The sequence below is a fragment of the Streptomyces sp. R41 genome (genome assembly GCF_041053055.1).
Lineage (GTDB): Bacteria > Actinomycetota > Actinomycetes > Streptomycetales > Streptomycetaceae > Streptomyces.
Map to the genome: position 1 here is coordinate 9465003 of NZ_CP163443.1, position 115343 is coordinate 9580345.

Annotated in this window: 88 protein-coding genes and 8 pseudogenes (2 of these 96 cut by a window edge); 42 read left to right on the forward strand and 54 right to left on the reverse strand. The window is 68.4% G+C overall.

Annotated elements, in window-relative coordinates; genetic code table 11:
* The 4 genes in view from egtD to egtA are tightly spaced (each overlapping or abutting the next) and all read right to left on the reverse strand, a layout consistent with a single transcriptional unit that may run on beyond the window.
* Positions 1-14, reverse strand: the beginning of a protein-coding gene (gene egtD, locus AB5J53_RS43000) for an L-histidine N(alpha)-methyltransferase (protein ID WP_369251004.1). The gene continues 949 nt to the left of window position 1, outside the view; only the first 14 of its 963 coding nucleotides appear in the window; its start codon is at positions 12-14; its stop codon lies beyond the left edge, outside the window.
* Positions 11-802, reverse strand: coding sequence for an ergothioneine biosynthesis protein EgtC (gene egtC / locus AB5J53_RS43005; RefSeq protein ID WP_369251005.1), 792 nt, complete (start codon positions 800-802; stop codon positions 11-13). The genes egtD and egtC overlap by 4 nt, the downstream gene beginning before the upstream one ends.
* Complete coding sequence (gene egtB / locus AB5J53_RS43010) at positions 802-2142, reverse strand: ergothioneine biosynthesis protein EgtB (protein WP_369251006.1); 1341 nt, start codon at positions 2140-2142, stop codon at positions 802-804. Before egtB ends, egtC begins: the two co-directional genes overlap by 1 nt.
* Positions 2139-3476, reverse strand: a complete 1338-nt coding sequence (egtA, locus tag AB5J53_RS43015; RefSeq protein WP_369251007.1) for an ergothioneine biosynthesis glutamate--cysteine ligase EgtA — start codon at positions 3474-3476, stop codon at positions 2139-2141. The genes egtB and egtA overlap by 4 nt, the downstream gene beginning before the upstream one ends.
* A 257-nt stretch (positions 3477-3733) precedes the next feature.
* Here egtA and AB5J53_RS43020 point away from each other — a divergent pair, with 257 nt between their 5' ends.
* Positions 3734-4564, forward strand: a complete 831-nt coding sequence (locus tag AB5J53_RS43020; protein WP_369251008.1) for a TIGR02452 family protein — start codon at positions 3734-3736, stop codon at positions 4562-4564.
* Between the two features lie 49 nt (positions 4565-4613).
* On the opposite strand, the pseudogene AB5J53_RS43025 reads toward AB5J53_RS43020, so the two are convergent.
* A pseudogene (locus tag AB5J53_RS43025) lies at positions 4614-5185 on the reverse strand (dihydrofolate reductase family protein).
* 165 nt (positions 5186-5350) lie between these two features.
* Here AB5J53_RS43025 and AB5J53_RS43030 point away from each other — a divergent pair.
* Positions 5351-5989 (forward strand): LysE family translocator, encoded by a 639-nt coding sequence (locus AB5J53_RS43030; RefSeq protein WP_369251009.1) that lies wholly within the window; start codon positions 5351-5353, stop codon positions 5987-5989.
* On the opposite strand, the gene AB5J53_RS43035 is transcribed toward AB5J53_RS43030, so the two are convergent.
* Complete coding sequence (locus AB5J53_RS43035) at positions 5986-6183, reverse strand: hypothetical protein (RefSeq protein ID WP_369251010.1); 198 nt, start codon at positions 6181-6183, stop codon at positions 5986-5988. The two genes, AB5J53_RS43030 and AB5J53_RS43035, sit on opposite strands and share 4 nt — an antisense overlap.
* An 87-nt stretch (positions 6184-6270) precedes the next feature.
* Here AB5J53_RS43035 and AB5J53_RS43040 point away from each other — a divergent pair, with 87 nt between their 5' ends.
* Together AB5J53_RS43040 and AB5J53_RS43045 are read left to right on the forward strand one after the other, a co-directional pair.
* Positions 6271-6927 carry a maleylpyruvate isomerase N-terminal domain-containing protein gene (locus tag AB5J53_RS43040; protein ID WP_369251011.1) on the forward strand — a complete coding sequence of 219 codons (657 nt, stop codon included), beginning with the start codon at positions 6271-6273 and terminating at the stop codon, positions 6925-6927.
* 255 nt (positions 6928-7182) lie between these two features.
* On the forward strand, positions 7183-7734 hold the full coding sequence (locus tag AB5J53_RS43045) for a YciI family protein (protein ID WP_369251012.1): 552 nt from the start codon (positions 7183-7185) through the stop codon (positions 7732-7734).
* 165 nt (positions 7735-7899) lie between these two features.
* Here the strand turns inward: AB5J53_RS43045 and AB5J53_RS43050 are convergent, their stop codons facing one another.
* The 4 genes and pseudogenes from AB5J53_RS43050 to AB5J53_RS43065 all read right to left on the reverse strand — a co-directional run.
* Entirely contained in the window at positions 7900-8346 is a 447-nt protein-coding gene (locus AB5J53_RS43050; protein ID WP_189185576.1) for a type II toxin-antitoxin system PemK/MazF family toxin, read from the reverse strand.
* Positions 8347-8459: 113 nt separating this feature from the next.
* Complete coding sequence (locus AB5J53_RS43055) at positions 8460-9950, reverse strand: SPFH domain-containing protein (protein ID WP_369251013.1); 1491 nt, start codon at positions 9948-9950, stop codon at positions 8460-8462.
* Between the two features lie 228 nt (positions 9951-10178).
* Positions 10179-10403, reverse strand: a complete 225-nt coding sequence (locus AB5J53_RS43060) for a hypothetical protein (RefSeq protein ID WP_369251014.1) — start codon at positions 10401-10403, stop codon at positions 10179-10181.
* An 85-nt stretch (positions 10404-10488) separates the two neighbouring features.
* Positions 10489-11193: pseudogene (locus tag AB5J53_RS43065) on the reverse strand (AraC family transcriptional regulator N-terminal domain-containing protein); the annotation flags it as partial.
* Here AB5J53_RS43065 and AB5J53_RS43070 point away from each other — a divergent pair.
* A complete protein-coding gene (locus AB5J53_RS43070; RefSeq protein WP_369251015.1) occupies positions 11152-12225 on the forward strand; it encodes an aldo/keto reductase in 1074 nt (357 codons plus the stop codon). The pseudogene AB5J53_RS43065 and the gene AB5J53_RS43070 overlap by 42 nt on opposite strands.
* Before the next feature lie 42 nt (positions 12226-12267).
* Here the strand turns inward: AB5J53_RS43070 and AB5J53_RS43075 are convergent, their stop codons facing one another.
* Positions 12268-13692, reverse strand: a complete 1425-nt coding sequence (locus AB5J53_RS43075) for an amidase (RefSeq protein ID WP_369251016.1) — start codon at positions 13690-13692, stop codon at positions 12268-12270.
* Between the two features lie 167 nt (positions 13693-13859).
* Between AB5J53_RS43075 and AB5J53_RS43080 the strand changes: the two genes are divergently transcribed.
* The 3 genes from AB5J53_RS43080 to AB5J53_RS43090 all read left to right on the forward strand — a co-directional run bounded on the left by AB5J53_RS43080 (position 13860) and on the right by AB5J53_RS43090 (position 17640).
* The gene (locus AB5J53_RS43080; RefSeq protein ID WP_369251017.1) at positions 13860-14894 is read left to right on the forward strand and encodes a LacI family DNA-binding transcriptional regulator; all 1035 of its coding nucleotides are present in this window, start codon (positions 13860-13862) and stop codon (positions 14892-14894) included.
* Between the two features lie 48 nt (positions 14895-14942).
* A complete protein-coding gene (locus AB5J53_RS43085; RefSeq protein ID WP_369251018.1) occupies positions 14943-16121 on the forward strand; it encodes a 4-hydroxybenzoate 3-monooxygenase in 1179 nt (392 codons plus the stop codon).
* 82 nt (positions 16122-16203) lie between these two features.
* Positions 16204-17640: a benzaldehyde dehydrogenase gene (locus AB5J53_RS43090; RefSeq protein WP_369251019.1), complete on the forward strand. Its 1437-nt coding sequence runs from the start codon at positions 16204-16206 to the stop codon at positions 17638-17640.
* A 15-nt stretch (positions 17641-17655) separates the two neighbouring features.
* On the opposite strand, the gene trxA is transcribed toward AB5J53_RS43090, so the two are convergent.
* Positions 17656-18039, reverse strand: coding sequence for a thioredoxin (gene trxA / locus AB5J53_RS43095; RefSeq protein WP_369251020.1), 384 nt, complete (start codon positions 18037-18039; stop codon positions 17656-17658).
* Between the two features lie 119 nt (positions 18040-18158).
* Here trxA and AB5J53_RS43100 point away from each other — a divergent pair, with 119 nt between their 5' ends.
* The gene (locus tag AB5J53_RS43100; RefSeq protein WP_369251021.1) at positions 18159-19592 is read left to right on the forward strand and encodes an NAD(P)/FAD-dependent oxidoreductase; all 1434 of its coding nucleotides are present in this window, start codon (positions 18159-18161) and stop codon (positions 19590-19592) included.
* A gap of 45 nt (positions 19593-19637) precedes the next feature.
* Here the strand turns inward: AB5J53_RS43100 and AB5J53_RS43105 are convergent, their stop codons facing one another.
* Positions 19638-21224: an ABC-F family ATP-binding cassette domain-containing protein gene (locus AB5J53_RS43105; protein ID WP_369251022.1), complete on the reverse strand. Its 1587-nt coding sequence runs from the start codon at positions 21222-21224 to the stop codon at positions 19638-19640.
* Between the two features lie 398 nt (positions 21225-21622).
* Between AB5J53_RS43105 and AB5J53_RS43110 the strand changes: the two genes are divergently transcribed.
* Positions 21623-22843: an RNA-guided endonuclease InsQ/TnpB family protein gene (locus AB5J53_RS43110; RefSeq protein ID WP_369252837.1), complete on the forward strand. Its 1221-nt coding sequence runs from the start codon at positions 21623-21625 to the stop codon at positions 22841-22843.
* Positions 22844-22855: 12 nt separating this feature from the next.
* On the opposite strand, the gene AB5J53_RS43115 is transcribed toward AB5J53_RS43110, so the two are convergent.
* Positions 22856-23512 (reverse strand): peptide deformylase, encoded by a 657-nt coding sequence (locus tag AB5J53_RS43115; protein ID WP_369251023.1) that lies wholly within the window; start codon positions 23510-23512, stop codon positions 22856-22858.
* Positions 23513-23717: 205 nt separating this feature from the next.
* Between AB5J53_RS43115 and AB5J53_RS43120 the strand changes: the two genes are divergently transcribed.
* The 3 genes from AB5J53_RS43120 to AB5J53_RS43130 are packed head-to-tail and all read left to right on the forward strand — an operon-like array spanning position 23718 to position 26628.
* Positions 23718-25124, forward strand: coding sequence for a PepSY-associated TM helix domain-containing protein (locus AB5J53_RS43120; RefSeq protein WP_369251024.1), 1407 nt, complete (start codon positions 23718-23720; stop codon positions 25122-25124).
* A 31-nt stretch (positions 25125-25155) separates the two neighbouring features.
* Positions 25156-25632 carry a BlaI/MecI/CopY family transcriptional regulator gene (locus tag AB5J53_RS43125; protein WP_369251025.1) on the forward strand — a complete coding sequence of 159 codons (477 nt, stop codon included), beginning with the start codon at positions 25156-25158 and terminating at the stop codon, positions 25630-25632.
* Positions 25633-25638: 6 nt separating this feature from the next.
* Positions 25639-26628 carry a M56 family metallopeptidase gene (locus AB5J53_RS43130; RefSeq protein ID WP_369251026.1) on the forward strand — a complete coding sequence of 330 codons (990 nt, stop codon included), beginning with the start codon at positions 25639-25641 and terminating at the stop codon, positions 26626-26628.
* Between the two features lie 143 nt (positions 26629-26771).
* Here AB5J53_RS43130 and AB5J53_RS43135 read toward each other — a convergent pair whose 3' ends face one another.
* The 3 genes from AB5J53_RS43135 to AB5J53_RS43145 form a co-directional block, all read right to left on the reverse strand.
* A complete protein-coding gene (locus tag AB5J53_RS43135; RefSeq protein WP_369251027.1) occupies positions 26772-27119 on the reverse strand; it encodes a tetratricopeptide repeat protein in 348 nt (115 codons plus the stop codon).
* Positions 27120-27187: 68 nt separating this feature from the next.
* Entirely contained in the window at positions 27188-27628 is a 441-nt protein-coding gene (locus tag AB5J53_RS43140; protein ID WP_369251028.1) for a MarR family winged helix-turn-helix transcriptional regulator, read from the reverse strand.
* A complete protein-coding gene (locus AB5J53_RS43145; RefSeq protein ID WP_369251029.1) occupies positions 27625-28140 on the reverse strand; it encodes a MarR family winged helix-turn-helix transcriptional regulator in 516 nt (171 codons plus the stop codon). The genes AB5J53_RS43140 and AB5J53_RS43145 overlap by 4 nt, the downstream gene beginning before the upstream one ends.
* Positions 28141-28317: 177 nt before the next feature.
* On the opposite strand from AB5J53_RS43145, the gene AB5J53_RS43150 reads away from it, so the two are divergent.
* Positions 28318-29283 (forward strand): pirin family protein, encoded by a 966-nt coding sequence (locus tag AB5J53_RS43150; protein WP_369251030.1) that lies wholly within the window; start codon positions 28318-28320, stop codon positions 29281-29283.
* 987 nt (positions 29284-30270) lie between these two features.
* Here the strand turns inward: AB5J53_RS43150 and AB5J53_RS43155 are convergent.
* Positions 30271-30566, reverse strand: a pseudogene (locus AB5J53_RS43155) (transposase); the annotation flags it as partial.
* A gap of 637 nt (positions 30567-31203) precedes the next feature.
* Between AB5J53_RS43155 and AB5J53_RS43160 the strand changes: the two are divergent.
* From AB5J53_RS43160 to AB5J53_RS43170, 3 genes are all read left to right on the forward strand, one after another.
* Positions 31204-35469 carry a hypothetical protein gene (locus tag AB5J53_RS43160; protein WP_369251031.1) on the forward strand — a complete coding sequence of 1422 codons (4266 nt, stop codon included), beginning with the start codon at positions 31204-31206 and terminating at the stop codon, positions 35467-35469.
* 63 nt (positions 35470-35532) lie between these two features.
* Positions 35533-35934, forward strand: a complete 402-nt coding sequence (locus AB5J53_RS43165; RefSeq protein WP_369251032.1) for a hypothetical protein — start codon at positions 35533-35535, stop codon at positions 35932-35934.
* A 126-nt stretch (positions 35935-36060) separates the two neighbouring features.
* Positions 36061-36216, forward strand: coding sequence for an ATP-binding protein (locus tag AB5J53_RS43170; RefSeq protein WP_369251033.1), 156 nt, complete (start codon positions 36061-36063; stop codon positions 36214-36216).
* 40 nt (positions 36217-36256) lie between these two features.
* Here the strand turns inward: AB5J53_RS43170 and AB5J53_RS43175 are convergent, their stop codons facing one another.
* Positions 36257-36958 (reverse strand): hypothetical protein, encoded by a 702-nt coding sequence (locus tag AB5J53_RS43175; protein WP_369251034.1) that lies wholly within the window; start codon positions 36956-36958, stop codon positions 36257-36259.
* Between the two features lie 1124 nt (positions 36959-38082).
* Positions 38083-38529, reverse strand: coding sequence for a hypothetical protein (locus AB5J53_RS43180; RefSeq protein ID WP_369251035.1), 447 nt, complete (start codon positions 38527-38529; stop codon positions 38083-38085).
* A gap of 194 nt (positions 38530-38723) precedes the next feature.
* Between AB5J53_RS43180 and AB5J53_RS43185 the strand changes: the two genes are divergently transcribed.
* The gene (locus AB5J53_RS43185; RefSeq protein WP_369251036.1) at positions 38724-39923 is read left to right on the forward strand and encodes a hypothetical protein; all 1200 of its coding nucleotides are present in this window, start codon (positions 38724-38726) and stop codon (positions 39921-39923) included.
* Between the two features lie 7 nt (positions 39924-39930).
* Here the strand turns inward: AB5J53_RS43185 and AB5J53_RS43190 are convergent, their stop codons facing one another.
* The 16 genes from AB5J53_RS43190 to AB5J53_RS43265 all read right to left on the reverse strand — a co-directional run bounded on the left by AB5J53_RS43190 (position 39931) and on the right by AB5J53_RS43265 (position 65136).
* Positions 39931-42288, reverse strand: coding sequence for a sensor histidine kinase (locus tag AB5J53_RS43190; RefSeq protein WP_369251037.1), 2358 nt, complete (start codon positions 42286-42288; stop codon positions 39931-39933).
* Positions 42285-45623 (reverse strand): hypothetical protein, encoded by a 3339-nt coding sequence (locus AB5J53_RS43195; protein WP_369251038.1) that lies wholly within the window; start codon positions 45621-45623, stop codon positions 42285-42287. The genes AB5J53_RS43190 and AB5J53_RS43195 overlap by 4 nt, the downstream gene beginning before the upstream one ends.
* Entirely contained in the window at positions 45624-49151 is a 3528-nt protein-coding gene (locus tag AB5J53_RS43200) for an AAA domain-containing protein (RefSeq protein ID WP_369251039.1), read from the reverse strand. It lies immediately after the preceding gene.
* A gap of 1987 nt (positions 49152-51138) precedes the next feature.
* On the reverse strand, positions 51139-51903 hold the full coding sequence (locus tag AB5J53_RS43205; RefSeq protein ID WP_369251040.1) for a hypothetical protein: 765 nt from the start codon (positions 51901-51903) through the stop codon (positions 51139-51141).
* A 190-nt stretch (positions 51904-52093) separates the two neighbouring features.
* Positions 52094-53539, reverse strand: coding sequence for a DUF6177 family protein (locus AB5J53_RS43210; RefSeq protein ID WP_369251041.1), 1446 nt, complete (start codon positions 53537-53539; stop codon positions 52094-52096).
* A complete protein-coding gene (gene eccCb, locus AB5J53_RS43215; protein WP_369251042.1) occupies positions 53536-57537 on the reverse strand; it encodes a type VII secretion protein EccCb in 4002 nt (1333 codons plus the stop codon). The genes AB5J53_RS43210 and eccCb overlap by 4 nt, the downstream gene beginning before the upstream one ends.
* Positions 57534-58712, reverse strand: coding sequence for a hypothetical protein (locus AB5J53_RS43220; protein WP_369251043.1), 1179 nt, complete (start codon positions 58710-58712; stop codon positions 57534-57536). Before AB5J53_RS43220 ends, eccCb begins: the two co-directional genes overlap by 4 nt.
* A gap of 10 nt (positions 58713-58722) precedes the next feature.
* A complete protein-coding gene (eccD, locus tag AB5J53_RS43225; RefSeq protein ID WP_369251044.1) occupies positions 58723-60054 on the reverse strand; it encodes a type VII secretion integral membrane protein EccD in 1332 nt (443 codons plus the stop codon).
* Positions 60055-60114: 60 nt separating this feature from the next.
* Positions 60115-60414 (reverse strand): hypothetical protein, encoded by a 300-nt coding sequence (locus AB5J53_RS43230; protein WP_369251045.1) that lies wholly within the window; start codon positions 60412-60414, stop codon positions 60115-60117.
* Positions 60415-60423: 9 nt separating this feature from the next.
* Positions 60424-60675 carry a hypothetical protein gene (locus AB5J53_RS43235; protein WP_369251046.1) on the reverse strand — a complete coding sequence of 84 codons (252 nt, stop codon included), beginning with the start codon at positions 60673-60675 and terminating at the stop codon, positions 60424-60426.
* Positions 60676-60723: 48 nt separating this feature from the next.
* Positions 60724-61230 carry an Imm49 family immunity protein gene (locus AB5J53_RS43240; protein ID WP_369251047.1) on the reverse strand — a complete coding sequence of 169 codons (507 nt, stop codon included), beginning with the start codon at positions 61228-61230 and terminating at the stop codon, positions 60724-60726.
* A complete protein-coding gene (locus AB5J53_RS43245; RefSeq protein ID WP_369251048.1) occupies positions 61205-61693 on the reverse strand; it encodes a hypothetical protein in 489 nt (162 codons plus the stop codon). The genes AB5J53_RS43240 and AB5J53_RS43245 overlap by 26 nt, the downstream gene beginning before the upstream one ends.
* Positions 61694-61727: 34 nt before the next feature.
* Positions 61728-64022, reverse strand: a complete 2295-nt coding sequence (locus AB5J53_RS43250; protein WP_369251049.1) for a hypothetical protein — start codon at positions 64020-64022, stop codon at positions 61728-61730.
* Positions 64019-64411: a DUF6507 family protein gene (locus AB5J53_RS43255; RefSeq protein ID WP_369251050.1), complete on the reverse strand. Its 393-nt coding sequence runs from the start codon at positions 64409-64411 to the stop codon at positions 64019-64021. The genes AB5J53_RS43250 and AB5J53_RS43255 overlap by 4 nt, the downstream gene beginning before the upstream one ends.
* Positions 64412-64467: 56 nt before the next feature.
* Positions 64468-64779, reverse strand: coding sequence for a pore-forming ESAT-6 family protein (locus AB5J53_RS43260; protein WP_369251051.1), 312 nt, complete (start codon positions 64777-64779; stop codon positions 64468-64470).
* A 24-nt stretch (positions 64780-64803) separates the two neighbouring features.
* The gene (locus tag AB5J53_RS43265) at positions 64804-65136 is read right to left on the reverse strand and encodes a hypothetical protein (protein WP_369251052.1); all 333 of its coding nucleotides are present in this window, start codon (positions 65134-65136) and stop codon (positions 64804-64806) included.
* Positions 65137-65401: 265 nt separating this feature from the next.
* On the opposite strand from AB5J53_RS43265, the pseudogene AB5J53_RS43270 reads away from it, so the two are divergent.
* Both AB5J53_RS43270 and AB5J53_RS43275 read left to right on the forward strand, forming a co-directional pair.
* A pseudogene (locus tag AB5J53_RS43270) lies at positions 65402-65536 on the forward strand (IS5/IS1182 family transposase); the annotation flags it as partial.
* Positions 65537-65596: 60 nt separating this feature from the next.
* Positions 65597-65695, forward strand: a pseudogene (locus tag AB5J53_RS43275) (dihydrofolate reductase); the annotation flags it as partial.
* Between the two features lie 283 nt (positions 65696-65978).
* On the opposite strand, the gene AB5J53_RS43280 reads toward AB5J53_RS43275, so the two are convergent.
* From AB5J53_RS43280 to AB5J53_RS43295, 4 genes and pseudogenes are all read right to left on the reverse strand, one after another.
* Complete coding sequence (locus tag AB5J53_RS43280) at positions 65979-66581, reverse strand: ATP-binding protein (protein ID WP_369251053.1); 603 nt, start codon at positions 66579-66581, stop codon at positions 65979-65981.
* Positions 66582-66956: 375 nt separating this feature from the next.
* The gene (locus tag AB5J53_RS43285) at positions 66957-67304 is read right to left on the reverse strand and encodes a non-canonical purine NTP pyrophosphatase (RefSeq protein WP_369251054.1); all 348 of its coding nucleotides are present in this window, start codon (positions 67302-67304) and stop codon (positions 66957-66959) included.
* Positions 67305-67370: 66 nt separating this feature from the next.
* Positions 67371-67499 (reverse strand): annotated as a pseudogene (locus AB5J53_RS43290) (IS5/IS1182 family transposase); the annotation flags it as partial.
* A gap of 14 nt (positions 67500-67513) precedes the next feature.
* A complete protein-coding gene (locus tag AB5J53_RS43295) occupies positions 67514-69475 on the reverse strand; it encodes a serine/threonine-protein kinase (RefSeq protein ID WP_369251055.1) in 1962 nt (653 codons plus the stop codon).
* 583 nt (positions 69476-70058) lie between these two features.
* Between AB5J53_RS43295 and AB5J53_RS43300 the strand changes: the two genes are divergently transcribed.
* Positions 70059-70823, forward strand: a complete 765-nt coding sequence (locus tag AB5J53_RS43300) for an IS5 family transposase (RefSeq protein ID WP_369251056.1) — start codon at positions 70059-70061, stop codon at positions 70821-70823.
* 193 nt (positions 70824-71016) lie between these two features.
* On the opposite strand, the gene AB5J53_RS43305 is transcribed toward AB5J53_RS43300, so the two are convergent.
* On the reverse strand, positions 71017-71835 hold the full coding sequence (locus AB5J53_RS43305) for a phosphotransferase (protein WP_369251057.1): 819 nt from the start codon (positions 71833-71835) through the stop codon (positions 71017-71019).
* A gap of 617 nt (positions 71836-72452) precedes the next feature.
* Between AB5J53_RS43305 and serS the strand changes: the two genes are divergently transcribed.
* Entirely contained in the window at positions 72453-73757 is a 1305-nt protein-coding gene (gene serS / locus AB5J53_RS43310; protein ID WP_369251058.1) for a serine--tRNA ligase, read from the forward strand.
* A 133-nt stretch (positions 73758-73890) separates the two neighbouring features.
* Here serS and AB5J53_RS43315 read toward each other — a convergent pair whose 3' ends face one another.
* A complete protein-coding gene (locus AB5J53_RS43315) occupies positions 73891-74799 on the reverse strand; it encodes a hypothetical protein (RefSeq protein ID WP_369251059.1) in 909 nt (302 codons plus the stop codon).
* A 644-nt stretch (positions 74800-75443) separates the two neighbouring features.
* On the opposite strand from AB5J53_RS43315, the gene aspS reads away from it, so the two are divergent.
* A complete protein-coding gene (aspS, locus tag AB5J53_RS43320; protein ID WP_369251060.1) occupies positions 75444-76766 on the forward strand; it encodes an aspartate--tRNA(Asn) ligase in 1323 nt (440 codons plus the stop codon).
* A gap of 57 nt (positions 76767-76823) precedes the next feature.
* On the opposite strand, the gene AB5J53_RS43325 is transcribed toward aspS, so the two are convergent.
* The 5 genes from AB5J53_RS43325 to AB5J53_RS43345 form a co-directional block, all read right to left on the reverse strand.
* On the reverse strand, positions 76824-77609 hold the full coding sequence (locus tag AB5J53_RS43325; protein WP_369251061.1) for a hypothetical protein: 786 nt from the start codon (positions 77607-77609) through the stop codon (positions 76824-76826).
* A 7-nt stretch (positions 77610-77616) separates the two neighbouring features.
* Entirely contained in the window at positions 77617-78543 is a 927-nt protein-coding gene (locus AB5J53_RS43330) for a radical SAM protein (protein WP_369251062.1), read from the reverse strand.
* The gene (locus AB5J53_RS43335) at positions 78519-79820 is read right to left on the reverse strand and encodes a radical SAM protein (RefSeq protein WP_369251063.1); all 1302 of its coding nucleotides are present in this window, start codon (positions 79818-79820) and stop codon (positions 78519-78521) included. The genes AB5J53_RS43330 and AB5J53_RS43335 overlap by 25 nt, the downstream gene beginning before the upstream one ends.
* 5 nt (positions 79821-79825) lie before the next feature.
* Positions 79826-80182: a hypothetical protein gene (locus tag AB5J53_RS43340; RefSeq protein WP_369251064.1), complete on the reverse strand. Its 357-nt coding sequence runs from the start codon at positions 80180-80182 to the stop codon at positions 79826-79828.
* 349 nt (positions 80183-80531) lie between these two features.
* Complete coding sequence (locus AB5J53_RS43345; RefSeq protein WP_369251065.1) at positions 80532-80996, reverse strand: helix-turn-helix domain-containing protein; 465 nt, start codon at positions 80994-80996, stop codon at positions 80532-80534.
* Positions 80997-81243: 247 nt separating this feature from the next.
* Here AB5J53_RS43345 and AB5J53_RS43350 point away from each other — a divergent pair, with 247 nt between their 5' ends.
* Together AB5J53_RS43350 and AB5J53_RS43355 are read left to right on the forward strand one after the other, a co-directional pair.
* Positions 81244-82704, forward strand: a complete 1461-nt coding sequence (locus AB5J53_RS43350) for a carph-isopro domain-containing protein (RefSeq protein ID WP_369251066.1) — start codon at positions 81244-81246, stop codon at positions 82702-82704.
* Positions 82701-83663 carry an FAD-dependent oxidoreductase gene (locus AB5J53_RS43355; protein ID WP_369251067.1) on the forward strand — a complete coding sequence of 321 codons (963 nt, stop codon included), beginning with the start codon at positions 82701-82703 and terminating at the stop codon, positions 83661-83663. Before AB5J53_RS43350 ends, AB5J53_RS43355 begins: the two co-directional genes overlap by 4 nt.
* A 30-nt stretch (positions 83664-83693) precedes the next feature.
* On the opposite strand, the gene AB5J53_RS43360 is transcribed toward AB5J53_RS43355, so the two are convergent.
* From AB5J53_RS43360 to AB5J53_RS43375, 4 genes are all read right to left on the reverse strand, one after another.
* A complete protein-coding gene (locus tag AB5J53_RS43360) occupies positions 83694-84569 on the reverse strand; it encodes a phosphotransferase (protein ID WP_369251068.1) in 876 nt (291 codons plus the stop codon).
* Positions 84566-86041 (reverse strand): helix-turn-helix domain-containing protein, encoded by a 1476-nt coding sequence (locus tag AB5J53_RS43365; RefSeq protein ID WP_369251069.1) that lies wholly within the window; start codon positions 86039-86041, stop codon positions 84566-84568. The genes AB5J53_RS43360 and AB5J53_RS43365 overlap by 4 nt, the downstream gene beginning before the upstream one ends.
* 104 nt (positions 86042-86145) lie before the next feature.
* Entirely contained in the window at positions 86146-86874 is a 729-nt protein-coding gene (locus AB5J53_RS43370; RefSeq protein ID WP_369251070.1) for an HAD family hydrolase, read from the reverse strand.
* Entirely contained in the window at positions 86871-88391 is a 1521-nt protein-coding gene (locus AB5J53_RS43375; protein WP_369251071.1) for a helix-turn-helix domain-containing protein, read from the reverse strand. The genes AB5J53_RS43370 and AB5J53_RS43375 overlap by 4 nt, the downstream gene beginning before the upstream one ends.
* A gap of 346 nt (positions 88392-88737) precedes the next feature.
* Between AB5J53_RS43375 and AB5J53_RS43380 the strand changes: the two genes are divergently transcribed.
* The 10 genes from AB5J53_RS43380 to AB5J53_RS43425 all read left to right on the forward strand — a co-directional run bounded on the left by AB5J53_RS43380 (position 88738) and on the right by AB5J53_RS43425 (position 99630).
* Positions 88738-88932 (forward strand): hypothetical protein, encoded by a 195-nt coding sequence (locus AB5J53_RS43380; RefSeq protein WP_369251072.1) that lies wholly within the window; start codon positions 88738-88740, stop codon positions 88930-88932.
* Between the two features lie 211 nt (positions 88933-89143).
* Positions 89144-90145 (forward strand): hypothetical protein, encoded by a 1002-nt coding sequence (locus AB5J53_RS43385; protein WP_369251073.1) that lies wholly within the window; start codon positions 89144-89146, stop codon positions 90143-90145.
* A gap of 84 nt (positions 90146-90229) precedes the next feature.
* On the forward strand, positions 90230-91765 hold the full coding sequence (locus tag AB5J53_RS43390; protein WP_369251074.1) for an amino acid permease: 1536 nt from the start codon (positions 90230-90232) through the stop codon (positions 91763-91765).
* A complete protein-coding gene (locus AB5J53_RS43395; protein ID WP_369251075.1) occupies positions 91765-93189 on the forward strand; it encodes a glutamine synthetase family protein in 1425 nt (474 codons plus the stop codon). Before AB5J53_RS43390 ends, AB5J53_RS43395 begins: the two co-directional genes overlap by 1 nt.
* Before the next feature lie 29 nt (positions 93190-93218).
* Complete coding sequence (locus tag AB5J53_RS43400; protein WP_369251076.1) at positions 93219-93716, forward strand: helix-turn-helix transcriptional regulator; 498 nt, start codon at positions 93219-93221, stop codon at positions 93714-93716.
* 131 nt (positions 93717-93847) lie between these two features.
* Positions 93848-94732, forward strand: a complete 885-nt coding sequence (locus AB5J53_RS43405) for an aminoglycoside phosphotransferase family protein (protein ID WP_369251077.1) — start codon at positions 93848-93850, stop codon at positions 94730-94732.
* Positions 94729-96387 (forward strand): methyltransferase, encoded by a 1659-nt coding sequence (locus tag AB5J53_RS43410; RefSeq protein WP_369251078.1) that lies wholly within the window; start codon positions 94729-94731, stop codon positions 96385-96387. Before AB5J53_RS43405 ends, AB5J53_RS43410 begins: the two co-directional genes overlap by 4 nt.
* Positions 96388-96469: 82 nt before the next feature.
* Positions 96470-96907, forward strand: a complete 438-nt coding sequence (locus AB5J53_RS43415; protein ID WP_369251079.1) for an NUDIX domain-containing protein — start codon at positions 96470-96472, stop codon at positions 96905-96907.
* Positions 96907-98877: an ABC transporter ATP-binding protein gene (locus tag AB5J53_RS43420; protein ID WP_369251080.1), complete on the forward strand. Its 1971-nt coding sequence runs from the start codon at positions 96907-96909 to the stop codon at positions 98875-98877. The genes AB5J53_RS43415 and AB5J53_RS43420 overlap by 1 nt, the downstream gene beginning before the upstream one ends.
* A 102-nt stretch (positions 98878-98979) precedes the next feature.
* Positions 98980-99630 (forward strand): Scr1 family TA system antitoxin-like transcriptional regulator, encoded by a 651-nt coding sequence (locus AB5J53_RS43425; RefSeq protein WP_369252839.1) that lies wholly within the window; start codon positions 98980-98982, stop codon positions 99628-99630.
* Positions 99631-99692: 62 nt separating this feature from the next.
* Here the strand turns inward: AB5J53_RS43425 and AB5J53_RS43430 are convergent.
* Positions 99693-99921 (reverse strand): annotated as a pseudogene (locus tag AB5J53_RS43430) (transposase family protein); the annotation flags it as partial.
* 476 nt (positions 99922-100397) lie between these two features.
* On the opposite strand from AB5J53_RS43430, the gene AB5J53_RS43435 reads away from it, so the two are divergent.
* The 3 genes from AB5J53_RS43435 (at position 100398) to AB5J53_RS43445 (ending at position 111007) form a co-directional block, all read left to right on the forward strand.
* Positions 100398-103940 carry a LamG-like jellyroll fold domain-containing protein gene (locus AB5J53_RS43435; protein WP_369252841.1) on the forward strand — a complete coding sequence of 1181 codons (3543 nt, stop codon included), beginning with the start codon at positions 100398-100400 and terminating at the stop codon, positions 103938-103940.
* 204 nt (positions 103941-104144) lie between these two features.
* Positions 104145-110639: an RHS repeat domain-containing protein gene (locus tag AB5J53_RS43440; protein WP_369252843.1), complete on the forward strand. Its 6495-nt coding sequence runs from the start codon at positions 104145-104147 to the stop codon at positions 110637-110639.
* Positions 110636-111007 carry a hypothetical protein gene (locus tag AB5J53_RS43445; protein WP_369251081.1) on the forward strand — a complete coding sequence of 124 codons (372 nt, stop codon included), beginning with the start codon at positions 110636-110638 and terminating at the stop codon, positions 111005-111007. Before AB5J53_RS43440 ends, AB5J53_RS43445 begins: the two co-directional genes overlap by 4 nt.
* A 319-nt stretch (positions 111008-111326) precedes the next feature.
* Here AB5J53_RS43445 and AB5J53_RS43450 read toward each other — a convergent pair whose 3' ends face one another.
* The gene (locus AB5J53_RS43450; RefSeq protein WP_369251082.1) at positions 111327-111971 is read right to left on the reverse strand and encodes a class I SAM-dependent methyltransferase; all 645 of its coding nucleotides are present in this window, start codon (positions 111969-111971) and stop codon (positions 111327-111329) included.
* Positions 111972-112423: 452 nt separating this feature from the next.
* Between AB5J53_RS43450 and AB5J53_RS43455 the strand changes: the two genes are divergently transcribed.
* The 4 genes and pseudogenes from AB5J53_RS43455 (at position 112424) to AB5J53_RS43470 (ending at position 114512) form a co-directional block, all read left to right on the forward strand.
* The gene (locus AB5J53_RS43455) at positions 112424-113080 is read left to right on the forward strand and encodes a DUF1707 domain-containing protein (protein WP_369251083.1); all 657 of its coding nucleotides are present in this window, start codon (positions 112424-112426) and stop codon (positions 113078-113080) included.
* Between the two features lie 194 nt (positions 113081-113274).
* A pseudogene (locus AB5J53_RS43460) lies at positions 113275-113469 on the forward strand (hypothetical protein); the annotation flags it as partial.
* Between the two features lie 322 nt (positions 113470-113791).
* Positions 113792-114286, forward strand: coding sequence for a hypothetical protein (locus AB5J53_RS43465; RefSeq protein ID WP_369251084.1), 495 nt, complete (start codon positions 113792-113794; stop codon positions 114284-114286).
* Positions 114192-114512: an RHS repeat-associated core domain-containing protein gene (locus AB5J53_RS43470; RefSeq protein ID WP_369251085.1), complete on the forward strand. Its 321-nt coding sequence runs from the start codon at positions 114192-114194 to the stop codon at positions 114510-114512. The genes AB5J53_RS43465 and AB5J53_RS43470 overlap by 95 nt, the downstream gene beginning before the upstream one ends.
* A 311-nt stretch (positions 114513-114823) precedes the next feature.
* Here AB5J53_RS43470 and AB5J53_RS43475 read toward each other — a convergent pair whose 3' ends face one another.
* Positions 114824-115343: the 3' portion of a helix-turn-helix domain-containing protein gene (locus AB5J53_RS43475; protein ID WP_369251086.1), read on the reverse strand. The gene runs 296 nt beyond the window's last position; only the last 520 of its 816 coding nucleotides appear in the window; its start codon lies beyond the right edge, outside the window; its stop codon occupies positions 114824-114826.

The window sequence follows — 115343 nt, forward strand, 5'->3', positions numbered from 1 at the left end:
AGGAACGGACTCACGTACGGGGCTCCTTCGGTGGTGCGGATGCCATGTCGTCGGTCATGTCCTTGAGCGGGGTGAGCAGCACCTCGGTGCGGCTCGCCGTGAGGAGTGTGCGGTCGGGGACCTCCTGCCAGTGCGGATCGTCGTCGTAGGGCTCGGAGGCCACGACGGTGCGGCGGCCGGGTTCGGTGAGATACCAGAGGGTGTCGCCCCAGGCGGTCGCGGTGATCGTGTCGCCGTTGGTGAGCAGCAGGTTGAGCCGGGACCCGGGGGCCGCCTCGGCGACCTCCAGGACCGTGTCGGCCAGCGCCTGGCTCTCGTCGTCGCCGGCGCGCAGCCGGTGCAGGACCAGCGCCCACACGAGCGCCGAGTCGCAGCGGGCCTCCAGCGACAGCAGCTCCACCGCGGGCAGGGTCGCGGCGAGCGGGGCGAGGGAGCCGGGCCACCCGAGCACGGCGCCGTTGTGGCTGAACAGCCAGGGGCCCGCGGTGAACGGCGCCGCCGCGGCCTCCCCGTCCGCGCCCGCCACGGTCGCGTCCCGCACCGCCGCGAGCAGAGCGGAGGCCTTGACGGCACGCGCCAGGTCGGCGAAGGACTGGTCGCCCCAGATGGGCCCGGTGCGTCGGTACCGGGCGGGCACGGGGTCCCCCTCGGCGTACCAGCCCACCCCGAAACCATCGGCGTTGACCGTCCCGTAGCGCTGCCGCCGGGGTGCCCACGACTGCCGGTACAGGCTGTGCGGCGGTTCCAAAAGGACGGCTCCGAGCGGTTCCTCTGGTCCCAGGAACGCAAGATGACGGCACATCAGGCGCTCCCGGGCCCGGCGTCCCGGGCCGTCCGGAAGCCGGAGAAGATCTGCCGCCTGATCGGATAGTCCCAGTTGCGGAACGTGCCCCGGCAGGCCACCGGGTCCACCGCGAACGAGCCACCGCGCAGCACCTTGTACTCCGGCCCGAAGAACACCTCCGAGTACTCCCGATAGGGGAAGGCCACGAAGCCCGGGTAGGGCGCCAGATCGCTCGACGTCCACTCCCACACGTCGCCGATCAACTGCCGTACGCCCAGCGGCGATGCGCCCGCCGGATAGCTGCCGGCCGGGGCCGGGCGCAGATGGCGCTGGCCGAGGTTGGCGTGCTCGGGGGTGGGGTCGGCGTCGCCCCACGGATAGCGCGTGGAACGGTCGGTTGCCGGGTCGTGGCGGGCCGCCTTCTCCCACTCGGCCTCGGTGGGCAGCCGCCGCCCCGCCCAGCGCGCGTACGCGTCCGCCTCGTACCAGCACACGTGCAGCACCGGCTCGTCGGGCGGTACGACCTCGGTCGCACCGAAGCGGCGCCGCAGCCACTGTCCGCCGTCGCGGCGCCAGAACAGCGGTGCCTCGATGTCGTGGGCGCGGATGTGGTCCCAGCCTTCCGGAGTCCACCAGCGCCGGTCGCCGTAGCCACCGTCCTCGATGAAGGCCTGGTACGCGGCGTTCGTGACCGGCGTGGTATCGATGAAGAAGGACGGGACCGTACGCCGGTGCGCGGGCCGTTCGTTGTCCAGCGCCCACGGCTCGGTGGACGTGCCCATCACGAACGGGCCGCCGGGCACCAGCACTTCGGCGGGTCCGGTGAACAGAGCGGGCGCGGGGTCCGGTGCCGTCAGGGCGGCCGGTCCCTTGCGGAGTTGGTGAGTGATCAGCATGGTCTCGTCGTGCTGCTGCTCGTGCTGCGCGATCATCCCGAAGGCGAAGCCCGCCTCGGTCAGCCGCGTGCCCTGGAACGCGGTGCTCTCCAGGACGTCCAGCGCCCGGCCGCGCACCTCGGCCGCGTACTGGCGGGCCTCGGCGGGTGGCAGCAGCGGCAGCGAGGGCCGTTCGGCGCGCGGATGCTCGAACGCGTCGTACAGCCCGTCGATCTCGGGACGCATCGCCTCACGCCCCGCGACCGCGCGCAGCAGCCACAGCTCCTCCTGGTTGCCGATGTGCGCGAGGTCCCAGACCAGCGGGGACATCAACGGCGAGTGCTGTGCGGTCAGTTCGGGCTCCTCCACACAGGACGTGAGGAGCGCGGTGCGGTCGCGGGCCGTGGTGAGCGCGGCCAGCGCGCGTTCCCTGAGTGACTCCGGGTCCGTGAGTGATGCGGGGAGGGTTTCGGGGGCGGTCATGTGCGGATGTCCTTCCCGTGGAACTGACCGTGCGACCGGCCGTGAGATTGACCGTGGGATTGGCCGGGGGATTGACGGTGCAGTTGACTGAGCAGATCATCGGCCGGGCAACGGCCCCGGGCCACGTAGCGGTCGGTGAACTCCGCCACGGCGTCCAGGACTGCGGTGGTGGCCCCCAGCCGGGGCAGGGCCTCGGCCGCCGCCGCGAAACAGGTGACGGCGGCCTCGCGCAGCTCCGGATCGGCCAGGCCGTTCCGCGCTGCCTCCTGCCACAGCGGATTGCACGGGGCCGGCAGCGAGTCCGCCCGCTCGGCGAGGGGCTTGACGGTCCGGTAGGCGATCTCGGCGGCCTCCGCGTCGTCGAAGAGAGCCGCGGTGACGGCGAGCGGCACGATCCACCCGTCGTCGCCCGGCTGCGCGTCGATCATGCGGAGTTCCAGATGGCCGCGCGGACGCACCGGCGGGAACAGGGTCGTCAGGTGATAGTCGAGATCCGCCCGGTCCGGTGGCGTGCCGGACCGGGTCCACTCCCGGAACGTCATACCCTCCGGTACGCCCCAGGGGCTGCCGTCCGGCGCCCGTACGCACATCACCGGCGCGTCCAGCACACGCCGGGCCCAGGCGGCGCGCGGCTCGGCGCCCAAGGGGGGCGCGCTGGACCGCCCTGGGTCCATCGCCGCCCACAGCGACTGCCGCGTGGAGCGCCAGCCGGTGTGCCGTCCCTGGGCAAGGGGGGAGTGGGCGAACGCGGCCACCAGGACCGCGCCCAGCTGGTGCGCCAGCCACCAGCGCCGCCCGTGCCCGAGCGGGCCCGGCTCCTCGTACCCGGCGTCCAGGCACACCTGGACGGAGGCCGAGCTGCACATCATGGCGCGGCCCTCCGGTCCCGCGCGGTCGAGATACCGCTCCATGGCGTCGTAGCGCGGCTCATGGAGGAATCGGCTCGGGGGGTTCCAGGGATCGTGGCCGTAACCACTGAGGCCGAGGCCCGACTCACGCAGCGTCGCGCGTACGGCGTCGAGGTCGGCCGAGACGGACCGGATGCACTCCATCAGGGAGGCGGCGGGAGCCGAACTGAGCTCCAGCTGGCCGCCGGGTTCGACGGTGAGCGCCGAACGCAGAGGCAGGGCCCGTAGTGCGGCATATGCCGCTTCGAGTCGTGCGGGTGGTACCGGGAGCTGCGGCAGCCGCAGCTCGTGGACGAGCCATTCCACTTCGACACCGAGGTAGCGGGGCGGACCGGTCTTGAAGCAGATGCCACGGACCAGCGCCTCCACCTCGGCCTCGGTGACTGCGGAGCGGCGCTCCGTACAGTCACTCACCGAATCGGACATGTCGGGATCCTCCTGAGATTCCACCATGTCGCCGGCCCGGCGTCTTGTGGGCCGAACCGGCAATCGTTCGTCCCACCCAAGACCCTCGCGGCGGTTCGCACAAGGGTGCAGATCGTCGCTTTCAGGACCGGGAAACACTGTTTGCAGGGCCGCGAAACTCTGTTGCGCCGCATGACCAGCATCGCTCACGATGCGTTCATGGGCACCACGGGGGACATCGCACGGGGCGCGCTCATGGCGTGTACGGGGGTCGCGCCATGAGCACGCGCCTGCGCGCGATCGCGCAGCAGACGGAGGAAATCGTCGCGGCGGGGGCGTACCGCGCGTCCGACGGGCGCGAGGTTCCGATCGCCGCGCCGGTCGAGGCCGCCCGGGCCGGGACGCGGATGTACGGGCCGGAGCCGGTGGAGACACCGCCGGTCACTCCCGTCGACACCGTGTTCGAGGTGACGGGCGAGAGCAGCCTGGAGGCCGCTCGAAGGCTCGCCCGGGAGAGTGAACCCGTCGCCGTCCTGAACTTCGCCTCCGCCCGCAATCCTGGCGGCGGCTACCTGAACGGCGCGCAGGCCCAGGAAGAGGCCCTGTGCCGGGCCTCCGCGCTGTACACGTGCCTCCTGCGGGTCCGGGAGTTCTACGACCACCACCGCGCCCACCGCGACCCGTTCTACACGGACCGTGTCATCCACTCACCCGCCGTGCCCGTCTTCCGCGACGACCGCGGCCGACTCCTCGACGAGCCGTACACGACCGGATTCCTGACCGCCGCGGCACCCAACGCGGGCGTCGTCCTGCGCACCGCTCCGGAGCGCGCGGCCGAGCTGCCGCACGCCCTCGCCGTACGCGGCGAGCGCGTCCTGGAGACCGCCGCGGCGCAGGGCTACCGACGGCTGGTGCTCGGTGCGTGGGGTTGTGGGGTGTTCCGGAACGACCCGGCGCAGGTGGCCGAGGCGTTCAAGGACCTGCTGGTCAAGGGCCGCTTCGAGGGGCACTTCGAGCACGTGGTGTTCGGGATTCTGGACCGCACGTCGGGTGGGGCGACGCGCAGGGCGTTCGACCAAGCGTTCGCATCTGCGGCGGGGGCCCGCTGAAGTGCCCCTTTAGGGGCTGTGACTGAGCGACCAAGTTACGTGCTTCTACTCAGCGACGGACGCGGTAGCGGATGTGGGTGGCCACCGGCGTGTCGATCACCCGGATGATCTCCAACTCGATCTCCGACGGCAAGACGTCGAACAGCCGACGGCCACGACCGAGCAGCACCGGGATCTGATGGATCTGCACCTCATCCAGCACTCCGGCCTCGAGCGCCCGTTGCGCCGTGTACGCACCCCGCACCTGCACGTTCTTGTCCCCGGCGGCGGCCTTGGCCTGTGCCATCGCGCTTTCGATCCCGTCGTTCACGTACGTCACCAACGGATAGCCCCAACGGGCGGCCGGGCCGGGCGGGCGGTGACTGGGCACGAAGATCGGGAGACCGCCGTGATCACCGCCCCAGTGGTCCATGAGCTCGGCAGTCCGCCGTCCCACGAGCACCGCACCGGCCGCGTTCCACTCGTCCTGGAATTGCGCGGCCGGCCCGGACGACCGGCCGGACTCGCCGTCGGCGTCGGCCCACTTGTGCAGTCGCTCGCCATCGTCGCCGCCGAGGAAATCGTCGGTTCGGCGATGTACCCGTCGAGCGACATCGACATGTCGAGCACTGATGCGGACATTTCGACCTCCTGCGGTCTCGAACCAGGCTGGTTTCAATGTGCTGCAGACCTGGCATGGCGGCATTACTCATCGGCCACCGCAGTGGCCGACAGCCCACGGGGCATGGGGTCCGCGCGTGGAAAAGGGGCTGCAGGCATGCAGGGCCTGCGTGTTACATGGGTTTCATGGTGTCTACCGACCGACTGCTGGCCTTCACGGCCATGTCGTTCTTGCTGATCGTGATACCCGGTCCCAGCGTGCTGTTCGTGATCGGGCGGGCGTTGGCGCAGGGGCGGCGTGCCGCGCTGACCACGGTCGCGGGGAACACGCTGGGAGCCTACGTACTCGTCGTGGCCGTGGCGCTCGGGGTGGGGGCCGTTGTGGAGCGTTCGGTCCTCGTCTTCACAGCCCTGAAGCTCGTGGGCGCCGCGTATCTGGTGTATCTCGGTGTCAAAGCGGTGCGGCAGCGCGGGTCGTTGCATGCCGCGTTCACCGGTGACGTTCCCACGCGTGGCAGCCTGCGCACATTGTGGGAGGGCTTCGCGGTCGGCGTGGCCAATCCCAAGACCATCGTGTTCTTCGCCGCCGTGCTGCCTCAGTTCGTCGACCGTGGCCAGGGGCACGTCACGGTTCAAATGCTGTTGCTCGGTCTGGTCTTCAACGTCATCGCGGTGGCTTCTGACAGCGTGTGGGGATTGGTCGCGGCCACCGCGCGGAGCTGGTTTGCCCGTTCACCGCAGCGGCTCGCGATGGTCGGCGGGGTTGGTGGGCTCACGATGATCGGTCTCGGTGTCACCGTCGCCGCGACAGGCCGCAAGGATTAGGTTCCGCCCCGCAGATTCATATGCCGGTTTTGGATCAGAGCAGAGCCGTAGCCGGCAGAGCGATCGCGGGCGGAGGTCCCTGGCCCAGGGCGCCGCGCCACGATGGGGCGCTCGTAGAAGAACCGCTCCAGCGCTCCGGCGACGATGTGGGTGAGCGCCGCGATGAGGGCGAAGACCTGGGTCACGAGGTTCACGGTTCGGAGCGTCCGTCTCTGCCCGGAGATCGGCAAGAGCCTGCGGTCTCGGTCGCAGCGAGGGCCGGGCGCTGCTAGCTTGCGGCCGTGGATCTCTTCTCCCGCTCGTGGACAGCGTTGCGCACAGCGGTCGCCGAACTCCCGGACGAGGACTTCGCGCGGCCGTCCGGCTGCGCCGGCTGGCTCGTACGGGACTTGGTGTGCCACCTGATCATCGACGCTCAGGACGTCCTGATCACCCTCGTCACCCCCGCCGAAACGGAACCGACCCGGGACGCGGTGACCTACTGGGATGTCGCCGAGACGCCGCCGACCGGCGACGACCCGCTCGACGCGCTGACTGTCCGTCTGGCCGCCGCGTACGAAGAGCCGTGGCTGCTCAAGTTCCATCTCGACGACATCGGTTCGGCCGCCGGTCGCGCCGCCGGACTCGCGGATCCCGCGCTCCGGGTCGGCACCCGCGACGAGGTGCTCACCGCGGGCGACTACCTCTGCGCGTACGTCCTGGAATGGACGCTGCACCACCTCGACCTGATCGCACACCTCGCGGACGCGGCGGAGCCACCCGCCGAGGGGCTCGCCCGGTCGCGCGAGCTGCTGGAGAAGATCGCCGGTGCGGCGTTTCCCCCGTCGTTCTCCGACAAGGACGCGCTGCTGATCGGCACCGGACGGCGTGCCCCGGCCGAAGCGGAGAAGGCCGAACTGGGTGAGCTGGCCGCGAAACTCCCGCTCGTCCTCGGCTGATCGGTCCGAGGGTGATCGTCTGGCTCAACAGGACCTTCGGCGCGCGCAAGACCTGCCGTACGTGACCGCGGTTGTCAGTTCCCGGGGCGCACTCGCCTCGGCCGACTTCGACGCTTGGCGCGGCCGACTGAGCGGTTGTCACCGCGCTTCCGTGATGGCTACGCGGTCTGACGGAACGCCGCCGCGCTTGGAGCGTGCGGTCGTCGTTGCCAAATCCCGTTGAGATGCCGCCGTACGTGGGGAGAGTCTGTGGGCATGGAGTTCTTCTGTTACCACCGCGACCGGCCCGGCTCCGTCACGCTGCGCAACGAGCTGCTGGAAGAGCACTGGTCCTACATGGACCGGTACGAGAGGGAGATGATCGCCCGCGGCCCGACCCTCTCCAGCGACGGAGACACGCCCACCGGCAGTGTGCACATCGTCGACCTGCCAGATTCCGCCGCCGCCCGCGCGTTCGCCTTCAACGAGCCCAACTATCAGGCCGGCGCGTACCGGGACGTGCTGCTGCGCAGATGGCGCAACATGCTGGGACGCACCATGTGGGATTTCCCTGGTGGCCGGACCGGTGGCAGCCGGTATCTGGTGCTCGGCCTCGGCGCGGGGCAGGCCGCCGACCTCATCGTGCCGCCCGACCGTGACGAGCTGATCGCGTACGGGCCGCTGCTGTCCGACGACGGCGCCACCTGGCTGGGTACGGCGGTGCTGCTCCGGGCCCCGGACCCGGACACGGCACGCGCCGTCCTGACCCCGGACCGGCATGCCCACATCGAAGTCCACGACTGGCAGTTCGGCGGGCGGCCGTCATGAACCAAGTCATCACGCAAGCACGACCACAACCAACTGAGCCGCTCGGTCACAGGGGCGCAGGGCTGTGACATACGCGGCTCAGCCGCGCGGGCGCGACCAGCCACAACCGACACGCGGTGTCTTCACTGCCCTGGAAGCGCCTTCACGGCCCTGGAAACGCGGCGCTCAACGCCACCCGTACCGCTCCCGCAACCGATGCACCACCGAATTGAACCGCATCCGATCCAGCGCACACGCCTCCCGCCGCATCCCCTCCTCATGCAGCCGCAGCACGCGATCCACGTCCACCCACGAGTCGCGCCCGGACCGGTCCCATGGACCGGAGCCGATCGGCACCCACTCCCGGTCGCCGTCGTGCCGCTTGCTGGAGAGCTGCACGGCGAGGAAGGTGCCGGCGGCCTCGCGTGCGACGACGAGCACCGGACGGTCCTTGCCCCGCCCGTCGTTCTCCTCGAAGGGCACCCACGTCCAGACGATCTCACCGGGATCGGGGTCGCCGTCATGCGCGGGGGAGTACTCGGTCCGCACTCGCCCCACCTCGCGGGGCTCGGCCTCGGTGGTCGCGGTGGGCCCGTAGCGGCCGGGAACATCTTCGTCGGTAAAGGCAGTCACGGGGGCCACGTTAGAGCCTGTGCCCCGCGGGTCGCCGAGCAGGGCCGTACACACGTGACTTCGGGCGTACGGAGATCAACTCCCGTACGCCCGAAGCCTCACGCCTCAGCTATTCACCCCTCGTCCTTCTCCACCGGTACCTTCTCGGTGCGCGGCGGTACGAACCCGTTGAGCCCGGGCGCCGTGCCGTTGCCCGCCGTCCCGTTCTGGTTCATCGACGCGAGCAACTGGCGTGCCAGGCCCAGGCCCGTGCCGCCCATGGTGAGCGCCTTGGCGAACATGTCCGACATGCCGTCGGCGCCGTTGAGCAGCACCATGTGCTCGACGTTGCCGAACGCGCTCGCGCCCGCCTGGACGATCTCCGGCCAGTTCTCGGCGAGTTGCTGGGCGACGACGGCCTCCTGGTTCTCGGCGAGGGCGGCGGCCCGCGCCTTGATGGCCTCGGCCTCCGCCAGACCCTGCGCACGGGTCGCCTCGGCCGTCGCCAGACCCTTGGCCTGAGCGGCGGCGGCCTCGGCCTCACCGGTGGCGCGGGTCGCCGACGCGGCGGCCGCGCCCCGGGCCTTGGTCGCCTCGGCGTCCGCGTTGGCGGCCGTCTTGACCCGGGTCGCCTCGGCCGCGGCCGCCAGCTCGGTCTCCTTCGCCTTGGCCTGCGCGGCCGAAATGCGCGCGTCACGCTCGGCCTCGGCCCGCGCGCGGATCTCGTACGCCTTGGCGTCCGCCGGCTTGCGGACGTCCGCCTGGAGCTGCTGCTCGCGGCGGTGCGCCTCGAGTTCGGCGACGCGTGTCTCCTGTACGACGACGTCCTGCTGGGCGGCCGCGAAGGCGAGCGGTCCGGCCTGCTGGGCCTTGGCGGCCGCCTTGTCGCGCTCGGCCTGGTAGCCGGCCTGCAGGATCTCGCTGTCCCGGGTGGCTTCCGACATCCGGGCCGCGGCCTGCTGCTCGGCCTCGGTGGCGAGACGATTCGCCTCCGCCTGCGCGATCCGCGCGTCCCGCTGGACGGCGGCGGCGTGCGGCATCGCGAGGTTCTTGATGTACCCGGTCGGGTCCTCGATCTCGTGGATCTGCAGTGAGTCGACGATCAGACCCAGCTTCTCCATCTCCGTACCGCAGGCGGCCCGGGTCTGGCCGGTCAGCTTCTCGCGGTCGCGGATCATGTCCTCGACGGTCAACCCGCCGACGATGGACCGCAGATGACCGGCGAACACGTTGTGCACCCGCTCCGCCATCAGCTTCTGCTGGTCGAGGAAGCGGCGGCCCGCGTTGGCGATCGACACGAAGTCGTCGCCCACCTTGAAGATGACCACGCCCCGCACCTTGAGCGGGATGCCCTGGTGCGTCACGCAGTCCACGTGCAGCTCGGTCTCGTTGAGGTCGAGCGAGATCTTGCGCACCGCCTGCACGCCCGGCAGCACCAGCGTGCCGCGCCCCGTCACGATGCGGAATCCCATGCCTTCTTCAAGGCCTTCGGTCCGATGCTTCGAACCGGAGATGATCAGTGCTTCGTTGGGCTCCGCGACGCGCCACATGAGCTTGAAGACCACAACGATGAAGATCAGTGCGAGGACAACCGCCCCCGCCACGACGCCGACAACCATCGGCATACGCCCCCTTTGCATGGTGCCCTATCGGCACCGAACGAACGGGAGTGTGCTCCTGTGCAAGGCCGGGATCCAGACGCTGACGGATCCTTGTTGCAATCTTGACGCGGACGGCTCTCACCTGGGGCGGGACCCGCACAGACGAGCTGTCAACTGTCGTACGCCCGCCGGACCGTGCACAGACGAGCCGTCAACTGTCCTACGCCGGCCGGACCGTGCACAGCCGGGCTGTCAACTGTCGTACGCCGCCGACACGTAGACGGTCCGAGGCGGCAGATACTCCACCACCATCACCACCGTGCCCCGCTCGATGCGCTCCTTCGCGGACGCGGGATACGCGAGGAAGTGCTCGGCGCCGCCGCGCACCCGGACGATCACCTCGCCGACGAGCCCGGGTCCGACCGTACCGGTCACGCGCCCCATCAACCCGACCATCGACACATCGTCCATGGTCACAGACTAACGACCGGCAACGGAGTGAGTCTGTGCCCGCCTCGGGAATGACGGTGCATCAGCACTCGTCGACGGTCGACGCCGGTCCTCAGGGCAGGTGCCGGATGTCGTGCGGGTGGCTGTCCGCGCGCAGCCGCGCGGCGTCGTGGCCGGGTGGGGCGCCGAACAGGCGGCGGTACTCGCGGCTGAATTGGGAGGGGCTGTCGTAGCCGACGAGATGTCCGACGCCGGCGACATCGTCCGGGCGGGCGACCAACAATGAGCGGGCTTCCTGCAGGCGGATGCGTTTTTGGAACTGCAAGGGGCTCATGGTCGTGACGGCGCGGAAGTGCCGGTGGAACGCGGACGGGCTCATCCCCGCCAGCCGCGCGAGGTCCTCGATGCGCATCGGTTCGGCGTAGTTGCCGCGAATCCACCGGATAGCCCGGCTGACGTGGGAGAGGCCGCTGTCGGCCAGGCCGATCTGGCGGATCATGCCGCCGTGCGGGCCGGTGAGCAGCCGCCAGAGGATCTCCCGCTCGATCAGCGGGGCGAGCACGTGTGCGTCCGCGGGGTGGTCGAGCAGTCGGAGCATGCGGGCCAGCGCGTCGAGCAGCTCGGGGCCGGCCTCGCCCGTCGCGATCGCGGGCGGGGCGGCCGTGCCGCGCGACCGCTGTCCGGCCGGGGCCTCCAGCAGCAGCGGGGCGATGGCGGCGGGGCGCAGCACCAACCCCAGGGCCAGCGACGGGGCTTGTGGGGTGGCGTCGAGGAAATGACCGGTGACGGGCAGGTCGGCGGTCACCACGAGGCACTGCGGGTCAGCCCGTTCGCGCTCGGCGCGATGACCTTCGGCGAGGATCCCGGCGGCGCCGGATGCAGCGTCGAGGAGTCGGAGAAGATCCTCGCGACCTACCTGGACCTCGGCGTCGACACCGCGAACTTCTACACCAACGGTCACTCGGAGAAGATCCTCGGCGACTGGTTCGCCGCCCGTCCCGGCCGGCGCGATCACGTGGTGCTGGCGTCGAAGTTCTTCGGCAACCTCTACCCCGGTGACCCCAACGGCGGCGGTGCGGGCCGCTCGTCGATCATCGCCCAGCTCGACGAGACCCTGCGCCGCCTGCGTACCGACTACCTGGACCTGTACTGGCTGCACAACTGGGACCGGCGCACTCCGATCGAGGAGACGCTGCGCACCCTCGACGACCTGGTCCGGGCCGGAAAGATCCGCTACATCGGGTTCTCCAACACGCCGGGCTGGGTCACCGCCCAGGCCCAGACCACCGCGCTGCTGAAGGGATGGACCCCGCTGATCGCGCTGCAGGTCGAGTACTCGCTGCTGGCGCGCACGGTCGAGGGCGAACTCGCGCCGCTCGCGCTCGATCAGGGCATGGCGCTGGTTCCCTGGAGCCCGCTGAAGAACGGCTTCCTGTCCGGCAAGTACCGGCGCGACACCCAGGTCACCGACTCCGCCCGCACGGCCTTCGTCGGCGGCCCCAGCGAGGACGAGTTCACGGTCATCGACACCGTCGCCGCCATCGCCGACGAGCTCGGCACCACCTCCGCGGCGGTGTCGCTGGCCTGGCTGCGCGCCCGCGAGGGCACCGTAGTGCCCATCATCGGCGCCCGTCGCGTGGACCATCTGGCCGACAACATCGCCGGCCTGGAGGTGACGCTCACCCCCGAGCACCTGCACACGCTCGACGAGGTCTCGGCCCCGACCCTGAGCTACCCGGCACCGATGCATGGTGCGCTGCGGGCGATGCTGCAGTTCGCGGGGACCACCGTCGACGGTGAAGCGTCCACCGTGTATCCACCGCTGCTGCAGAGTGCCGTCCGCTACTGAGGATGCGTGCTGGACTCACGCGGTCGTGGCGCCGGAACTCGCCTACACCGCAGGAGAGTCCGCGGGAGCCTCGTGCGGCGGCCATTCTTCGTGCCAGCGCCGGTCCGCCTCCAACTGGGCGGCCAGCGACACCAGAAGCGGCTCGCTGTTCGCCGGCCCGAGCAACTGGGCGCCGACAGGCAGCCCGTCGCCCACGAAACCCGCGGGGACGTTCACGCCGGGCCAGCCAAGGATGTTCCACGGCCAGGCGTACGGGCACGCGGCGATCATGGCCCGGTCGGTGCCGAGGCCGCCGAGGTTCACCATCGAGCCGATCCGCGGCGGGGGAGCGGCGGTCGTCGGCGCCAGCAGCACGTCGTACGTGTCGAAGAGCGCGCCGATCCGGCGGTGCAGCGTGGCCTCCGCCCTGCGGGCCGCCCGCAGGGGAGCGCCGCCGAGCAGCCGGCCGAGGCGGGCGGCGTCACGGGTGCGCCGGTCGAGGAGATGCGGGAACGGCACATCGCGCACCCGCTCGGCGAGGCCGACGGTCGCGCGTGGGATGAAGGTGAGCCCGATCTGCCCGTACCGCGGCTCCGCCTCCTCCACCTCGTGCCCGAGCGCAGCGAGCCGCTCCGCGAGCGCGACGACCTTCGCCTTTACGGCGGGGTCGAGCCGGGCGGGCAGCGCGGTGAACGGCGGTTTCAGCGACAGCGCGATCCGCAGCCGGCCCGGGTCGCGGCCCACCGCGTCGGACACGCGCAGCGCGGCCGGGCGGTGCAGATCGCCGTCGTGGTTGCCGCTCGCCGCGTCCAGCAGCAGGGCCGCGTCGGCGACCGTGCGGGCGAGCGTTCCGTTGACCGTGATGCCCTGGAACGACTCCGGGCGGGGCCAGGTCGAGATCCGGCCGCGCTGGGGCTTGATCCCGATCAGGTGCGTCCAGGAGGCCGGAATGCGCACCGAGCCCGCGCCGTCCGAGCCCAGCGCCGCCGGGACCAGACCCGCCGCGACCGCCGCCGCGGAGCCCCCGGACGAGCCGCCCGGGGTGTGGGCGTGGTGCCAGGGATTGCGAGTGGCACCGAAGGCGGGGCCCTCGGTGAAGGGCCACTGGCCGAGCTCGCAGGTGTTGGTCTTGCCGATGACGACGGCTCCGGCAGCCCTCAGTCGGCGTACGGCCTCTCCGTCCTCGGCCTGGGGCGGGAAGTCGCCCCGGCAGCCGAACGCGGTCGGCTCGCCAGCCACATCCATGTCGTCCTTGACCGCCACCGGCACCCCGAGCAGCGGCCGCCGCACCCCCGCCGCCAGCTCCTTGTCCGCGGCGTCGGCCTCGGCGAGCGCCGCCTCGGCGCGCACCAGCCGGAAGGCGTTCAGGGTGGGCTGGGTCGCCTCGATCCGGGCCAGCGCCCGCTCGACCACCTCGCGCGCGGTCACCTCACCGTCGGCGAGGGCGCGCGCACACTCGGCCAGACCTGCGGCACGGTCGGGAGCCATCCGGACACCTCCGAAGCACGTCGTCTACCGAACGGTAACCTCCGGACGGGCCATCCGGTACGGGAAGCGGAAGTTCCTTTGCGGAAGCGGGAGTTCCGCCGTTCCGGGCCCCGAAGGTCCCCCGGCACAAAGCGGCGCGCCGTGCTTCTGCAAGGATGCGCTACGTCATGGTGCAGATACCGAAGCAGTCCGTCCCGCCGTCGCCCGCACAACGACCCGTGCCGACGAGTGCCGATGTGGCGCGCCTCGCGGGCGTCTCGCGTGCGACCGTCTCGTACGTCCTGAACAACACCAGTGCCGTCCGGATCAGCGAACCCACCCGCCGCCGCGTCCACGAGGCCGCCAAGGAGCTCGGGTACGTCCCGCACGCCGCCGCCCGCAGTCTGCGCGCCGGGCACAGCCGCATGGTCCTGATGCCGGCGCCGCCGGTGCCCGTGGGCCCCCTCTACAGCCAGTTCTTCAACGAGCTCCAGTGGGCCCTCAGCCGCCTCGACTACACCGTCGTGCAGTACGGCAGCGTCGGCCTGCACGGCGACGAGGCGGCCCGCGTCTGGGCGGAGCTGCGCCCGGTCGCCGTCCTGGTGCCCGGCAGCGGGCTCGGCCCGCAGGGCGTGGCCGTCCTCAAGCGCTCCGGTGCCCGGGCCGTCGTCACACTGGGCCCCGAGCGCGTGGAGGGCGCGCACGCGCTGCTCATGGACCACGAACGGGTCGGCCACTGCGCGGGTACCCACCTCGCGGCCCGCGGCCGCCGCCGCATCGGTGTCGTGGTGCCCGAGGAAGCGGGATTGGAGATCTTCTCCAATCCCCGCCTCGAGGGCGTACGCCGCGCCCTGCACGGCACGGACGCGTCGATGACCGAGCTGCCACTCGCCTACGAGGAGGAGGCCGCCGCCCGTCTCGCGGCCCGCTGGCGCTCCCTCGACCTCGACGCGGTGTTCGCGTACAACGACGAGTACGCGATGCTGCTGATGCGCGCCCTGCAGGACGAGGGCATCGGCATCCCGGACGACACGGCCGTCATCGGCGCCGACGACCTGATGCTCGGCCGGCTGCTGCGGCCCCGCCTGAGCACCGTCCACATCGAGCTGCCGTCCGGACGCGACCTCGCCGAGCTGGTCGACCGCGCGGTGCGGGAACCGGGCGCGGCGCCCGAGACACACGAGGTGCTGGGCGCGCGGGTCGTGCATCGCGACTCGAGCTGAGAGAGGCTGTAGCTGGTCCCCGGCCGGACCAGAAGCGGGAGGCGCGTCATGCGGACGACGGTCGGCATCATCGGCGGCGGCCCGGCGGGGCTGCTGCTGGCCCGGCTGCTGCACCGGACGGGAATCGACTGCGTCGTCCTGGAGAGCAGGACCCGGGCCTACGTCGAGCAGCGCCAGCGCGCCGGAATGCTGGAGCAGGGCACGGTGAACGCGCTGCGCGAGTGCGGCGCGGCGGATCGTCTGGACGCCGAGGGCCTCATCCACAACGGCATCGAGCTGCGCTTCGACCGCGAGCGTCACCACATCGACTTCCCGGTGCTCACCGGCGGCCGCACCGTCACGATCTACGCCCAGACGGAGATCGTGAAGGACCTGATCGCCCTCCAACTCGCCGAGGGGCCGCCGCTGTTGTTCGAGGCCGAGGCGCTCGCCGTCGAGAAGCCGGAGAGCGAGGCACCCGTCGTGCGATTCGTGCACGAGGGCCGCGAGCAGACCCTGAGCTGCGACTACGTGGTGGGCTGCGACGGCTCCCACGGCATCGCGCAGGGCGCCTTCCCGGCCGAGGTGAGCCGCACGTACGCGCACGACTACCCGTACTCATGGCTCGGCATCCTCGCCGATGTGCCGCCCTCCTGCGAGGAGTTGATCTACGCCCGTGGCCCGGGCGGCTTCGCGCTGCACAGCATGCGCTCGCCGACGGTGTCCCGGCTCTACCTGCAGGTCCCGAACGGCACCGACGTCGACGACTGGCCCGACGAGCGCATCTGGGACGAACTCTCCGCACGCTTCGACATCGACGGCGACTGGCGGCTGGAACGCGGCCCCATCACCTCCAAGTCCGTGACACCGATGCGCAGTTGCGTCCACGAGCCGATGTGCCACGGCCGGCTTTTCCTGGCCGGGGACGCCGCGCACATAGTGCCGCCGACCGGCGCCAAGGGCCTCAATCTGGCCGTGTCCGACGTACGGGTCCTGGCCCGATGCTTCGCCGAGTTCCATCACACGGGATCGACACAACTCCTCGACCACTACTCGGAGTTGTGCCTCGACCGGGTGTGGCAGGCCACGCGTTTCTCGTACGACATGACTAGGATGTTGCACGCTCAACCAGATGGGGATGCCTTCGACCACCGGATGCAGCTCGCGCGGCTGCGCCGGATCACGGCATCCCGTCACGCGGCGGCCGAACTGGCCGCGAACTACGCGGGACTTCCGCTCGCGTTATGAGTTCGACGAGCCGTGTCGGCTTGCCGAGGCTCATGACTTAGCCGAGTCCCGTTGGTGATCAGTGATCGATCGGAGAGCCGTCATGCCGCTGCTCGACCCCAAGACCTGGCAGTCCCGCACCCTCTCGGGCGGTGAGTACACCGTCACCGAGCCCGCCACCGGCGAGTCGCTCGGCGCCGTCACGCTCGGCGCCGCCGAGGACATCGCGACGGCCGCACGGGACGCCCGCGCCGCCCAGGCCGAGTGGGCCAGGGCCCCGCACTTCGTCCGCGCCGCCGTCCTGCGCAAGGCGGGGGACCTCTTCGCCGCGCACGCCGACGAACTGCGCGACTGGATCGTGCGCGAGTCCGGCTCCATCCCGGGCAAGGCCGACTTCGAACTGCACGTCGCCGCCCAGGAGTGCTACGAGGCCGCCGCGCTCGCCTCGCGCCCGGCGGGCCAGATCCTGCCGTCGGAGGCGCCGCGGCTGTCGTACACGCGGCGCGTCCCGGTCGGCGTGGTGGGCGTGATCGCCCCCTTCAACGCCCCGCTGATCCTCTCGATCCGCTCGGTGGCCCCGGCGCTGGCGCTCGGCAACGGCGTCGTACTGAAGCCGGACCCGCGCACCGCGGTGTGCGGCGGCCTCGCGCTCGCCGCCGTCTTCGCCGAGGCAGGTCTTCCGGAGGGGCTGCTGCACGTCCTGCCCGGCGGCCCCGAGGCCGGCCAGGCGCTGGTCGCCGACCCGCTGGTGCCGGTGATCTCCTTCACCGGATCGACCGCCGCCGGACGTGCCGTCGGTGAGGCGGCGGGCCGTCATCTCAAGCGCGCGCACCTGGAGCTGGGCGGAAACTCCGCCCTGATCGTCCTGGAGGACGCCGACCTCGACGCGGTGATCTCCACCGCTGCCTGGGGCTCTTTCTTCCACCAGGGGCAGATCTGCATGACGACGGGGCGCCACCTCGTACACGCCTCCCTCTACGAGGAGTACGTCGAACGGCTCGCCGCCAAGGCCGACTCCCTCGCCGTCGGAGACCCCTACCGCGAGCAGGTGCACCTCGGGCCGATCATCGACAGCGCCCAACTCGCCAAGATCCAAGGGCTGGTGGAGTCCAGCACGGCACATGGGGCCAAGCTGGCGGCGGGCGGCACGCACGAGAAGCTGTTCTACCGGCCGACGGTCATCGCGGGAGCCGACGACACGACCCCGGCGTACGCGGAGGAGGTCTTCGGGCCGGTCGCGCCGGTCCGCTCGTTCAGCGCCCTCGACGAGGCCGCGGCCCTCGCCTCGGCGGGACCGTACGGCCTCTCGCTGGGCATCGTGACCCGGGACACTGCGCGCGGTCTCGACCTCGCCGAACGCATCCCCACCGGCATCGCGCACATCAACGACCAGACCGTCAACGACGAGGCCGTCGCCCCCTTCGGCGGGATCGCCGCCTCCGGCACCGGCGCCCGCTTCGGCGGTGAGGCCAACCTGGAGGCCTTCACCGACGTGCGCTGGACGACGGTGCGCGGGGATGTGGCGGCGTACCCGTTCTGATCCGGGAACCGGCTGCTACTCGCCGGCCTGCTGAGCCTGCTGCTGCTCCGCGATGGACTTGCGGACCTCGTCCATGTCCAGCTTCCGGGCCTGCCCGATGACGTCGTCCAGGGCGGCCTGGGGCAGCGCTCCGGGCTGGGCGAAGATGGCGACCTGGTCGCGGACGATCATCAGCGTCGGGATCGACTGGATGTCGAAGGCCGCGGCCAGCTCCGGCTGCGCCTCCGTGTCGACCTTGGCGAACACCAGGTCGGGGTTGGCCTCGGCGGCCTTCTCGTAGACGGGGGCGAACTGACGGCACGGCCCGCACCAGGACGCCCAGAAGTCGATCAGGACGAACTCGTTGTCCGTGACCGTCTGGTCGAAGTTCTCCTTGGTGAGCTCCACGGTGCTGCTCATACGTGTTTCCTTCTTCCTCGCGTCCGGGTCATGCCGGTGGGCACAACGCCGCCTACCGGGGGCGTATTCCGCGCCCTACCCGTGTGGCCACGGCGCACACCAGCAACCAGACTGGCCCCATGACGGAAACGGAATCCATCGCGTACGACGTCGTGGTGCTCGGTGCCGGGCCCGTGGGGGAGAACGTGGCCGACCGCGCCCGCGCGGCCGGCCTCTCCACCGCGGTCGTGGAGAGCGAGCTGGTCGGCGGCGAGTGCTCGTACTGGGCCTGCATGCCCAGCAAGGCCCTGCTGCGCCCGGTCATCGCCCGCGCCGACGCCCGCCGCGTGCCCGGTCTCAGCCAGGCCGTGCAGGGCCCCCTCGACGCTCCCGCGGTCCTCGCCCACCGCGACTACTACACCTCCCACTGGAAGGACGACGGCCAGGTCGGCTGGCTGGACGGCATCGGAGCGGTCCTGTACCGCGGACACGGACGGCTCGACGGGCCCCGCACGGTGACCGTCGAAGGACCGGACGGCGAGCGGCACCGGCTGACCGCCCGGCACGCGGTCGCCGTGTGCACCGGCACCCGCGCCCAGCTCCCCGACCTGCCGGGACTCGCCCAGGTCAAGCCCTGGACCAGCCGCGAGGCCACCAGCGCGCACGCCGTGCCCGGGCGGCTGATCGTGGTGGGCGGCGGCGTGGTCGCCACCGAGATGGCCACGGCCTGGCAGGCACTCGGCTCCCAGGTCACCGTCCTCGTCCGCGGCAAGGGCCTGCTGCCCCGCATGGAACCCTTCGCCGGGGAGCTGGTCGCCGAAGCGCTGAAGGAAGCGGGCGCGGACGTGCGCACCGGCACCTCGGTGACCGCGGTGACCCGCGAGGGCTCGACCGTGGTGGCCCTGACGAACAACGGCGACCGCATCGAGGCCGACGAGATCCTCTTCGCCACCGGCCGCACGCCCCACACCGACGACATCGGCCTCGACACGATCGGCCTGGAGCCGGGTTCGTGGCTCGACGTCGACGACAGCCTCCGGGTCGTCGGCAGCGAGTGGCTGTACGGGGTCGGCGACGTCAACCACCGCGCCCTCCTGACCCACCAGGGCAAGTACCAGGCCCGGATCGCGGGCGCCGCCATCGCCGCCCGCGCCGCGGGAGTACCCCTCCTGGAGACCGACCCCTGGGGCGCGCACGCCGCGACCGCCGACCACGCGGCCGTCCCGCAGGTCGTCTTCACCGACCCGGAGGCCGCGGCAGTGGGCCTCTCCCTCGCCGAGGCGGAACAGGCCGGCCACCGCGTGCGGGCCGTGGACGTCGACATGTCCTCGGTGGCGGGCGCGGGCCTGTACGCGGACGGCTACAGCGGCAAGGCCCGCATGGTCGTCGACATCAACCGCGAGATCATCCTCGGCCTCACCCTCGTCGGCCCCGGCGTGGGCGAACTGATCCACTCGGCGTCCATCGCGGTCGCCGGCGAGGTGCCGATCAGCCGCCTGTGGCACGCCGTCCCGTCCTATCCGACGGTGAGCGAGGTGTGGCTGCGGCTGCTGGAGGCGTACCGGGACGCGTAGCCGACCCGCGACCGGGTGCCGCCGCGACCGGCGGCACCCACGGCATCAGGCCGGCGAGACGAGCTCCAGATACTCCTCGCTCCACAGATCCTCGTCCGCGTCCGGAAGCAGCAGTACCCGGTCCGGACGCAGGGCCTCGATGGCGCCCCCGTCATGAGTGACCATGACGATCGCACCCGGATAGGTGCCCACCGCGGCCAGCACCTCGGCCCGGGAGACCGGGTCGAGGTTGTTGGTGGGCTCGTCCAGGAGCAGCACATTCGCGCCCGAGTGCACCAGACCCGCCAGAGCGAGGCGGGTCTTCTCACCCCCGGACAGGACGCCCACGCGCTTGTCGGCGTCGTCGCCCGTGAACAGGAACGAGCCGAGCACCCGCCGCACCTCGCCGTCCGTGAGGTGCGGCGCCGTGGCGGCCAGATGGCCGCGGACCGTGACGGCGGGGTCCAGCGTGTCGTGCTCCTGAGCGAAGTAGCCGAGGCGCAGCCCATGACCGTGCACCACACGCCCGCCGTCCGGGGTGTCGTGACCGGCCAGGAGCCGCAGCAGCGTGGTCTTGCCCGAGCCGTTGAGACCGAGGATCACCAGCCGGCTGCCCCGGTCGACGGCCAGGTCGACCCCGCTCAGGACGCGGAGATCCCCGTACGACTTGGTCAGAGCGACCGTGCCGAGCGGCATCCGTCCGCAGGGGGCGGGTTCGGGCAGCCGGATCCTGGCCACCTTCTCCGTCTGCCGGACCGGTTCGAGCTCGGCGAGCATGCGGTCGGCGCGGCGCGCCATGTTCTTGGCCGCGACGGCCGTCGACACATACGTGCGCATCTTGTCCGCCTGGGCATGCAGCGCCGCCGCCTTGCGCTCGGCGTTGGCCCGCTCCCGGGAGCGGCGGCGCTCGTCGGCGTCCCGCTGGGCGAGGTAGGCGTGCCAGCCCGTGTTGTGGACGTCGAGCGTGGCGCGCCGCGGGTCCAGGTGGAAGACGCGGTTGACGACGTCGGCCAGCAGCGAGGTGTCGTGGCTGATGAGCACCAGCCCCGCCTGATGGTTCGTCAAGAAGCCGCGCAGCCAGGCGATCGAGTCGGCGTCCAGATGGTTCGTCGGCTCGTCCAGCAGCAGGGTGCCGTGGTCCGCGAACAGGATGCGGGCCAGCTCGACCCGGCGGCGCTGACCGCCGGACAGGGCGCCGACCGACTGGTCCATGACCCGCGCCGGCAGCCCGAGACCCGCGGCGACCCGGGCCGCCTCCGCCTCGGCCGCGTACCCGCCACGCGCCTGGAACTCGGCCTCTGCGCGCACATAGGCGTTCATCGCCCGCTCGGATCCATCGGCCATCGCGGTCTCGGCGGCGCGCAGCGTGCGTACGGCCTCGTCCAGGCGCCGCGCCGACAGGATCCGGTCCGTGACCGTGACGGTGGGGTCGGCCGCGCGGGGGTCCTGAGGCAGGTAACCGAGCGCTCCCGTACGGGAGATGGACCCGGCGGCGGGCCGCGCCTGCCCCGCCAGAGTGTTCAGGAGGGTGGTCTTGCCCGCGCCGTTGCGGCCGACCAGGCCGATGCGGTCGCCGGGGGAGACGTGGAAGGAGATGTCGGACAGCAGCAGACGGGCGCCCACGCGCACGTCGACACCGCGAACGGTGATCATGGGAATACGCTCCGGGGAATCAATCAGCAAAAGGACACACGGGTGGCGTGGAAGCGGGTCCTTGAGCTAAGAGATGCGGGGCGTAGACATGCGGCCAGGCTAGCGAGGGGCTCGCTCGGGCACGACGGATTTTTCCGCCGGTACAAGCCTCGGCCTCTTTTTCGCCGGTACGAGCTTTCGGCCTTCGTCGGGCTTCACCTCGTGCCGGGCTTCGGCGACCGCAGGTTCACCAGAGTTCTCCGAGGATGCCCCGGTCTTCAGGTCGGGGAGGAATCGGACTCCTGCGGAGCAGGGCAGGGGGAGGCGAATCGCCGTCAGGGCGATTCGCCGTCCGCCGACGGATCGGCGAGGACGACCTCCAAGAGGTGCACGATCCCCGTAGTTTTGACCTCGTGACGATGCCAAAAGGACAGGCGGGGGATACCGGGCATGCCCGGTACACCTACCGGCTTCGCGTGTCGTCCACCGCCCGGACCGGCCTGCTCGCGGAGTGGGGACGGTGCCGGTGGATCTGGAACGAGTGCTGCGCCCGCTCGAAGAAGGCGTACGCCGACGAGGAGAAGTGCGGCCCGGCCCGGCTCGACAGGATGCTAACCGAGGCCCGCACCGCGAACAGGTGGCTGCGCGAGGGCAGTTCGGTGCCGCAGCAGCAGACCATCCGCGACTTCGCCAAGTCCCGCGCGAAAGCCCTGAAGGACATCAAAGCCCGGCTTCCGCAGCGGCAGCGGGCGGGGATGCCGAAGTACAAGAAGAAGCACGCCGCCGACCCATCGCTGAACTACACGCAGCGCGGATTCCGCCTCAAGGACGGCCGCCTGCACCTGGCGGGCGGTATCGCGGTGACGGTGGTGTGGTCCCGGGAGCTGCCCAAGCCGCCGTCGTCCGTCCGCGTCTACCGCGACAACCTCGGCCACTGGTACGCCTCGTTCGTCATCGCCACCAGCACCGATGCCCTGCCCGCCACGGGCCGGGACATCGGCATCGACTGGGGTGTCAAGGAGACCGCGACCACCACCAGTGACGCCCACGACCTCCCGCACGCGCAGCACGGCAAGAACGCCGCGCAGAAACTGGCCCGGTATCAGCGGATGACGGCCCGCCGCAGGCCCGCCAAGGGACAGCGTGCCTCGAAGGGCTACCGCGAGGCGCAGAAGCGGACCGCCAAGCTCCACAAGAAGGTCGCCAGGCAGCGTGAGGACACCGGCCGCAAGTGGGCCAAGAAGGTCGTGACCGACCACGACCGCCTCGCGGTCGAGGACTTCCGGCCGAAGTTCCTCGCCAAGTCCACCATGGCCCGTAAGGCGGCCGACGCCGCGATCGGCGCGACCAAGCAAGCATTGATCCACATGGCCCGCAAGCACGGCCGTGAACTGCACCTCGTACACCCCGCGCACACCACCATGGACTGCGCACAGTGCGGAGCGAGAACCAAGCACGCACTTCCCCTCTCGGAACGTACCTACGCCTGCACCGCGTGCGGAGCCGTGTCCCCCCGGGACAAGAACTCCGCCCGCGTGATGCTCGTCCGGGCTGGTCTCAACCCGGCTGGTGCCGATCGTGTAAGAGCTGCCGGACCGCCGGTCCGCAGCCAACGTGAGCCAGAAATCCCCTGCCTTTAGGGAGGGGAGGATTCAACCGGGCAGCTTGAACCCCAGGGCCTCGGCCGCCCGCTCCGGCGTCGGCTGGTTCCAGAGCTCGGCCATCGCCTGGTTCGAGGACAGTGAGCGCGGCTCCGCGCGGTCGAGGTAGAGCATGCCGTCCAGGTGGTCCGTCTCGTGCTGGACGATGCGCGCGGGCCAGCCGGTGAACACCTCGTCGACCGCGCGGCCGTGCTCGTCCAGCGCCGTCAGCCGCACCTCGGCGTGCCGGGCCACCACCGCCTGCCAGCCCGGAACGCTCAGGCAGCCCTCGAAGAACGCGGCCCGACCGGCGCCGACGCCCTCGTACGACGGATTGACCAGCACCCGGAACGGCTGCGGCACCCGCCCCCGTACCAGCCGTACCTCCTCGGAGACCGGAGCCGGGTCCTCGATGACGGCGAGCCGCAGCGGTACGCCGACCTGCGGTGCCGCGAGTCCGACGCCCGGTGCCGCGTGCATCGTCGCGCGCAGGGCGGCCACGAAGCGGGACAGCAGCCCCGGGTCCAGCTGGCCGTCGAAGGGCTCGGCCGGTCGGCGCAGCACCGGGTCACCGGCGGCGACGATCGGCAACGGGCCTTCGTGGGCGAGGAGTTCCTCGACCTGGTCGCTCAGGGGGCGTGAGGTGCTGGGGTCACGTTCGGATGCCATCGCGCCAGGATGCCAACACGGATCGCGCTGAGCGAGGCGGAGCCAGGCGAGTCCCGCATCTTCCCGCGTGTGACGCACGCCACGTACCTGCCCGGGAACTGGGCGCAGCGGCGCCCCGACTACTGGACCGCCACCGGCGAAGGGAGCCCAACTCCTTGGCCCACGGCCCGTTTCCGTCCCCTGCCCGACCGGAGAACCCCGCCGCATGTCCACCGCTCCCCCGACCACGACGGACGAGTCCCCGCAGTCCGTCGCCCCCGCGCCGTCCCGAAGAGCCTGGTCGCCGCTGCGCCCCCTGGTCCTGCGCCTGCACTTCTACGCCGGACTGCTCGTCGCCCCGTTCCTGCTGGTGGCCGCCGTGACCGGCTTCCTGTACGCCGCCTCGTTCCAGGCCGAGAAGATCGTGTACTCCCACGAGCTGACCGTCCCCGTCGGCGACCACAAACTGGCGTTGTCCCAGCAGGTGGCCGCCGCCCGCAAGGCCGACCCCGAGGGCGCGGTCTCGGCCGTACGCCCCTCACCGGAGGCGGACGCGACCACGCGCGTGTTGCTCTCCGGCGTCCCCGGCGTCGATGCCGACCACACTCTCGCGGTCTTCGTGGACCCGTACACCGGGAAGGTGCGCGGAGCCCTCGAACAGTACGGCTCCACCGGCGCGCTGCCGCTGCGCACCTGGATCGACGGGCTCCACGCCAATCTGCAGTTGGGCGAGAATGGCCGCCTGTACAGCGAACTCGCCGCGAGCTGGCTGTGGGTGATCGCGGGCGGCGGTCTCGTGCTGTGGTTCGGCCGTCGCCGCTCCCAGCGCAAGGTGCGCGGCACCAGTGGGCGCCGCCGCACCCTGGGGCTGCATGGCACGGTCGGCGTCTGGGCGGCCGCGGGGTTCGTCTTCCTCTCGGCGACCGGTCTGACGTGGTCGACGTATGCCGGCGCGAACATCGACACCCTCAGGACCTCGCTCGGCCAGGCGACCCCCTCGGTGTCGGCGGCGACCGGCGGCGAGCACGCGGGGCACACCGGCGCGGGGACCGGTGAGGCCACGACACCTGACATCGCCCTCGACATCGACAAGATCCTCGCGGCCGCCCGGGCCAAGGGCCTCGGCGACCCCGTCGAGATCGTCGCGCCCGCCGACGCCGACTCCGCGTACGTCGTCAAGCAGATCCAGCGCAGCTGGCCCGAGAAGCAGGACTCGGTGGCCGTGGACCCGGCGACCGGCAAGGTCACCGACGAACTCCGCTTCGCCGACTACCCGCTGCTTGCCAAGCTGACCCGCTGGGGCATCGACGCCCACACGGGCACCCTCTTCGGCCTGGTCAACCAGATCGCCCTGATGGCCCTCGCGCTCTCGCTGATCCTGCTCATCGTGTGGGGCTACCGCATGTGGTGGCAGCGCGGCCGCGCCTCGGCGTTCGGTCGGCCCATCCCGCGCGGCGCCTGGCAGCAGGTCCCGCCGCAGATCCTCGTCCCGGCCATGGCGGCCGTCGCGGTCCTCGGCTACTTCGTCCCGCTGCTCGGCATCCCGCTGGCGGTGTTCATCGCCGTGGACGTGCTGCTCGGCGAGATCGCGTACCGGAAGGGGAGGCGCTCCTACGGCGGCCAGGTAGCGTGATCGGGCACGCGAACGCCGGAGGGAGACGGACATGGCGCACCGCAACCGCGAGGAGCCGCACCGGCGCTCCCGGCGGCGCGGGCAGGGCGAGTTGGAGGTCCAGGTGCTCGGGGCGCTGCGCGAGGCGGCCGCCCCGGTGACCGCCGCCTGGGTGCAGGAGCGCCTGGGTGGCGACCTCGCCTACACCACCGTCGTCACCATCCTGACCCGGCTGCTCGCGAAGGATGCGGTGGCCCGCGAACGGCAGGGACGTTCCTTCGTCTGGACGCCCACCGCCGATGTCGCGGGCTTGGCCGCACTCAAGATGCGGCGCCTCCTCGACGGCGAACGCGACCGCGAGGCCGTCCTCGCGAGCTTCGTCACCGCGCTGCCACCGGGCGACGAACAGGTGTTGCGGGCGCTGCTCGAAGCGGCGCAGACGACGGATGCGAGGGGCGCGGGCGAAGTGGCGGGTGAGGGTGGTGTGCGGGGTAGGGCCGACGGGACGGCCGGCGGTACGGAAGACTGACGTTTCATGGGGGTTTTCGTCTTCCTGCCACTGGTCCTGCCGCTCAGCGCCTGGCCGGTCGCGCGCCTCGCCGAACTGCGTCTGGACCCCCGGACGGCCACCCGGCTGCTGACCGCCGTCGCCTCCGTCATGGCCCTGTGCAGCACGCTCTGCCTGGCGTTGCTGATGGTCGTCGGGACCGCGCAGCTGCCCGGCAACCCACTGCCGGACGGCTGGTCGGACCCGGAGGTCCGCGCGGCCGTCCCCCAGGACGAGATCGCGGGCAAGGCGGCGATCCCCGCCCTGATCCTGGTGGCGGCGGTCTGCGTGCGGACCCTGTGGTGGCATCACCGGGTCACCCGCCGAGCCCGGCGGGCGCTCGCCGGACTGCCCGCCGCGTCCGTGGTCGTACTTCCCGAAGCCACGCCCTACGCCTACGCGCTGCCCGGCGGCGGCCGTGACCGGGTGGTCGTCACCACGTCCCTGCTGCGCGGCCTCAGCTCGCCCGAGCGCCGCGCCCTGTTCGCCCATGAGCGCGCCCATCTGAGGGCCGGACACCACCGCCATCTGCTGGCCGTACGGCTGGCGGCGCGCGCCAACCCGTTCCTGGTGCCGCTGCGGACGGCCGTCGTCTACACCACGGAGCGGTGGGCGGACGAGGACGCGGCCCGGGCGGTCGGCAGCCGGCGCGTGGTGGCGCGGGCGATCGGTAAGGCGGCCCTGCTGTCCGGCGGCAGCTCGGTGCCGACGTTCGCCGGGGCAGCGGGGCTGTCCGGTTCCGGGGGGTTCGCCGGCTTCTCCGGAGGGTTCGCCGGCTTCGCGTCCGGGGGTCCCGTGCCGCGCCGGGTCGCCGCCCTGCTGGCGCCCGCGCCGACGGCACGCAGCTGGCCGTCCGTGTTCACGGCGGTGGGGCTGGCCGCCTGGGGCGCCGCCGTCGGCACGCTCCTGTCCGCGATGTCCTCGGCGAACTCGGCCGTGACGATGATCCTGATCCTGCACGCGGCGACGCCGCTGTAGTGAACTCACGGGCGACGCGGGTGAACTCAGGGGTGGCGTACGAACTCATCGGCGGCGTCAGTGAATGCATCGGCGGCGCACGCGAGAAGGGCCGGTCACCCGAGGTGACCGGCCCACCCCCGAAGGGGCCCTGAACGGTGGGATCACGCCTGCGCGAAGTCGCCCGCGAGCGCCGAGGCGATGCGCATGTGCGATTCCGCCTCGTCGTTCCGCCCCTGGCGCTGCAGCGTGCGCCCCAGCATCAGCCGGGCGTAGTGCTCGACCGGGTCGAGCTCCACGAGCACGCGCAACTCCGCCTCGGCGCGGCGCAGTTGAGCCGAGTGGTAGTAGGAGCGCGCCAGCAGCAGCCGGGGTCCGACCTGCTCCGGCACCTCCTCGACCAGCCCGCCCAGAATCCGCGCCGCGGCGGCGTAGTCCTTGGCGTCGAAGAACATCCGCGCCCGCTCCCAGCGCTCCGCGGCCGTCCCGTGGTCGTAGTACGTCGTTTCCACTGCTGACCTCCTTCGACGGGCCACAACCGGAAGTGTTGGTTGAATATTCCACGACCTCGTGAGGCCGGCTATGCCCCGGCCAGCTCCGCGTTGGCACGCTCCGTGACGAGGGTCAGCACGCGACCCGCCGTCGCCAGGTCCTCGGCGGGAATGCCCGCGTACAGCCGGGCCGCGATCTCGTTGCCGCCGGCGCGGATCGCCTCGAACAGCTCGCGGCCGCTGTCCGTGAGCGACACCTGCCCGGCCGTCGGCTCCTCCAGTTGCTTCAGGGCCGTCATCTCGTCGACGGTCTCCCGTGCCGCCGCCTCCTCGATCTTCAGCGCACCGGTCAGCCGGCCCACGAGCCAGTCGCGCTCGACGGTCCCGCCGTTGCCCGAGACGGCCCTGAGGGCCACCGACTGGTTGAAGGTGGTTCCGGTGCGGGCCAGCACGGTCTCCAGGGCGGCACGGCTCGCGTAGTGGGCCAGTCCTATGACCTGGCCGTTGACGGGGGGAGTGGTGGTGGTCATGACTGCTCCTTCTCGGAGTGCTCGCGCGTGGAATGTGTCTTCTCTGACGGTGGATCGAGTGGTACGTCGAGCAGCGTGGCCAGCTCGTGGCTGAACGCCTTCGTGCGCTCACCGTCGAGCCCGCCGAGGGGTTCGAGAAGCTGGTCCAGGAGGCCCTGGACCACCCGGATCGCACGGCGGGCGGTCTCGCGCCCCTCTGCTGTGAGGGACAGCTGGACCGCGCGGGGGTCCGCGGGATCCCGGGTGCGGTCGACGACGCCGGCCGCCTCCAGGGCGCGGGCCAGCTTCGAGACGTAGAGCGCTTCGAGTCCGGTGTGGTCGGCGAGCTGGCGCTGACTGGGCCGCCGCCCGTCCCTGTGCATGCCGTACAGCGACGCCACCAGCGAGTACTGCGCGTGGGTCAGGCCCAGCGGGGCGACCGCCCGGTCGACGGCCACGCGCCATTTCATCGACAGACGCCACACGAGGAAACCCGGCGTCGCGTTCTCGGATACCGATCTCACCGAACTCATGCGAGAAACCGTACATGGCTACTATATCCATGGCTACTATCTCGGAGGCCGGTCCGCCCAACGGAGTACGCACCTGGGACCGAGGTCGTAGGACCGCGCCGGTTCTGAGTGGAGTGCCCCTCAATGGGCGGGTCGATGGCCTGACGTAGCGTCCCCGACGGGGTTAGGTTGGGCGCCATGAGCAATCTTGATCGCGAGGCGGTTCCCGCCCTGTGCGGTGGCCGCGGCTTCGTGGTGGCCGAGCCGGTGCGCGAACTCCTCAGCCCCCGCCGGGTCAAGCTCGGCGAGTCCACCGAAGTCCGCCGTCTGCTGCCCAACCTGGGCCGTCGCATGGTCGGCGCGTGGTGCTTCGTCGATCACTATGGGCCCGACGACATCGCCGACGAGCCCGGCATGCAGGTCCCGCCACACCCGCACATGGGCCTGCAGACCGTCAGCTGGCTGCACGAGGGCGAGGTGCTGCACCGCGACTCCACGGGCAGCCTCCAGACGATCCGCCCGCGTGAGCTGGGCCTCATGACCTCGGGCCGGGCCATCAGCCACTCCGAGGAGAGCCCCAAGTCGCACGCCCGCTTCCTGCACGGCGCGCAGCTCTGGGTCGCCCTCCCGGACGGCCACCGCCACACCGACCCGCACTTCGAGCACCACGCCGAACTGCCCGTCGTCACGGCTCCCGGCCTCCAGGCCACGCTCATCCTGGGCACCGTCGACGGCACCACCTCGCCCGGCACGACGTACACCCCGATCGTCGGCGCCGACCTGGCCCTGGCGAGCGGCACCGACGTACGACTGCCGCTGGAGCCCGACTTCGAGTACGCCGTCCTGTCCATGTCCGGCGAGGCCCACGTCGACGGCGTACCGGTACTCCCCGGCTCGATGCTCTACCTCGGCTGCGGCCGCACCGAACTCCCCCTGCGCGCCGAGTCGGACGCGGCCCTCATGCTCCTGGGCGGCGAACCCTTCGAGGAGGAGCTGATCATGTGGTGGAACTTCATCGGGCGGTCCAACGAGGATATCGCACAGGCCCGTTCGGACTGGATGGCAGGCTCCCGGTTCGGCGAGGTGGTGGGGTACGACGGCGCTCCACTGCCCGCTCCTGAACTCCCGCCTGTACCGCTGAAACCGCGCGGAAGGGTGCGCTGACCTGGGGTTCCGGCTCTAGTGCAGGCCTCCCGCGGGACGCGGCTGTCCCCGCTCGACACCCCGTTTTCCCGCGGGGCCTATCGTTCCTGAGAAGCCCATCCGCGGACAGCCTTACGTTCTCATGTCTGGCCAACTCTAGGCGGGTTTAGTCAGCCTAATGCTGACCCAATGCTGACTCTCCTGACGGGGTATCAGCACCATTGCGTTGGTGTCGCAGCTGTTGGAGCGCCCGCCCGGAGCTGCCGCTCGCCTGTCGGCAAGGCCGATGCTGACTTCCGTGACTTGTGCTGGGGCAAGGCGCCACCAAGCGCCTGGGCGACGAAGGGGAGGAGTACTCCGTGACGAGGGGGCTTCTGTGGGAATCCCCCAATGCCCCGGCGTGCCGCTGCTGCCGTACTCACTCCTTGGGCGGACCGCCATGGGGAGGGTGTGGCTGCAGCGACGGGTCTCGGGCGCCGCTTGTCGGCAAGCCAGGCTCTGCTTCAGAACAGGTGAACGGCAGCCAGAAGGTTCTTGGTCTGCTGGTGGTACAGCCCTTGCACGCCCCTGACCAGTGCGAATGCCAGCTTTCAAGCAGGGAGGGCTGGCTCTGGCCCGTATATGGTCCGGATCTTGATCGTGAACTGGGCGAGGTCGGAGGCGGAAAAGGGCTCGCTCTGGATCAGGCGGGATGCGCGAAGCCAGTGGGCCAACTAGATCTTCTTGGCGTCGCCGCCCAAGTGGTGCTGACCTGACCCTATGAGGGCTGGGGCTTCCCCTTGTGGTGCGTTCGGAGCACCCTTTCCGTGGGGAGCCGAGTCCGGGTCAGGAGGCCCGCGATGCAGGCTTACGTCGGAATCGATGTGCATCGTCGCCGATCGCAGATCGCCGTGATGGACGAGAGTGGCCGGACGGCGGTGAACCGGAACGTGCCCAACGGGCGCGAGACGGCACGCTCGTGGCCGGCTATGCAGTCGAATGGTCCCGAGCGGGGCGGTGCCTTTCTTGGCCGGCGATGTGCTGATGGGCACGCACCGGCGCGGAGTCCATGGACACATCCCGGTCGATCCGGCCGGCGGCGCCCTCAGCTCCATCCGCCGACCAGCGACGATGGCGCCTGTAGACCGTCTCCCACGGCCCGAACCGCTCGGAAGATTCCTCCACTGCAGCCCCGTACGGACCCGGTACACCACCCCGTTGATCACCCGTCGGTGATCGCTCCACCGGCCCCCACGCGCACCACCACGAGGTAAGAACGACTTCAGCCGATCCCACTCCGCGTTCGTCAGGTCTCCGTGTCCCATGTAGCCAGCCTGCCCTCAACACCCCCGTTCACGGAGGTAGACCCGGGAAACAGCGCCTAGGACCAGCTGGATTGGGCGGCAGGTCATGACTGTCGTCGTCGTGCTGGTGGCGAGCGAGGAGGACGTGGAGTCAGTGCGCCGGTGGGTGCGGCTGTCGTGTACGGAGCAGGGCATCCATTTGCCCGCGCTGGCCAAGATCGCGCGGCTGAGCGGGCCTACCGGATCAACCGTGCCTCGGTCCACCCCAGCCTGCCCGGCGAGCGGTTTGTGAACCGCGACAGGATCGCCCACACGTTCCAGGTCGACACCAATGAAGCCGCAGCCGCAGTGCGCCGGCTGGTGGTCGAAGGGCTATTCGCCGGGGCCGCGCGGGCAGTACGTGAACGAGTACAGCGCCGAGCAGCATTACCGGCGCATCCATTGAGCCCCGTGCTCTGAAGTCCTCGACCGTATCCGGGAAACCGTGTGATTTCGCGGGACTAGACTCGTCGAGATGATGTATCAGGATCTTCTGTGCCGGATCCAGTGACGCGTGGGCACGAAGCGCCGAAGGATGTAGGGAGGCCCGGCACCATTGTTGGGTAGGTGGTGGGGCCGTCCACGGCGACAGCAGTCGCTGCCCCTGGAGGGCATGCCTATGGCGACCGGTGCTCGCTCCGTGGTGGCAGCAGGGGACATCGGTCTGGTCGTCACGGGCGACGGCAATCAGTTCCAGTTTGTCGCCTCCCCACAGCGCGTCGCGACGTCCAACTACCGCTACCAAGTGGAGTCCCTGGCAGCCGCCGAGTTTCGCGGACGGTCTCAAGAGCTGGCGCTGATGGCGGAGTTCTGCACCGCGCGGGAAGACGCCGACAGTGCCGAGGGCGCTTACTGGAGGTGGCTCGCCCCCGCATGGGCCGGAAAGACGGCTCTCATGGCCCAGTTCGTGATGGAGCCCCCTGCCGGGGTCGACGTCGTGTCCTTCTTCATCACATCGCGCTTGAACCGGCAAAACGACCGTGAGGCGTACTGCGAGGTGGTGCACCGGCAGTTCTACGCGCTGCTGGGTGAGGAGGAACCAGCGGTCACCGAGCACACGCGCGAGGAGAGCCTGCTCGCCGCGATGGACCGGACCGCAGCCGTGTGTGAGAGTCGGGGCCGACGACTGGTGCTCGTCGTCGACGGTCTGGACGAGGACTGTGGGGTGCTCGCGGGCCCCGGAAGCCACAGCATCGCCGCGCTACTGCCGCGCTCGCCCAGGCACGGAATGCGGGTAGTGGTGGCCGGGCGGCCGCATCCTCCCGTACCGGACGACGTGGCCCACGCGCACCCGCTGAGACGCGGCGCCATCGACCGGTGGCTGGCACCATCGCCGTACGCGGAAGTCGTGCGCCGGGAGGCGGAGGACAGCCTCATGCGGATGCTGCAGGCCGGTGGCCTCGCACGGCAACTGCTCGGACTGGTGACCGCGGCCGGTGGTGGCCTGACGGCGGCGGACCTCGCCCGCCTTGCAGATACCCGTCCCCGGCTGGTCGAAAAGGAGCTAAGTACCGTTACCGGGCGGGCCTTCCGCGTCCGCACGCCGCACTGGTCCCCCCAGGACGCCGACGCGTCCGCATCAGGCGTCTACGTCCTGGCCCATGAGGAGATCCGGCGCAGCGCGGTCGAACTGCTCACAGACGAGGAGCTGGCGGCGAACCGGGAGCGGCTGCATGAGTGGGCGGACGACTACCAAGCGCGGCGCTGGCCGCCCCGCACACCGGAGTATCTGCTCCGCGGCTACGGTCAACTGCTGCGGGCACAGGGCGATACACGGCGCCTTGTCCGTCTGGCCGGTGACGCTCACCGTCACGCGCGACTGTGGCAGCGGTCCGGTTCCGATCTGGACGGGCTGGACGAGCTGTCCACGGCGTTCGAGGGCCTGGTGGCCGGGGGCGGCGGAGATCCTGCCGAGGTTGCTGACGCATTCGTGCTCGCTGTGCGGCGCGACGCCCTGCTTTCGCGCAGCGATAGTCTCCCGGACGCCTTGATCGCGGTGTGGGCGGGTCTGGGGCAGGTGCGGCGCGCTGTCAGCCTGGCTCGAGCCCGGCAGAGTGAAGTGGCCTGTCTGAGAGCCCTTGTGGAAGTTGTGCGGGTGCTGGTCGCGAAGGGTGAGCTACAGCGGGCGACGGAAGTGGCCGACGAGGCAGCCCAACTGGCTGATGCCGTAGCCGGACAGGGGCGTAGGGAGGCCGTGACGTACGCGGTGGTCATGCTGGCCGTAGTCGGATCGACGAACCGGGCGTACAACATGGCGTGTGCGCAGGTGCCCCAGCAAGGGCACGACGAGATGCTTGCGTCGGCGGCCACGGCCGCCCTGTACGCGGGGCAGCGCGGGACTGCGGAGATCCTCGCCCGTGCGGCCGCCGCCTCGCTCCCCGACACTGTGCCGGTTATAGAAGCGCAGGCCATGATCCTGGACAGTGACTGTCCGCGGGCTGTGGCGGTCATCCGGACGGTCGGTGACCGCGGCCTGCGGGCACAGCTGCTGGCGGACGCTGCTTCGGCCATGGCTGAGGACGGGCACACCGATGCGGTCCTCGTTGCCGAGGAAGCCCTCGCCGAAGCCCTCGTGGAGGGAGGACAACGTGCGCTCATCTCAGCTGCTCTCGCCATCGCCTACGCCGGTGAACCCAGGCGGGCAGGCGAGATCTGCCGATCGCTGTCCGACCCGTTCGACCGAATGACTTCCCTGGCTCGCGTCGCAGCGGTGCTGGCCACTTCCGGCGAGGTCGGCGAAGCCGTGGACCTGGCTCACGAGTCCGCTGCCCTCGCGGACAAGGTGACCGCGGACAACCAGCGCGCCGATGGTCTCACCATGGCCGCAGTGGCTCTGGCTCTGGCCCGCCAGCACCAGTCGGCTGTTGAGTTGCTGGCTCCCCTCAGGTCGGCTGTGGCTCGGGAAGAGGCTGCGGCGAACATGGTGAGAGGCCTGGCGGAAACGTCGGATGATCTCCAGCGGCCCACCGAACTGGCCCACAGCCTGTGCTCTCCCCGCAGCCGGAGCCGGGCGTTGGCGTACCTGGCGGCAGCCCACCTCGCGGCCGGAGACCGTGCGCGGGCTCAGGCCTTGGCGCAGGAGGCGTCGGACGTGACCCGGGAGAACACCGGGTGGGGCAACTTCCATCACGTCGCTCAACTGGCCACAGTCCTGGCGCAGGCGGAGGCGCCGGGCCTTGCCGTCGAGGCCGCCCGGAAGATCGACGAACCGGACAGACAGTCCATGGCCCTAAAGCAGGCAGCCGGCGCTGCAGCTTCCGACAAGCCGGACCATGGCGCGGACATCGCCCGCGCGATCGAGGACCCCTGGCGCCGAGCGCAAGCGCTCGGCTGGGTGGCAACTGCAGCGGCCCGAGGCGGTTGTACGGGCCTGGCGGCCAGCCTGATCCAGGAGATGCGAGAGATCGAGAGCGGTCTACCTCCAGCGGGCCTCGTTTCGAGCGATCACCGGACAGCGGCCCTTGCCGCACTTGCCAAGGCCTTCACCGAGGACGGCCAGGACGACGCGGCGGATGCCGTAGCCGACACCGTAAAACAGAACGGGAGCCGGGCGGCGGTCCTCGCGGCCATCGCCGGGAGTCTCGCCGAGCGCGGAGAGGACGACAAAGCACTCTCGCTCGTGGGCCACTTGGTGACATCTCCGCGTGCTGCGCGCCTTACCGCGCCGATCGCCACTGCATGGGCGAAAGCCGGAGCCACTCCACGCGCACTGGCTGCCCTTGATCTCCTGCCACGTGCGGCGGACCAGGCGGAGGCACTGGCGCTGACCGCGAAGTCCCTGGCCGGGGCGGACGGCATCGTACGGGACTCGGTCCTGGCCCGTCACGCCCACGCCCTGGCCGACGTTCTGAGCAGCCCGGGTTGGACCGACCGTGCGCTGTCAGAACAGGTGGGACTGCTGCTCCGCCACGACCGCACCGACCTCGCCGCGGCCCTGAGCCAGCACATCGCAGACCCTGGACGACGTTCGGAGTGTGATGCTTTGTGTGGCATTGCCGCTGGGTTGACGGCAGTTTCCGGCGCCGACCCGGACGACGAGGACATGACCGCTGAGGCGGCCTTCCTCGCAGAACAGATCACGAATGTGCACGATCACCAACAGGGCCTCGGCTCCGTCGTGGCCGCTCTGGCCTGGACTGAACAGCACGACCGCGCCTGGTCCCTGCTCAACGCACTGCCGGACGACAGCCCCAGCAGGGATGACGCCGCTGCCGCGTCGGCCGAGGCCCTTGCGGCGTCTGGGCATTACGCGGTGGCTCGCGAACTGGTATGGAGCCTGCCGAAAGGGGTCGAGCGAGAGCGGGTGCTTGATGACGTCGCCTGCTGGGCCGCTCGGCGCGGAGACTTCCTCATCGCCATCGACCTGTCCGCCGCAGAACACCCCGTTGAGCAGAGGAGGTTCCCTCTGTTCAACGTCGTGAACCTTGCGGCGGCGAAGCGGCAGTACGCTGAAGCCGCTGCCGCGGCCCGCGCCCTCCGGGACACCGCGGACCAGGTGCGCGCACTGTGCGCCATCGCGGCGGCCGCCCGTCGGCACGGCGCCCGCCACTGCGTCGATGAGTTCACCTACGAGGTCGGTACCCTCCTGACAGCCGCCTCGGAGTCGACGGAAGACTGGGCGGAACGCCGGCGAGGCCGCCTTCAGGCTGCCGCGGCCGAAGGATGGGGGGACAGCCCCGCAGGCCGTGCAGCCGCAGTCGAAGCACTGAGCCTTGCCTCGTGGCCCAGCTGTTTGGAGGCGGTTCGCCGGACAGCTTCCCAGGCTCTGCCAACCGCACTGGGGCCGCTGCTACGAGAGAGAGGACCTGGCATCGCAGGGCGAGTCACCCCCAGCGCGCTCGGCGCTTCGAAAGACCAACCCACACCGATGAGATGGACGGGCTGAGACCCCACCACGATGGCAGGCGTGACCTGCCGGCTTATGACCAACACAGGAGTTGATCGAAACATGAAGCCGCTCGTGTACACCGGAGTCGGACTCTGCGGTGCCGGCATGGTCGCATTGATTGTCGGCGCGGTTGTCGACGTCGACGCGGCGGACCCGTGGGCCAGCGTCGGTGGTGGCATCGCAAGTCTGGCGGGCATCGCCCTGGCGCTGTACGCCCAATTCGCTCAGTCGGCCGCTCCTGCCACCAGCGGAACCCAGGTCAGCGCCGGCGGAGAACGGTCCATCGCGGCCGGAGGCAGCATTGGCGCCGCCATGACAGGCAATGGCGCCGCGCCCGCATCCGCGCCGACACCGTCCGCGGCCCCCACTCCGCCTCCGGCGTCCGGGACGGTAACCGCAGCCGGCGACAGATCCATCGCAGCGGGCGGTCATATCGGCAGCGCCTCGACGGGCGACGCCTGAGCCAGCTGAAGCTGGGGCACTGGGCAGGTCGCCAAGGGCAGCTCGGGTCAGTCGGTCCAGCGCCACCGCTAGGGGCTGTCCAATGGGTCGCATGAGCTAGGTCAGGTCGTCGTCGGGAAGGAGTACGTGATCTTCCTGAGGCCGCTCGGCACCGGCAAGACCCTCCTCGCCACCAGCCTCGGCATCCGGGCCTGCCAGGCCGGTCACCGGGTCGCCTTCGTAGTCGCCGCCCAGCGGGTCACCCGCCTCGCCGAAGCCCACGGTGGATTCGCGCGTCGCTGACATTGCCGCACCGTCAATGGCATGCGAGGCATTCTGCTGGTTACGCCTCGTGCGGCGGCTGGGTCTGCGCCGGGTTCGGAGTGATGAACACCGCGAGGCAGCGGAACTCGTTACGTGAGCCTTCCAACTGGGTGTATGGACGCCAGGCGAGCATGTAGGCGCCCCGCAGTACTCGGGTGTTGTCTGGGAAGGAGCCGTCGGCCCACAGCAAGGTGCCGCTCAGTTCGCGGCCGTGATGGATGCGGAACTCCTCGTCCCTGGTGGGCGTCCTACGTTGCCTGGGGCGCCACAGAGCCGCCTCGTTTGTGATGAGCAGGGCCAGCCCGTTCTGGTCCTCGCGGTCGCAGAAGCGTTCCAGCCTTGCTACGTCCCGCAGGAAGTCCCTACGTGCGATGTCCGGCGCGTTGTGTCCGCGCAAGGTGTACTCCTCGGGAGGCGTCCCTGCTGTGCCTGACCACTGCCGGGTCACGTACTTGAATTCAATTGCGGTGCGGCCCGCCGGCCCCAGGCACAGTAGGTCCAGGTACTCCGAGGCATCGCTCCCGCGCACCGGGACCTCGAGACGGCACCTGACCTCCGGTGCGACCTCGCCTACTGCGAGGGCGAAACTGTGCTGGAGATCGGCCTCGGAGTGGAACACCGGCCGCCGCGCGCGTAGACACGCCAGGACTTCGTCCAGCGTGGCGCTGCCCGCGATCGTCTCCAGGGTGGCGGGCGGGGGTATTGGTATAGGTGTGGCCACGACGCCATTGAAGACTGTGCGGCCTGTCCTTGTCAGCTGACAGTCGATTACAGTCGATAGGAAGTCGGCCACATTGCTGGACGCCGAAGCGCTCGTGATCCGCCGAACGCATCCTCAAAGGGGGCCGATACCTAGGATGCCGTCGGGCGGCAGCGATCTCCTGAAGAAGGTTCGTACGACGGAACCCGGGCTTGCTCGACTACTGGGTGCAGCGGCGGCGTGCATCGTGACCGACGGTTATCGAGTTGCGCCTCGGGAGCACGTTCCGCACGCGGTACCGCCTCCTCTGATGTTGGTCAGGGTGAGGGTGATGGCCGTGCTGCACCTGCAGCGGCAGCGCCACCGGTCGGTGGGCTTCCCCGGATAGGGCTCCAACGGCTCGAACCCGGCGGCGCGTGCCTCCGCGGCGGCTGCCGCGGGATCGGTTCGGCCACCGGATCGGGGGCACTTCTTGCAGCCGGTCGTTCCCGCGTCGGCAGGCCGCTCCCGCCGCGAGGAGCCTTCACTCGCGATATGGACTCGTTCAAGGCGGCCATCAGGTCGAAGAGCTCTTCCAGTGCTGCCGACGGTTCGCCGCTGCTTACGGGTATCGACGGATTGCTGCCCTCGTGAGCGGGCGGCTCGTGGGTTGTGTTCTTCGGAGCTCTTTGGTCCGCGAATGGTCCGGCGGGAACTCCCTTGAATGCCAGACGGTAGCGTTAAGAACCCAATTGATTACACTGGGTATCTTTCATGACGGGTTGCCTGGAGCGCAACGATGCCTCCAAGCAACCCGAGTTCAGGCTCTAGAAAAAGCCAAGTTTCTGAGGGCTGTAAGAACAAAGAATGTTCTTGGTCTCTTGGTGGTACAGAGGCAGCGCATCGCTGACCAGTGCAAAAGGCGCCCGTCTCGGCCTTGGCAGCAGCACTGGTCCGGAAATGGTCCGGATCTTGACCGCCGCGGGTCCCCCGGAATGGTCGGCGGGTACGTAAGACACGCTCTTGCTGCCGGGGCAGGGCCTCGTGGTCCAGGGGAGTTCGCACAGTCGATGAGACCTGTGTGAGAGAGCGGGAGACGACGAAGCCCGCCGGAAACGCTCCGGCGGGGCTCTGCGCGGCGGGCTGCGACGGCGTCCGTCGCTCTGTCAACTGCTGGACGTCTGCCCTTCGGTCTGTGCCGTGCGGTTCGGCTGTTGGCCGTGACGTGGTGGCGGCAGGTCGCGAGAAGGCACAGAGTCAGTGAGAAGCGCGGTGAGATGGGTGGCAGGTACACGAGGGTTGCGCGCCAGGGCTCGGTCGATGAGGGCCAGGCGCATAGAACGGTCGGGGTCTTGATGGCGGCGGGCGGTACGGGCCAGTGACGTCTCGGCGATGTACTCGGGGGTGCGGTTGCACCGAATCTCGTACAGCTTCGTCAAGCCTGTGAGCACTGCGAGGACGCCGCTGATGCCGTACAGCAGCAAGACCGGCATAGGGCCGGCGTCCGCGGGGAACTGGGCGGCGACGCCTCCTGCCGCGGTGAGGACCGAGGTGCCGCCGGTTACGGCCATCGAGCCGCGGAGGCTTACGGTGTTCGGGTTCACGCGTGCCATGTCCTGCTCTTCTCCATCGAGGCTGGGGGTTCGAGGCTGAGCGCCTACGAACTCCATGCTGGAGCGCGAAGATTGAAGTGAGGAGTACCTGAGATCCTGAACACGGGCGCGACGTCCGGCGCTGCTTCACCGTCCAGTTCAACGTATGGGGTGACTCTCCCCTTGAGGTGTCCGTCGACCTCTACTGTTGACGCGTGAGCGATGCTGCAGAAGAGTCCCCTCTCACCATCAACGTGCTGGGCGAGTTGGAGTTCATCCCAAGCACACCCGCGTTGACCGACTTGAAGAGTCGGGCACGCCAGGTGCTGATCCTGTTGGTCCTCGCCATGACCGACGAACGCACAGCGGAGGAGTTGTCGCGGCGGCTGCGTCCCGATCCCCCGCTGCACAAGACGACCGTTCACCAGTACCTGGGGGACCTGCGGACCGCCGGGATTCCGCTGAGGCAACGAGGCACGCATCCGGAGCGGTACTCACTGGATCCCGAGAGGGTGACGGTGGACGCGTGGCAATTGATCGAGGGCGTGAACGCCGGCCCCACCCCCGACGAGATCAACCGGCTGGCGCAGCTGTGGCGGGGCGATCCCGAGAGAGCGCATCCGGTCGGGTCGTGGTTGTGGGGGCGGGTCCAGCGAGCTCGCGACGAGCTGGTCCGCCTGATCGAGGGGCTCGCCCCCACCGACCGTCCTCGTGATGCGGTACTCGGGCGACTCGCTCCGGAACTTGTGGGTGACGCGGCCCCGGGCGCACGCCGTGCCGCCCTGCCGCGCGTACTCGTCATCGACGATCTGCATGCCGAGACCGTCGCTCACCAGGTACTGGCGTCCGACTGCGAGTGCCGGTGCGACTCGATCACCTCGTTCGACGAATGGATCGAGTTCAAAGACGAGGTCGATGTCGGGGTGCACTACCAGGCGGCCCTCGTGGACCTGCATTTGAACAATGATCCCGCGGTGGACGACAAGCTCGGTCTGGCGATCATCAAGTGGCTGAGGGATCGCACGGAGATCCCCGTGGCCGCGGTGAGTTCCGCACCCGGCTCGGGGCTGGCCTTGGAACGGGCTCGGTTGCGGGCCGAGTACCGGCTGGTCGAGATCGTGGACAAGGGGCGGGAGAACCGGTACCTCAACGAGATCCCGGACGTGGTCAGCCTGTTGCTGGGCAACAACGACGCCAGCCGACGGGTACGCCTGGAAACGTGGCTGATGCACGCGAAGAGGCACTGGTCCCGTGAGGCGTTCGAGCGGCACACGCCTGGCGAAGCGTTGACACGGATGCAGAAGGAGTACCAGGCCGCTGACATGGCTGTACGGCACGGAGAGTTGGAAGAGGCCGCCGCACTCGTCGAGGAGTTCTGCCGGACCTGGAAGACCGACGGGGACAGCTTCCTCTGAGTCGCTGTCAGCTGCTGAACTCCTCGCAGAGCGGCAGTCTCACTCGGAACCACGCGCCACCGAGGTCGCTGTTTCCGGCAGGGATCTCCAGATTCCCGCCGTAGTTCTCAAACCACCAGCGCGAATGGAGCAGGCCGATGCCACGGCCGCGGGTGCTCGGTACCTGCTGCCTGGCCTCCAGAAGACGGCGGCGCTCCTGGGTCAGACCGCGTCCCGAGTCGGCGATCTCGACGGTGCAGTGCGAGCCGTCCGCGGTGACGACGAGCCGCATTGTGCCGAACTCCGCGCCGGTCTCCTGGATGGCCAGACGCCCATTGTCGAGGATGTTGGCGAACGCCTGGCCGAGTAGCCATCTGTTGGCCATCACGTGGAGGTTCGGCGGGCAGTCAAGTCTTACCCGGACGACTCCCTGACTGCGCCAGCTCTGAGGTTCTCTCATCGCGTCCAGCAAGGGGCGCAGTGCGCATGGCTCCGGTGGCCGCATGGCGCGCTCGAACTGGTCGTCGAGGGATTGCGCGGTATCGGCGTAGCGGCGCACCCGGGCCACGGCGTCCCGCAACTCCGGATCCTGGGTTCTCTCGACGAGGGTGAGTTCGGTTCTGATCGCCGACATGGTGCCGCTCACCATATGGCTGATCACCCGGATGACCAGGGCGCCGATCTCGGCACGCTGTTCGGCGGTCGCGGCGAGGTGACGGCGGTGGGCTGCCGCGGCGGCGTCCTCGGCATGTCGCCGTACCCCGTTGCCGTCGGGCCCCTGGGGCAACAGGTGCCGCACCCCGTCGTCGGACAGGGAGTAGCTGATCTCGGAACGGCGCTGGAAGAAGCCATCACGCACCAGTCGCTCAGCCGCCGCCGGCAGGCTCGGGATTCCCTTCAGCTGCGCCGTGGCCTCTTTGCCGGCGGCGACGACGGCGATCCCCTCGCGGAGTTCGTCCACCGTGAAGCCGTCTTCCTGGTCGGCGTGGAACATGACAGCCACCAGGAGCAGCAGACCCGCATGGTCGTCGCGGTAGGGCTCCAGGAGCGCCTCGAACGTACGGGGCCAGGAGGTCCGACGTGCCTCCTGAAGCGCCGCCGGGCTGATGCCGGCGCGTCCGCCGGGCTGGGAGAGCGCTTCTGCCAGGAGATCGACGATCAGGCGGGGACGCCCACCGCTTTCGTAATGGAGCGTGGCGGTCAGGTCCGCGGTCGCCGGCAGACCGAGGAGATCGAGCAGATCGGTGACCTCGGAGAGCGACAGGGCGGCCCCCTGCTCCTTCACCACTTCGGTGACGGATCGCTGCGAGCAGATGAGCCGGAGCAGTCCGTACATGCGGGCGCTCGACCCCGTCTCAGTGAGGGCGAGGTGCAACAGCTGGTCGCGGGAGACACGTGCCAAGCCGGGCAATGCGGGGTCACTCGCGTCGGCGTCGGTGACGAACCAGGCCCCCAACGTCGGCGCACCGGGCGGCGGGCGGTCACCTGGTGCGACCCACAGGATCAGTCCCTCGTCGTTGGGCAGGGCGAGCCATCGGGGCAGTCCTGGCCACTGGGAGCGCAGGCTGACGAAGATGCCGCCCGCCGCGTTGTGCACCTCGTAGCGGGGAGCCACCGCACCGATGAGGTCGCCCAGAGCGCGCACGAAGTCCAAGGCCGTGTGCTCGGTGAGCTGTTCCTCCATCGCGCTGAGCGCCGTCGCCAGGGCGGTGCCCTGCTGGTCCAGGCCGGAGACGGGGTCGCCATCATCGGTGTGCGGCTCCGGTTGGCCCGGGCCGCCCGCCAGCAGCCGACGGGACGTGGCCAGGTCTCCGGTGGCGAGGCTGGAGCGGATGTCTTGCAGCCAGAGGGTGGCGGCGGCGCCCGGGCTGGCTGCCGCGGCGGCGGTGGCCGCCGCCCACAGTTCACGTCGGGTGTCCGTCTCCGCGTCGGCGACCTGGCGCTCGGCCTCGGCCAGTGCCGCGGCGACGGGCGGATAGGACCGCCTGGCCTGTTCCTCCAGTCGCACCGAGTCGAGGCTTACGGGCCGCCCGGTGAGCGCCGCGCGGCGCCGCAGGGAGGCGAGTCGGTACCGGAGGTCGGCGACGTGACGCGTCACGGCCTGTTCGAGGTCCGATTTCAGCGCGGCACGGTCGGCGACATCGAGCGACTCCTCGGCCAGTAACTGCCGCACCGTCTCGAACTCACCTTGACCGGTCAGTCTCCGGCAGGCCGTGACCGGCGTGTCGAGGTGGCTCAGGTCGGTGAGGAGCGCGTGGACCAGATCGTCGGGAGGGGGAGTTTCCTGGTCCTCGGCCACTGTCAGCATGGTCGCGGGGTAGCGCCACCGGGCCGGCCATGCGCGCAGGGCGGTCACAATGATCTCGGTCTGCAGATCGGTCGTCACGGCACCTCCGGCTCGATCATGCGGAAGACCTGCTGGAGCGCGTGCACGGCGAGACCGGTCTCGGGGTGACTGAGGCCGTAGACCGCGGTGTTCAAGTCGGCCGACAGATCCTGGATACGGGTGGCGAGGGTGTGCACCGCGTCCTGGTGAGCCGTGGCTGCGGCGCTGCCCTGATGACGGGAGAGGCTCTCCTCGGCGTCGAGGACCTCCCGGGCGGCTGCCAGGATCGCCACGAGTCGGGCACTGAAAGCCTTGCGCCGGGAGCCCTGCAGGGTGGTCGGGTTGACTGTCACCTCTGACCAGACTTCGTCGATGATCGAATCGACGATGTGGTCGTCGAAGTCGTCGAACGCCGAGTGGAAGGTCAGGAACATCCGGACGGCGTCACTGTCCCGGCGCTCGGCAGCCGCTTCGAGGGCGCCGAAGGAACCCGACCTCTTGAACAGAGCAACCTGGAGACGCTTCAGGTCGATGAAGTCCGGCTGTGTGCGCTGGGCCCGGTCGACGGCACGGGCCAGCGCGTCCCATGCGGAGCCCAGACGCCGTGCCCGGCCGGCGCGGTCCACGGCAGGCCGTAGCAACAGCTCAGGGGGGATCCCTCGCGCTGAGGCATGGTAGTTCAGCACTGCGTCTCCCAGGTCCCGCCAGGGAGCGGGAACGTGGGGAACCAGTTTCTTGAGGATGCCCGTGTGGTCGTCATCAGCCGTACGCAATGATTCGGCCGCGGCCACACAGAGCAGGCAGGCGTCCTCGGCCGGGGAGCGATTCGTGTCCTCCAGCGCTGTCAGAAGGGCCATCGTGGAGACTTCGGTGCCGAACGCCGCCGCGACCACCGTGAGGGGCGAGCGTGGGGAGGCGTCGGACGGGTGTCCGAGGCGGAGCAGGGCGGCCTCGGTGAAGCGGCCGGACAGCCACAGGTGCTGGACGAGCCACTGCCTCCACCGGTCGAGGGTCGCGGCGCCGGCCTGGTCGGCACTTCGCGTCAGGCACCACGCCACGCCTGCGCACAGCAGGTCGTCGCTGGTACGGGGGATGCCGGCGGGGACGCCGGTGTCCGAGGCGTCACGGTACGCGAGGTCGGCGCCACCGCTGCTTTCCAAGGCCGACTCGGAGGAGTCCGGTTCGAGCAGCGGCTCGTCGTGGGCCGGGGTCCCCACAAGGCTGTCCAGCACGGGCCATGGATCGTCCTCGGCGACCATCGGCGCGAGAGCCTCCTCTATCGTGCGGCCTTCGTGCCAACGGTTACGAATGCGCTGCGCGACGTTGAAAACCCTGATGCGGGTGAGCGATTGCGGCGGTCCGGAATCCGCCGACGGAATGCCCGTGACGCGGTCGGTCACGATCGCCGGTTCGCCCAGGACTGAGGCGATCCGGTCGGCGACGGCCGCTCCGGTCAGCCACAGCCCCAGTGACGACCGACCTGGCCCGGCGGCAGAGGCCGAAAGAGCGGAGGCCAGAGGGTCCGACGCCAACAGTACGCAGTCGTCGTCCCAGACGATGGCTCGAGCACTCCGTGGGACTTCGAGCAGGAGCAGCGTCTCCGGGAACTCGGCGGACAGCGCGTCGAGACCCGGCGGACGTGAGCGGCCGGGGGCACTCGGGTGCGTCACGGTCACGATCACACCGCGCTCCAGCCGGCCGCGCAGCAGGGCGAGGAACCGGTCATCGACCACGCGGTCGGAGATCCGGTTCGAGGCGATCACCAAGCGCCGCTCGGCCTTGCGCAGAGCGTGCCACAGAAGGTCGTCGTGATGGGCGCCTGTGATCCAGCGGACCTGGGGGAGGGAACGGGACCTCAGCATCTCCCGATGCCCCTCGGCATAGGCATGCCATGCCGCCTCCCAGGCCGCGGTGGCCGACCCGTCGCTGTCGGCGGACGGGGGCGGCTCCGGGAGCCGGTCGACGCCTGTGGCCTCGGGCGAGGTGGTGTCATGGCCTCGCCAGGAAGGGCGGGGCAGGATCGCCTGGGCGGTAGTCCAGTCCGGGGCCACCGTACGCACCCAGGACAGCAGTGCGCGGACCGCGGCGCAGACACCGCCACCCGGGGCGCCGAGCCGAAGCCCGAGGTTGCAGTCGCCCCGCAACACGGTTCCGGCGAGGACCAGCGCAGCCTCGTCGTCCCGGATAACCAGGCCCGCTCGCGCGGAGGTGGGCTGCCGGGGCAGCACCATCGACGCCGGGTGCTCCGAACCCGCCAAGACCAGCAGGTCGCTTGGCAGGGACCCGACTTGCTCAAGCAGTAGTACCACCTGGACGCCCCGGCTCACGGCGCCCGTCAGATGCGGTTGAAGTATCCGCGACGAGGACGGGGTGAGCCGGGAGGCGACGATGACCACCTGGGTGTGGGCGTCGTCGATCAGCTGTGCCGCGGTCCGTACGAGGCGTTCACCGCCGATCGGTTCGACCGACGCCTCATGCTCGATGCGCGCCGCCAGGCTCTGGCCGAACTGGACAGCCGCTTCGGTGAGTTGCTCGTGGTGCCCGGTCCGCTGACCGGTCGGCAGGCCGGCGAGCCGGCCGACTCGCTTGGCCAGGGTGTCGGCCAGCCCCTCGACGGTCGGCGCAGCCAGAGTCTGGCTCACCGCGTGCGAGCGCAGGTGCTGCGTGAACGGTGCATCGGCCCGGTTGACCGCCAACTGGGTCAGCCGGGCCGAACCCGCTTCGCGAAAGGCCGGCGGTACCCGGGGATCGACGACTGTCACACCGAGCGTGCCGGGGGAATGCCCCAGCCAGGGCCGCACCAGGACGGGGCGCCATCGCCGTACCGGCGGACCGTGCTGGACGTGCAGTTCCAGGACGCGGCGTTCCCGGATCGCCCGCTGAGCCCTGGCCGAACCGGTTTCCGCGTCTGTACGCAACGCCGCTGCCGCCGCCCGGCGCAGATCGGCGAAGGAGATCTCGGCCAGATCGACACCACCGCGCAGTGGCTCCACGCGTTGCCCCTGCGGCGCCCCTTGGCCGCTCTCCAGAGGCAGCACCTGCCCCAGCAGCGGGTCGATCATGAGTTTGAGCGTGCGTTCCTCGCGCGCGGCTCCGCTCAGCACGCTCATGCGTCCGGCCACCACGGCGTCGGCAGTGTCGGGGGACACGATCAGCTCACCGCCCTCCGGTACGACCGTCAGATGACCGATGCGCCATAGGGCGTGGACGGCGTCGGCGACCACCGGCCTCGGAAGCGCGAGTAATGCCGCGAGCTCATCGACCGGCATCGGCCGGACGGTGAGCGCCCTGAGGGCGATCTCCTCGACGGCGGAGACGCCCGGGCCGAAGTCGAGAGTCACGCGCACGTGGATGACGTCGCAGGGGAGGAACAGCGTGACGGTGCCGTCGGACATTCACCTCTCCTCAGCCGGGCACAGGTCATCGGCCGGGATGACGGCGTGTTGCCCCGCGACGGTTCGGCAGATCTGCCCCCAGACGGTTGCGTCGTAGCCTGCGAAGTGCTCGAAGTCACCGACGAGGACCAGCAGACTGCGCGCACGGGACAGCAGTACGTTGACGAGCTGAGGCTGGCTCAGGTGACCCAGGCTCAGCCAAGGGCGTGCCTCGTCGAGACCTTCCGGGCCCCGCCGGGTGTCGCGTACCAAAGACACGATCACCGTCTCGGCCTCCCGGCCCTGGAAGGAGTGAGCGGTCCAGACGCGGCCCGCCAGCGCCTGCCAGCGCAGCAGCAGATCACGCTGTCGGCGGTAGACGGTGAGGACCGCCAGCCGGTCGAGTCCGTGTCCCGGTGAAACGGTCGCGGGGGACGGCGTGATCTGTTCGGCCAGCTGCGCGGCCACAGCGGCCTCTCCAGGGTTGGCCCATGCCGGCTCGTCCCGGCAGTCGGGGCGCCCGTGCGTGTTCACCCACACCACTGAGCGTCCCGCCAGCACGGGTGGGATGCCCGGCGGCGAGCTCCTGGGGGGCCCGCCGTACAGCAGCCCGCTTCTGGGCGGCTCGCCACCCGCGGAAGGAACGGGGTAGAACGCCTCTCCGACCAACTGGGAAATGGGCCCCGCCATGCGGTACTGCACGGTAAGACGTCGTACGGGGCGTTCTGGAGCGCCAGGACCGAATTCCGGATCGAAGAGATTGCGGAACAGATCGAACACCTGTCCGTAGGAGTGGCGGTGCTCCGGGGCGATCCCGACTTCCGCTAGGGACTTGGAGTCGAGGCGGTCCAGAAAGCGATCCAGGTCTTCCCTGCCATGGGCAGGTAACTGGCGGTGGTCGCCGAGCAGCGTCCAGCGCGACCCTCGAGTGAGCGGCAGCGCCAGCTCGGTCGGCCAGGCTCTGGCCGCCTCCTCGACGACCACCCAGTCGAAGAGGTCCCTCTCCCCGTACGGGCTCAGTACCGAGGGCCGCGACATAGCGCACGTGGCGAACACCAGGTTGGCCGAGCGCGCCACACGGTCAGCCAGTTCCAGCATGGTGCGAGGATCGTTCGACAGATGCTGCCAGCGTTGCAGAACCTCCCGCATACCGGGTTCGACGCCAGTGGAAAGCGCAGCGGTGACCTCGGTACGGCTGCGGCGGACCACGCGCTCGGTGAGTTCGGGACCGCTCCACGCACGCACCGACGGACTGACCCGGTTGCCGTCGGCGACAGCCGGGCGCCAGGCCAACACGTCGTCCTCTCCCGTCGGGCGGCCGTCCGGGTCCAGCGCGCCGAACTCGGCCAGGATTCGTTCGGCGAGGGCGTCCACCGCGGCGTTGGACTGCGCAGAGATCAGAACGCGGCTGTTCGGGAAGGTTCTCAGCCATGCGGCCACCGCCTTGGCGGCGACGGTGGTCTTGCCGGATCCGGGCGGACCCTGGAGCGCGTAGAAAGGAGAGGAGGTGAGCATCTCCCGCACCGCCACGGCCGACTCGCTCGGCAGGGCCCCTGCGGCGGAAGCCCACCGGTCACCACCCAGGATGTGCGACAGGGGCTCGCGCAGTTGCGACCGCAGCTGCGGCATCCGTCTGAGCTCCTCGACGGCCGAGCCCTGGGCCTTCAGCTGCGCTGCGGTCGCTGCGTCCTCGGCGGGACGGATCCAGCAGTGCACGGGCGGCGGCCGGTTCCCCGGATCCGCAGGGCGCAGAGCGACCCGGTCGGGACCGGTGGGGATGGCGAACCAACGGGACCTGTGTTCGGACGTGGCGGGACGCCCGTTCAGGTCACCCACCAGCTCCACGACAGTGGGGCCGTCGGTCTCCAAGCGGGCCATCAGATCGCCGAATTCCGGCCGATTGCCCGAGGACTGGGCGTATTGCAGCAGCAGCGGACTTTCGAAGAGCCGCGCGCGGTCGCGTTCCCGGTCGAGGCGTACCTCCATGATCGGCCCCTCTTGGACCGCGATGCAGGCGTAACACCGGGCCCGTAGGAGGACCGACTGATAGCGCAGCAGCCAGGTGACGGCCTCGTGGAAGAGCGCGTCCTCAGCTGAGACGCGATCGGTGGACGTGCGCAGGAGTCGCGCCCAAGACGGCCGGTTCTCCAGCGTCGGCTCGTGCAGCTGCTGTCCCAGGGCGAACGGGCGGACCTCGACCGCCGGGATCTTCAGACGGGGACTCTCACGGATCAGCGCTTCCAGCGCGCCGGAAGGGAGCTCCACGAAGTACTTCACCACAAGGGCGTCGCTCCGGTGTTCACCAGGTCGTCCGAGGGCCTCGGGCTGCCGGAACGGCACGCAGAACCAGGCCGCCGACTCGCCGATCAGGACGTACCGCGCCTCACCGGACCAGGGCGGGGCGTCGGGCAGGAACGGACCAGCGCCCCGGGGAGAGTGTACGAGCAGTCCACGCCGCAGATCGGCGGCGATCACTGCGGCTGTCTCGCGGCGCTCGTCTGCCGTGCCGGGTTGTGTCCCGATCCACCCCCGGATGCCGAGCGCATGGCTCATCTGCTCCCATGGACAGAGCAACAGGTACGGCCTCTCGGTGGAAGGAACGCCGGGTACCGCGACGACGTGCTCCACGTCGCGGAGCCGCTGCGCCGCTTCTGCCGCGGGAGGCCGCGCCGCCGCCGGGCCGAGCATCCGTGTCAGAAGCTCCTGGAGCACCGCTGGAACCGGCAGCTCCGGCGACCCCGGCTCACACTCCCGTGAAGGGGTGTCGAAAGGGGATCGCTCCTGTGCGCCGCCGAACCATTCCCGTGCGATCGCGGCCAAACTGTAGACGTCACTCCTGGCGACCTGCTCCAGCGGCAACGCCGTTGTGGCCGTGCGCATCTCGGGCGCCGCGTAGGGAACAGCTTGCGCATCGAGGGGAAGAGGACGCCGGGCGAGCCGCGCGTGATTGGCGACGAGAGAGGTCATTTCGAAGTGGGCCAGCCGGCACCCGGCATGCGCGTCGTCCAAGCCCGTCTCCGCCACTTGCACGGCTCCCGGCCACAGAGAACCGTGGACCATCCCTTGGGCGTGCAGTTCGGCCATCGCCTCGGCGAGCTGGATGAACGCGCGGACGGCACTGCTGCGGTTACGGGTAACACGAGAGAGCGCGTCCTGGTCGGCGAGCGTCCGGTCAGCGGCGCGGCTGGCCACCACGGCCAGTCCGTCGATACCCGGCCTGACCCGACGGGTGTCCTCCGCGTCGACGAATCCGCCCTCCAGTACCTCGGGCAGACCGGGCGACCCGCGTCCGAGCTGAAGCAGCCGTCTCATCTCAAGGTCCCACAGAGTGCCACTGCCGCGGCCCAGTCCGACATACACATGTAGGTCCACAGGCAGTCCGGCCTGATCGACGACCCGGTACCGCCATGCGCTGCCCGGCAGCATCTCCGCCACGTGATGAGGAGCCACTGGATATCTGGACATGGCATAGGGGCCGAATCGACTGCTCTGCGGCTCGCAGCAGAAGAAGCGGACCAGAGCGTCGACATCGGTCCGTGCTGCCGTCATGAGAGACGCCTCCAGGCTGTGCGCGGAGATCCGATTCTTCCGCATCAAGCACTTCGACGAGCAGGAATCCGGACGATTTCCTGGACCCCGCTCTCGGTCGGTTCGGGAGCAACCGTGGGTCGCTGTCGGTTCGCGACGCTACGACGAACACTTCAAGCCATCTCGGATGCATACTCTCAGTCGGCTGCTGAGCATTGTCCCGTAAATGATCTACGGCGGGCCGGCTGGCTTGCTGGTTACTCCGTCATCCGGCCAGCTGGTGGACGCAGCGCGGTCCACCCGCCAGGCTGGGATGGCCCCGGAAGGTTCACCGGGACGGCCGCACCCGTAGTACTGCCGACCGCCGTCGAAGCCGCAGCGCCGCCCTTTCGCTCGCGGAGTGGGGCGGGGAGCGTAAGCGCGTCGGCGGTCAGCCGGGGCAGCGTAGAAGCAGGGCTGCCCGAGGAAGCCCCGGACACAGGCGGCCTCCGCGCGGAGCCGTTGGTCGGAGTGGCCGAGGGGCAGGGGCCAGGCCAGTGAGGTCGTAGGGTCATTGAAATCAGGCTCGGAGAGGATCAGGTACTCGCCCTGGGTGTCGTGTAGCAGAGTCCGCAGGCCGGGGTGGGCGGCGACGGCGAGCAGCAATCGGGCCTGCCGCCAGCGGGGACGGTGGCTCGAACCTCCGCCCCCCGACACGGTCGCGAACGCGCCTTTCTCCAGGCCGGGTTGCTCGTGCCAGGTAATGGGTCGACCACCGACGTCGCGCTCCGCCCGGTACCACTCGACGTACGCCTCCCGGCGAGGCGCGGACCGCTCCATGAGGTCGATGACGAACCTGTCCACGTCGCCCCACCAGTCACGGCCGAGCGACATTGACTCGACAGCGTCAGCGACGAGGCGCCGTGGGGTATGTCCTCCGGCGCCATTTGGTCCGCGACTGGTCTGGGAGAGACTACTTCGAGGCCCCGTGTCGGGTTGCCTGGAGCGCAACAATGCCTCCAGGCCACCCGCCTTCAGGCTCTAGAAGAAGCCAAGCTTCTGAGGGCTGTAAGAACAAAGAATGTTCTTCGTCTCATGGTGGTACCGGAGTCGTTTCCGCTGTGACCAGCGAAGACGTTGGGCCCGGCGTGGGACGAAGGTGAGCTGGTCCTGGATTGGTTCGGATCTTCAGGTGATGCGGGGCTTTCGTGTTGGTTCGCAGTCGGCTTCGAGGCTCCAGCCCCGCAGCAATGTCATCGGTCCGGTTCGAGGAGCGTCGGCCGATGGCATCACTCGACGCTCCTCGGACCGGTGGGAGCGAGTGCCGCGAATTGAGCGCTGGAGGATTGCGGGCGGCGTGCTCCACGACCGGTGGACGGGCTATCTGGACGACAGAACCCGGCGTACAGCCCGACTCGTCTGCCGCCACCTGCGGCTTTGCTTAGGAAAGGGCCTCTGACCTGTGTCGGAGGCCCTTTCCGATCTTTCGGGGGCTTGCCGTGTTAGGCGGTGAAAAGTCGCTTGGAAGTCCCTCGGACAACGCTGAAAGTCCCTGACAAATCCCTGGAGCGGAGGGGCGGGCGAGGTCTCTGGGCAGGGCGTTTGCGACAGCCACCGGAACCTTACGCTGGAGTCGCCCACTTCGGGGCCGTCTTGGATCGCCGGGATTACGCGGTCCTGGCGTTGGTGATGGCGATCCGCCTGTGAACGACGGCGTATACAGCTGCACAGTTCGACCTGGTCGACGATCTTCGACTGCTCGGGCCGCTCCGTGAGCGGGATCAGATGGCTGAACACCTGCTTGTTACGCGGCCACATCTCTTTCGTGTATATCTGCAGCCTCGTGCCGAGCGGCAGCTGCCGTAGCAGGTACCGAGCGTCGAGTCGTTGCTTGGGCCCGGGAGCTATTGGAGGTGGTGAGACCCAGAACGCCGGTCATTGTGGGACGGGACGATGTCGCTGCCGCCGGCCCACCTCGTACCGCATACGCGGCACTTGACGTGCCAGTCGTCCCCAGGTTCTTGGAAGATCACCTCTCCTTTCTGCCCGTCCCGGGGCAGTCTCTCCGGGCGTCTGCGTCACGCGGCGCGGCCTCGGGCGCCTTCCGTTGCTGCCGCGTGGACTCCTGCGAGCTGTCGACATGGTCGGGGCCCTCGACGACACGGCGCTTCGTGTCCTCGTGGGTGACGGCGCCCAGAGACACCTTCATGCCCAGGGTCAGGAATCCGTAGAACATCTGTCGGTACCACTCGCCGTGCTGCTCCAGCTCGGGCGGGGCGTCGATCAGGTACGAGTCCTTGGCGGGCTCGGTGTGTTCGAAGTGCCGATACAGGGTGACCGGGAAGCACGTGCCCGGGTCCTTCGGGTTGAACGGGTTGGACAGGGCCGTGAATGTCCAGGCGCGAGCCCATGAGGGTACCTCGTGCCCGCCCTGGGACAGCACAAGTGCCGCCTCCGCGCACCGGTGAAGACGTGGTCGGATGCGCACGGCGAGCGATCCGCGCTGCACGATGCGCCACGGTGGCTCCGCGCCATGCTGCGTAGCGTCGAAGAACAATGCCCTGCGCAGTTTGCCGTAGTCGGCCGCAGCCCGCGACAGCGCCATCGAGTCGTCCGCGAGCTGATGGGTGGTGTCACAGGAGTGCCGCAGGTCACGGTAGGCGGTCAGCCGCTGCCGGACGGTGGGTGCAAGGAACGAGTCCAATCCACCCATGAACCAGGCCTGCTCTGCTGCCTCCGCGGTGAACAGAGCTCCGTTGTATCCGTCGTCGTACTGCTCGTCGATCGTCTTCACTGCTTCCCTCCCTGGCAATTGAGACGCCGAATTCATTCCGATCACCGGGGTCGGGGATCGAATGGGGCTCCTGGCATCCCATGGTTTCAGATAATTGGGACAGTCTGTTATGAATTGCACCGAACTGAGTCGCATGGGCTTGCGTCACGGGCGCTGTGCGGAGTTCGTACTCCGCTGGGCGAGGGCATTGTCAGTTCGCCGACCGTCCGGGCCGCCGCCCCAGGTGCTGGTTGAGCTGTTGGAGCCTGGTCCAGGCGACCGGGTCCGTGCCGTCGCCCAGGGGATAGCGCAGAGCCGGTCTGGCTGTGGGGCCGAGGCGCATCGGGGTCACGTCGAGGGTGGGGTTCTCGGCGTGGGTGAGGCCGATGTCGCGAACGGAATCCGGGCCGAGAGTGAAGGACACGGGTATGGGCGGGGGTTCGAGGTGCGGCGGAATGGTCAGGTCGCGTCGTGCGGTGCGCAGGGTGGTGAGCAGGGAGGTCAGGCCGTGCTGGGTGGCGAGGGTTTCGGCCAGGTCGGGGAGAGAGTCGAGGGGCACGGTTTCGTCGGGGCCGTAGCCGAGGGCGAGGGTGGTGTGTTCCTCGATGCCTGCGGGGGTGTGGGTGATGCGGGTGGTGGCGATGGTTGGGTGTTCGAGTGCGCCGATTGCGATGAGCCACGTGGGGGCCGATTGCTGGGCTCGGGCGCGGGCCAGGTCCGTCAACTGGCGTTTGTTCCAGGGGAGGTTGACGGGTTCGGCGGTGGACCAGCCGGCGGGCGGGGCGCCGGTGAGGTGGTGCCAGGCGGTTTCCAGGGCGTCGCCGAGGAGGAGGTCCTCGGTGGCGGGGTGGAGGGTACGGAGGGTGAGCAGGAGTTGTCGTTCGCCTTGTGCCACGGGGGGATTGCCTGGGGGGTGGAAGGCTTCCGCGAGGCGGGGTTTGCCGTCGGTGTCCTTGGTGGGGGCGAATGCGCCGTCGGCCCAGTGGAGTTCGGCGCCGGAGAGGCCGTCGTAGTAGCCGGATGCGGGGTGTTGGACGACCCAGCGGTGGGGGTGGCCGCCCAGGGCGTTGCGGGTGGGCAGGGTGAGGCGGGTGTGAGGCGGGGTGACGATCTGCAGGGCGCGGCCGGTGGTGATGGCGGTGCTCAGGGTGTCGGACAGCCAGCTGGTCATGGGGATGAGCGGGCGGTCCTGGATGACGATGGCGGCCCAGTCGGTGAGGATATCGGCGGCCGGCGGTGTGGTGGTGCCGGGGGCCGGAGCCGTGGTGGTTTGTGTGCTGAGGGGGACGACGTCGGTGTGGGCGGCCTCGGGGGGCCAGACGGTGCCGCCGAGGACGGTGGCCAGGCGTCCGGCGAAGGAGCCGGCCAGGCGTTCGGCCTCCGCGAGGGCGGTGGTGGCGCGGGCTTCGGTCCACCACAGGGGGGTGTCGGGGGCCTGGGTGCGCGGGCCGAGCAGCCGGGAGACCTCGCCTGGTACCTGGAGCAGTAGCGGTACCTCTACGGAGAGGAGGGGGTGTCCTGTGGGGGTGCACAGCTGGGTTATGGCGCCGTCGGCGAGGGCGTGGATGCGCAGGTCGGGGCCGCCCGCGTACAGGCCCGCGAGCACGGTGACCGGGTCGGGCATCTTCTCGGTGAGGGCGATGACGTCCTTGGTCACAACTGCTCAGTTCTGTCGGTCTGGTCGGCGTGGGTGAGGGCCGTCTGGATGAGCTGGTGGCGGCGGCCTCGGCGGATGAGGGTGCCTCGGCCGGGCGGCTGGACGGAGGCGTACAGGCCCGGGAAGAGCTGGCCCTCGGTGCGGTCGCCGGTCATCAGCAGGGCGGTGGTACCGGTCTCGCGCAGGGTGGTGAGGAAGGGCTCGTACAGGGCGCGGGCGGATCCGGCGACCCGGCGGGTGACGATGAAGTGCAGGCCGATGTCAGGGGCGGAGGAGACGTAGGGCAGGAAAGGGGCGAGGGGCTGCTGGCCCGCGGTGGTGAGGATGTCGTAGTCGTCGACGAGGATGACGATGCGCGGCCCGGTGAAGGCGGGCTCCAGGATCGGCGCATCGGGGTCCGCCGTCTCCGGCAGCCGCTTCTCCAACTCGGTGGCGATGCCGCTGGCCAGAGCGGCGGCGAGTTTCGCGTTGTGGGCGTAGCCGCCGCGGTACGGCTCGGGGATCACACCGCGCAGGCCGCGGCGCGGGTCGAAGACGCCGAAGACCAGTTCCGTGTCGGTGTAGCGGGCGGTGAGTTGGCCCGCGATGAGCTTGAGCAGGTTGGTCTTGCCGCACTCGTTGTCGCCGAGGATCAGCAGGTGCTGATCGGTGCCGAAGAGGTCGAGGAGGGCGGGGGCGAGGGCGTCCTGGTCCAGGCCGAGGGGGATCCGGGTGGGTTCGGTGGCCGGCGAGGGCAGCCGGGCGGCGTCCAGGTGGGTGGGCAGGACCCGTACGGGTGGGGCGAGTTCGCCGTGCCAGGCGGCGCGGAGGGTGCGCGCCGCCTCCTCCAGGGCATCGCCCAGGTTGGCCGTGGAGGCCTGGCCGTCGATGCGGGGCAGCGCGGCGTGCGCGAACAGCTTGCCGTCGGTCAGGGCCCGGCCCGGGGTGTCTGGGCCGAGGGTCTGTGACAGTTTGCGGTCGACGGAGGAGTCGGCGGGGTCGTTGAGCCGCAGCTCGATCCGGCTGCCGAACATCGACTGAGTGTTGATACGTACGTCGTTCCAGCGCAGCATGCCCGCGACGATGTGGATGCCGTAGCCGCCGCCGCGCTTGAGCAGGTCGGCGATGGATTCTTCGAGGTCGTTGAACTCCTCGCGCAGTTGGCCGAATCCGTCGATGAGCAGTACCACGTCGGTCGAGCCGAGTTCGGTCAGCTTGCCCGCGGACCGCAGGGCGCGTAGTTGGTCGACGGAGTCGATGCCGTAGGTGCGGAAGGCCTCTTCGCGCTGGTTGAGCATGGCGCGGACCTCGGCGACGGTGCGGGTGGCCCGTTCGTGGTCGGCGCGGGAGGCGATCCCGCCGACGTGCGGCAGCCCGGACAGCGCGGCCAGGCCGCCGCCGACCAGGTCGAGGCCATAGAGGGCGACCTCGTTCGGGGTGTGCGTGAGGGCCAGGGACAGGGCCAGGGTGCGCAGCAGCGTGGTCTTGCCGGACTGCGGCCCGCCGATGACCGCGGTGTGGCCGCCGGCGGTGTTCAGGTCGTGCACCCAGGGTCCCTGCCATTGCCGGGCCGGATCGTCCAGCACTCCCAGCGGCACCCGCATTACGCCATGGCTGGGGGTGAGGTGCAGGCCGCGCGGGGAGGCCTGCACCGGGCCGGCGGCTTGGTCGAGGGTGAGGGCGTTGGGGAGCGGGGGCAGCCAGATGCGGCGCACCGGCGGTGCGGCGACGGCGAGTTGGTCGACCATGGTGGACATGACGGTCGGGCCGGTCTCGCGTTCCCGCATCGCCGGTGGCTCGTCCGCTGTCTCCGTGGGCGAGGGGAGGGTGTTGAAGGCGGGATACGTCCACACGAGCGGCTCGGCGTCGGCATTCTCGCGCCGGGCGGGGCCGTGGTAGGCGCCGGAGACGAAGCCCGCCTTGAAGCGTTCGTACGTGGAGGTGTCGACCTTCAGGTAGCCGAAGCCCGGCAGCGGCGGTAGCTGGAAGGCGTCCGTGGTGTCCAGGACCGTACGCGACTCGTCGGCGGAGAAGGTGCGCAGGCCGAGGCGGTAGGACAGGTAGGTGTCCAGGCCCTTGAGCTTGCCGGATTCGATGCGCTGGCCGGACAGCAGCAGATGGACGCCGATGGAGCGGCCGATGCGGCCGATGGAGAGGAACAGGTCGATGAAGTCGGGCTTGGCGGTGAGGAGTTCGCCGAACTCGTCGATGACGACGAACAGGTGTGGCAGTGGCTCCAGGTCGGGCCGCTTTGTGGCGCGCAGCGCGGCATAGTGGCCGATGTCGGCGATGTTCCCGGCGTCTTTGAGGACCTGCTGGCGGCGCTTGACCTCGCCGGCCAGGCTGGTGTGGACGCGCTCGACGAGTCCGGCCTCGTTCTCCAGGTTGGTGATCACTCCGGCCACGTGCGGGAGGTGGGTGAACGGGGCGAAGGTGGCGCCGCCCTTGTAGTCGACCAGCACCATCGCCAGGTCCTCGGGCGTGTGGGTGGCGACGAGCGCGAGGACCAGGGTGCGCAGCAGTTCGCTCTTGCCGGAGCCGGTGGCGCCCACGCACAGCCCGTGCGGGCCCATGCCGAGTTCGGCGGACTCCTTCAGGTCCAGCAGGACCGGTCGATGGCGGTCGTTGAGGCCGATGGGGACGCGCAGGAAGTCCCGCTCCCCGCGTGGCGCCCAGAGTCGTACGAGGTCGAGGGCGGCTGGGTCGTCGATGCCCAGCAGGTCGGGGAAGTCCACCGGCCCCGAGACCGGGGTGCCCTCGGCCGCCGACTCCGCGGACAGCCGCAGCGGGGCGAGCAGCCGGGCCAGGCCCTCCGCGCCCGGCACGCTGACCGCGTCCGCGACCCCCTGGCCGGGCAGGGCGTCGGGGGTGCGCAGGTCCTCGACGGTGACCCGGTCGCCGTCGACGGTGATCCGCACGCTGACCTGGTCCGGTTCGTGGATCTGCTGCTGCAGCAGGTGGAGCACGGTGATCCCCATGTCGGCCAGGCCCACGGCCTGGTCCGGGCGCGGGAGTTCGGCGGCGGCCTGTCCGTGGCTGTCGTGGACGATGAGGAGCCGGTCGGTGAGTTGGAGTGCGTGCCGGTCGGCGAGACCGCGGCGTACCTCGGCGGCGTAGGAGGCGCGGCGGCGCAGATCCGCCGTGCGCTGGGCGGCGAGCTGGGCGAGGCCCGGCGCGATCCGACACGCGGCCACTGGCCCGTTTTGCCCCTGGGTGTCGAGGACGTGGGGCAGCCATTTGGCCCACTCCCACTGCGCCAGCTCGTCGCTTGGTACCGCCAGGGCGAGGGCCGCGTCGTCCGGCGCGTGCGTGACCGCGGTCTGGATGAGCAGTGCGCGGGCGACGTTCAGCACGCCGTCCCGGTCGCCGACGATGCTGACGTTGCCCGCCCTGTCCAGGGCGGCGGTGAGCGGTACGTCCGGCGCGGTGGCGAAGCGGTGCTGCAGGGCGCGAGCCTCGTTCAGCATGAACGGATCCGGCGGGGTGAGCACACCCCCCACCGAGCTCTGCCCAACAACCAGCTCCTGCACCGGAACGTCGCCCACGCCGAGGCGCACGCGCATAAAGTCCGCGTCCGTGCGGCGGCGCTCCCACAGCCGGGCCGGATCGCGCACCACGTCGTACAGGGCCGGCGGCGGCGGGTTCAGCAGCCGCGCCCTATCTCGCAACTCCCGCTCCACCTGGCCGAGGACCTCGCGCTCCTCCTCGACGTACTCCAGAAAGCGTTCGCGCTGGGTGCGTCGGGTGCGGGCCGCCTTACCCCGCTGGGACAGGAACAGCACCACCCCGCCGAGCAGCGCCACGACCAAGACGACCGCGCCGAGCCCGGCGAACTGGCTGTTGCGGATGACGGTCATCATGACGACCGAGCTCATAACCCCGGCCATCGGCAGCAGGGCGGTCGCCGCCCGGCCGCTGCTGCCCTCGGGCAGATTCGGCGGCGGCTCGATCGTGCGCGGCTCGGCCGGGGACAGGGGGCGGGTGGAACGGGCCGGACGGTGGATCTGGTGCTGGGTCATCGCACCCGCACCGCCCGCGCCATGGCCTCGGCGGCGAGCCGGATGGCGGCCTGGCGGGTGGACTGTCCGAGCATGGCGGTGTGGATGGGGCCTCCCTGGGCCAGATGACGGTCATAGGGCAGCAGGACCACGACCACCCCGGCGTCCCGCAGATGCGCGACGGCCGTCTTCACATCGAGCGTGGTGTCGGGGGAGTTCGCGGAGAGCGCCACCACACTCGAGGCGAGCGCGGAGTGCGGCAACTGGGCCAGCCAGTCCAGCACCTGGCGGGTCGCGCCCACGCCCTCCGCGGTCATCGGGGCGACCACCACCCGGGCGTGGGCGGTGTCCATCGCGGTCCGCGCCACCTCGCCGGGCAGGCTCTCACAGTCCACCACCGTCACCGCGAAGTAGCGGCGCAGCGCCAGGGTCACGGTGCGGTAGGTGCGTACGTCAAGGGGGGCGCCGACCCGGCCCTGGCCCGCGGGCAGCAGCCAGCCCCCGTCCGCCACCGGCGCCAAGTAGCCAGTGACATCGGTGAGTTGCATGGAGGGCTTGAGGATGGGGGCGAGGTCCGCGCACGCCCAGCGCACCGACTCCGCTCCCAGACGCACCGGCAGCGTGCCCAGGGCCGCATCTGCCTCCAGCGCGAGGACCGGGTCATGCCGGTAGTGGTTGAAGGTGCGGGCCAGCAGGGCGGACACGGTGGACTTGCCCACCCCTCCCCGGATCGAGGTCACCGCGATGATGCGGCCGGTGGTCACCGGCTGCTGGATCTCCCGCGCCAGCCGGGACTGCTCGGCCACCTCCCGCCCGGCCGACTCGGTCAGCTGGCGCAGGGTGCGCCCGGTGCGCCTGGCCACCGAGTCGCCGTGCTGCGGAGAGCCGAGGGCGTGCGCGAGGCGGGGATCGACGGTGGGCACGGATTCCGGCGCGGCCATCGGAAGGCGCGGATCCCGCATGCCACGTGGAACCGGCGGCCGCGCCCGCCCCTGCTGCTCGTTCGGGCCAGGCTGGTCGGGAGCTGGTTGGTCGGGACCGCCGGGTGTCTGCTGGGCCTGCGCGACGCCGTGGGGATCCGCTGGTCCAGTAGGGAGCGGGCGGGCAGGGCGCAGGGCGATGGTCGGCTCAACGCCCGCGGGAGCCTGGTCGCCGAGCTGCTGCAGGATGTCCCGCTGCCAGTCTGGTTGAGCCATGGCGCACCCCCTACGCGAAGGTGCCGAGCAGGCGCCCGTACACACCGAACACCCCGATCACCAACGGGAACAGAGCGATCACACCGACCGACTCCAGCACATCCCCGAACCTGCGCAGCCGCACCCGCACATGCTCAGCGGGCCGCACCGCCAGCATCGACAGGGGTACCAGTGCCAGCGCCACCAGTACCACCAACGGCCCCGCCGCACCGGAGCGTTCCAGCCACACTCGGATCAGGCGTACGGCCACCACCGAGGCCGCAGCGAAGAGCGCCACCACCTCGACCGTCAGCGGGAACGCGCGGGCCCGCAGCGCGAGCACCACCGCCACACCCCCCGCCAAGGCCACCGTCCACACCGACACCGCATCCAGCACCAACACCCCGGCCACGGCGGCCGAAACCGCCATGACCACGGTGGCCAGCGCCAGCCCGCGATGGGTGGCCGACAGCGCCGAAGACACCTGGTACCGGCTCACCGACGCCCCACCTGAGCGCCGGTCATCCAGGCCCGAGAGGCCCGAGACCATCAGCGCGAGCCGAGGCAACACGCCCAGCACGATGACCGATACCACCGCCAGCAGGGCCGACACGCGGGCCGTCTGCGAGACCGGCCCGCCACCGGACTGCACCGCGAGCGCGGCTTCCCAGCACACGACCGATCCGCCGAGCGCGGCCGCCCCCACGAGACCGCCTCGCCCCAACGGCGAGAACCAGCCCAACAGCAACAACGCCACCACCGCGACCGCGCCCACACCGGCCAGCCGCCCCGCCCCCGGCCACGCGTACACATCACCCAGCGACCACATACCGAGCACGCCCAGCACTGCGCCAGTGACGATCAGCGTGGCGGCCAACGGATACTTCCCGGCCCGCCCCAACAGGGCACCGCTCAGCGCCGCTACTCCGGCGACAGCGAGCAGTGCCCCGCCTGCCGCAGCGACGTCGAACCGGCCCAGGGACAGCACGCCGGCCGCCAGCGCCCACAACAGCGTGGCGGCCCCGGCCACTACCTGTCGCGCTCCAGGCCGCCACCGCCAGGCACGCGTATCCAGATCCGCAGCTGCCTCGTCGGTGACGTCATGTACAACCGGAGCCGACGGCGCATCCTCCGCCCGCACCAGCCGCAACACGGCGCCATCGGCCACGCCCGCCGACTCCAGCGTGCCGTCCAGCTCCAGCGCCGTACCGTCCGCGCTCACCAGATGCCGCAACTCCGGGCGGCCGGTCACCTGGTCATCCAGCAACCGCATGACCTCCGGCAGCAGCAGACCCACCGGCTCCTGCGACGGCAGCACGAGATCCACTCGCCGCCGCTCACCCACCAAAGTGACCCGGCTCAACGTCGTCCGGCCACGGCCCACAGCCCCCGCAGTTATCACGCACTCCAACCAATCATCGAGTCATCGAGAAGCAGACGCCGCCGCCGACGGCGAAGCGGAAGCCGACGGTACAGATGGCGGAGAGGACGGCACCGAGGACCCGTACCCGCTCTTCCCGATCAGCCGATGCGACACGAACGACCACCCCACACACCCCGCACACAACACCGCCGCGATCACCACCCCGGCCACCACCTTCCCCAGCCGCTCATCAACCGTCCGCCGCTGCCGCTGCGCCCCGAACAACAGGGCATCTCGCAGCCGCCGACGCCGCACCGACACCGACTCCAGCAACTGACTGTCGTAGTCCTGGGCTGCCATGCCGCGGCCTCAGACGTCGAGGGTCATGTTGTCGGCGACCTTGTCGTGCAGGCACTGCCGCAACGGCTTGTCCCAGCAGCACCACAACGGAGCACCCAGCCGGGACCCCAAGTCCGCGAACGACAGCGGGGCCGCACCCATTCCAGCCGGTCCGCCGTAGTACGGGCCCGGATAGGCACCCAAGGACTCATGAGGCTGCGGGAAGTAGGGAAGCTGCTGTCCCGGCTGGCTTCCACCGGCGGGGTATGAGGGATAAGTCACTTGATTCCTAGCTGGATTGGCCCATGGGCTGCTGAGTGCTGCCTGCGGTCACGTCTCGAACTCGCCCACCCAGCCGCGCTCCAGGACGGGAGTAGATGTATTCATCGAACGTGGCGCCAGAAGCGCGTAGCGTGGAGAAAGGAACATTGCAGAGTTCCGTCCCGCGGTTCTGCTCGTGGCAGATGATGCAAGCCAGAGCGCAGAGATCCAGCTTCCGGCGTGAGCGTACGACTGGGCACCGGCGGTAGGAATTGACCGGAGTTGCCGATCGATCTGGTATTCGATCGCGGGCTCATCTGCTGCTGCTGCGGCGAAAAGAGCGGAACCCAACTGCATGGACGTCACGTAGGAGGCCCAGGTGTCGAACTCCTCCGCTTCTGGATCCAGCCCGCCGCGAGTCCTGGACAAGGTCGAGGAGGCTTTGAAGGCAGTGTCGAGACCGTCCGGAGTGCGCCCGATCTTGCCGATCAGCTCCTGAGTGTCTTCGGCGAGGAATTCAATGCCGTCCGCCGCATGAGCGGTAGGGATCTCATGGCCTCGATGAATCAGCGCCATTTTCCCCTCCGTCGCCAGACTGAGATGCCAAGTGCAACGTCAACTCCGCGCTGGCCAGCATCCTGGTGATCTCAATGGGCAGATTGCCGAACTCAACCCGAACGATGTCGACGGGGTCGATCCTGCGAGTCTCTCCATCGCGGCCCTCGACCTCAACGACGTAGCGATATCCGCGAGGCATCGAGGGATCGTCGACCACTTTCCAGTGCGCGCCATGCCGCCGGATTAGGAAATCCGCAACGTACGCGATGAGGTCACTCTGCAGCGTCACCCAGTCCGACTCCTCGAACTCGGCGAGCGGAAGACGGGACGTGTAGTTCTGTAGGGCAGGGATGAGAGTGAGCGGGTCTCCCTCATACACTTCTTGGGAAACACCCAGCATGCTGGCGATATCAAGAATGGTAAGGCGCCCTTCCTCGATCCATCGTTCGAGATCGGGTCCGGGAGTACTCGCCCTCGGCATTTCTGGCACCTTCCATTACGCGCTTGATTTCATACTACCTTGGAGCCGGTCCGTATGTAACGAAAATTATACGAGCCTGCTTGAGGTAACCCTGTAGGGCTGGAGACGGGTGGGCGCCCGTAAATACCCAGCGAGGATCGTAGCTGGGATCCAGGCGGCGCAGCGTGAGATCCTTATTTATCTGCTCCATGATCCCCTTGTTGAGTGGCACCTCCCCTTGAACCACCTTATTCGTTCCATCTTCAAGCTTGACCGTCCGGAATTCTAGGTAGTGCTTAATTTCTACAGCCAGAACCCTGCCATCCGGGAGATCCACTGGCACGTCGACCTTACGCCCCATAGGAGTCGACACGGGGTAGTAGGGATGGTCATGCATCGGAACTGGGAAGTGCCGCTCAGGGTCCCCACCCCAGGTCTCCCGACCAAACTCCTCCGCGGCCTCGAAGCGTCGCCGAAAGCCTCGTACAGCACGCAGTTCGCGTAGAGACAGCGACCCATCGCCGGGTGGCAAGGTCGGGCGGGTGAAGTCAGGCTCCCCATCCCCTGCGCCATGCCGACCTGTGTCGTGGGGCGTACTCGTGTCGGCGGTGCCTTCCTCCCCATGCCCCTCGTGTGACTCCTGGTTGTCCGCATGCTCCGGGTCGTGATCGTGCACAGGCTCGTGAGGAGTGCCAGCGTCGGATCCTTCGGATCCTCGCGAGCCTTCTGAACCATGCCCGCCATGGCCTGTTGCCCGGGCTTTCGCGGATCCCGACTCGTGGCTCACGAGACCAGAGCCATTCGAGTTCTCGCGGGCCGTGCTCGCCTCGCTCCCGGAGCGATTATGCGAGCCTGCGCTCGTGTCCCCCAAGCCGTGGCCTGCCCGACTGGACAACGGCGTTGGTTCTGATTTTTGAAGAGGTTCGTGGCTGGCCCGTGCGGGCAGGTTCTCGCTCGTGTGCATGCTGCCTTCGGCCGCACGCGCTCCGGCGCCGACGAGTGCGGGCTCCTGGGGGCGCACAGTGGCTGAGGTGGCACGTTCGGCGGCCGGCAGCTCGTGCGGGATGGCACCGGGGTGGGGTATGCCGTTCTTGCCGGCGGTGAACTCGCCGTTTCCGACGTGGAGTGTGGATCCGTCGGAGAGCTCCAGCACGCTCTCCGGTCCCTTGGCGGCACGCAATTCGCCGAGTCCGTTACGGACGTTGGCGGTGACTTCGGAGATTTTGGGCAGGGCATACCGGGTGGCCCGGACGGCCGTACTGACCGGGTCCACGGCGTCGGCGATGCGTGCCGCGGTGAGAACGGCCTTGGCGCCGGCCCCGGCCTTGCCGGCCGCACTGACGCGTGCCGCCGTGGCGGCACCGGCGAAGGGGAGGAGGTTGAAAGTGACGACGCTGCCCGAGGCGCGGGCCGGGTTGGTCTTCCACATGTCCCACTTGAGGAAGGCCTTGCCGGTCTCTTTGGCGTACGGCTTGCTTCCCTGGGCGAAGTCGCTGGCCCAGAAACCGGTGGCTTTCTGCCCGCTGGACTCCTGCAGGTAGGTCTCCCCGCCGACGATTGCGCGGGTGAGGCCTTCCCAGGCGAGCTTCGCCTGGTCGGTACCGTGACCTCCGGCCATGGTGAAGACACCGTCGAGGGTCCCCACCACGCCGTCGACGACGAACCCGTCCCAGACGTGTTCCTTGATTTGGTAACCGATGTCCCAACCACTGTGGGCCAGGTCCTGCGGGCTGCCCCACGGCAGCTTCTGGGCGTGCTCGTAGGTCTCGGCGGTGGCCCCGTAGAACTTGACCCCGAACGGCACCAGCATGTGGTTGGACTGCTGCATGTACTGAGTGCCGCCCACCAGGGCCGTGATCTTGTTGTGGGCGGCGATCTCAGCGGCCTCGAAGGCAGCCTTGGCCTCGGCCACCCCGTTCATCAGCGCCGTGTGTTCGTCGACCTTGTCCTGGTTCTTGGTCCAGTCGTTGTCCACCAGGCCGTGGGTCCACTCGCCGGAGCCGCGGTAGGTGTCCTTGTCGACGGACGCCACGAATGCGGCCGCCTTGACCTTGAGATGCTCCAGCCGGTCGATGATCGGCTTGACCGTCTGGCCGTACTCGGCGAGCGCTCTGGCGACGGTCTCGACCTTGTCGGCGAACGTGTCGGCGCCATCACGCACTGCTGCCGTGGAGGCGAACAGATCGGTTGCCTCGGGTGCGTGATAGACCGCCGACAACGCCTGGAACCGCGTGTGTGCGGCCTCGCCTGCCCGCCGGATGCCGTCCGCGTTGTTCTGCAGCCCGGTGACGTGGTGGTCCAGCAGCCCCAGATCGCCGGTGAAATGAGGGATGCCCTCGGGGTTGATCACAGCCTGCCCCGCTTCAGGTCCGCAATCTCCAGCCTGTCGTCCACCACGCCCGCCGCCTCGTGCTGCACGTGCGCGGCCATCTCCACGTCGCCCGCCTCATAGGCCAGGGTTGCCTCGACCGCGCCGGTGACCGACTTGCCGGTCCGCGTGCCGATGAACTGCAGCTCGCTCGCGGTGCCTTCGACGAACTCGACCAGCGCCGAGCCCACCAGCCCGCCGACCAGACCCTTGCCGCCCGTGTCACCGGACACGAGGGTGCCGGCCGCTGTCGCGGCCCCCTCCAGGTCCGTGCCGTACGCCTGGACGATCTCGTCCAGCGCGGTCATCACCTCACCCACCCGCGAGGTGACCACACCCACACCGGCCGGATCGATATCCCACTTCGACATGCCCGCCCCCTAATGCCCCACTGCCCCGCTACTCCTGCACGCCAAGTACGCAGAACTCAGCCGATGTTGTCGACGGCCGCCCGTGCCTTGGCCATGGTCGACTGCGCGGTGCCGTCGTTCTGCTCAAGCGTGGTGCGGACAAGGCGGATGATGTCGCGGACTTCGTTCGCGGCGTGGTTCCAGCGCTTTTCCTTGCCGTGATACTCATCGGCGACGCCGTCGGCGGTGAAGTCGGCCATCGCGGCCTGCACCGCGCGGTCACGGTCGCCGAGGACGCGCTCCAACTGACCGATGATGCCTTGCAGGCTGCCCTGCACCTCGGTGGAGGCGCCGGTGTCGTACGAGCGGCGGTCCTGGTCCTGACCCATGGTCAAATTCCCCTTTGGTGACGGCTATCGGGCGCCGAAGCGGGCGGCGTCGAAGTTCGAATGGCCCATGTTCTGGTGGGCGTTGTCCTCCTGCTCCAGATCACCGGAGCCGAACGCGGTGTCCATGCCGGACTGGCCGCCCAGGATCGCGCTCAGGGACCCGTTCAAGGCGCTGGTGATCTCGTCCGTGTGGTTCTTGAACCGGTCGAACGCCGCCTTGCCCGCCCCGTTGAACTTCCCCTCCAGCGGCTCCGCCGCCTGGACCAGCCACCGGATCAGCGTTCCCAGGTCTTCAGTCGACCCGACCGTGCTCTTACCGAGATCCGCCAGGGTCGTCGACCCCATGTCGAACTTCATCCACCCACCCCCGTGTTCGTCGTGTTACACGTCATGACAGTCCAACTTCGACAGTCACGACGTACTTGTACGAGATGCAGTTCCTCCGTGTCGCACACGCCACAGAACTCTTCGAACATCCTCTCCCATAACGCGTTGCAGACGCAACGCAGTTGGGGACGAACTGGCGTGATCTAACCCATGGCCGATCGGCGCTGAGAGGACGGTCGTTGAGGGTTTGGCTCCGTTGGTGTCGCCTGATGAGGTGAACGCAGGGCGGGTTGCGGCCAATAGGGTTCCTGGGACGAAACAGGGGCTGGCAGTAGACGTGTTGGGGTTGGTCATCGCGATGGTCGCGCCAGCTGCCAGTGTGCACGAGAACGCCGCGGGGACCGCCCCGCTGGACCAGGTCGCGGGCGGCCGTTCTGGTCCTGCGCTGGTTCCGCGAACGCGGCTGCGTGCACCGGCGGTGGCGTTCCGTTTCTTTCCCCAGCGCGAGCGCTGGGTGGATCTCGAACTCGTCGAGACCCGCACCCTCAGTTCGAGAGTCGTCTACCTCCGCTACCACGTGGCGCGCTAGTCGGCTCGTCCGCCGAGCCCTAGGAAGAACGGGCCAGCCAGTGACGTGTCCTCAGCGAAATGATCTGCGCGACGCGGTGTGAACTACCGCCTGGCAAAGGCGAGTCGGACGGACCACACCCGACCGCAGACGCACGTAGAGCCCCTGGTAGGACAGGTCTCACCACAAGATCATGTCCGCAACCACCAGAGGCTTCAAGTTGGTCACCTATGTCGCCACGCTCGACGTCCCGCGCCACGTCGTGGACCACTCCTCTGACCACCTCTGCCTGGTTCGAAGCAGCTCAAGCCGCTTGGTGCTCGACTCGTGCACGTGCACTGGCGATTGGCACGGATTCCGTTACAGCGGAGTGGGTGTCTACTGCGCAGTTGAAGACCGCGTGGTCAGCAGGTGCTTCATGGTATGAGGACATCCCGGTTTTGGTGTCCACCGCGGACGTGGGAACCGTCAGCTCGAACCAGGTCTTCTTCCCCGCCGCACAGGGGTGTGAGCCCCACTCCGTTGCCAACGCTGCAACGAGGAAGAGACCGCGCCCATTCTCGTCCGCGGACCGAGCTTGAGACGGACGCACCGTAGTGGGGTCAACATCGGTGACTTCCACACGGAGCCGCTCTCCGGTCCACCGTACGGACACAACGCACGCGGCCTGCGTGTGCATGACCGAGTTCGCGACCAGTTCCCCGGTGAGCAACTTCAAGTCCTGGGCCAGCTCCTCGTTCAGGGCCAGCCCAAGCCGCCTTGCACGGCTCACAATTCTGTCTCGTGCAGCCGGCACCGCCTCGACCAGGGGCGGGACAGTGAACGCGTAGGGCGATTCTTCGAGCGGGCGCGACATAGCTGAGACCTCTCGGTGGGCAGGAGCTAGTGTGTCAACGCGATCTCCCATAAGTGAATGGATCGCTCGCCGACTTCACCGAGCAGCCCGGCAGAGCAACCGGGAAATCTAGTAGGAGCCCGGCAGGCGGCGGACGTCCACCATGGACCACAGGCCGCCTGGCTCCCTATCCCTGAGGTGATATCACCGCAGCAATGTCATTGTGACTGCGCCAGCCACTCACCCAGGGCTGCGACGACCGAGCGTTTTCCCCACTCAGCGAACACACGGCTCTGCTCGTCCTCCGGCAAGGCGGCCAGTGTCGCGCCGGCTCCGTTCAGCACGAAGATTGACCACAGATCGGACCAGGATCGTGAACCGCGCCCCCGATCGGGTGCCATCCCGATCCTTCCTGGCTCGCGGGCGTCATCCGCGAAGGTGTGCAACTCACCGTCGGTGTCCCCGTAGACCGCGGACTCGCGAAACGACAGGTCCGCTTCTCCGCGAGGTCCGAGAGATGGGTGATTCCGTCGGGGCCGAAAGCCTCCAGAGCCTGTTTACCATCGGTCCCGGCCAACCACCGAACTCCTCAATGTAGAAGCCTGAATTCTCGACGAACAACGGCCGTCCGAGAATCGCGTAAGCCTGCCGGGCCTTGTGCTCCGCGATTATCGCAACTGACGTGGTCTGGATCTCATCCAGCTCCAGAGCCACCTGTTCCACTTCAACACCCCAAGGTGCGAGATGCTCTTGGGCTGTACGAAACTTCCCAGCATTCCCTGTGCACTTCGCCACCGTGATACCCGACCTGAATCGAAGAACCCCTCTTGGGGAGCAACACTCACGGAGCCTTTTCCATCCTCAGTCTGAGCTGGCCAGATGGAGGGTGAGGACACCGTGGATGAGGCCGGTGATTCGGGTCGTCGAGCAGCGGAGCTCGCGCAGGGGCCGCCAGGACTTGAGGGTGGAGATGGCTTGCTCTACCAGTGCGCCAGGCGCGTGCTTCACCTTGCGGCACCGCGCAGAGTGCGGGCCGTGTCCTGCGCATCCGGGCGGCGTGCCGCGTCTTTGTCCAGCAGGGCTGTGAGCAGGGCCGTCAGCGCCCCAGCGCGCCGGGGCGGCGGGAGCGGGTGCTGGCGGATCGCATCGAACAGCTCGGGTTGCGTATCCCCTTGGAACGGCCGGTGTCCTTCGACTGCCTCGTACATGGTGACGCCCAGTGCCCACAGGTCGCTGGCCGGCACCAGCTTGTTGTACAGCTGTTCGGGTGACATGTAGGGGAGCGTTCCGATGACTTTGCCGGCGGTGGTCACGCCGGGGACGTCCAGCATTCGAGAGATGCCGAAGTCGGTGAGTATCACCTGGGCGTCGGAGACAAGGATGTTGCCAGGTTTCAGATCGCGGTGGATCACCCCGGCAGCGTGCACGTGTGCGAGGGCATCGGCCACTTGGGCGCCGAAAGCGGCGGCATATTTCCAGGGGAGCGGGCCTTGGTCGCGCATCAGCACATCCAGGCCGGTGCCAGGGACATACTCCATGACGATCCAGGGAGTGCCTTGGAAGTGGAAGGCGTCGTGGACCGCGACGATGTTCTGATGGCGCATCCGCGCCGCGGCCTGCGCCTCAATCTGCATCCGCGCGGTCAGCGACGCGCGTTCCGAGAGGGTCGTTGCGGACCCGAAAAGGATCTCCTTGACGGCGACGGGCCGCTTCAGCCGCTGATCGTGGCCGAGCCACACCCGTGCCATTCCGCCTTGGCCGATCAGTGCGGTAAGCAGGTAGCGGTCATCGACCAGCAGTCCTTCGTGTCCGGCCAGGTGTCTCGCGGCTGCGACGGTGGGTGCCTCATGCCAGGTGCGCAAGGCGTGGTTCAGGCGGCCTGTCTCGCTTGCGGCTGGTCGGCGGGTGGATCGGGCCCGTTCCTGATCCTGGGCCTGCTTCGCTTCCCCGCCGCTTTCCCGCTCCTGGTTCCGATCCCGGTCCCATTCCGAAGTCGGGCCCAGTTCCGACGGGAGGGGCGCGGGCGCTATGGCCCTCGCGCCGTTCGGGCGGGCGATGCCGAGGATCTCCCGCAGTCGTTCGCGCCGTCGCTCCCAGCCCAGGTTGGCCCCGTCGGCGAGTTCTTCGACCAGCTGCGGCACGCCGGCAACCTCCTGCCGCTGCGCGAGGAGGTGTTTCACCAACCGTGCCGCCGCCATGTGCTCGAAACGGGGGACGTCCGGCCGACGGCCCATGACCCGGGCCAGTGGGCCAGCAGCGCTCGTGTCCGGCTCCCAGCGCGGCACGGACATCAGCCGCAAGGGATGGGTGTCCACCGTGTCGTAGGTGGCGAACGTCCACTGCTGGCCCAACCAGGACCCGAAGATCAGGAACAGCCCAAGATAGACCAGCGGCACCGCGTCTCGGTCCGGCCAGCCGCGCGGTGTCTGCTCCTCCAGGAGCAGCGACACCCGTTGCGTGGGATCGCGCAGCAGCTCCGCGGTGACCAGGACCAACGCCTGCTGAACCGTGGGTAGCAGTTCCATCATCTCGGGCAGCCGACGGCGCGCCAGCTCGTCGAGTGCCTCGCAATCGACCTCGGGGTGACGCCCACGCGCCAGCTCGGCCTTCTCCTGACTGCGCCAGCCGCCGTACGACAGGCCAAGGCACAGGCGGGTCTTCATGATCCATGGGTCGCCGATCAGGACATGGCTGATCGTCCTGGGGCGTCCGCTCCGGTCAGCGGTGGGCCAGCGCTGGACGAGCATGACGTCCCCGTCGCGCGAATGCGTGCGCACGACGCTCGGACCTGCCGTCGCCGCACGGGAAACTCGCAGCAACGGGCCCAGCTCCCGCCCCAGTTCCTCGGCCCGCTCGACCGAGGAGGAGTGAGCGACGGCGTTGATGCCAGTGCCCTCGTGGCCATGGTTGCCGTCCCAGTGGAAGGCAATCTGATGCACCGAGGACCCCTTCTGGAAATCGCTCACTGAAGTTCCCCTTCCTCCGGATCACTCGGATCCCTCCCACGGCCCCGCCTCGATCGCGGGCGCCTCCCCCACCACAATGAACCCCCAGCCCACCCGTGCACACGACTAAAGACATTGACATTCGCCATGTCCGTGTACGGGACTTCGGCGAGCAGTCCACCGAATCCATGCGCTTGTGGATCGAGATGGGCACGCAGTACACCGGGCACCGGCCTTGGGCCCACAGAATCTCTCCTTTGACGAGTTCCAGTCCCTGGTACACGGCTCGCCGGTAGATCTCGTTGCGCCGCTGGACCCGTCGCCTTGACGGATTCGGCATGTCGAGTCGCGTACCGCCCGTTGGGGTCAGCGTCTCTGGGGGGGCGGCGCACGGCACTGCGAACATGGCCGCAGGGGCTTCCTTGACACCCCGCCAGTCTCGCCTAGGCAGAGGGCTTCGGAAGGACGCGAACGCTCGCTGAGCACGACACCAGTGAGCCCTTTCCAACCTCTGGTGTTGGCTGGGCAGTTGGCCTGACAGGCTGATGAAGCCCCTGGTAGATGGGTTTTCGACCAAGAGAACCGTCTCCACTAGAGGCTCCGCATGCTTGTCTACCCGTCCGGCATCGACGTGTCCAGCTCTGCCCTTCGCTTCCTCGCCGCCCGCCTGAGGGAACGTCGGCGCTCTCTCGGCACCCGATGGCGGCGCCTGACCGCGGGCCGTCAGGCCCTACTTACCCTTGCCCACCTCCGCAATGGCCAGCCCTATGCCCAGCTCGCGGCAGGTTTCAGGATCGGTACCACCACCGTCTACCGGTACGTCACCGAGGCCGTCGAGCTCCTGGCCGCGCTCGCCCCCACGCTCACCGAAGCAGTACGGGCCGCGTCGATGAAGGCGTTCGTGATTCTGGACGGGACGCTTCTGTCGATCGACCGGATCGCCGCCGACCGCCCCTTCTACTCGGGAAAACACAGGAAGCACGGCATGAACGTGCAGGTCATAGCCGACCCGAAGGGTCGTCTCCTGTGGGCTTCACCGGCCCTGGCCGGTGCTGTCCATGATGTCCGAGCCGCACGCGAGCACGGCATCATCGACGCTCTCGCCGAGGCCGGCATCAACTGCTGGGCCGACAAGGGCTACCAGGGCGCAGGCGGCACGGTCCGTCTCCCTTACCGCGGCCAATGGGACAGCCTCTCCACCGGTCAGCAGGCCGCCAATCGGTCCTACGCGAAGGTCCGGGCACTGGTCGAGCAAGCCATCTCCACCCTCAAGTCCTGGCGGCTCCTGCGCAAGCTCCGCTGCTCGACGACCCGAATCACCGGCCTCGTCCACGCTGTCCTCACCCTCCATCTGGCCAGCTCAGACTGAGGATGGAAAAGGCTCACGGAACCATGTGGCCGCAGGTCCCAGATTCGGCTGTCGCGTGAGGCCGCTGCTGTCAATCGTCCTCCGGGAGCACGTCGTCGGCCGTGCTCGGCATGCGCGGCACTGGGATGGGCTCTGGTGCTGACTCCCCCCGCTTCGTCGGCCGATTGGTGTGCCGGTTGATCAGTTGGTGGGGTCACAGGGGCCACTTGCGCCTGGCCGCTAGCCACCGCAGCGTGGCCTCTCCGCACCACGTCTGGTGCTGACGCAGGTACGGCGACCAATCGGCTGGGGGCTGTGCGCCAGAGACCAGGAAGAAGCCCGAGAGCGCGGCCAGAGCGGCATCGAGTTGAGCGGTGTCGACTCCGCGAGCTGTGGGGTGTTTCCTGAACACAGTGGTGGAGTCGTGGCCATCAGCGTGTGCTGTGGCCAGGAGGAGCGCGAGGTCGAACCAACTAGCGCCAAGACAAGGCCAGTTCCAATCACAGATCCATGCGGTGCCCTTCGCGTCGACGAGGATGTTGTCCTGGCGGAGGTCGTGGTGGAGGACTGCGTTGCCAGCGACGGCCTGCCGCCACTGGGATTCCAGCTCGGCCAGGGTGTCCAGTCGGCTTGTGGGGACCCATGCGGGGAGGATCGTGGCGCTTGTGGTGCCGGCGGCGAGCAGCCGCCAGTCGTCGAAGTCACCGTCTTCGCCGACTGGTTTGAGGCCGACCTGCTGGAATGCGGTGGGTGGTGTGGACAGCGCCTCGGCTGTGGTCGCATACGCGTCGAGGCTGGCTGCGAGCTCTTCGGTCCTCCACGGCGAGCTGGGCATACGGCCGCTGTCGACGGCGTCGAACCCGAGGATCACCCATCCATCCAGTTCCTCACTCCACCGGTGTCGAGGCGCTGGTACGGCCTGGGGCAGGTCCTGGTTGACCTCGGCTTCACGCCGGTAGCAGTCGGCGATGTGGGCAGAGTCCGCGCTGCTGACGGCCTTGACGAACTGGGTGCCGCTTGCTCCGGTGATCACGGTGGCGAACCCTTGGGTGAAACCGCTTCCGGCACTCGGTCGGGCGGCCACGCTACCCCCGAGGCGTCGGGCGATGACTTCGCGAATGTGGTGGGGCAGGTCGTTCCACTGGGGGCGTACGGCAGTGGAGTGGTACGGCGGCCTCGGGGTGATGGCGATCGGCATTTCGCAAGCCTGAGGCCAACGGCCACGTGGCCGCCAGCGAGATTCACCAAGCCGTCTCGGCTCCGCAAGGCGACGGCGAAGCGTCTGAAAGGTCGGCGGCCGGTCTTCCACACGCGGGACTCCAGACAAATACGTTGGCCGTGTGACAGCAGCGCACCTAACCTCGAGTACAACGCGATGACGGAGACAAGTAGCCCGGGATCACGCGAGTCGAGAGAGTTGCCAGTAGCTGGGAAGGCAGCCTCGCGTTCCAGGGCGAATCCCCTCCCGAGTGCGGGGAGGAACGGCCCCACCAGAGGCCCCAATGCCCCGCCGGCTGGCCCCCGTGACCGGGCCTTGAACGAGGCCACCACCAAGGTGGCGAAGGCGCGGTGGCACCGCGAGTTGCCCCTTCTCGCCCGCGCTCCCAAGGGATCACGTCATGACGACTGATCGAACGGAGCACCGGCAGGATGATCGATGTCACCCTGATGCGCGAGAATCCCGCGTACGTCCAGCAAGCGCTGGCCAAGCGGGCGGTCCACGTCGACCTCGACGGGTTTCTGCGCTTGGACGACGACTACCGGCAGGTGCGCGCCGAGGTGGAACGCCTGCGCGGCGAGCGGAAGAGGATCTCCGGAGAGGTCGCGAAGCGGCAGCGGGTCGGTGAGGACGTGGTAGCCCTGCACGCCGAGGCAACAGCCGTCGGCGAGCAACTGACCGCCGCCGACACGCGGCTCAACGGACTGGAACGGGCACGTCAGGCGTTCCTCGAGCCGCTACCAAACCTGCCCGACCCCGATGTGCCGGCCGGGGGAAAGGAGAACAACGAGGTCGTTCGCACCGTCGGCCGACGTCCGGCGTTCGGCTTCACGCCGAAGGACCACGTGGAGCTCGCCCGCGCGCTCGGGCTGATCGACTACGAGCGCGGTACGAAGCTCGGCGGCAGCGGCTTCTGGCTCTACCGGGGAGGTGGCGCAGTCCTGGAGTGGGCCCTGCTGAACTACTTCGTGGAGGCCCATGTGCGGGACGGCTACGAGTTCGTACTGCCTCCACATGTCCTGACCTACGAGGCCGGGTACACGGCGGGCCAGTTCCCCAAGTTCGCCGAGGAGGTCTTCGCTCTGGAGGAGGGCGAGCGCGGTCCGCAGCGGTTCTTGCTGCCGACCGCCGAGACCGCGCTGGTCAATCTGCACCGGGACGAGACGCTGCCCGAGACCGGGCTGCCAAGGAAGTACGTCGCGTACACGCCGTGCTACCGCAGGGAGGCCGGGGGCTACCGCACAGCCGAGCGGGGGACCCTGCGCGGGCACCAGTTCAACAAAGTGGAGCTGTTCCAGTTCACGCACCCCGACGCCTCGGATTCCGCGCACGATGAACTCCTGGGCAGAGCCGAGGAGTTGGTGCGAGAGCTCGGCCTGCACTACCGAGTGGCGCGCCCCGCGGCCGGGGACACGAGCGCGGCGATGGCCAAGACATACGACGTCGAGGTGTGGCTGCCCAGCATCGGGACGTATGTCGAGGTCAGTTCGGTGTCGAACGCCCGCGACTACCAGGCCCGGCGCGGCAACATCCGTTACCGGCCCCGGCAGGGTCGGTCGGCGTTCGTTCACACGCTGAACGCCTCCGGCCTGGCCACGAGCCGTCTCGTGCCCGCGCTTCTCGAGCAACATCAGCAGGCCGACGGCACCGTGGCGGTACCCGAGGTGCTGCGGAAGTGGATCCCGGGCGGTTTCCTGGCAGCGCAGTCCCGCATCGTTGAGCCAGAAGCATCCTGACGTATGTCGTGATGAAGCCCTGCCCTCCGGCTACGGGGGAGACCGGAGGACAGGGCGGCTCTTCACCAGGATCGGCTACGGCAGGCCTGGGCGTGGCTGCTGGGCAGTTCGCCCAGGTGCTCGTGTGTCGTCGTCAGAGCCCTGGGCGTTTGGTTGGCGGAGCGAGATCCAGGATCTCTGCCCGAAGCTGCCCGCACGCAGCGGCCGTCTCCCTGCCGGCAGACAAGTGGTGGGACACCGTCCAGCCGGTCAGATCTTGGGAGAGTACGGCGATGAATTCCTCTTCCCTCGCGCTTGGGAGCAGCGGGCTGCCGTGCACGGGATTGAAGCTGGAGAGCCTCAGTATGAGAAAGCGTCCGGCGTAGGGAGCGAGCAGCTGAGTCAGCGCTGCTTCATCATCGGGCCGTGTGTTGTGCTCGCAGAGAATGTAGTTCAGCACCACCGGGCGGATTTCAGCGACAGCTGCCCACAGTGGCAAGACGGTTGAAGGGTCGTCCGCGCGGGGGATGACCACCCTGCGCTGAGCGGCGTTGGCGCCGTGCAGCGAGAACATGAGGCGATCCGGGAGCCAGGACTTGGGCTTCAGGAGATTTCGCACCCAAGCCTGTGGGGCGATGCTAGTTACCTTCACCTGCCGAGCCATTCCCTGGTCGACGATCGTTTTCGCGGCGGTGGTGACGTGGTTCCAGTTGGCGGCAGCGTCACCGACTCCGGCGAAGTCGACCCAGATGAGGGGGCCTTGCTGAGTACCTACCTGTTGCTCCAGCTGCCCTACTGCGGAGGTAATCTCTTCCGCGTGTAGATTTCGAACGAAGGGAGTCCGCGCGAAGGTGGTGGCGCAATGTGTGCAGCCATACCTGCAACCCGCCTGGGCCGACATGCACACCGAATAGGCTTGGTGCTCTCTCTCCCAGAGTTGCACGGCTTCGAAGGTAGCCATGTCTGACGTTTGGAAGACGTGCTTGATGCTGTGGTCGGGTGCTTTCGATGGCAGAGTTGAGACAACCTCGACCGAACTTCCGGGCGTGGATATTCCTTCCATTGAAGGGGTTCCTTTCCCTGAGTTACTCGCGCAAGGGCGGTGGTAAAACGGGACGTGAGCTCGTGCCTGGTGTTCACATGCGTCGATTGCTCATGAGTGCGCGACTCTCTATCGCAAAAGCGGCCGACGAAAATTCTTCTATGCCTTGGGTGGGTCGGATCGATGCGAGGGCCTGACCAGCGCAGCGTAGAATACGATCGCGTCGACCAAAAATCACCTCCGTGATATCACTCAAGAAATACCTGGTGAAAGGGAGGTGGATCCTCTCGCATAGTCGGCTCCGTCATTACGGCCGCACGCCGCTCCGACAGGCCGCTCGTTGGCGCGATCTTGCTGTTGCATCGCTGCCCACCCCGCTATGCTCGACAGCAACGCGTTGAAGGAGACGAGTAGCCGCGGGATCACGCGAGCAGAGAGAGTCGCCGGTAGCTGGGAAGGCGGCCTTGCGTCCCAAGGTGAAGACCCTCCTGAGCGCGGGGAGGAACGGCCTCGTGGAAGGTCCAATGCCCCGCCGGTCGGCCCCCGTCATCGGGCATGAATGAGGCTGTGGCTCTGTGAGCTGCGGTAAAGGCGCGGTGGCACCGCGAGTACCCTTCTCGTCCGCGCCCCCAAGGGATCATGACGACGCCCCTTGGAGGGCTGCGATGATCCACACGACTAGCCGTGTACTGGTGTCTGGCCTGCGAGAACATGTCGGGCAGACCGTTTCTGTGTCGGGCTGGGTGAACACGCTCCGCCTGCAGCGCAAGATGCAGTTCGTCGTCGTACGCGACCACACCGGCATGGTGCAGGTCACTCACAAACGCGGCGGCGAAGGCGACGAGGTTGAGACCGCGCTGGAGGGGCTGACGCCCGAGTCCGCGGTCCGGATCACCGGTCGCGTGGTCGACAACCCGATCGTGAAGCTCGGTGGCCTGGAGATCATCCCGGAATCGGTCGAGGTACTGAACCGGGCGGAGACTCCACTACCCATCGACGAGCAGACCGGACTCGAACACCGCCTGGACTGGCGGTTCCTCGACGTGCGGCGGCGGCCCCAGGCGCAGCTGCTGTTCGCTGTGCAGACCACACTCGAGCAAGGGATGCGCGAGTACGCGTACAGGCAGGGCTGCACCGAGATGCACACCCCGAAGTTGATGGGCACCGCCTCGGAGTCCGGCGCTGAGGTGTTCAAGCTCGGCTACTTCGACCGCTCCGCCTACCTGGCTCAGTCGCCGCAGTTCTTCAAGCAGATGGCGATCTCGGCGGGTGTCGACAAGGTCTTCGAGATCGGGCCCGTCTTCCGCGCTGAGCCGTCCTTCACCTCCCGGCACGCCACCGAATTCACGGGTGTGGACGTGGAGTTGGCGTGGATCGACGGAGTCGAGGACGTGACGGCGTTCGAGGAGCAGATGCTCGCACATGCCATCGCCAAGGTCGCAGACGCACACGGTGAGGCGATCCAGGAGGTGTTCGGTGTCGAAGTGACGGTACCGACGACGCCGTTCCCGCGGATCACGATGGCCGAGACGCAGGAGATCCTGCGGGCCAAGGGCTGGGACCCGGCGGGCGTGAAGGAGGACCTGGACCCAGAGGGCGAGCGTGGGATCGCCTCGTACGTCAAAGAACAGACCGGGCATGAGTGGGTGTTCGTCACCCACTATCCGACGAGCATCCGGCCCTTCTACCACATGCGGCCGGCGGACGACCCGGGGGTGACGCTCAGCTTCGACCTGTTGTGGAGGGGGCTGGAGGTCACCACCGGTGCGCAGCGTGAGCACCGCTACGACGTGCTCTTGAAGCAGGCTGCGGAGAAGGGGATGAGCACCGAGCCGATGCAGGACTACCTGAACGCCTTCCGGTACGGATGCCCACCGCACGGCGGTCTGGGCATGGGGCTCGGGCGGGTCCTGATGGTGCTGCTCGGCCTCGACTCGATTCGGGAGGCCACCTTCCTGTTCCGTGGCCCGAACCGGCTCACCCCGTAGTCACGCCAAGGGCCGGGGCCGCTGCTCCCTCTGAAGGGCGCAGCGGCCCCGGCCTGGTCAGTAGCGAACGTTTCGTAGATCGAGCTTCCACGCCTCGTCGGGGTGCTGGTCCCAGTAGGCGCGGAGTGCCAGTTCACGGTCCGCGAAGCGGCCTTGGTGGCACAGGCCGCCGTGGGAGAGGGTGACGCTCATCGCGAGCGGGGACTCGGTGGTCACCCAGTGCGGGGTCAGGGCGTGGCTCCACAGTCGGTCACCGGGCCCCATCCATACGGACTCGCGGTCGGCCGGATCGTGTTCGGGCGGTTCCTCCGCTGTGGTCTCGCCCGCCACAGCGGCCTCGGCCGTCAGGTGCCTGTCGGGGTCCCTGTAGCTGTGGAAGGTCTTCGTGCCCTCGATCTGCCACACGAGCCCGTGCGAGTTGTCGTTGTGGTACGTCGATGAGGCACCGCCCGTGGAGATGAACAGCAGCGGCGCGCACCGTTGCCACGTGAACCCCCAGCTCGACAGCTGGGTTCGCCAGGGGACCATGACCTGCTCCTGGAATCCGCTGAGGAGTCCGTCGTAGAAGCGGGTGAGGTTGAAATGGACGAGGCGGAACGTCCAGGTGGCCACTTCTTCGATCGGGGCTGTGCGGAAGGCCGACGTACGGTCCATGCGTAGGGACCAGTCCTCGTCTCCGAGGATGGTGAAGCGCACTTCCTCGTCCTGCCGGACGGCATCGAGGACGTCAAGGGCGGGCGGAAAGCCGAAGCCGGTGGCGGTGAGGACGTTGCTGACGCGCTTGTTGGGAGGGGTCCGCCACCGTTCGATGAACTCTTCTGGTGTGGTGACTGGGGTCGTCATCGTCCACTCACGGGGTGTCGTCGGCGCGGCAGATGGCCGCGCACTCTGGGGTGGTCCGGTCCTGCGGTTCGGCGTGGAGAAAGCGACCGATCTCTGCGCGAGGCGCGCGGACGCTCACCCCGGTCTTGCCGTAGGGGCAGCGGCGGATCTCGCCGCTGGCGGACACGTACAGGACCGCAGACGCACAGAAGGGCCGTTGCTCGGGGTACAGGTGCATGGCTCGCAGCGCGGTGAGGTGCTCCTGGAACCGCGGGGTGAGCTGGAAGTAGCGGCCGAGAAGGTCAGCGTCCTCCCTCTGCTGGGCAAGGTAGCCGTAGAAGGTGGAGCCGGCACGCTGGCGTGCCATGTCGTCGAGTGCCACGGGACTGAGCTGGATCTGAACTCCTGACTTATCGACGCACTCGTAGATGTCGTGGCACTCCTGGGCTGTGAGCTTCCAGTACGTGAGGTGGAGAACTCTCTCTGCCGTGGGGACCTGTTCGAGTGTCGCGATCGCCGACGCCACGGAACGGCTGGTGCGCCCGAGTTCCATGGCACCGGCCGAGTCGGCGGACACGGTGACATTCGCGAGCAGTCTCGCAACGTCGACCAACTGGTCGACGTCGTCCGGGTCTCGGGCCGAAGTGACGATCGACACGGGAATCCCGAACTGGTGGGAGAGTCGTACGAGCTGGCGGAGTTCGGGGTGGTGCACGGGTTCGCCGCCGGTCAGGCAGCTCTCTTCGACGCCGTTCTCCTTCAGCCGGGACAGTGCCCGGGTGTAGGTGGGGATGTCGAGGAAGCCGTGGGCCCGGTCGGCTCGGAAGCAGAATCCGCAGGCGATCTTGCAGTGGCCGGCGGTGCTGATGAGTGCGGAGCGGAACCGCTGCCGGGTTAGCGCGGGCGGGTGCTCGGGCTGGGTGACGGTGTTCACTGCACCCCCGTGCTGTCCCATACGGCGATCTCCACGGTGCTCGTGTAGAAGTCGCACATCTGCGGGTCCGGCCGGTCCCCGCGGACGAGGAGTTGTTCGTTGCGTGAGGGCCCCCCGCAGATCGCGAGGGCCGGGCACTGGCCGCATTCGGGGATGGGGGCGACGTTCTTGGCGATGCCGCCCAGCAGGTTCGGGTCCGCTCGCAACTCGTCGAGTGTGTGAAGGAAGGTGGGTGCGGTGAAGTTGATGTCGCAGAGGCTGACCCGGTTGCCGGGTAACAGGGCGACGTTCAGGGTCCGGTCGCTCTGGATGTGGTCGAAGAGCATGGGGCGGCGCCGGTCGAGGGCCTGGAATGCCCGGTCGAGGACGGAGAACATCATCCCGCCGCGCCCGAGGGCGACGAGGCGTGCTTGGTACAGCTCCTTGGCCAGCTCCCTGCCCTTGACCGTCCAGCGTCCGCTGGTGGGTATCGGGGTGTTGGCGTAGATGAACTTCAACCCGAGGTCGTCGATGATCCAGGTGACGGTTTCGGCCAGGCGGCCGATGTTCGCGGGTGTGGGGGTGAGGTTGCATCCCACGTGGATGCCGCCTGCGTCGAGGAGCCTGCGGACGTTGCGCCGGATCCGGTCGTCGGCCGCCTGCCCGCCCAGGAGCCGGCGGTTCTCGGAGTTGATGGCGGGCGGTCCGTCGATGGAGATTCCGACGCCGTACTCGTAGCGGGCGAAGTGGTCGATCATGGCGTCGGTGATGCGGGCCCCGTTGGTGACGACCGTTCGGCGGACCCGCTTGACGTCGTACTGCGCGGCGAGGGAGTCCGCGAGGGCGTCTCCGTACTGCATCAGGTCGAACCGGGTCGTCGGTTCGCCGCCGAACCACTGGATGGCCACCTCGTCGCGACCGGCGTTCGTCTCGAAGAGGTAGGTCAGGCCGTCGGCGATTTCCTGCTCGGTCATGTCCGGCTTGCCGGTATTGGTGTCGACGAAGCAGTAGCTGCACTTCATGTTGCAGGCGTCGGTGAGGACGACGCGAAGGCCGCTGATCCGTACGGGGACGGGATCCAGGCCGAGTTGGTGGAGTCGGTCACGGAGTGCTTCACGCTGATCGGCGCGGGGGCTGTCAGGCGTGAAGCCGAGCTCGGCGAGAGCTTTGTGGGTCGCGGTCGGGGGAACCGCGGAGAGGTCAGTGACCTCCCCGCGGTCGAGGTACACACTGTCCAGCGTGACCGGGTCGAGGAGGGCGCCCTCGCCGTCCCGGACGTACTGGATGTACTTCCCCCACAGGAGCTGTGAGGTGACCACCTGTGTTACGCGGCTTCCTCTTCGAGGATGCCGCGCTCGGCCATGACCTTGCGAACGAGTTCCTCGCCGGCGGCCTGCAGCTGTGCTGAGGCCTCCGGCGAGCCTCCGTCGGCAAGGACGATCACGCCGGGGAGGGTCGGGTTCGGGGCGATGACCGTGATGCCGGCGGGCTCGGTGCTGACCACCAAAATGGCGTTCTCGACCGAGACCCAGTCCGCCTGGTCCTTCACCGCTTCCAGGATCTCGGCCTGCTTGGCCTGGAAGGCCTCACGCTCACCCATCCAGACTCCGGCCTTCTGCTTGGAGTCGACGACGTCGGCGTAGAGCAGGTGATCATTCTTGGCGCGACGAGGAGTCGGCATGCTCTCTCTCCCTTCGATTGCTCTGTTTCTGACGACGAGCGATGGTGCTGGGTGCACAGCCCTGCAGGGCTGTGCGGCGAGTAGCTTTCCGCACAATGTGGATCGGGAACATTCCACGAGTGATATCACCGCAGCAATATTGATTCAGCGGCCGAATCCCCCGGAACTCGGAAGGTGTTGTGGATGCATGGCATGTAACGCCGTTCACGCAGCAGCAGAGTTCAGCGACAACTCACGCTCCGGCTCCATAGCACGCTTTTTGGGATTTCGCATATCACGGCCGTGATATTTCTCCTGCGTTCCAGCATCATCCGCCGGCGGAAACAGGGAGCAGGTGCCATTGCGTCTGCTAGATTCGGCCGGTGCTGAGTCCCGGTGATTCGGTTCCGGGTGAAGTTACGCGAGTCGAAGTGCGAAGCATCGGCCCGGTGAGCACCATTGGTACGCCCATGCCATCCAGGAGTGCGACGATCCTGTCGATGTTGGTGAGCCTGCGCTGGCCCGATTCCAGCATCGACAGGTAGGGCTGGCTGAGTCCGGTCAGCAGCGCCAGGTCGTCTTGGCGCATCGACGTCAACTCGCGGACACGGAGGCATAACGCCCCAAAGTCGCGTTCGACCAGAGCTCCCTGCGCTTCGCGATCACCCCAGACATCCGGAGGAATCGCCGGTTTGGCCGCCTCTGGCAGCGCGGCGTTGCGGCTGCATGCGAAGCAGCGACGACCGTCGTTGTATCGGTTCAGGCGGCATCCGCACCCGGTGCAGCGGCGAGTGGAACTAGGAGGTCGTGTGTCAGTGGTTTGTCCGACCAGCACGGACGCTCACTCCTTGCGGCGGGGTGCCCCGCTCCACGCGAGGGCTCGGATCCGGTGTCACGGCCTGTACTTGACGCTGAAGCCACGTTCGTAGCGCGAAGCACTAGAACATCGGATATGCGAGGACGCAGGGCAGGCCATCAGGCGGTCAACTCGGTCAACTTCCGGACGTGTTGCTCGGGAGGGCCGGAACCTGGGAATGCCTGAGCAGGAGCACGTTGTACGGCAACGGCGAGAGGAGGATGGGGTGCCAAAGGCGGACAGCAGGCACAACGAGGTGCTGTCGGAGTGCCTGGACGAACTCGGGTGGAGCCCCAAAGCTCTCGCGCGAAAGCTGAACCGCGTGTTCGGAGCAGGGACAGTCGCCCAGTCCGCGCCCTACTACTGGCGCGATTCCGCAGGTGTACCGCGCTCCCCTCTGCCTGCGATGACGGCCTACGTTCTGTCGCAGGAGTTGGGCCGCCAGGTTTCCGTGGAACACCTGTGGCAGGGCAAGGTCCTCGATGCTCCCCTGCTACTGGCCGCAGACGCGAACCTGGAACGCACGTGGACCGTCAAAGGGCTTGATCAGATCGTGGAGGACTGGGTGCTTGGCGGGCTTGTCGACCGCCGCCGCTTCCTGGCCATCTCGGGGGCAGGACTGCTCGCGGCTATCTCGCACTACCTGAACGGAACAGCAGGACGCGGCACCTTCACGCCGAGGATCACGGACGACGAGTCACCCGATCCTCTCGTTGCCCAGGTCGAGCAGAACCTGCCCTTACTGCAAGTCCTCGACGACGCAAACGGGGGCGCGCGGCACCTCCCGTACGTCGGAGCCCAGTTCCGGGCTGTCGGTCTGCTGCTGCACGAGGGCGGTCTCTCCGAGAATGCGACCGTCCGGCTGATCCGTGCCTTCGCTGAGATCGGGCAACTCGCTGGCTGGATGGCCTTCGACTCCGCCGACCATGGGCTCGCTCAACGGTATTTCGTCACAGCTCTAAGAGCGGCACACCAGGTCAACGACCGACAATTGTGCGCGCACATCCTGGCCGACATGTCCTTTCAAGCAGCCAGCCGACGCCACCCTTCGGACACGGTCACCCTAGGCGAAGCCGCTCGGCGAGCGAGTGTTGGCGGAACCGCGAGCGTACAGGCGTCGGTGCTCTCCCGACTCGCGCACGGATACGCGGCTGCCGGGCGAACAACAGACTTTGAACGGACCAGCGGTCTCGCCCGCGAACTGATCGAGACGCGAACTGGTAACGAGATTGAACCGCGGTGGATGTACTTCCTCACGCCCAACCACTTGGAGTGCCAGACCGGCTACTCGATGATCAACCTGGGGCGCTCAGCCTTTGGCGAGGGAAACCGCTCGACTGGTCGTGGTCTTGTGCGGCGTGGTGAGGCTCTCCTCGGGACAGGGGCGCACATGGTCAGTAAAGGGGATCCGAGCCAACGGAGGGCCTTGTTCGAAGGCGCCTGGCTCGCCCTGGGCTACAGCACCTCAGGGGAGCTGGAACGCTCGTGTGAGATCGCGAGGACCGCCGTCGCGCGCCTGGAGACGGTCCGCTCACCGCGCAGTACGGAACTCCTTCAGCAGTTGGCCGTGGAGTTGCGTCGGCGCCAGCGGAGTCCCCATGTCAAGACGTTCCTGCCCGAGTTGGAGGAAGGCCTTCGGATATATGCCGGAACAGGGCCTGGTCGGGCAGATACGGTCGGGGCATGACAGCAGAGCGGACGATCGTCATCATCGGTGCGGGCGTTTCCGGCCTCACGACAGGAGTCGCCCTCCTCGAAGCGGGGCTTCCCGTACGCCTCGTGGCGGAGGAAGCTCCTGGTCTGACGTCACTGGCGGCCGGCGCGATGTGGGGGCCGTATCTGGTCGAGCCACGTGCGCGCGTGCGCGCGTGGAGTCTCGCCTCTCTGCGCGCCTTCGAGGCTCTGGCAGCCGATCCCGCGACCGGGGTAAGCATGGTCAGCGGGATCGAGGCAGCCCGGACCCTGGTACCGGCGCCCGACTGGAGCAGCCTGCTACCCGACTTCCGCATCTGCGCGCCGGAGGAGCTGCCCGCGGGTTTCGCCAGCGGCTACCGGTTCACCGTGCCGCTTATCGACATGCCCGTCTACCTGGAGTACCTGCTGGGCCGCTTCCATAAGGCGGGCGGAGTTGTCCAGCGCAGGACGGTCCGTTCGTTGGGTGAGGTCGAAGGCGCATCCGTGATCGTCAACTGCGCCGGCCTGGGGGGCGGAGATCTCGCCGGGGATCCTGGTGTCCGGCCGATCCGCGGTCAGCATGTTGTGGTGGAAAACCCGGGCATCACAGAGTTCTTCTCCGAAGACACGGGACTGTCCTCCGATCTCCTGTGCATCTACCCGCACGGCGAAACGGTCGTGCTTGGCGGCACCGCGATCGACGGTGAAGGAGGTCTTCAGGAGGATCCCGAGACGGCCCGAGCCATTGTGGACCGGTGTGCTGAGATCGTGCCTGAGCTGGCGAAGGCGCCCGTGATCGCCCACCGAGTGGGAGCTCGGCCGACCCGTTCCGAAGTACGGGTCGAGGCGGAGCGCCACGAGAACGGGGCCACGGTGTTCCATAACTACGGCCACGGCGGTAGTGGTGTCACTCTGTCGTGGGGCTGCGCGGGCGAGATCGCCGAGTCGGTGTCTACAACGGCGGCGCCGTGAGTGGAGGCCGGGTGTCTTTCGGGGGGTATGTCAGGCAGGGTTCCATTGGGCTTGGTCGTCGCGGTATCTGAGTGTCTCGATGCGATGGGACAACTGCTGGGCGGCGGCGCCATCTCCGCGATCTGCACGTCGAATGTAGGAGCCGAGGGTGTGGAAGTCTCGGATTTCGCAGAGAACACGGAGTCCAGGCCACTGCCTGATGTCGTATCCATACTGATGGCTGAATTCGTCAAGTTCTTCGGCGCTACGCCCGAAACGAACCCCTTGGAAGGTATTAGCCAGGTCGATCTCGCGAGGGCCAAGAGCTGCTTCGTCCCAGTCGCCGAGGCGGACGTCCTGTTGGGCCCAGAGCGTGTTTCCTGGATATGCGTCGCCATGGATATGGCCCTGGCCCAGTGGGAAGTCAAGGAGTCCGTACGCGTCCAAGAGTTCTTCTCTCCGCGCTGTCAACCATGCTCGCTGGTCCGGCTCCAGGTAGGTGCTGGACTCCACGATGTCCTTGAGTGAGGCGAGCGGTTGATACTGCGGGAGGGACAGAGGGGGCGACGGCAGGAGGTGGAGAGCACGGAGCAGCGCGCCCAGCCGTCCTGCGGGTGGTGCACCGCCCTCCGGTTGCGGGTAGTGCCGCCAGAACGTCACGACATATGGCTCGTATGCCACCGGTTGCAGGACGCTCACGGGTTCTGTCGCCGGGAAGTCGTTCGCGACGAGCCAGCGGGTCAGAGACACAGCGGTCTCGAGCCGTTGCTGCTGGGAGGCGGGGCTGACGCGTACGACCATGCCTTCGCCGGGGAGCAGGAACACGGAGGTGGCGTGCTGGTGGAGATGGGTAAGGGATCGGTCTGGCAGGCCAGACGCCCGGCAGGCCATGCGGGCGGCGGACTCGGGTGAGACCGTCATGGTCATGTGGTGAGGGCCTTCGTTCGGGTGTCGATCGCCTGGTATCCGCGGGTCGCGTCCGCAAGGTCACGGGCGACTGGGCTACGGGCGAGCCGAGGTTCCTCCAGCAGCCTAGTCACTGCGTGCATGGCGTCACCGAGTTGCCGGATCCGCCGGTCCGGGGGGAGTGCCAGGATGGGCTGGAGTTGCTCGCCGGCTCCTTCGATCTCTCCTGCGGAGATACGCGCTGTCGCGATGTCCAGGCGGGCCAAGGCCTCGTCACCGTATGACCGGTGCTCCTTTGGGCCGTTCTCGTACAGTTCGATGGCCGCCGTGGCGTGTTGCTCGGCCATCTGATGTTCTCCAAGAAGGGCGAAGGCTCCGCCGATGTAGTACTCCTGCTTCGCTTCGGGAAACGTGAGGAGGCCCCCGAACCGGGTGAGCGCGTCGGGAGCCGCCTTCTGTTCTCGGGCGCGTTGGAGGTCCTCGAGCGCGGCCATGGCCGTGGTGCGGTCTCCGATGCGTGCTGCCGCCCTGGCCTCGATCGCAGCGATCCGGATTCGTGTCTCGCCGCCGGGCGAGAGCCGCATCGCCTGTCGGGTGTAGTCGAGGGCCGTCTGCCGACGAGTGGACCATTCCGCGATCAGTGCGGATGTGCCCTTGACCCAGGCCCGTAGATCGTCGTGGTCGGCTTGTTCTGCGAACGTCCAGGCTGTTTGGAGCTGCGCGATCGCGGCGTCCTCGTCGCCGAGATTCTGTGACGCGTGCGCGAGCAGGAGGCAACTTGTGCCGGTGAGGAGGAACAGTTCGCGGGTCTGGCCCAGCGGCTGTCGGCCGCTCAGCAGCGAGAAGAGGTGATCTCGTGTCGAGACGAGGTCGGTAAAGATCTTCTGAAGCGGAGCATGAACGTAGTCGCTGGCGATCTGGGTGAGGGCGGTCTCAAGGCCCTCTAGTTCGACGTTGCTCACGTTGCTCTTCGTGATCTCGTCCGTGAAGTGCAGCGATTGGGCGGCAGCCTGTGCCGCCAGCTCGTTCAGGTCATCAGCGTCGTGCGTTGCTGGCCAAGGGGCGTGACGGCCGGGCCCAGAGTACGGAGCGCGGGCAGGTGTAACGGGTGTTGCGTGTTCGCGGAAGGGCGGGGCCAGAAGGGCGTCCGGTGTTCCGATGCCCTGCAGGAACCGTTCGGCCTTGTCGAGGTTCGTTAAGCGTCGGCCGCCGGCTTCGAGCATCGACAGAAAGCTCTGGCTGAGTCCGGTCATGAACGCCATGTCGTCCTGCCGGAGTCCCGCCCGTACACGGATGAGTCGGCTTGCGAGGCCGAAGTCCCAGTCAGCAATGGCGGTTTGGATGTCGAGGTCGAGCCAGACCTCGTCTGGGATGCTGGGGCCGGGGTGGGCGTCCAGTCGCCTGTCACGGGTGCAGGCCGCGCACCGGTCTTCCAGGTTGTACTGGCTCAGTCGGCATCCGCATCCGGCGCATGCGCGAGCGTCTTTCCGCATCGCACCCCCGCTTTCTCGTCTGCGGACGCCAGCGTACGAGCGTTTGTCGTCGAGCCGGTATCACTCACGTGATACGTGCAGGTGAGAGGCGCTACGGGGTGCGGTTAGGCGCGTTCTAGGGTCACTGCTGTGATTGCGTCCAGGAGCTGCGGGACGTCTTCGAGACTTTCGAGTACGACGTCGGCTCCGGCCGACTGAAGCTCGGCGAGAGAGGTCTTGCCGGAGGCGACTGCGATGACGGGAGCGCCGCCTTCGAGGCCCGTGCGGACGTCTTCGAGGGAGTCGCCGACGATGACGGTGTTGGAGCGGGTGAAGACCGTCCCGTACTTGGCCTGGGCTCGCTTCTGTGCGACGGCGACGAGGGCTGGACGGTGATCGTTGTCGGAGGAGTATCCGCCGATCTCCGTGTCCAGGAACCCGGCGAGTTCGAACGCTTCGAGCTTCAGCAGCGCGTTGGGCTTGAGGTTTCCCGTGACGACGGTCGGAACGTAGCCCGGTTGTGCCTGCACCGTCTTGAGAGCAGCCACAGCGCCGGGCAGCAGGATGCCTTGCTCGCGCAGGTCCCTGGTGTGCGCGGCGAGGAGCTGTGGCAGGAGTTCCACCATGCGCGGCAGTAGGCGGGGGACTTCCACTTCGCGGACGCCGTTGTCCAGGAGCAGGGATCGGATCGCGAGAGGCATGGTGACCCCCGTGCCCCGGGCCGGAAGATGTTCTGCGGAGCGGCCGACGACCTCGGCGAAGGTCTCTCGGTAGACCTGCCGGTCGATGTCACCGACGTACAGCAGGGTGCGGTCGATGTCCCACAGCACGAGGGTCTGCCCGGCCTCGGTCAAGTTCGGCTCCCTTTTGCTGTCATTGCGGTGCGTCGCTCCAGTACGTCTTGAGCGTACGGGCTGTGGGCGACTGGTTGGAGTTGGTCGATCATGCTCGTGACGTGGCTGTCGAATCGAGCCGACTGAAGCTTCGCGGCAAGGTCGAGGACCTCGTGTGCTGTAGCGCACCCGGCTTCGAGATCGCCTTGCTCGACGTGGGCGGTTGCGGCACGTGAGAGGAACAGGCCCCTGGTCCGGTGGTCCGCCGGGTTGAGCGCCTCCCGGGCCATCGTGAAGCTGGCGACGGCGCTACGCGGGTCGCCTAAGTCGAGGTAGCAGCTGCCTGCCTGTCCATGGATCTCGCCCTCGTTGATCCAATACAGCCAGTGCGGATCGTGTTCAGAGCGGCCCTGTGCGCAGAGTTCGGCGGCTCTCCCGAGTGCGGCGAGGGCCGCTTGGCGTTCGCCGAGTTTGGCGTGCCCGCGGGCCTGTCGGGTCAGGAGCATCGCTTCGAGTGCGGGGGTGCCGAGTTTCTTAATCTTGTCGCGGGCTCGCTGTGCCGCGGTGACGGCGTGGTGCGGGGCTCCGGTGGAGTACCCGTGGATGGCTATGTAGGACAGGGCGCCGGCACCGAGCCGTACGTCTTGTGAGGCTTTGGCGGCGCGGAGCGCGGCGTAGAGGTAGCTGAGCGGGCGGTCGCGGTCGCCGGAGTCGAAGACGAACCACCCGGTCTGGGTGGCGGTGTCGGCGATGATCGCCGCAAGCCGTCGCCCTGTCGCCTCGTCGTACGACGTTTCCTCCAGGAGGTGCTTGAGGAACTGGAGATGACGGTTTCCGAGACTCGTGAGGGTGCCGCTGCCGTCGCTCGCGTCCATGGTCCGCAGGCTGTCGGTAGTGCGCTGGAGGCCATCGAGCAGTTCGTGGGAGAGGCGGCTTCCCCCTGCTGCGCGGTGGAGGGGTTCGGCTTCAGCGGTGTCCCATTGGTTTACAAAGACGGTGAGTGCTATGCCGCTTGCGGTGAGGAACCGTCGACGGTCCATGGCGCTACCTCCTACCGCGGTATCCAGTGCTGCCACCATACGGGCGGTGGTCCAGGGCAAGCTCGGATCGGCGTCACCGGCGAACTGGTGCTCCGGAGGCGGCTGCGTCCCTTTGATGGTGGTCCGAGGGAGGGGAAGCGGGACAAGTTCGGCAGGGACTTCAAGGCCCGTCAGGAACTGGACGATCTTGTCGATGTTGGTGAGGCGGCGGCTGCCGGACTCCAACATGGACAGAAATGCCTGGCTTAGGCCAGCGAGTTGGGCCATGTCGTCTTGCCGAAGGGCGCCGCGTAGTCGGATCAGGCGGCTGGCTCGGCCGAAGTCCCATCCCGTGAGCGCGTTGCGGATGTCTGGATCGAACCAGACATGTTCCGGCACGATGGGTGTGTGCTCTTCCAGAACCCTGGAGCGGGCGCATGCGAAGCACACGGTGTCGGTGTTGTAGTTGCTCAGTTGTCCACCGCACCGGTCGCAGCTTCGCAGCGACTGCTGATGCACGTCATGCCTCCCCGTGAGTGAGCGCGTGCAACCTCAATTACTCGCGGTAGAGCGGGAATCACACAAGTGATATCACCCCGGGAATGTGTGCGCGGCATGTTTTGCCGCCAGTGTTGGGGCGTCCCCCGGCACGGCGACGAGACGAACTGACTGAGAGCGTCATCATTCGGTCGACCTGGACCTCGTCGTCTCGCGGGAACGCCAACCTGTTGCTGATCTCTCCCAACGGAGCCCACGTTGCCCTCCGCCACACGAGCGAGGTCGGCCCGGAGCCCCCTCCTGTCCCTCCGCCGCCCGAATGATGCACCCCGCCCGTCAGGAGTGCGCTGTCACTGGACGGTGTGCGGTGGCCATTAGCATCTCCGCCGTCGTGCTCTTGGGCGTTCTCGTCTTCATCTTCGTCAGGAAGAGCGGACTGAATGCCGGGCACGCAATTGTGTGCAGTCTCTTCGGGTTCTTCCTGGCAAGCACTTCGATGGCTCCGAACATCAACCGGTTCGTTACCGGCGTTGCGGACATGATCGGTCAGATTCACTTTTAAGGCGATACACGCGATAGACGAGGCGTTTTCCCTTCGCTTCGAACAGTTCGCGCCACCCATTCTGCGGCCCATCCCCCCAATTCTCCTGAGGCCCCCTGATGACATTCACGACCAGCCTGGAAGACCCGTCGCATCGCACTGCCTACGTTCCTCAGGCGGGCAGCCCTGTTCCTGCTTCAGCGCGTCACCTTTCCCGATTCGAGGGGCGGTGATGCGTCTCGTGTATCACCCGGCAGGCCATGACGAGGAGCTACGCGTAGCCCTGGTCGAACTGGAAGCAGGGCGCTGGAGAACGGCGCGGCAACTGCTGTTGGAGACGGGCACGCACTGGACGCTGCGAACGTCACGCACTCAGTTGCTGGCAGTGGCAGCCGCCCGATCGGATGTGGTCGGTGTCTGGCTCACTGAAGAGCCCGATAACTACGACGCCCAGCTGATGGCTGTTCGTGTTGCCGTCGAGCGGGCGTTGCGTGCGCACCGCCAACAGCACTCACAAACCTTGGAGTTCGAGATGAGGGCGCGGCGCGCGGCGCTGCTGGCAGCTCGTCGCGCGCCGTACGATCCGGTGCCGTGGGTGTGTCTGGTGGCCTTGGCGCAGATCGACACACAGCAACTGCGGCGCGAACACCGCGTGATGTCCGCTGAGCCGATGCTGCCGAGCGGTCCGTGGGGGCTGCTCTACGAGGTCAATCAGCGTGATCCGTACAACCGCGAGGCCTACCATCGCGTGCTGCAGTTCATGCTCGCGCTCGACGGTCTGCGGGCTTCCTCTCTGGCCGCGGTCGTCGACTTCGGCTGGTCAGTGGCGGGGCAGCGGCCCGTCGGCTCGCCACTCCTGCTTCTGCCTGCGTACGCGCAGATCGAGCAGCGTCGGGCCCGGGTGGATCCGTTGTGGCGGCGGCAGTGGGCCGAGGACCCTGCGCTCAGCTACACGCTCAACGCGTTCCACGACTGGTTCCGGAAGGCGCCCCCTGGGCTGCGTTCGGTGGCCGATCTGAACCATCTTGCATTTGCGCTCTGGGCAGGCAACCAGTACCTGGAAGCAGCCGAGGTCTTCGAGGCGATGGGTCCGTACGCGGCGCGTGAGCCCTGGGCCTCGGTGCACGAGGGCGCCGCGGCGGCAGACCCCGGTGAGGCGCTACTCCTTCGTGCACGCGCCGAGTCCCTCTCTTTCGCCCGCAATCACTCGCCACGCGCCGGGCCGCACCCGTGATCGCTATCCATGCTCACCCAGTCTCTGGGTTGGCATGAACTCGTCCATCAGCCCGGTCATCCGCATCCCTATGGAGGTTGTTCAGTGTCCCGCTTAGCTCCAAACCACCGTGCCCCGCACCAGAAATCCGATGACGCGTACCTGCGGGAGCTGGGTTACGAGCCCGTCCTGACTCGCCGCATGGGACCGTTCGGGAACTTCGCGATCTCCTTCAGCGTCATCAGCGTCCTGTCCGGCTGCATGACCTTGTACGGCTTCGGCCTGAACACCGGCGGCCCGTCCGTGATGCTGTGGGGCTGGATTGCCGTCGGCGCCATGGTCATGTTCATCGGCGCCGGACTTGCCGAGGTAACCTCCGCCTATCCAACCTCCGGGGCGCTGTACTACCAGGCGGAGCAGCTCGGCGGCCGTAAGTGGGGCTGGTACACGGGCTGGCTGAACTTGCTCGGCCTGCTCGGCGCGATAGCCGGAATCGACTACGGAGCCGCGCTGTTCACCGGCGCCTTCCTGAACCTGCAGTTCGACTTCGCGCCGACGCCGGGCAAGATCATGGTGATCTACCTGTGCATCCTCGCCCTGCACGCCACGCTGAACCTGTTCGGAGTCCGGCTGGTCAGCTTCCTCAACTCCGTCAGCGTCTGGTGGCATCTGGGCGGAGTCGCGGTGATCGTCGGTGCACTGGCGATCGTGCCCTCCCACCACCAGGGCGCTGGCTTCGTGTTCGGCGAGTTCGTCAACAACACCGGCTGGACCAGCCCCATGTACGTGGCGGTCATCGGTCTGCTGTTGGCCCAGTACACGTTCTGCGGCTACGACGCGTCAGCGCACTTGTCGGAGGAGACGACGAACGCGCAGGTGTCCGCGGCCCGCGGCATCATCCACTCGATCGGCTGGTCGTGGCTGGCCGGGCTCGTGCTGCTGGCGGGGCTCACGTTCGCCATCCAGGACTACGCGGGCACCGTGGACAGTGCGACCGGGGTTCCGCCGGCGCAGATCTTCCTCGACGCGCTGGGGTTGGCCGGGGCGAAGGCGCTGCTGCTGGTCGTCATCATCGCCCAGCTGTTCTGTGGCAACGCCGAGACCGCCGCCGCCAGCAGGATGGTGTTCGCCTTCTCCCGTGACGGGGCACTGCCCGGCTCCCAGTTGTGGCGGCGAGTCGATCGGCGCACTGGCACTCCGCGTAACGCGGTGTGGCTGGCCATCGTCTGCGCGGGGGTCCTGGCGCTGCCGAGCATGTACAGCCCAACGGCGTACGCGGCGATTACCAGCATCAATGTCATCGGCATCACGCCCGCTTACGCGATCCCGATCTATCTGCGTATCCGGCATCGGAACAAGTTCCGGCCCGGCCCGTGGAACCTGGGCCGGTGGGGTGTGCCGGTCGGCACGATCGCTGTCATCTGGGTGGTGTTCGTGACCGTCTTGTTCTGCCTGCCGCAGTCCCGTCCCGAGGGTGGCGCGCTGTTGTCCGTCGACACGTTCAACTACGCACCGATCGCCCTGATCTCGGTGCTGGCGCTGGCCTGGATCTGGTGGCGGATCAACGGCCGGCGCTCGTACGAGGTGCCCGCCCAGACCTTCGAACGGCCGGGCAGCGCGTACGAGGACGAGGTTGTCTGATGACCGCGCCCTCCTCCAACAACGGGTCCGTTGCCCGGCTCACCACCACGCCTACGCCCGCTCCGCGCGGTCGTTCCGAAGGTCAGCTCTCTGTCACTTACCTGCGGAACCTGGTCAAGGCAGGGCGGATACAGACGGTGCTGCTGGCCCTCCCCGACCTGCAGGGGCGGCTGAAGGGGAAGTGGTACGACGCCCGGCACTTCCTCAAGCACATCGCCCACGGCGGAGCCGAGTTCTGCGCCTACGTGCTGGCCACGGACATCGACATGAGCCCGGTGTCCGGCTTCGCGCTGGCCTCGTGGGAGACCGGCTACCAGGACCTGGCCGTCAGCCCGGCCCTGTCGACGCTGCGGACGCTGCCGTGGATGGAGGGCACCGCCGTCGTGCTGGGCGATGCTGTGCACCACGACGGCACGTCGATCGCGGTCGCACCGCGCCAGATCCTCCAGGGGCAGATGACCCGGCTGGCCGCGCACGGCCTCCACGTCAAGGCAGGCCTGGAAACCGAGTTCGTGCTCTACCAGGGCACCTACGACGAGGCCGCCGAGGCGGGGTATCAGGGCCTGAGGCCGCTGGCGGCGGAGAACTTGGACTACGCCCTGGATCACTCTCCGGCAGCCGCCCGGTTCTTCCGCCGCCTTCAGCGTGCGCTCGCGGGGGCCGGCTTTCCCATGGAGGCGATCAAGACGGAGGGGGCTCCCGGGCAGGTGGAGGTCACCTTCCCCTACGGCGGCGCGCTCACCGCCTGCGACGGGCACCTGCTCTTCAAGCACGCGGTCCGCACTCTCGGCGCCCGAGCGGGTCTGGCGCCCACGTTCATGGCGGCTCCGGAAACCGGTGTGCACAACGGTCTACACCTGCACGTGTCGCTATGGAAGAACGGCATCAGCCAGTTCAAGGAGCCCGGCGGCGGACTGTCGCAGATCGCGCGCCAGGCCATCGCTGGACTCGTCCATGCCTTGCCGGAGTTGGCCCTGCTGTACGCGCCGAACGTCAACTCCTACAAGCGGTTCGTGCCCGGCTCGTTCGCGCCCACCACGATGAGCTGGGGCTACGACAACCGCACCTGCGCCGTCCGCGTTGTCGGCCATGGCGAGAGCCTGCATCTGGAGATTCGTGTACCGGGGGCGGACGCCAACCCGTACCTGGCCCTGTCGGCGGTCCTGGCGGCCATCGATCACGGCATCGAGCAGCAACTCACCCCCGGTGCGGCCGAGACCAGCAACGCCTACACCACGGGCGGCACCGCGGTGCCGCCCACGCTGCAGCAGGGGCTAGCCGCCTTCCAGCACAGCGCCATCGCGGAGAAGGCGTTCAGCGCCGACGTGGCCGAGCACTACGCCCACCTCGCCCAGTTGGAGATCGACCACCACCACCGCCTCGTCACCGATGCCGAACGGCACCGGTGGCTGGCCCGCGCCTGACCTACCCCCTGAAAGGATCTCCGGTTCCCGTGAGTGCCCGACCGGCCCGCCCGCCCGCGACGCTTCCGCTGACACCCGCACAGCTCCGGATTACCCAGAGCGTCGCGGACGGCGAGAGCACCGACGCGATTGCCACCAAGTTGTCCATCACCGTCGGCACGATCAACGTGCAGCTGAAGCACTGCGGACAGAAGCTCGGCGTGAGCGGTCGGGCCGCGGTTGTCCACGCCTGCTTCGTCACCGAGCAACTCCGGCGCCCCGAGACGGCCGCCTTCCCGGAGGCCTTCTCAGCCGCGGAGGTCAAGACGTGGCGGATGGTCGCGATCGGTGCGACGTCCCAGGAGTTCGCGGACCGGGCCTGCATCAGTCGTGACAGCGCAGTGAGGCGGGTCCGGGCGTTGCGGGCGCGCGTCGCAGCGCAGAACGACCCGCACCTGGTGACGCTCGGCTGGAGCTATCAGGTTCTCGACGAGTCGCTGTCCGAGATGGCCTCCGGGACGGTCCTTCGCGTCCCCGCCCGCAGATGACCAGCTCAGACCGCGTTGTCAGTGGCCTTTGGCAAGCTACCCACCCACACGAAGACACCGAGCGCATTCAATCCGTTACCCAAAGTGGCGTGCGGGCTGCTCGGCGAGCCGAAGGGCGCACCGTGACCGACATGCCTGGCGCACTCCACCAGCTGGTGGAGTCGGTGACCGACACGTACACCGTGGTCGCCGAACACCCCCGGCCCGGCGACATCCGGCCGTCCGTCTGGGAAGTGATAGGACCCGGCGGCGAACGGTGGTATGCCAAGCAACACGCCGGCCCGAAGCTCCATCGACGCGAGGTCGACGCATACCAGAACTGGACCGTCGCCTTGGGCGCCGACCGTACGCCCGAGCTGGTCGCAGCGGACACGCAGACGCGCACCATCCTGGTCACCGCCGTTCCCGGCCGCAGCCTCGACACACTGCGTCTGCCGGCCGAGCAGGAACGTGCGGCTTATAAGCAGGCCGGTGAGGTGCTCGCCCGGCACCACACCGCGGCAGCCGATGAGCCCACGCCGGAAGCGACGGAGGAGGCGTGGGACGAGGCAGTCGCCGAGCTGCTGGACCGCACGGCGATGTACGTGCCGGAGCACGACATCGCGATGGTGCGCACGCTCGCCAAGGAAGCTCCCCCGTGCCTTCCCCAGGTGGCGGCGCACGGCGACTACATGCCCAAGAACTGGATGTGGGAGGAGACCGAGCAGCGGCTGCGGATCATCGACTTCGAGCGGGCTGAGCTGCAGCCCGCCGTCTACCGGGACCTGAGCCGTCTGCGCTACCGGATCCTGCACCACCACCCCGACCTCAACGCTGCCTTCCACCACGGATACGGCCGTCCCCTCACCAAGGAAGAGCAGGTCGCGTGCCGGGCATACGGGGCACTGGATGCTCTGGACTCATTGGACTGGGGGATCAAGCACCGCGACATCGGCCTGGTCGACGAGGCGCACACCATGCTGGAGAACCTGCGCCTGGAGAAGGGCAAGAGCGTGTGGGGCGGGTGGCGCGCGTGAATGCCTTCGCCGGATCCTCCGCCTACTACCGGCGCTTCCGCCCGGGTATTCCAGTCGCTGTCGCCGCCCTCCTCGACCAGGCTGCGCCGACAGACACTCCGCGGCGCCTTCTGGACATCGGTACCGGCCCGGGACTCGTTGTTCAGGCGCTCTTGCCGTACTTCGATGACCTGATCGCGGTCGATGCCGAGGCAGCGATGCTCACGGAGGCCGAAGCCCTGCTCCGTCCTGCCCTCGACACCGCCCACCAGTTACAACTCCGTCACGCGCTCGCAGAGGACTTTCTGCCGCCGGAGGGATGGCAGCCGCATCTCGTCACCTGTGGCCGTGTCTTCCACTGGCTGAACCAGCCCCGTTTCCTCGACCGACTCAGCGAGTACATGGCACCCGACGGGGTGGTCGCGGTCTTCAGCGACCACAGTCTGTGGACCGCCGACAGTCCGTGGCAGCAGGCCGCCCGCGAGGTCGTCCAGGACTTCCTCGGCGAGCAACGGAGAGCCGGCGACGCCGCCTTCAGCACTCCAGGACCGCCGTACGAGGAGGTGCTCCGTGGCTTTCACCGTCCTCAGGGCACGCCGCCCCTCCGCAGACGAAGGCCAGTGATCCCTATGGACGAAGCCGAGCGGGGCGCGGCGTTGACCGCTGACGTGCTGGAGGACCGGTACGGGCTCGTCGTCGACGTCGTCGAACCGGTGCACATGGGCACGGACACGATCAACCGGCGAGTCCTGACCACTCACGGGCTCCGGCTGTTCGTCAAGCAGTACCCGTCGATGGACGACTTGGACGCGGCGGGCAACGCGTGGGACATGTCGGAATATTGCCGAGCCGCGAAGCTACCCGTTCCGCGCGTGTGGCCTGACGCCGACGACAACCTGGTCACCATCGCGGAAGGCAGCGCATGGGCCGTGGTCGACGAGGCTCCCGGCCGGGTGACCACGTCGGCCATGACGGTCACCCTCGCCGAACACATCGGCGCGGTGATGGGGCGCATGCACCGTGCGCTGGCCGCGTACCCGCTGCCGAAGCGTGTACAGCAGACCCGCTGGCGGACCGAGCCCGTCGAGGATGCTGTAGCGAAGTGCGACATGGTGATGGCCAGAGCCACGCGGCAAGGCCACGACCGTCTTGACGAATTGCGTGTCGACCTCGACCAGCGGCGTGAGGACTTGCGCACCCACGTCAACCGGCTGCGGGCACAACTGCCCGAGTCGCTGGTGGACCAGGCTCTGCACGCGGATCTCACCCGCACCAACCTGATCACCCTCGCCGATGCCGTCACCGGCATCATCGACTTCCGCTGCGCCAGGGCGATGCTGGCCTGGGAGCTGGGGAGAGCGGCGCTCGACCCGCGCACTGTCGCTACCAGCAACGAGTGGGTGGCTTGCGTCCTGGCCATGGTGGGTGCCTACCGCTCGGAGCACCCCAGCCTCCCGCTGCGGGAGGTCCGGGCGTGTGCCCGGATCACGCTGCTGTACATGCTGTTCAGCTTCTACGGCGCCACCACCGCGGAGTACGACCTGCCTCGGGAGGCGGAAGCGGATCTGAAGCGGCACTGGAGCGAGCGGCAGATCGCCATCCGCCGCCTGCTCGGCGACCTTGAGGGCCTCGAAGGCGCGCTCACCGGCCTCGGGGCGAGCGGAGGCACGTCGTGACGATCCAGCAGCTTTCAACTGCGCTGAACGAAACGTCTGATGAGCAACAGTCTCAACTGCACACGGCACACAGGGGGACGTCTTGGCGTATCAAACAGTGATCGGCCTGCACCTGGTAATCATCCGTAACCAACGTGTGCTGCTTGGCTTCCGTACGACTCCGAAGTGGGCGAACAGGATGTGGCATCTGCCCGCGGGCGACCTGGAAGAAGGCGAGTCGTTCCTCGCGGGGATGGCCCGTGAGGCAAAGGAAGAACTCGGCATCGCCATCAGCGAAGGCGATCTCGAACTGATCCACACTCTTCACCACCGCGACGCCGACGACGGCCCCGGTCGCATCCAACTCTTCTTTTACCCCCACAAGTACAAGGGGGACATCGTTAACAACGAGCCCACGAAATGCGACGAGTTGCGCTGGGTTCGCCTCGATGATCTGCCAGAGGACATCGTTCCGTACGCGGTGACCGCGCTCGACGGCATCCTGGCCGGGCGCCGCGTGTTGGTGGAGGGCTGGAGCTGATGACAACCATCCCGAAGCCCGCTGACACAACCGTACCTACCGGCGAGGCGGAGGTGTCGGATGAAGAGCTGAAGTTCGTCGTCCCCGGAGACCGCCGCATCGAGGCCGCCAACGCGATCTCCACCCGCTCGATGGCCCGGCGCCTGCCCCAACTGATCCGCCGATCCCTTGCACTGGGCTGGCAGGTCGACCGCGCCGCGGTCATTGCCTTGCTCGGCGTCCAGCTCCTGTCGGGGGTGTTGGAAGCGTTCGGGCTGATGGCTACCACCGGTGTGATCAAGCCGCTGATCTCCTCTCAGCACATCAGCAGCGACCAGCTCCGCTCCGCCGTACCGTCGCTTGTCGTCCTGTCGGTCGCCATCGGTCTGCGTGCCCTGCTGGGCATCGCCTCCACCGCGCTGTCGGCCCGGCTCGCCCCGCGTATTGCCCGGGAGGCCGAACTCAAGCTCCTCGACGCGGCGACCAAGGCGGAACTGGCCGCGTACGACAACCCCGGATACAACGACCGCTGGGATGCCGCCGACCGGGGTGTGGAGGTCTCCAGGGACCTTCTCACCCAAGCCCAGTACATCCTTGCCGCCTCGGCATCGCTGATCGCCTCGGCGTGCGTCCTGACGGCCGTGCACCCGATCCTTCTGCCGCTGCTCCTCCTGGCGGCCCTGCCGAAGGGGGTGGCCAGCGTACGGGCGGCGCGCATCAGCTACATCGCCTCGCTCGCCACTACGAAGGACCGGCGGCTACTGGGCATGCTGCGCTGGTACATGGTCGACAAGCAGACCGCTGACCAGGTCCGCTCCGGCACCATGGCACCGTTCCTGCTCGACAAGTACCGCACGGCCGGGGCGCGGATCGACGCGACGACGGACCAAGCCACCTGGCGCTCCGCCAGGATCTCCCTGGTGGGCGGGGCCGCGGGAGGTCTAGCCCACGCCGTGGTGTGGGTCGCCCTGGCGCTGCTCGTGTCCGTCGGGCAGATCTCGGTCGCCGCCCTCGGCACCGCGTTCCTCGCTCTGGGCCGCGTCAGCGCCGGGCTCGACGGGATCGTCGGCTACGGAGCCCAACTCTTCCGTACCGGCATGTACTTGGATGACTGGGCGGACTTCATCGACGAAGCCGGCGGACACCACATCGACCGCGGTCCTCGGGCGCCGGCCGCACCCACGCTCGTACGCGCCGAGAACATCACGTTCCAGTATCCGAGCGCAGACCGTCCGGCCCTGGACGACGTCTCCTTGGAGGTCCGGCACGGCGAAGTCGTTGCGCTGGTGGGCGAGAACGGCTCCGGCAAGACCACCCTCAGCAAGATCCTTTCGGCTCTGTATCTCCCCGATCAAGGAGCCGTCACCTGGGATGGCACCGACACCAGGGACCTGGACGCACACGCCACCTGGGAGCGTGTCGCCGTCGTACCGCAGTCCTACGCGAGCTGGCCTCTATCGGCGAGGGAGAACATCACCCTCGGCCAGGCCACCGAGGACGGGGACGCCGCGGTGCTCGCCGCGGCGCATGCCGCGGGCGCCGACGAGGTCATCGACGGGCTGCGCAGCGGGCTGAACACCCTGTTGGCCAAGGAATGGTGGGGTGGTCAGGAACTGTCCGGCGGGCAGTGGCAGAGGATCGCGCTCGCTCGTGCCTTCCACCGGCCGGCCGGACTGCTCGTCCTGGATGAACCGACCGCGGCCCTCGACCCACGGGCCGAGCACCGCATCTTCACCGGGCTGCGCCGCCTCGCCGCAGACCGTGCGGTCGTCCTGGTTACGCACCGGCTCACGAACGTGACCGTCGCAGACCGCATCGTTGTTCTGGACAAAGGCCGAGTCATCCAGCACGGCACCCCCGACGAGCTGCTGGCCCAGCACGACGGCTTGTTCCGCGAACTGTGGGATCTCCAAAACGAGCGCACCGGCCGCGTACCCGCCCCGGCCGACTCCGAGGAGAACGTGCCACTGAACCAGCCAGCCCTGTTCTGAACGCTTCGACACCCGCGAGAAGGCACCGGAGATGAGCAGAGACGACGTCGTGCGAGACAAGTGGCAGCCCGACCCGCCCGGCCCTGACGGACAGTGGTCGCGATGACAGCAACCGTGCGAAACGAGCAACGCCGGAACGCGGGCTTGACGAGGCCCTCGTCAGCCCTGGGCCTGCCCATCACTTGGGGAGTGCCATGGCATGGGGCACGGCGCATCCAGATTTACGCCTCCACTCTGGTTCCGGGGCCCTTGCAGATCTACGGGTACCGGGAGGCCGTTCGTTCCTATCCGCTTGCCCGGGAGTGCGGTCACGACGAAGCCGTTCTTCCGAACGGCGTACCCGTCACGTTCATGCTTGAGGAATCGGTGCTCCACCACCAGGTCGGCGGGCACGACGTGATGTGTGCCCAGATCAGCCACCTGCTGGGAGTCCTCGACCCAGCGAAGTACGACTCGGTGTCGCTGATTCCCCTGCATGCGGTCCGCAGGCCGGAGGAACTTCCCATGGAGCCCTTCGTGATCATCGACAGCCGCCAGGTCGTCCTCCCCGTCACCCCGGTGCCGGTCGTCCTTGAACACCGCGAGCAGACGTCCCGTTACACCGCCGCGTTCGCCCGTCTCCATCGACTCGCTCTCACCGGATTCTCGGCCTCTCAACACCTTTCCGGGCTTCTGAGCACACTCGCACCCACGTCCGAAGACCTGGCCAACATCAGGGAAGGAAGTGATCTCCCATGCGCAGCAACCGCGTGACGACCGCCGCGTTGCTCACCATCGCGGGCACGGGCATGGCCCACCTTGGCCTCAGCGAGCGTCATCATCACGAACGCGAGGTGGCGCGCGGTCCGCACTGCGTCGGCGAGGCTGGGCGCGATCGCGGTCTGGAGGTCGACGGCCTCGCGTATGGAGCGATAGACGGTCGCGATCCCGATGCCGAACCCAGCGGCCAGGCGCGCGTAGGTGTACCGCACCGCAGATGGGCCGGCCCAGCAGGGCCTGCCGTCCCGGCGTGAGGCGCCGTCAGCGGCAGCCGACCTCCGGCTGATGGGGCGGCCAGTTGGCGGGTGAGGTGGTGTAGGTGCGCGGTGGGCACGGATCGATCGCTGACGGATATCACGCGAAGCTCCTGGAACACGGTGGATCTTGGTCGTGACACCGTCTACCAGGAGTTTCTTCGTCAACGCTCAAGAGCACAACTAGCATGCGCTACCGGCAGGTTTGAAAGAGGTCAATGTGATACGCGACACCATTGACCTGCGTGATCAACCAACACATGATCCTCACAGCTTCTTTGTAATAAAAAGTTAAAAAGGACAGGTGGGGGCGTGTTTACGCAAAAACGGCGGCGCGGCTGGCGTCAGGCGGTGGTGAGTTGGGCGATAGCCGTCACGCTCCTGGGGGGTGCGGTGGTCGGGGTCGGGGCGACTCCGGCAGCCGCCGATGACGCGGCGGCCTCGGTAGCGGCTGACGGGACTGCGGACTCGGAGGCGAGTGCTCTCGCGGCGGAGACCGGTGAGCGGGTGGCCGTGGACGCGGCGATCACCGACTCGTCCCAGGTATTCGCCAACCCGGACGGCACCTTCACGCAGGAGATGAACGCGGCTCCGGTCCGTGCCCGGAAGGACGACGGCACCTGGGCCCCCATCGACACCACCCTCGTGCGTGAAGCCGACGGCTCTGTGCAGGCGAAGAATACGACGGCCGGTCTCACCTTCTCGGGCGGCGGCAGCGGGGACGGACTGGTCACGCTAGAGGACGAGGGGCACGAGCTGCAGCTCGGCTGGCCTACCGCGCTGCCCGAGCCCCGGCTCGACGGCGACACCGCCACCTACCCTGGAGTTCTTCCAGACGTCGATCTGAAACTGACCGCGCTGAGCTCCGGCTACACCTCGGTGCTCGTGGTCAAGACTGCGGCGGCGGCGGAGAACCCGGCGCTTTCGACGATCAGGATGACCGTCTCCGGCGGCGACATGGACGTCTCCCCGACGGCCGACGGCGGATTCGTCGCGCGCGACGGCGACGGTACCCCGGTCTTCGAAAGCCCGGCGGGGCGGATGTGGGACTCGGCCGGTGACCCCCCGGCCACTGGCACCGCCACGGCCGGCGTTACCACGCAACTCGCCCGCACTACTGCTTCTTCGGCAGAGGCAGAGGGTGAGCCGGAGGCGGCCCCGCTGCCCGCTGCAAAGGGCGAGCCGGCCCCGTCGGAGGGCCCCGGCAGCGGTGACGCCGCGGCCGAGCTTCCGCTCAAGCTCACTGGCACCACCCTGGAGATCACACCCGATCCTGCCCTGCTCCACGGCGAGGACACCGTCTTCCCGGTCTACATCGACCCGCCGACCAAGGGCATCGCGCTGGGCGACTGGACGGCCCTGGCCTCCAACGGCACCAAGTACTGGGAGTTCGACGGGGACAAGGGCGTGGGGCGCTGCTCCAACTACGCCGGATACCTCTGCTCCAACAGCCCGTACACCCAGCGCATGTACTTCGAGTACCCGCTCTCGTCGATCCACGGCAAGAAGGTCCTGGACGCGACGCTGGAGGTGTACCAGGAGTGGACGTTCACCTGCGATCCGCACTGGTACGACCTGAGTCGCGTGGACAAGGGCATCTCCTCCAGCACCGGTTGGTCGTCCCGTCCCACCGGGGTGGACTTGATGGGCGACCGGAACGTGGCCTACGGGCGGGGCGGCCTGTGCAGCCCGTCGCAGCCGGCGAACTGGGTGCGCTTCAGCGACAACGTGGACGAGGAGACGAACGAGAACCTGACGACGACCCTCGCGTCCTACGCCGCGAACAAGGAGTCGCAGATCACCTTCTCGCTCACCGCGCACGACGAGTCCGACGCGGCCTCCTGGGCGCGGTTCCGCGACGACGCCAAGCTGTCGGTGACCTACGTTTCCTACCCGGACAAGCCAACCTCGTACGGCGTCCAGCAGGGCACCACCGGGCGGGCCTGCAACGCCTCCACGCTGCCCTTCGCCACTAGTGACACCACGCCGAAGATGCTGGCAACGGTGCAGTCGGCCGATGGTTCCAACGCCCAGCTGCGCGCCATGTTCGAGGTGTGGAAGGCCGACGGCTCCAGCCGCGCCTGGTACGCGGCCTCGCCGGACGACGCCTGGGTGGCCGACAACGCCGTCCGCGACGCGTCCTCCAGCGCGCTGCCGGCGCAGACGGACTACCGGATGCGGGTCAAGACGCAGGCGTACTACAAGACGGACCGGGGCGCCACCGGTGTGCTGGACTCGGCCTGGTCGTCCTGGTGCTACTTCCGGGTCGACACCGATTCGCCGCCGCCTCCGGTGGTGTCCAGCGCGGACGGCGTCTACCAGCCGGCCGAGACCGACCCGGCCGCGGGCGGGGTGGGCACGCCGGGCAAGTTCACCTTCACCCCCGCGGACACCAACCCCATCACGCCCGGCATCCAGTCGGACGTCGTCAGCTTCAAGTGGAAGCTGAACAGCGGCGCGGTCTCCGCACCGATCACCGTCTCCAAGGGCGCGGCCACCACCCAGACGATCACGCCGAACCAGGCTGGTGAGAACACCATTCAGGTCTGGGGCTACGACGCGGCCGCCCACAGCTCGCTCACCGGCTACTACAGCTTCCTGGTTAAGGGCGCCGAGAAGCCCTCGGGGATCTGGCACCTGGACAACGCCCTCACCGACTCCACCACTGCCACCCAGCACCCGCTGACCTCCTCGGGGGCCACTTGGGACACCCTGACCCGCAGCGGCTCCGGCGCGGCGAAGCTCAACGGCACGAGCGCCTACCTCTCCACCTCCGGCGCGGTCCTGGACACCACCAAGTCCTTCACCGTCTCGGCCTGGGCACGTCTGGCGAAGAAGGACGTCAACTACACGGTCCTGTCCCAGGCGGGCACGAACGCCTCCGGGTTCCAGCTGTACTACTCCACGGCCTACAACGCCTGGATCTTCAACCGCCACCAGACGGATGTCGCCGATCCCGTGATCGTCCGTTCGATCGGCACCAAGCCGCCGGTACTGAACGTCTGGACCCACCTGGCGGGCGTCTACGACGCGGCCGGACAGACCCTCCAGCTCTACGTCAACGGCGTCCCGCAGGGCAATCCGGTGCCGTTCACGGCCACCCCGTGGAAGGCGTCCGGCGGTCTCCAGGTCGGCCGGCTGTGGCACAACGCGGCTGGCAAGGAGAACTTCGCCGGAGCCATCGACGAGGTGCAGGTCTGGTCCCGCGCGCTCGCGGACACCGAGGTCACCCACGAGGCCTGGCTGGAGGACGAGGACCTCAGCGACGGCACTGCCGGCGATCCGGTCCCGGCGCTCGTCGCCAAGTGGGACGCCACCGACATGGCCAACGCGACCGGCACCACGGTCAAGGACACCAGCGGCTTCGGCCGGAACCTCACCCTCAACGGGGCCGCGCTCACCCTGGTCACCACCGGCGACCCGGACATCGGCGAAGAGGTCACCACCACGCAGACGATGACCCTGAACGGCACCAGCGCGTACGCCACCGCCACCGGCCCGGTCGTCGACGACTCCGGTTCGTTCACTGCGACCGCCTGGGTCACGCTGGACCCCGCCAAGCTCGCCGACACCAGCAAGTCGTACGCGGTGCAGGTGTTTGGCCAGTCGGGGACGAGCCAGTCCTCCTGGGGTGTCTGGTACGAGCAGCCGGCGGGCAGCACCCAGGGGCGGTGGACGTTCGGCCGTCCCGACAAGGACGGCACCGGGGCGGTCTGGACCAAGAGCGAGTCCACCGCATTCACCACGGCCCAGCTGGGCGTCCCGGTCATGCTGTCAGTCGTCTACGACGCCCAGGCGGCAGCCGACCCCGACGACACTTCCAAGCTCGGTGCGCTCAAGCTCTACGTCGATAGCGCCCTGATGGGTGACGAGGACGGCGTGCCGTACTCCGCCCCCTGGCAGGGCGGCGGAGCGTTCGAGGTCGGCCGGGCGAAGATCAACGGCGCTGCCGCGCGCTACTTCCCCGGAAAGATCGACAGCGTCCGCGTCTGGGCCGGAGCCACCTCCACGGACACGATCGCCAACCGGCGTAACACCGAGCAGCAATAGAAGCGGGGCGGGACAGGACGGGCCTCTTGCCCGTCCTGTCCCGCCCCGTTCTGCTCGAAACACTCTGCGCGTCGCCGCGGACGCGCCGACGAGATCCGTCGTTTTCGGGCGCCGACGTCGCCCGAGCGCCTCCTGCCCCTATCCGAGAACCGGGAAATCACCGTGTCTTCATCCCCCTTCCGCCCACGCTTGCCAGGGGCGGTCATACGCCGCTGGCTGGGCCGTGGCGCGCTCGTCGTCTCCCTCTCCGTCCTTCCGCAAGTCGTGGTTCCCTCGGGCTACGACTTCGCCGCCCAGGCCCAGTCCCCGGCAGCCCGCAAGAAGCTGGAGGACCGGCCCGACGCGAAGATCGACAAGGTGGGTGTGCTCAAGCCCAGCACGTCCAAGGCTCCGAAGGACAAGGCCGCCCCCGCCTCCCGTGAGACCCGTGAGCGGCTGAAGAAGGCCGCGTGGCCGAAGTCCGGGAAGGCCACCGCCGAAGTCCCGGCGAGCGGCGGGGCCGCAGTCACCGTCGGCGGGCTCGGCGTGAAGCTGGCCCAGCAGCCCGCCGCCCCGGCACCCAAGTCGGCGAAGTCCAAGTCGAAGCGCAGCACTGCGGCGAAGGCCACCGGTCCGGCCGAGAAGGTGGCTCTCAACGTCCACTCCCGGGCGGCCGCGAAGAAGGCGGGTGTCAACGGCGTCCTGCTGACCGTCGACCCAGCCGGTGCCGCGAAGAAGTCCACCGGCGACACCGACAAGCTCCGGGTCTCCCTGGACTACTCCTCCTTCAACGACGTCTACGGCGGCAACTTCGGCCCCCGTCTGCGCCTGGTGAAGCTCCCGGCGTGTGCGCTGACCACCCCGGAGAAGAAGTCCTGCCGCACCCAGAGCCCGGTTACGGGCGCGGACAACGACGCGGAGTCCCAGACCCTGACGGGCGCCGTCTCCGCCAAGACCCTCGCAGCCGGCACCCCGATGCTGTTGGCGGCGGCGGCCGACAGTTCGGGCGGCGGAAGCGACTACAGCGCCACTTCGCTGTCCCCGACCGCGACCTGGGAGGCCGGCGGTAGCACGGGTGACTTCACCTGGAACTACCCGCTGCGGGTTCCCCCGGCGACGGCCGGCCCGTCCCCGAGCCTGTCGATCTCCTACAACTCCGCCTCGGTGGACGGCCGCACGGCCGGGGAGAACAACCAGACCTCGGTGGTCGGTGAAGGCTTTTCGATCACCGAGTCCTTCATCGAGCGCAAGTACGGCTCCTGCAAGGACGATGGCCAGTCCGGCAAGGGCGACCTGTGCTGGAAGTACGCCAACGCCACCCTGGTCCTCAACGGCAAGGCCGTGGAGCTGGTGAACCCCTGCGCCGACAAGGCGGCCTGCGACACCGCCGCTCTATCCCAGGCGTCCGGCGGGACGTGGAAGCTGAAGAACGAGGACGGCACCCGCGTCGAGCATCTGACCGGCGCCACCGGCAACGGCGACGACAACACCGAGTACTGGAAGGTCACGGACGCGTCCGGCAACCAGTACTTCTTCGGCAAGCACCGGATGCCTGGTTGGAGCGACAAGGGCACCACCGACACCGCCGACGACGACCCGGTCACCAACTCCGTGTGGACCGTCCCGGTCTTCGGCGACGACTCCGGTGAGCCCTGCTACAAGTCCACCGGCTTCTCCGACTCCTTCTGCACCCAGGCCTGGCGCTGGAACCTGGACTACGTCGTGGACACCCACGGCAACGCCTCCACGTACTGGTACGGCCGGGAGACGAACAACTACTCCAAGAACGCCGACACCACCGTCAACGGCACCGGTTACACCCGCGGCGGCTACCTCAACCGCATCGACTACGGCCTGCGCAGCGACCTGATCTACTCCAAGCCCGCCGCCCAGCAGGTCCGCTTCACCTACGCCGAGCGCTGCGTCGTCTCGGGTGGCTGCACCAGTCTGACCGCGGACACCAAGGCCAACTGGCCCGACGTGCCCTACGACATGATCTGCGCGGCCAGCACCAAGTGCACCACCCAGATCGGTCCGTCCTTCTTCACCCGCAAGCGCCTCACCGACATCACCACCTCGGTCTGGACCGGTACCGGCACCACCCAGCGGGACGTGGACACCTGGCACCTGGACCAGAGCTTCCCCGACACCGGTGACGCCTCCTCGCCGAGCCTGTGGCTGAAGTCCATCCAGAACACCGGCAAGGCCAACTCCACCACGGCCGCCATGCCATCCATCGTCTTCGGCGGCATTCAGCTGTCCAACCACGTGGAGGGCAGCGGCCCGGACACCCTGCGCTACATCAAGTGGCGCGTGCGCACCATCAAGTCCGAGGCCGGCTCGACCCTCACGGTCAACTACTCTGACCCGGACTGCGTCTGGGGTTCCAGCATGCCGGCGGACATCGACAAGAACACGCGCCGCTGCTTCCCGGTCAAGTGGTCCCAGTCCGGGGCGACCCCGGTCACCGACTGGTTCCACAAGTATGTGGTCACCTCCGTCTTCCAGGACGACCCCTACGGCCACGGCGACACCGGCGAGAAGTACTACGATTACCAGGGCGGCGCCGGCTGGGGCTACGCCGACGACGACGGCCTGACCAAGGCGTCCAACCGCACTTGGTCGCAGTGGCGCGGCTACGGCAAGGTCGTGGAGACCTCCGGCGACTCCGAGGGCCCGCGCTCCAAGAAGTCCACCCTCTACATGCGCGGCCTCAACGGCGAGAAGGAACTCGACGGCACCGCCCGGGTGGAGAAGGTCACCGACTCCGCCGGCACCGCCATCGACGACTCCCGCCAGTACGCCGGCTTCGTCCGCGAGACCATCGTCTACAACGACGCCGACGAAGTCAGCGGCACCATCAACACCCCCTGGTCCCACAAGACCGGCAGCCACACCTACAGCTGGGGCGCCACCGAGTCCTGGATCGTCCAGGCCGACGAGACCACCACCCGCACCAAGACCTCCACCGGCACCCGCACGGTCAAGCAGAAGACCACGTACGACACCACGTACGGCATGCCGATCACCGTGGAGGACAGCGGCGACGCCACCAAGACGGGCGACGAGTCGTGTGTGCGGACGACCTACGCCCGCAACACCTCCGCCTGGCTGGTGAACGCGGTCTCGCGCACCGAGACCTACAGCGTCCCGTGCGCGGCCACCCCGGCGATCCCCGACGACGTCGTCTCCGACATGACCACGGCCTACGACGGCCAGGCGGTCGGGGTGGCGCCCACCAAGGGCGAGATCACGGCCTCCTACCGGGTCGCTAGCTACGACCCTGTGAACAAGACCCCCCTCTACCAGCAGGTCTCCGGCTCAACCTACGACAAGCTGGGCCGCCCGCTCACCGCGACCAACGCCCTCAACCGCACGATCAAGACCACCTACGTCCCCGACGACACCGGCTACGGCCCGCTGACGTCCAAGACCACCATCGACCCCAAGCTCTACACCTCCACTACCGAGGTGGATCCGGCCTGGGGCACGGCCACCAAGACCACCAATGCCAACGGCAACGTCACCGAGTGGTCCTTCGACGCGCTCGGCCGACTGCGGTCGGTCTGGAAGCCGGACCGCTCCCGCACGCTCGGCGACGCCGCCAGCATCGTCTACGCCTACAGCATCAACAACGACAAGGAGACCTGGGTCCGCACCGACGCCCTCAAGGCCGACGGACAGACCTACAACAGCTCCTACGAGATCTTCGACGGCCTGCTGCGGTCCCGCCAGAAGCAGGTCCCCGCGCCCAACGGCGGCCGGGTGATCTCCGAAGCCCTCTACGACGACCGCGGCCTGGCGTACATCTCCAACAACCAGGTCCACGACGACAACGCCCCCTCGGGCACCCTGGCCAACACCTACTCCGGCTCCGTCCCCGCCTCCACCGAGACGGTCTTCGACGCCGCCGGCCGCGCCACCGAATCGATCTTCCGGGTCTACGGCCAGGAGAAGTGGCGCACCAAGACCGATAAGCAGGGCGACCGCACCGCCTTCACCGCCGCCGCGGGCGGCACCGGCACCCTGACGATCACCGACGCCCGCGGCCGGATCACCGAGCGCCGCGAGTACGGCGGCCCCGTCCCGACCGGCAGTGACTACACCCGCACCCTGTACGAGTACACCCCCGGCGGCCAGCTCCAGAAGATGACCGGTCCGGATGGAGCGGTCTGGACGTACGGCTACGACCTGCGTGGCCGCAAGACCACCTTCACCGACCCCGACAAGGGGGCCGTCACCACCGCCTACAACGACATCGACCAGCCGTTGACGGTCACGGCCACCCTCGACGGCGTATCCCGCACCCTGATCACCGACTACGACGAGCTCGACCGCGCTACCGGCACCTGGGACGGGGTGAAGGACAACGCCCACCAGCTGACCAAGCTCACCTACGACTCCTTGGCCAAGGGACAGCCGACCGCCGCGATCCGGTACGTCGGCGGCACCACCGGCAAGATCTACTCCCAGGTCGTCACCGGCTACGACGCGCTCGGCCGCCCCAAGGGCACCAAGACCGTCATCGCCGCCACCGACGCCCTGGTCGCCGCCGGTGCGCCGCAGACGTTCACCACCTCCACCACCTACAACATCGACGGCACCGTCCAGTCCACCTCGATGCCCGCAGCGGGCGGCCTGCCCGCCGAGACCGTCACCAACAGCTACAACGGCCTCGGCATGCTCACCGGCACCGACGGCATGACCGACTACGTCCAGAACATCGGCTACTCCCCGTACGGTGAGATCGAGGAGACCCGCCTCGGCACCTCCACCGGTGCCAAGCAGCTCCAGATCCTCAACCGCTACGAGGACGGCACCCGCCGCCTGGCCAACACGCACACCGTCGACCAGACCAACACCGGCTACACCAGCGACGTCGACTACGTCTACGACACCACCGGCAACGTCAAGTCGATCACCGACAACGCAGGCGGCAAGGACACACAGTGCTTCGCCTACGACGGCTACCGCCGGCTGACCGAAGCCTGGACCCCGTCCTCCAACGACTGCGCCACCACCCGCACGGCGAGCGCCCTCGGCGGGCCGGCCCCGTACTGGACCAGCTGGACCTACAAGCCCGGCGGGCTGCGCGACACCCAGACCGAGCACAAGACCGCAGGTGACACCCAAACCGCCTACGGCTACCCCGCCGTCAACGCCTCAGGCGCTGGACAGCCGCACACCCTGACCTCCGTCACCGTCAACGGCGGCACCGCCAAGACCTACATCTACGACGAACAGGGCAACACCACCAAGCGCTACAGCCCCACCGGCACCGCGCAGAGCCTCGTCTGGGACGTCGAGGGAGAACTCACCCGCCTCACCGAAGGCACCAAGACCACCGACTACCTCTACGACGCCAACGGCGAGCTCCTGATCCGCCGCGGCCCCGGCAAGACCGTCCTCTACCTGGCCGGTCAGGAACTCCACTACGACACGGCCGCCAACAAGTTCACCGCCCAGCGCTACTACCCGGCCGGCGACGCCACCGCCGTCCGCACCGAGAGCGGCCTGTCCTGGATGGTCGACGACCACCACGGCACCGCCTCGATGACGGTGGACGCCACCACCCAGGCCATCACCCGCCGCTACACCAAGCCCTTCGGCGAGGCGCGCGGCGCGACACCATCGGCCTGGCCCGACGACAAGGGCTTCCTCGGGAAACCCGCCGATGCCGACACCGGACTCACGCACATCGGCGCCCGCGAGTACGACCCGGCCACCGGACGCTTCCTCTCCGTCGACCCCGTCCTCGCTTCCGACGACCACGAGTCCCTCAACGGCTACGCCTACGCAGACAACACCCCCGTCACCAAGTCCGACCCCACCGGCCTGCGGCCGATCACGGACTGCGAGCGCGGGTGCAGCGACGGTAAGGGCGGCCATTACCACGACTACATGACGATGGGACCCAACGGGACCTGGGTCTACCAGTCCACGCTGACCTACACCCAGACGTTCCAGTACCAGAAGGCGGGCGGCGGTACCGGAAGCGGCACCATGACCGTCACCGTCCGCACGAACGGGGGCCACAAGTCGGCGCAGGTCGTGTTCAAGAAGGGGCCTGACCCGAAGCCCAAGAAGGACGACGGCTACTGCAACGCCTGCTGGGCGATGGGAACGAATCCCGCCTACGACCCCAACGCCCACGACCTGCCGGACACCCCGAAGCTCAAGACCTGGCAGAAGATTGTGCTCGGCGTCATCGTGGTCGTGGCGGCGGCAGTGGTCGCCGCCCCGGTCGTTGCAGCTGTTGGGCCAGAGATCAGCGCAGCGTGCCTGGCTAACCCTGCAGGTTGCGGTGAAGTCATAGCGGAAATAGGAACAGGCGGCGCCGCAGGCGGAAGCATGCCGTCCGGCGCCTCATATGGGGGCGCGGCAAACGCCGCTAGCGGGGTCCGGCTTGGGAAACAGCTAGAGTTCGAGGCCGACGCGGCTGCAGCGGCCAAAATGTTCACCAAGGATGGTGAACTCACCGCGGAAACCATCGCGCGTTCCAAGAAAATTCAAGAGGGCTCCCAGATGAAAAACACCCACCTGACGGAATACTTTGAGGCGCACGGCGGTATTGACCAGTGGGGTAAGTATGCTACTCCGCGAGTCAACACCCCGGGAGGCAAGGGAACTCTCGACATTCACTTCTACAGAAATGAAGTGAGTGGAGAAATTTACTACTACGACTACAAGGTGAAGCTTGGCGGAGGGGAGAGAAGGTGAGAGTTCGTTATCTGGGCGCCACGGACGCGCCTCCCAACCCTGTTGATGGCAGATACGACTTCATTCCAGGGCAGGAATACGTCGTACTCGAACTGCATGTTCGGAGCGACGGTTCTTCCTCCCTGCGAATCGAGCACTCGCCAGGCGACCTCGCTGGCCTGTACAGCGGGAAGTACTTTGAGCAGGTGTCTGACACCATCCCTTCCCAATGGAGTGTGGAGATCTATCGGCGAGGCGGGCTGAGCATGGGGCCGAAGGAATGGATCGCAGGAGATTTCTGGGAGCGCATGATGGAGCGTGACCCGGAAGCGGAGGCTGCCTTCGAGGTGACACGCGACGCAATCCTGGCCGAGGATCCGGTCGCCTGATCCAGTCAGTACTATCAATCCGAAAAGAACAAATCTTTAGGATGAATCGTTGGTGCCACTCGTTGAAAGCGAAGGTCCCGGAGTGCGGGTGACCTTTGTGAACGCCGAGGCCTTTCCGTAACCGGAAGCCAGCAGCCGCGCCCGGCGCGGACGTTCCCTCGTGGACGTCCGCGCCGGGCATCGTGCTTCGAGCCCCGCACGACCTCATTTGGCCCGGTAGTACTGTCGGCGTCTGCTGTTGTCGGCAGGGTAGGAGATACAGCCGGTGGGCATTCCGTCTCACTGAACATGGTCGGCTGCAACTGGACTGCTGACGTGGCTAGGACTGACGGCGTGCGAAGAGGACCGCACCTGGAACGCTTTCGTCGGGGTCGATCAGCATTTGGGCCTCGACGGTGAACCCGGCATCGCGTAGCCAGGCCGCCACTTGGTCAGGCTGGCGGCGGTGAACGTGGACGTTCATCGGGTGGCCGCCGTAGCCCTGCGTCTTCAGCCTCGACTCGTCGCCGACGTGAAAGCCGAGCAGCAGTGGTCCGCCGGGACGCAACACGCGCCGGAAGTGGCCGAAGACCGTGGGCACTGCTTCGTCGGGGACGTGAATCAACGACCAAAATGCGAGCAGGCCGACGACTGAAGCATCGGCGAGGTCGAGGTCGGTCATCGAGCCCACCTCGAACCGCAGGCGGGGGTGGTCACGCCGAGCCACGTCGATCATCACGGATGAAAGGTCGATGCCGAAAGCGTCCACACCCAGCTCGTGCAGGTGAGCGGTGACGTGTCCAGGTCCGCAGCCCACGTCCGCCACCGGCCCACCGCCAGCGGCGTGCACCAAGTCGGCGAACAGCGCCAGAGCCGCCCGAAGATACGGCGCCCCGGCCAGAGCCTCGCGTACTTGGTCGGCATAGCTGACCGCGACCGTGTCGTAGGAGGCCCGGGTGTCTGCCAACCAGCGGTCCGCGTTCATGGCTCGACAGAGTAGTGCAGCGATCAGGATGACGAACCAGATCAACTGAGATCAACGACGAATCAGACCAGGTCACTTGAGACGGAGACCAGATCCTTCGAGACGGGACATTGGCGCCGCCCGCGGTGAACACCATCAGGACTGGCTATGACGTCGTCAATCAACGGCTCTGTCAGCGATCACGGAGAGCCGTCACGGTCGGTGAGAGTGGTGTTCAATTCCCGCGTCTGCGCCGGGGCGTGCCGTACCGGATATCGCCAGATGTGACGCTCCCTCATGTACGTCGAGACCGGGCCTCGGCATGATGGATGCCGCATGCCGTGAATCGACGCTGGCGATCGCCTCTCCGTGATGGGGCCCAGCCGGGATTCATATCGCGATATAGCGTTAGTCTTCATCTCGCGCCGCTGCCTGCGTCGCGCGGAGACGTTCGACAGGACCAGGACGGAAGTATGTCGGGAGAGATTTCGCCCACCGGGAAGCGCTCCGGCCTCGACTCGTCGCCCGAGCTGAGGGCCTCTCATGCGGACCGGGACCGGGTGGTGGACGTGCTGCGTATCGCGGCGGGGGACGGCCTGCTGACTGCGGACGAGTTGGGCGAGCGCGTGGAAGCTGCCCTGTCGGCGCGTACCGTCAGCGAGCTGACCGCGCTGACCGCTGACCTGCCGGCCGTGTCCGCTTCGGCCGGCACGGCCGTAGCGGAGGTCAAGGACGTACTCCGGATCGAGGGGATTCACAGTGGTGCGGTCAAACGCGTGGGGCGCTGGGTAGTGCCGCGGAGGCTGGAGCTTTCCACTGCGTGGTGTGAGGTGACGCTCGACTTCACTCAGGCAGTGATCACGCAGGACACCTTGCGGATCGACATGAACACGGCAGGCAAGAAGCTGACGCTGATCACCAAGCCGGGCATCGTGGTCGATGCCGGTGCCCTGAGCCTCGTACACAGTAAGATCAAGATTCGTCAGGCTCCAGACCACGAGACGCCGATCACGCTGCGCGTGGAGCTGGTCGGCACGACGACCCACGGCCGCGTCGTGGTACGGCCCGCACGGCGGACGTTCGGACAGTGGCTGCTGCGCAAGCCCACGTCCCTGCCTGCAGGCGATTGACTCCATCATTGTGAACTGTCGGCCGTGGCTCGGGCGGTTTGAGCGGGGCTCTGCCGGCGATCACGGGGAGCCGTCACCGCCGGACTGCCGCTTCGCTGGAGCTCGGGCGGTACGCAAGGCGCCGTGAGTTGAGTGGCTCCATCGTGACGGCTCGAGGTGGCCCCGCCTGTGGAGGGACGGCTTCAGCTGGCCCCCGCGATTGGAACGTCAAGCACGACGGTGCTGGCTTCGTCACCCGCTTCGACGTTGAGTCCGATTTCCTGCGCAGGTACCCGGTGCAGCAGGCAGGCGGACAGACGATTCTGGAGCTGTGGGTACCGGCCAAGGAGCTTGATGGCTTTAACGCTCACATCGTCGGCAGGATCCAGCTGGTGCACGAGTTCCACTGAGACGTCATTTCAGTTGGCGTGATCTTGCGGCAGTCTGGCGAACGGCAAGGACACCCAGTGCTTGGCCTACGACGGCTACCGCAGGCTGACCTAGGCGTGGACCCCGTCCTCCAACGACTGTGCCACCGCCCGCTCGGCGAGCGCCCTCGGCGGCCCGGCCCCGTACTGGACCAGCTGGAGCTACAAGGTCGGAGGCCTGCGGGACACCCAGGTCGAGCACCGGTCCACCGGTGACGTCCGCACCGACTACTCGTACCCGCCCGTCAACGCCACCGGAGGCGGCCAACCCCATACGCTGAGTTCGACCTCGGTCGGCGGGACGGTGACGTCGTACCAGTACGACGACCAGGGCAACACCCGGCAGCGCCCCGGCCCCTCGGATGCCACCCAGACGCTGACCTGGGACATCGAGGGCGAACTGACCCGCCTCGTCGAGGGTGGCAAGACCACCGATTACCTCTACGACGCTAATGGTGGTCTGCTGATCCGCCGGCGCCCGGGCACCACGGTCCTCTACATGGACGGTCAGGAACTGCGCTACGACACCGCGGCCAAGAAGTTCAGCGGCCTGCGCTACTACGCGGCCGGTGACGCAAGCGCGGTCCGGACGCAGACCTCGCTCTCCTGGATGGTCGACGACCGCCCCGGCACCGCGTCGATGGCCGTGGACGCCACTACCCAGCAGGTGACGCGCCGCTACCCCAAGCCGTTCGGCGAGTCCCGTGGCCAGGCGGCGGCCCTCCTGGCCGGACGACAAGGGATTCCTGGGCAAGCCGGCCGACACCGAGACCGGCCTGACGCATGTCGGCGCCCGTGAGTACGACCCGCTGATCGGCCGGTTCCTGTCCGCGGACCCGATCCTGTCCGCGGACGACCACGAGTCGATCAACGGCTACGCGTACGCCAACAACACCCCGTCACCCTGTCCGACCCCACCGGTCTGCGGCCGATCACGGACTGCGAGCGCGGGTGCAGCGACGGCAAGGGCGGCACCTACCGGGACTACATGGGGCGGACGGCGCGGAGTGGATTCCGGGGCCTGAGCACACCACGGGTTTCGCGCGCGTCTGCCGCTACACGTCCGTGCTGGGCTGCGTGATCTGCCGTATGGGCATCGATCTGCGGGTTGAGCATGCCTCAGCTATGGACGACGAGCAGCGCGCGGTGCTGCCGGGGTCACCTGCCTGGATACGCGGGGCGGATTGGACACGGTAGGCAATGGGCAAGCCCGTCGTGTTCGACGCCGGGGTGCGGGAGATGGTCCGGATCCCGACGAATGCTCGTAGTTTGGGATCCCGATGCGCTCTTGTGCAACAGGAACCAACTGCCCGTCAGCTCAGTAGTGTGAATCCGCTTACTCGGGGGTCACGGCCATCATGCGGCAGGACTGCAATTCCAATGGAGTGAGCGCGATGAGCCGGATGGCGAATTCCTTGCCGCCTTGGCGGGGCAGGTAGAGACGGCGCGGCTGATGCGATGCCGGGTGGGTCATGGAGGGCAGATTCGGGGCGTCCCAGAGCTTGCGGGCCGTGGGATCGGCCCGGACGGTCTCGATGACGGTGCGCAAGCGCTCGTCGTGGCGCCACTCCTCCGCGTGGACGCGGAGCTGGGAGATCATCGGCAGCGCCCACTCATCCTGCCAGTTGATGAGCTGCGTGCGGGCCTCGGGCCAGGTCAGGGCCCATTCCATGACGTTGATGCCGTGCAGCATCCAGGGAAAATAGTCGAGGGTCTTGGCGTTGTAGGCCAGGACGTCCCAGCGGTAGTCGTTGAGGTAGACGCCCCAGGTCTGGCTCTCCTCGACGAGTGTGCGGATCGGGTCGGACAGTAGTCCGCTGAGCGGGCTGACCATGGCTGTGGCGGGGGTGCGGCCC

What these genes read in the sequence shown, in the direction of transcription:
- egtC (WP_369251005.1), bottom strand. Translation starts at nt 802, where the DNA reads ATGTGCCGTCATCTTGCGTTCCTGGGACCAGAGGAACCGCTCGGAGCC.
- egtB (WP_369251006.1), bottom strand. Translation starts at nt 2,142, where the DNA reads ATGACCGCCCCCGAAACCCTCCCCGCATCACTCACGGACCCGGAGTCA.
- egtA (WP_369251007.1), bottom strand. Translation starts at nt 3,476, where the DNA reads ATGTCCGATTCGGTGAGTGACTGTACGGAGCGCCGCTCCGCAGTCACC.
- AB5J53_RS43020 (WP_369251008.1), top strand. Translation starts at nt 3,734, where the DNA reads ATGAGCACGCGCCTGCGCGCGATCGCGCAGCAGACGGAGGAAATCGTC.
- AB5J53_RS43030 (WP_369251009.1), top strand. Translation starts at nt 5,351, where the DNA reads ATGGTGTCTACCGACCGACTGCTGGCCTTCACGGCCATGTCGTTCTTG.
- AB5J53_RS43045 (WP_369251012.1), top strand. Translation starts at nt 7,183, where the DNA reads ATGGAGTTCTTCTGTTACCACCGCGACCGGCCCGGCTCCGTCACGCTG.
- AB5J53_RS43055 (WP_369251013.1), bottom strand. Translation starts at nt 9,950, where the DNA reads ATGCCGATGGTTGTCGGCGTCGTGGCGGGGGCGGTTGTCCTCGCACTG.
- AB5J53_RS43070 (WP_369251015.1), top strand. Translation starts at nt 11,152, where the DNA reads ATGACCGGTGACGGGCAGGTCGGCGGTCACCACGAGGCACTGCGGGTC.
- AB5J53_RS43075 (WP_369251016.1), bottom strand. Translation starts at nt 13,692, where the DNA reads ATGGCTCCCGACCGTGCCGCAGGTCTGGCCGAGTGTGCGCGCGCCCTC.
- AB5J53_RS43080 (WP_369251017.1), top strand. Translation starts at nt 13,860, where the DNA reads ATGGTGCAGATACCGAAGCAGTCCGTCCCGCCGTCGCCCGCACAACGA.
- AB5J53_RS43085 (WP_369251018.1), top strand. Translation starts at nt 14,943, where the DNA reads ATGCGGACGACGGTCGGCATCATCGGCGGCGGCCCGGCGGGGCTGCTG.
- AB5J53_RS43090 (WP_369251019.1), top strand. Translation starts at nt 16,204, where the DNA reads ATGCCGCTGCTCGACCCCAAGACCTGGCAGTCCCGCACCCTCTCGGGC.
- trxA (WP_369251020.1), bottom strand. Translation starts at nt 18,039, where the DNA reads ATGAGCAGCACCGTGGAGCTCACCAAGGAGAACTTCGACCAGACGGTC.
- AB5J53_RS43100 (WP_369251021.1), top strand. Translation starts at nt 18,159, where the DNA reads ATGACGGAAACGGAATCCATCGCGTACGACGTCGTGGTGCTCGGTGCC.
- AB5J53_RS43105 (WP_369251022.1), bottom strand. Translation starts at nt 21,224, where the DNA reads ATGATCACCGTTCGCGGTGTCGACGTGCGCGTGGGCGCCCGTCTGCTG.
- AB5J53_RS43110 (WP_369252837.1), top strand. Translation starts at nt 21,623, where the DNA reads ATGCCAAAAGGACAGGCGGGGGATACCGGGCATGCCCGGTACACCTAC.
- AB5J53_RS43115 (WP_369251023.1), bottom strand. Translation starts at nt 23,512, where the DNA reads ATGGCATCCGAACGTGACCCCAGCACCTCACGCCCCCTGAGCGACCAG.
- AB5J53_RS43120 (WP_369251024.1), top strand. Translation starts at nt 23,718, where the DNA reads ATGTCCACCGCTCCCCCGACCACGACGGACGAGTCCCCGCAGTCCGTC.
- AB5J53_RS43125 (WP_369251025.1), top strand. Translation starts at nt 25,156, where the DNA reads ATGGCGCACCGCAACCGCGAGGAGCCGCACCGGCGCTCCCGGCGGCGC.
- AB5J53_RS43130 (WP_369251026.1), top strand. Translation starts at nt 25,639, where the DNA reads ATGGGGGTTTTCGTCTTCCTGCCACTGGTCCTGCCGCTCAGCGCCTGG.
- AB5J53_RS43140 (WP_369251028.1), bottom strand. Translation starts at nt 27,628, where the DNA reads ATGACCACCACCACTCCCCCCGTCAACGGCCAGGTCATAGGACTGGCC.
- AB5J53_RS43145 (WP_369251029.1), bottom strand. Translation starts at nt 28,140, where the DNA reads ATGAGTTCGGTGAGATCGGTATCCGAGAACGCGACGCCGGGTTTCCTC.
- AB5J53_RS43150 (WP_369251030.1), top strand. Translation starts at nt 28,318, where the DNA reads ATGAGCAATCTTGATCGCGAGGCGGTTCCCGCCCTGTGCGGTGGCCGC.
- AB5J53_RS43160 (WP_369251031.1), top strand. Translation starts at nt 31,204, where the DNA reads ATGGCGACCGGTGCTCGCTCCGTGGTGGCAGCAGGGGACATCGGTCTG.
- AB5J53_RS43165 (WP_369251032.1), top strand. Translation starts at nt 35,533, where the DNA reads ATGAAGCCGCTCGTGTACACCGGAGTCGGACTCTGCGGTGCCGGCATG.
- AB5J53_RS43180 (WP_369251035.1), bottom strand. Translation starts at nt 38,529, where the DNA reads ATGGCACGCGTGAACCCGAACACCGTAAGCCTCCGCGGCTCGATGGCC.
- AB5J53_RS43195 (WP_369251038.1), bottom strand. Translation starts at nt 45,623, where the DNA reads ATGTCCGACGGCACCGTCACGCTGTTCCTCCCCTGCGACGTCATCCAC.
- AB5J53_RS43200 (WP_369251039.1), bottom strand. Translation starts at nt 49,151, where the DNA reads ATGACGGCAGCACGGACCGATGTCGACGCTCTGGTCCGCTTCTTCTGC.
- eccCb (WP_369251042.1), bottom strand. Translation starts at nt 57,537, where the DNA reads ATGACCCAGCACCAGATCCACCGTCCGGCCCGTTCCACCCGCCCCCTG.
- AB5J53_RS43220 (WP_369251043.1), bottom strand. Translation starts at nt 58,712, where the DNA reads ATGGCTCAACCAGACTGGCAGCGGGACATCCTGCAGCAGCTCGGCGAC.
- AB5J53_RS43230 (WP_369251045.1), bottom strand. Translation starts at nt 60,414, where the DNA reads ATGGCAGCCCAGGACTACGACAGTCAGTTGCTGGAGTCGGTGTCGGTG.
- AB5J53_RS43240 (WP_369251047.1), bottom strand. Translation starts at nt 61,230, where the DNA reads ATGGCGCTGATTCATCGAGGCCATGAGATCCCTACCGCTCATGCGGCG.
- AB5J53_RS43245 (WP_369251048.1), bottom strand. Translation starts at nt 61,693, where the DNA reads ATGCCGAGGGCGAGTACTCCCGGACCCGATCTCGAACGATGGATCGAG.
- AB5J53_RS43255 (WP_369251050.1), bottom strand. Translation starts at nt 64,411, where the DNA reads ATGTCGAAGTGGGATATCGATCCGGCCGGTGTGGGTGTGGTCACCTCG.
- AB5J53_RS43260 (WP_369251051.1), bottom strand. Translation starts at nt 64,779, where the DNA reads ATGGGTCAGGACCAGGACCGCCGCTCGTACGACACCGGCGCCTCCACC.
- AB5J53_RS43265 (WP_369251052.1), bottom strand. Translation starts at nt 65,136, where the DNA reads ATGAAGTTCGACATGGGGTCGACGACCCTGGCGGATCTCGGTAAGAGC.
- AB5J53_RS43280 (WP_369251053.1), bottom strand. Translation starts at nt 66,581, where the DNA reads ATGGGAGATCGCGTTGACACACTAGCTCCTGCCCACCGAGAGGTCTCA.
- AB5J53_RS43300 (WP_369251056.1), top strand. Translation starts at nt 70,059, where the DNA reads ATGCTTGTCTACCCGTCCGGCATCGACGTGTCCAGCTCTGCCCTTCGC.
- serS (WP_369251058.1), top strand. Translation starts at nt 72,453, where the DNA reads ATGATCGATGTCACCCTGATGCGCGAGAATCCCGCGTACGTCCAGCAA.
- AB5J53_RS43315 (WP_369251059.1), bottom strand. Translation starts at nt 74,799, where the DNA reads ATGGAAGGAATATCCACGCCCGGAAGTTCGGTCGAGGTTGTCTCAACT.
- aspS (WP_369251060.1), top strand. Translation starts at nt 75,444, where the DNA reads ATGATCCACACGACTAGCCGTGTACTGGTGTCTGGCCTGCGAGAACAT.
- AB5J53_RS43325 (WP_369251061.1), bottom strand. Translation starts at nt 77,609, where the DNA reads ATGACGACCCCAGTCACCACACCAGAAGAGTTCATCGAACGGTGGCGG.
- AB5J53_RS43330 (WP_369251062.1), bottom strand. Translation starts at nt 78,543, where the DNA reads ATGGGACAGCACGGGGGTGCAGTGAACACCGTCACCCAGCCCGAGCAC.
- AB5J53_RS43340 (WP_369251064.1), bottom strand. Translation starts at nt 80,182, where the DNA reads ATGCCGACTCCTCGTCGCGCCAAGAATGATCACCTGCTCTACGCCGAC.
- AB5J53_RS43355 (WP_369251067.1), top strand. Translation starts at nt 82,701, where the DNA reads ATGACAGCAGAGCGGACGATCGTCATCATCGGTGCGGGCGTTTCCGGC.
- AB5J53_RS43360 (WP_369251068.1), bottom strand. Translation starts at nt 84,569, where the DNA reads ATGACCATGACGGTCTCACCCGAGTCCGCCGCCCGCATGGCCTGCCGG.
- AB5J53_RS43365 (WP_369251069.1), bottom strand. Translation starts at nt 86,041, where the DNA reads ATGCGGAAAGACGCTCGCGCATGCGCCGGATGCGGATGCCGACTGAGC.
- AB5J53_RS43385 (WP_369251073.1), top strand. Translation starts at nt 89,144, where the DNA reads ATGCGTCTCGTGTATCACCCGGCAGGCCATGACGAGGAGCTACGCGTA.
- AB5J53_RS43395 (WP_369251075.1), top strand. Translation starts at nt 91,765, where the DNA reads ATGACCGCGCCCTCCTCCAACAACGGGTCCGTTGCCCGGCTCACCACC.
- AB5J53_RS43405 (WP_369251077.1), top strand. Translation starts at nt 93,848, where the DNA reads ATGCCTGGCGCACTCCACCAGCTGGTGGAGTCGGTGACCGACACGTAC.
- AB5J53_RS43420 (WP_369251080.1), top strand. Translation starts at nt 96,907, where the DNA reads ATGACAACCATCCCGAAGCCCGCTGACACAACCGTACCTACCGGCGAG.
- AB5J53_RS43425 (WP_369252839.1), top strand. Translation starts at nt 98,980, where the DNA reads ATGACAGCAACCGTGCGAAACGAGCAACGCCGGAACGCGGGCTTGACG.
- AB5J53_RS43450 (WP_369251082.1), bottom strand. Translation starts at nt 111,971, where the DNA reads ATGAACGCGGACCGCTGGTTGGCAGACACCCGGGCCTCCTACGACACG.
- AB5J53_RS43455 (WP_369251083.1), top strand. Translation starts at nt 112,424, where the DNA reads ATGTCGGGAGAGATTTCGCCCACCGGGAAGCGCTCCGGCCTCGACTCG.